Origin of the sequence: Jannaschia sp. 2305UL9-9, from assembly GCF_041403465.1 — a bacterium.
Taxonomy (GTDB): Bacteria; Pseudomonadota; Alphaproteobacteria; order Rhodobacterales; family Rhodobacteraceae; genus Jannaschia.
In genome coordinates this window covers 52996-168338 of sequence record NZ_JBGEHM010000001.1, presented here as the reverse complement: position 1 = coordinate 168338, position 115343 = coordinate 52996, and the positions used below count along the sequence as shown (strand labels likewise).

94 protein-coding genes, 3 tRNA genes and 1 pseudogene (2 of these 98 only partly in view) are annotated in these 115343 nt (G+C 64.5%); 61 read left to right on the top strand and 37 right to left on the bottom strand.

Features of this window, described 5'->3' with window-relative positions; translation table 11 throughout:
• Positions 1-2292 carry the 5' portion of an alanine--tRNA ligase gene (gene alaS, locus V6N07_RS00825; protein ID WP_371153316.1) on the bottom strand. It extends 354 nt beyond the left edge of the window, so 2292 of the gene's 2646 nt are visible here — the first part of the coding sequence; it begins with the start codon at positions 2290-2292; its stop codon lies beyond the left edge, outside the window.
• 164 nt (positions 2293-2456) lie between these two features.
• Positions 2457-3527 carry a recombinase RecA gene (gene recA / locus V6N07_RS00820; protein WP_371153315.1) on the bottom strand — a complete coding sequence of 357 codons (1071 nt, stop codon included), beginning with the start codon at positions 3525-3527 and terminating at the stop codon, positions 2457-2459.
• Positions 3528-3705: 178 nt separating this feature from the next.
• Between recA and V6N07_RS00815 the strand changes: the two genes are divergently transcribed.
• Entirely contained in the window at positions 3706-4293 is a 588-nt protein-coding gene (locus V6N07_RS00815) for a gamma-glutamyl kinase (protein ID WP_371153314.1), read from the top strand.
• A gap of 10 nt (positions 4294-4303) precedes the next feature.
• Here V6N07_RS00815 and V6N07_RS00810 read toward each other — a convergent pair whose 3' ends face one another.
• From V6N07_RS00810 to guaB, 3 genes are all read right to left on the bottom strand, one after another.
• Complete coding sequence (locus V6N07_RS00810) at positions 4304-6796, bottom strand: ATP-binding protein (protein WP_371155351.1); 2493 nt, start codon at positions 6794-6796, stop codon at positions 4304-4306.
• A 131-nt stretch (positions 6797-6927) separates the two neighbouring features.
• Positions 6928-8100 (bottom strand): RsmB/NOP family class I SAM-dependent RNA methyltransferase, encoded by a 1173-nt coding sequence (locus V6N07_RS00805; RefSeq protein WP_371153313.1) that lies wholly within the window; start codon positions 8098-8100, stop codon positions 6928-6930.
• 68 nt (positions 8101-8168) lie between these two features.
• Positions 8169-9614: an IMP dehydrogenase gene (gene guaB, locus V6N07_RS00800; protein WP_371153312.1), complete on the bottom strand. Its 1446-nt coding sequence runs from the start codon at positions 9612-9614 to the stop codon at positions 8169-8171.
• 142 nt (positions 9615-9756) lie between these two features.
• On the opposite strand from guaB, the gene V6N07_RS00795 reads away from it, so the two are divergent.
• On the top strand, positions 9757-10311 hold the full coding sequence (locus V6N07_RS00795) for a hypothetical protein (protein WP_371153311.1): 555 nt from the start codon (positions 9757-9759) through the stop codon (positions 10309-10311).
• Between the two features lie 4 nt (positions 10312-10315).
• On the opposite strand, the gene V6N07_RS00790 is transcribed toward V6N07_RS00795, so the two are convergent.
• A complete protein-coding gene (locus V6N07_RS00790; protein ID WP_371153310.1) occupies positions 10316-11155 on the bottom strand; it encodes a universal stress protein in 840 nt (279 codons plus the stop codon).
• Positions 11156-11302: 147 nt separating this feature from the next.
• Here V6N07_RS00790 and thrS point away from each other — a divergent pair, with 147 nt between their 5' ends.
• Positions 11303-13249 (top strand): threonine--tRNA ligase, encoded by a 1947-nt coding sequence (gene thrS, locus V6N07_RS00785; protein WP_371153309.1) that lies wholly within the window; start codon positions 11303-11305, stop codon positions 13247-13249.
• Between the two features lie 238 nt (positions 13250-13487).
• Here thrS and V6N07_RS00780 read toward each other — a convergent pair whose 3' ends face one another.
• From V6N07_RS00780 to V6N07_RS00770, 3 genes are all read right to left on the bottom strand, one after another.
• A complete protein-coding gene (locus tag V6N07_RS00780; protein WP_371153308.1) occupies positions 13488-14159 on the bottom strand; it encodes an SOS response-associated peptidase in 672 nt (223 codons plus the stop codon).
• 5 nt (positions 14160-14164) lie between these two features.
• The gene (locus V6N07_RS00775; RefSeq protein WP_371153307.1) at positions 14165-15265 is read right to left on the bottom strand and encodes a sensor histidine kinase; all 1101 of its coding nucleotides are present in this window, start codon (positions 15263-15265) and stop codon (positions 14165-14167) included.
• A gap of 129 nt (positions 15266-15394) precedes the next feature.
• Complete coding sequence (locus tag V6N07_RS00770) at positions 15395-16960, bottom strand: bifunctional UDP-sugar hydrolase/5'-nucleotidase (RefSeq protein WP_371155350.1); 1566 nt, start codon at positions 16958-16960, stop codon at positions 15395-15397.
• 116 nt (positions 16961-17076) lie between these two features.
• Between V6N07_RS00770 and V6N07_RS00765 the strand changes: the two genes are divergently transcribed.
• From V6N07_RS00765 to V6N07_RS00745, 5 genes are all read left to right on the top strand, one after another.
• On the top strand, positions 17077-17412 hold the full coding sequence (locus V6N07_RS00765; RefSeq protein WP_371153306.1) for a DUF952 domain-containing protein: 336 nt from the start codon (positions 17077-17079) through the stop codon (positions 17410-17412).
• Positions 17409-18461 (top strand): quinone-dependent dihydroorotate dehydrogenase, encoded by a 1053-nt coding sequence (locus V6N07_RS00760; protein ID WP_371153305.1) that lies wholly within the window; start codon positions 17409-17411, stop codon positions 18459-18461. The genes V6N07_RS00765 and V6N07_RS00760 overlap by 4 nt, the downstream gene beginning before the upstream one ends.
• Before the next feature lie 65 nt (positions 18462-18526).
• A complete protein-coding gene (pepN, locus tag V6N07_RS00755) occupies positions 18527-21070 on the top strand; it encodes an aminopeptidase N (RefSeq protein ID WP_371153303.1) in 2544 nt (847 codons plus the stop codon).
• A gap of 84 nt (positions 21071-21154) precedes the next feature.
• Positions 21155-21886: an SDR family oxidoreductase gene (locus V6N07_RS00750; RefSeq protein ID WP_371153301.1), complete on the top strand. Its 732-nt coding sequence runs from the start codon at positions 21155-21157 to the stop codon at positions 21884-21886.
• A gap of 134 nt (positions 21887-22020) precedes the next feature.
• Entirely contained in the window at positions 22021-22902 is an 882-nt protein-coding gene (locus V6N07_RS00745) for a 1-acyl-sn-glycerol-3-phosphate acyltransferase (RefSeq protein ID WP_371153299.1), read from the top strand.
• A 108-nt stretch (positions 22903-23010) separates the two neighbouring features.
• Here V6N07_RS00745 and V6N07_RS00740 read toward each other — a convergent pair.
• Both V6N07_RS00740 and V6N07_RS00735 read right to left on the bottom strand, forming a co-directional pair.
• Positions 23011-23097: transfer RNA gene (locus V6N07_RS00740), tRNA-Leu, on the bottom strand.
• Positions 23098-23212: 115 nt separating this feature from the next.
• On the bottom strand, positions 23213-24850 hold the full coding sequence (locus V6N07_RS00735; protein WP_371153298.1) for a peptidoglycan-binding domain-containing protein: 1638 nt from the start codon (positions 24848-24850) through the stop codon (positions 23213-23215).
• A 94-nt stretch (positions 24851-24944) separates the two neighbouring features.
• On the opposite strand from V6N07_RS00735, the gene lipB reads away from it, so the two are divergent.
• The 4 genes from lipB (at position 24945) to V6N07_RS00715 (ending at position 28739) form a co-directional block, all read left to right on the top strand.
• Entirely contained in the window at positions 24945-25607 is a 663-nt protein-coding gene (gene lipB, locus V6N07_RS00730; protein ID WP_371153296.1) for a lipoyl(octanoyl) transferase LipB, read from the top strand.
• A gap of 120 nt (positions 25608-25727) precedes the next feature.
• Positions 25728-26387 carry a hypothetical protein gene (locus V6N07_RS00725; RefSeq protein WP_371153295.1) on the top strand — a complete coding sequence of 220 codons (660 nt, stop codon included), beginning with the start codon at positions 25728-25730 and terminating at the stop codon, positions 26385-26387.
• Between the two features lie 153 nt (positions 26388-26540).
• A complete protein-coding gene (locus tag V6N07_RS00720) occupies positions 26541-28214 on the top strand; it encodes a cytochrome c oxidase subunit 1 (RefSeq protein ID WP_371153294.1) in 1674 nt (557 codons plus the stop codon).
• Positions 28215-28259: 45 nt separating this feature from the next.
• Positions 28260-28739, top strand: a complete 480-nt coding sequence (locus V6N07_RS00715) for a DUF2244 domain-containing protein (protein ID WP_371153293.1) — start codon at positions 28260-28262, stop codon at positions 28737-28739.
• A 12-nt stretch (positions 28740-28751) separates the two neighbouring features.
• On the opposite strand, the gene modC is transcribed toward V6N07_RS00715, so the two are convergent.
• The 5 genes from modC to V6N07_RS00690 are packed head-to-tail and all read right to left on the bottom strand — an operon-like array spanning position 28752 to position 32271.
• Entirely contained in the window at positions 28752-29804 is a 1053-nt protein-coding gene (gene modC / locus V6N07_RS00710) for a molybdenum ABC transporter ATP-binding protein (RefSeq protein WP_371153291.1), read from the bottom strand.
• The gene (gene modB / locus V6N07_RS00705; RefSeq protein ID WP_371153289.1) at positions 29804-30496 is read right to left on the bottom strand and encodes a molybdate ABC transporter permease subunit; all 693 of its coding nucleotides are present in this window, start codon (positions 30494-30496) and stop codon (positions 29804-29806) included. Before modB ends, modC begins: the two co-directional genes overlap by 1 nt.
• Complete coding sequence (modA, locus tag V6N07_RS00700) at positions 30493-31251, bottom strand: molybdate ABC transporter substrate-binding protein (RefSeq protein WP_371153287.1); 759 nt, start codon at positions 31249-31251, stop codon at positions 30493-30495. The genes modB and modA overlap by 4 nt, the downstream gene beginning before the upstream one ends.
• Entirely contained in the window at positions 31229-31852 is a 624-nt protein-coding gene (locus V6N07_RS00695; RefSeq protein WP_371153285.1) for an SDR family NAD(P)-dependent oxidoreductase, read from the bottom strand. Before V6N07_RS00695 ends, modA begins: the two co-directional genes overlap by 23 nt.
• Positions 31852-32271, bottom strand: a complete 420-nt coding sequence (locus tag V6N07_RS00690; protein WP_371153283.1) for a DUF1178 family protein — start codon at positions 32269-32271, stop codon at positions 31852-31854. The genes V6N07_RS00695 and V6N07_RS00690 overlap by 1 nt, the downstream gene beginning before the upstream one ends.
• Before the next feature lie 95 nt (positions 32272-32366).
• Between V6N07_RS00690 and V6N07_RS00685 the strand changes: the two genes are divergently transcribed.
• Together V6N07_RS00685 and V6N07_RS00680 are read left to right on the top strand one after the other, a co-directional pair.
• Positions 32367-32867, top strand: coding sequence for a glutathione peroxidase (locus V6N07_RS00685; protein ID WP_371153281.1), 501 nt, complete (start codon positions 32367-32369; stop codon positions 32865-32867).
• 11 nt (positions 32868-32878) lie between these two features.
• Positions 32879-34006, top strand: a complete 1128-nt coding sequence (locus V6N07_RS00680; RefSeq protein ID WP_371155349.1) for an acetoin utilization protein AcuC — start codon at positions 32879-32881, stop codon at positions 34004-34006.
• A 76-nt stretch (positions 34007-34082) separates the two neighbouring features.
• On the opposite strand, the gene V6N07_RS00675 is transcribed toward V6N07_RS00680, so the two are convergent.
• From V6N07_RS00675 to V6N07_RS00655, 5 genes are all read right to left on the bottom strand, one after another.
• Positions 34083-35039, bottom strand: coding sequence for a 2-hydroxyacid dehydrogenase (locus V6N07_RS00675; RefSeq protein WP_371153279.1), 957 nt, complete (start codon positions 35037-35039; stop codon positions 34083-34085).
• Positions 35032-35880 (bottom strand): fumarylacetoacetate hydrolase family protein, encoded by an 849-nt coding sequence (locus V6N07_RS00670; protein ID WP_371153277.1) that lies wholly within the window; start codon positions 35878-35880, stop codon positions 35032-35034. The genes V6N07_RS00675 and V6N07_RS00670 overlap by 8 nt, the downstream gene beginning before the upstream one ends.
• An 83-nt stretch (positions 35881-35963) precedes the next feature.
• Positions 35964-36221 carry a DUF6552 family protein gene (locus V6N07_RS00665; RefSeq protein WP_371153275.1) on the bottom strand — a complete coding sequence of 86 codons (258 nt, stop codon included), beginning with the start codon at positions 36219-36221 and terminating at the stop codon, positions 35964-35966.
• Positions 36208-37983: an IlvD/Edd family dehydratase gene (locus V6N07_RS00660; protein WP_371153273.1), complete on the bottom strand. Its 1776-nt coding sequence runs from the start codon at positions 37981-37983 to the stop codon at positions 36208-36210. The genes V6N07_RS00665 and V6N07_RS00660 overlap by 14 nt, the downstream gene beginning before the upstream one ends.
• A 179-nt stretch (positions 37984-38162) precedes the next feature.
• Positions 38163-38903, bottom strand: coding sequence for an SDR family oxidoreductase (locus tag V6N07_RS00655; protein ID WP_371153271.1), 741 nt, complete (start codon positions 38901-38903; stop codon positions 38163-38165).
• 65 nt (positions 38904-38968) lie between these two features.
• Here V6N07_RS00655 and V6N07_RS00650 point away from each other — a divergent pair, with 65 nt between their 5' ends.
• A complete protein-coding gene (locus V6N07_RS00650) occupies positions 38969-39829 on the top strand; it encodes an NAD(P)-dependent oxidoreductase (protein WP_371153269.1) in 861 nt (286 codons plus the stop codon).
• An 83-nt stretch (positions 39830-39912) separates the two neighbouring features.
• On the opposite strand, the gene V6N07_RS00645 is transcribed toward V6N07_RS00650, so the two are convergent.
• On the bottom strand, positions 39913-40575 hold the full coding sequence (locus V6N07_RS00645; RefSeq protein ID WP_371153267.1) for a GntR family transcriptional regulator: 663 nt from the start codon (positions 40573-40575) through the stop codon (positions 39913-39915).
• Between the two features lie 173 nt (positions 40576-40748).
• Here V6N07_RS00645 and V6N07_RS00640 point away from each other — a divergent pair, with 173 nt between their 5' ends.
• The 10 genes from V6N07_RS00640 to V6N07_RS00595 all read left to right on the top strand — a co-directional run bounded on the left by V6N07_RS00640 (position 40749) and on the right by V6N07_RS00595 (position 51744).
• Complete coding sequence (locus V6N07_RS00640) at positions 40749-41774, top strand: TRAP transporter substrate-binding protein (RefSeq protein ID WP_371153265.1); 1026 nt, start codon at positions 40749-40751, stop codon at positions 41772-41774.
• Positions 41775-42018: 244 nt separating this feature from the next.
• The gene (locus tag V6N07_RS00635) at positions 42019-42837 is read left to right on the top strand and encodes a TRAP transporter small permease subunit (RefSeq protein WP_371153264.1); all 819 of its coding nucleotides are present in this window, start codon (positions 42019-42021) and stop codon (positions 42835-42837) included.
• A 43-nt stretch (positions 42838-42880) separates the two neighbouring features.
• Positions 42881-44509, top strand: a complete 1629-nt coding sequence (locus V6N07_RS00630; RefSeq protein ID WP_371153263.1) for a TRAP transporter large permease subunit — start codon at positions 42881-42883, stop codon at positions 44507-44509.
• A 551-nt stretch (positions 44510-45060) separates the two neighbouring features.
• Positions 45061-46596 (top strand): UxaA family hydrolase, encoded by a 1536-nt coding sequence (locus V6N07_RS00625; RefSeq protein WP_371153261.1) that lies wholly within the window; start codon positions 45061-45063, stop codon positions 46594-46596.
• Entirely contained in the window at positions 46593-47582 is a 990-nt protein-coding gene (locus V6N07_RS00620; RefSeq protein WP_371153260.1) for a Gfo/Idh/MocA family protein, read from the top strand. Before V6N07_RS00625 ends, V6N07_RS00620 begins: the two co-directional genes overlap by 4 nt.
• Positions 47583-47642: 60 nt before the next feature.
• A complete protein-coding gene (locus V6N07_RS00615) occupies positions 47643-48470 on the top strand; it encodes a shikimate dehydrogenase (protein ID WP_371153258.1) in 828 nt (275 codons plus the stop codon).
• Positions 48470-49357 (top strand): phytanoyl-CoA dioxygenase family protein, encoded by an 888-nt coding sequence (locus V6N07_RS00610; protein WP_371153257.1) that lies wholly within the window; start codon positions 48470-48472, stop codon positions 49355-49357. The genes V6N07_RS00615 and V6N07_RS00610 overlap by 1 nt, the downstream gene beginning before the upstream one ends.
• Position 49358: 1 nt before the next feature.
• Positions 49359-50246: an NAD(P)-dependent oxidoreductase gene (locus tag V6N07_RS00605; RefSeq protein ID WP_371153256.1), complete on the top strand. Its 888-nt coding sequence runs from the start codon at positions 49359-49361 to the stop codon at positions 50244-50246.
• On the top strand, positions 50246-51157 hold the full coding sequence (locus tag V6N07_RS00600; protein WP_371153254.1) for a DMT family transporter: 912 nt from the start codon (positions 50246-50248) through the stop codon (positions 51155-51157). Before V6N07_RS00605 ends, V6N07_RS00600 begins: the two co-directional genes overlap by 1 nt.
• Positions 51157-51744, top strand: a complete 588-nt coding sequence (locus V6N07_RS00595; protein ID WP_371153252.1) for a LysE family translocator — start codon at positions 51157-51159, stop codon at positions 51742-51744. Before V6N07_RS00600 ends, V6N07_RS00595 begins: the two co-directional genes overlap by 1 nt.
• 112 nt (positions 51745-51856) lie before the next feature.
• On the opposite strand, the gene V6N07_RS00590 is transcribed toward V6N07_RS00595, so the two are convergent.
• Positions 51857-52210 (bottom strand): DUF3775 domain-containing protein, encoded by a 354-nt coding sequence (locus V6N07_RS00590; protein ID WP_371153251.1) that lies wholly within the window; start codon positions 52208-52210, stop codon positions 51857-51859.
• 222 nt (positions 52211-52432) lie between these two features.
• Here V6N07_RS00590 and V6N07_RS00585 point away from each other — a divergent pair, with 222 nt between their 5' ends.
• From V6N07_RS00585 to V6N07_RS00575, 3 genes are read left to right on the top strand one after another with little or no spacing between them, the layout of a single operon-like run.
• Complete coding sequence (locus V6N07_RS00585) at positions 52433-52912, top strand: MarR family winged helix-turn-helix transcriptional regulator (RefSeq protein ID WP_371153249.1); 480 nt, start codon at positions 52433-52435, stop codon at positions 52910-52912.
• A complete protein-coding gene (locus tag V6N07_RS00580) occupies positions 52909-53943 on the top strand; it encodes a YHYH protein (RefSeq protein WP_371153248.1) in 1035 nt (344 codons plus the stop codon). Before V6N07_RS00585 ends, V6N07_RS00580 begins: the two co-directional genes overlap by 4 nt.
• Positions 53944-53969: 26 nt before the next feature.
• Positions 53970-54506: a cytochrome b gene (locus V6N07_RS00575; protein ID WP_371153246.1), complete on the top strand. Its 537-nt coding sequence runs from the start codon at positions 53970-53972 to the stop codon at positions 54504-54506.
• Positions 54507-54642: 136 nt separating this feature from the next.
• Here the strand turns inward: V6N07_RS00575 and V6N07_RS00570 are convergent, their stop codons facing one another.
• Positions 54643-55212, bottom strand: coding sequence for a hypothetical protein (locus tag V6N07_RS00570; RefSeq protein ID WP_371153245.1), 570 nt, complete (start codon positions 55210-55212; stop codon positions 54643-54645).
• Positions 55209-56378, bottom strand: a complete 1170-nt coding sequence (locus V6N07_RS00565) for a DUF3500 domain-containing protein (RefSeq protein WP_371153244.1) — start codon at positions 56376-56378, stop codon at positions 55209-55211. The genes V6N07_RS00570 and V6N07_RS00565 overlap by 4 nt, the downstream gene beginning before the upstream one ends.
• A 276-nt stretch (positions 56379-56654) precedes the next feature.
• Between V6N07_RS00565 and V6N07_RS00560 the strand changes: the two genes are divergently transcribed.
• The 7 genes from V6N07_RS00560 (at position 56655) to V6N07_RS00530 (ending at position 67607) form a co-directional block, all read left to right on the top strand.
• Positions 56655-57845 (top strand): helix-turn-helix domain-containing protein, encoded by a 1191-nt coding sequence (locus V6N07_RS00560; protein WP_371153243.1) that lies wholly within the window; start codon positions 56655-56657, stop codon positions 57843-57845.
• Between the two features lie 166 nt (positions 57846-58011).
• Positions 58012-58371, top strand: coding sequence for a glycine zipper family protein (locus V6N07_RS00555; RefSeq protein WP_371153242.1), 360 nt, complete (start codon positions 58012-58014; stop codon positions 58369-58371).
• Positions 58372-58607: 236 nt separating this feature from the next.
• Positions 58608-59492: an SDR family oxidoreductase gene (locus tag V6N07_RS00550; protein ID WP_371153241.1), complete on the top strand. Its 885-nt coding sequence runs from the start codon at positions 58608-58610 to the stop codon at positions 59490-59492.
• Positions 59489-60151 (top strand): hypothetical protein, encoded by a 663-nt coding sequence (locus V6N07_RS00545; protein ID WP_371153240.1) that lies wholly within the window; start codon positions 59489-59491, stop codon positions 60149-60151. The genes V6N07_RS00550 and V6N07_RS00545 overlap by 4 nt, the downstream gene beginning before the upstream one ends.
• 30 nt (positions 60152-60181) lie before the next feature.
• Positions 60182-61216 (top strand): serine hydrolase domain-containing protein, encoded by a 1035-nt coding sequence (locus V6N07_RS00540; protein WP_371153239.1) that lies wholly within the window; start codon positions 60182-60184, stop codon positions 61214-61216.
• On the top strand, positions 61213-62202 hold the full coding sequence (locus tag V6N07_RS00535; protein ID WP_371153238.1) for an alpha/beta fold hydrolase: 990 nt from the start codon (positions 61213-61215) through the stop codon (positions 62200-62202). The genes V6N07_RS00540 and V6N07_RS00535 overlap by 4 nt, the downstream gene beginning before the upstream one ends.
• Positions 62203-62765: 563 nt before the next feature.
• Positions 62766-67607: a beta strand repeat-containing protein gene (locus tag V6N07_RS00530; protein ID WP_371153237.1), complete on the top strand. Its 4842-nt coding sequence runs from the start codon at positions 62766-62768 to the stop codon at positions 67605-67607.
• A 364-nt stretch (positions 67608-67971) separates the two neighbouring features.
• Here V6N07_RS00530 and V6N07_RS00525 read toward each other — a convergent pair whose 3' ends face one another.
• On the bottom strand, positions 67972-71028 hold the full coding sequence (locus tag V6N07_RS00525; RefSeq protein ID WP_371153236.1) for a DUF3427 domain-containing protein: 3057 nt from the start codon (positions 71026-71028) through the stop codon (positions 67972-67974).
• Between the two features lie 919 nt (positions 71029-71947).
• On the opposite strand from V6N07_RS00525, the gene V6N07_RS00520 reads away from it, so the two are divergent.
• Positions 71948-76912, top strand: a complete 4965-nt coding sequence (locus V6N07_RS00520) for a RecQ family ATP-dependent DNA helicase (protein WP_371153235.1) — start codon at positions 71948-71950, stop codon at positions 76910-76912.
• Between the two features lie 769 nt (positions 76913-77681).
• On the opposite strand, the pseudogene V6N07_RS00515 reads toward V6N07_RS00520, so the two are convergent.
• Positions 77682-78421: pseudogene (locus V6N07_RS00515) on the bottom strand (IS5 family transposase); the annotation flags it as partial.
• Between the two features lie 130 nt (positions 78422-78551).
• Positions 78552-78625: transfer RNA gene (locus V6N07_RS00510), tRNA-Cys, on the bottom strand.
• 134 nt (positions 78626-78759) lie between these two features.
• Between V6N07_RS00510 and V6N07_RS00505 the strand changes: the two genes are divergently transcribed.
• The 3 genes from V6N07_RS00505 to V6N07_RS00495 all read left to right on the top strand — a co-directional run bounded on the left by V6N07_RS00505 (position 78760) and on the right by V6N07_RS00495 (position 81723).
• Entirely contained in the window at positions 78760-79413 is a 654-nt protein-coding gene (locus V6N07_RS00505; protein ID WP_371153234.1) for a protein-L-isoaspartate O-methyltransferase, read from the top strand.
• A 61-nt stretch (positions 79414-79474) separates the two neighbouring features.
• On the top strand, positions 79475-80869 hold the full coding sequence (locus V6N07_RS00500; RefSeq protein WP_371153233.1) for a TolC family outer membrane protein: 1395 nt from the start codon (positions 79475-79477) through the stop codon (positions 80867-80869).
• A 116-nt stretch (positions 80870-80985) separates the two neighbouring features.
• Positions 80986-81723 carry a hypothetical protein gene (locus tag V6N07_RS00495; protein WP_371153232.1) on the top strand — a complete coding sequence of 246 codons (738 nt, stop codon included), beginning with the start codon at positions 80986-80988 and terminating at the stop codon, positions 81721-81723.
• Positions 81724-81843: 120 nt separating this feature from the next.
• Here V6N07_RS00495 and V6N07_RS00490 read toward each other — a convergent pair whose 3' ends face one another.
• The gene (locus V6N07_RS00490) at positions 81844-82167 is read right to left on the bottom strand and encodes a DUF6280 family protein (RefSeq protein WP_371153230.1); all 324 of its coding nucleotides are present in this window, start codon (positions 82165-82167) and stop codon (positions 81844-81846) included.
• A 333-nt stretch (positions 82168-82500) separates the two neighbouring features.
• Here V6N07_RS00490 and efp point away from each other — a divergent pair, with 333 nt between their 5' ends.
• The gene (gene efp / locus V6N07_RS00485) at positions 82501-83064 is read left to right on the top strand and encodes an elongation factor P (protein WP_371153229.1); all 564 of its coding nucleotides are present in this window, start codon (positions 82501-82503) and stop codon (positions 83062-83064) included.
• A gap of 43 nt (positions 83065-83107) precedes the next feature.
• On the opposite strand, the gene V6N07_RS00480 is transcribed toward efp, so the two are convergent.
• Entirely contained in the window at positions 83108-83719 is a 612-nt protein-coding gene (locus tag V6N07_RS00480) for a TetR/AcrR family transcriptional regulator (protein WP_371153228.1), read from the bottom strand.
• An 84-nt stretch (positions 83720-83803) separates the two neighbouring features.
• Between V6N07_RS00480 and V6N07_RS00475 the strand changes: the two genes are divergently transcribed.
• The 6 genes from V6N07_RS00475 (at position 83804) to V6N07_RS00450 (ending at position 89704) form a co-directional block, all read left to right on the top strand.
• The gene (locus tag V6N07_RS00475; protein ID WP_371153227.1) at positions 83804-84106 is read left to right on the top strand and encodes a hypothetical protein; all 303 of its coding nucleotides are present in this window, start codon (positions 83804-83806) and stop codon (positions 84104-84106) included.
• Positions 84107-84189: 83 nt separating this feature from the next.
• On the top strand, positions 84190-85476 hold the full coding sequence (locus V6N07_RS00470) for a homoserine dehydrogenase (protein WP_371153226.1): 1287 nt from the start codon (positions 84190-84192) through the stop codon (positions 85474-85476).
• A 19-nt stretch (positions 85477-85495) separates the two neighbouring features.
• Positions 85496-86527, top strand: a complete 1032-nt coding sequence (gene mgrA / locus V6N07_RS00465; protein WP_371153225.1) for an L-glyceraldehyde 3-phosphate reductase — start codon at positions 85496-85498, stop codon at positions 86525-86527.
• Between the two features lie 224 nt (positions 86528-86751).
• Positions 86752-87711 (top strand): class II fructose-bisphosphatase, encoded by a 960-nt coding sequence (gene glpX / locus V6N07_RS00460; RefSeq protein ID WP_371153224.1) that lies wholly within the window; start codon positions 86752-86754, stop codon positions 87709-87711.
• A gap of 94 nt (positions 87712-87805) precedes the next feature.
• On the top strand, positions 87806-89575 hold the full coding sequence (gene recJ / locus V6N07_RS00455) for a single-stranded-DNA-specific exonuclease RecJ (protein WP_371153223.1): 1770 nt from the start codon (positions 87806-87808) through the stop codon (positions 89573-89575).
• Between the two features lie 54 nt (positions 89576-89629).
• Positions 89630-89704: transfer RNA gene (locus V6N07_RS00450), tRNA-Glu, on the top strand.
• A gap of 214 nt (positions 89705-89918) precedes the next feature.
• On the opposite strand, the gene V6N07_RS00445 is transcribed toward V6N07_RS00450, so the two are convergent.
• Entirely contained in the window at positions 89919-90374 is a 456-nt protein-coding gene (locus tag V6N07_RS00445; RefSeq protein WP_371153222.1) for an Lrp/AsnC family transcriptional regulator, read from the bottom strand.
• Positions 90375-90509: 135 nt separating this feature from the next.
• Here V6N07_RS00445 and ilvC point away from each other — a divergent pair, with 135 nt between their 5' ends.
• Positions 90510-91532, top strand: a complete 1023-nt coding sequence (gene ilvC, locus V6N07_RS00440; RefSeq protein ID WP_371153220.1) for a ketol-acid reductoisomerase — start codon at positions 90510-90512, stop codon at positions 91530-91532.
• 94 nt (positions 91533-91626) lie between these two features.
• On the opposite strand, the gene V6N07_RS00435 is transcribed toward ilvC, so the two are convergent.
• Positions 91627-91794, bottom strand: a complete 168-nt coding sequence (locus V6N07_RS00435; protein WP_371153218.1) for a hypothetical protein — start codon at positions 91792-91794, stop codon at positions 91627-91629.
• Between the two features lie 360 nt (positions 91795-92154).
• Here V6N07_RS00435 and V6N07_RS00430 point away from each other — a divergent pair, with 360 nt between their 5' ends.
• Both V6N07_RS00430 and V6N07_RS00425 read left to right on the top strand, forming a co-directional pair.
• Entirely contained in the window at positions 92155-93069 is a 915-nt protein-coding gene (locus V6N07_RS00430) for a DMT family transporter (RefSeq protein WP_371153216.1), read from the top strand.
• 133 nt (positions 93070-93202) lie between these two features.
• Entirely contained in the window at positions 93203-94651 is a 1449-nt protein-coding gene (locus tag V6N07_RS00425) for a TrkH family potassium uptake protein (RefSeq protein ID WP_371153214.1), read from the top strand.
• Between the two features lie 141 nt (positions 94652-94792).
• Here V6N07_RS00425 and V6N07_RS00420 read toward each other — a convergent pair whose 3' ends face one another.
• Positions 94793-96610, bottom strand: a complete 1818-nt coding sequence (locus V6N07_RS00420; protein ID WP_371153212.1) for a serine protease — start codon at positions 96608-96610, stop codon at positions 94793-94795.
• Positions 96611-96773: 163 nt separating this feature from the next.
• Here V6N07_RS00420 and V6N07_RS00415 point away from each other — a divergent pair, with 163 nt between their 5' ends.
• From V6N07_RS00415 to glmM, 8 genes are all read left to right on the top strand, one after another.
• Positions 96774-97709 (top strand): glycine--tRNA ligase subunit alpha, encoded by a 936-nt coding sequence (locus V6N07_RS00415; protein ID WP_371153210.1) that lies wholly within the window; start codon positions 96774-96776, stop codon positions 97707-97709.
• 157 nt (positions 97710-97866) lie between these two features.
• Positions 97867-98394 (top strand): DUF6446 family protein, encoded by a 528-nt coding sequence (locus V6N07_RS00410; RefSeq protein ID WP_371153208.1) that lies wholly within the window; start codon positions 97867-97869, stop codon positions 98392-98394.
• Between the two features lies 1 nt (position 98395).
• Positions 98396-100450 carry a glycine--tRNA ligase subunit beta gene (gene glyS, locus V6N07_RS00405; protein WP_371153207.1) on the top strand — a complete coding sequence of 685 codons (2055 nt, stop codon included), beginning with the start codon at positions 98396-98398 and terminating at the stop codon, positions 100448-100450.
• A gap of 185 nt (positions 100451-100635) precedes the next feature.
• Complete coding sequence (locus V6N07_RS00400; RefSeq protein ID WP_371153205.1) at positions 100636-103167, top strand: putative PEP-binding protein; 2532 nt, start codon at positions 100636-100638, stop codon at positions 103165-103167.
• 204 nt (positions 103168-103371) lie between these two features.
• Positions 103372-104034 carry a cell wall hydrolase gene (locus V6N07_RS00395; RefSeq protein ID WP_371153203.1) on the top strand — a complete coding sequence of 221 codons (663 nt, stop codon included), beginning with the start codon at positions 103372-103374 and terminating at the stop codon, positions 104032-104034.
• Positions 104035-104156: 122 nt separating this feature from the next.
• Positions 104157-105083, top strand: a complete 927-nt coding sequence (locus tag V6N07_RS00390) for a dihydroneopterin aldolase (RefSeq protein ID WP_371153201.1) — start codon at positions 104157-104159, stop codon at positions 105081-105083.
• A complete protein-coding gene (folP, locus tag V6N07_RS00385; protein WP_371153199.1) occupies positions 105080-106066 on the top strand; it encodes a dihydropteroate synthase in 987 nt (328 codons plus the stop codon). The genes V6N07_RS00390 and folP overlap by 4 nt, the downstream gene beginning before the upstream one ends.
• Positions 106067-106077: 11 nt before the next feature.
• Entirely contained in the window at positions 106078-107418 is a 1341-nt protein-coding gene (glmM, locus tag V6N07_RS00380) for a phosphoglucosamine mutase (RefSeq protein ID WP_371153197.1), read from the top strand.
• Here the strand turns inward: glmM and chrA are convergent.
• From chrA to metZ, 4 genes are all read right to left on the bottom strand, one after another.
• On the bottom strand, positions 107410-108636 hold the full coding sequence (chrA, locus tag V6N07_RS00375; RefSeq protein WP_371153196.1) for a chromate efflux transporter: 1227 nt from the start codon (positions 108634-108636) through the stop codon (positions 107410-107412). The two genes, glmM and chrA, sit on opposite strands and share 9 nt — an antisense overlap.
• A gap of 287 nt (positions 108637-108923) precedes the next feature.
• Complete coding sequence (gene folE2, locus V6N07_RS00370) at positions 108924-109961, bottom strand: GTP cyclohydrolase FolE2 (RefSeq protein ID WP_371153195.1); 1038 nt, start codon at positions 109959-109961, stop codon at positions 108924-108926.
• Positions 109962-110020: 59 nt separating this feature from the next.
• Entirely contained in the window at positions 110021-110560 is a 540-nt protein-coding gene (locus V6N07_RS00365) for a GNAT family N-acetyltransferase (RefSeq protein WP_371153194.1), read from the bottom strand.
• On the bottom strand, positions 110557-111750 hold the full coding sequence (gene metZ, locus V6N07_RS00360) for an O-succinylhomoserine sulfhydrylase (protein WP_371153192.1): 1194 nt from the start codon (positions 111748-111750) through the stop codon (positions 110557-110559). The genes V6N07_RS00365 and metZ overlap by 4 nt, the downstream gene beginning before the upstream one ends.
• Positions 111751-112046: 296 nt before the next feature.
• On the opposite strand from metZ, the gene V6N07_RS00355 reads away from it, so the two are divergent.
• The 4 genes from V6N07_RS00355 to V6N07_RS00340 form a co-directional block, all read left to right on the top strand.
• The gene (locus V6N07_RS00355) at positions 112047-112910 is read left to right on the top strand and encodes an alpha/beta hydrolase (protein ID WP_371153190.1); all 864 of its coding nucleotides are present in this window, start codon (positions 112047-112049) and stop codon (positions 112908-112910) included.
• Positions 112911-112926: 16 nt separating this feature from the next.
• Positions 112927-113634 carry a glutathione S-transferase N-terminal domain-containing protein gene (locus V6N07_RS00350; RefSeq protein WP_371153188.1) on the top strand — a complete coding sequence of 236 codons (708 nt, stop codon included), beginning with the start codon at positions 112927-112929 and terminating at the stop codon, positions 113632-113634.
• Positions 113635-113822: 188 nt separating this feature from the next.
• Positions 113823-114701: a 5-bromo-4-chloroindolyl phosphate hydrolysis family protein gene (locus V6N07_RS00345; protein ID WP_371153187.1), complete on the top strand. Its 879-nt coding sequence runs from the start codon at positions 113823-113825 to the stop codon at positions 114699-114701.
• Positions 114702-114704: 3 nt separating this feature from the next.
• Positions 114705-115343: the 5' portion of a toxic anion resistance protein gene (locus V6N07_RS00340; RefSeq protein WP_371153186.1), read on the top strand. It continues 555 nt past the right edge of the window; 639 of the gene's 1194 nt are visible here — the first part of the coding sequence; it begins with the start codon at positions 114705-114707; its stop codon lies off the right edge, out of view.

Below are 115343 nucleotides of genomic sequence, written 5' to 3'. Positions count from 1 at the left end.
GGCATCCCGGCGCAGCTGTGCAACCTCGTTTTGCAGGGCCTTCCGCTCATCCATCAGGGCCTTGACCCGTGCGCCCACCTCGTCGGGTTGCGCCTTGAACAGGTTGGCAAGCTCCGCCATGCGGCTGTCCTGCGCGCGCAGGTGATCCATTGCCGCCTGACCGGTCAGCGCCTCGATCCGCCGCACGCCCGCACTGCTGGCCTGATCGCCCAAGGCCACGAATGCGCCGATTTCGCCGGTGCGGGCGACATGGGTGCCGCCACAAAGCTCGATCGAGTAGGTGCGCTTGTCGGTGCCCTTGCCGGACCCGTCCTGCGTGCCCATCGACACGACCCGCACCTCGTCGCCGTACTTTTCGCCGAACAGGGCCTGGGCGCCCAGATCACGAGCGGCATCCGGCTCCATGATGCGGGTCGCGACTTCGGTGTTCTGACGGATGTAGGCGTTCACGTCCGCCTCGACCTTTGCCAGCTGCTCGGGCGTGACGGCGTGGCCATGGCTGAAGTCGAACCGCAGACGGTCATCGGCATTCAGCGATCCGCGCTGTGCGACATGATCGCCGAGCGCTTCGCGCAACGCCTCATGCAGAAGGTGGGTCGCGGAATGGTTGGCGCGGATGGCCGACCGGCGCGCGTGATCGACGGTCAGAACGGCCGCCTGCCCCGGCGCGATGCGCCCTTCTTCGATCTTTGCGACATGCATGAACACACCGGCCGCCTTGCGGGTATCGGTCACACGGGCCCGTCCGGTCGACGTCGTGATGGTACCCGTGTCCCCGACCTGACCGCCGCTTTCGGCGTAGAACGGCGTCTGGTTCACCACGATGGTCACGCTGTCGCCAGCCGAGGCATCCTCGATCTCGGCGCCGTCGCGCACGAGTGCCGACACCTGCCCCTCGGCGGTTTCCGTGTCATAACCAAGAAATTCGGTCGCGCCGTCGCGGTCGGCAAGGTCAAGCCAGATTGCGGCGTCGGCCTGCTCGCCGGAGCCGGACCATGCAGCGCGGGCGCGGGCCTTCTGCTCGGCCATCGCGTCATCGAACCCTTCGGTATCGACCGACAGGCCCTTTTCGCGCAGGGCGTCCTGCGTCAGGTCCAGCGGAAACCCATAGGTGTCATACAGCTTGAACGCGGCCTCACCGCCCAGAACGCCGCCTGCGGGAATGGCCGAAACCTCGTCCTCCAGCAGGCGCAGACCACGGTCCAGCGTCGTGCGGAACCGCTCCTCCTCGCCGCGCAGGGTTTCCTCGATCAGGGACTTGGCGCGCACGAGTTCGGGGTAATGCTGTCCCATCTGCTGCACGAGGGCGGGCACGAGGCGGTGCATGACCGTATCCTTGGCCCCTGCCTGATGCGCATGCCGCATGGCCCGGCGCATGATCCGGCGCAGGACATATCCGCGCCCCTCGTTGGATGGCATGACACCGTCGGCGATCAGGAACCCCGTCGACCGCAGGTGATCGGCAATGACGCGGTGATGGACATTGTCCGGACCATCCGGGTCGGTCGACGTGACATGTGCGCTGGCCTCGATCAGGGCGCGCATGAGGTCGGTATCGTAGTTGTCGTGCTTGCCCTGCAACAGAGCACCGACACGTTCCAGCCCCATGCCGGTATCGATCGACTGCATGTCCAGAGGCTTCAGCGTGCCGTCGGCGAACTGCTCGTTCTGCATGAAGACGAGGTTCCAGATCTCGATGAACCGGTCGCCGTCCTCGTCCGGGCTGCCCGGAGGGCCGCCGGGGATATGATCGCCGTGATCATAGAAGATCTCGGTGCAAGGCCCACAAGGCCCTGTCGGACCCATCCGCCAGAAGTTGTCGTCGGTGGGGATGCGGATGATCCGGTCATCCGACAGACCTGCCACACGCTTCCAGATGGAGGCAGCCTCGTCATCGGTATGATAGACCGTCACCAGAAGGCGATCGGGATCGATCCCGAATTCCTTGGTGATCAGGCCCCAGGCAAGGGCGATCGCCTCGTCCTTGAAGTAGTCGCCAAAGCTGAAGTTGCCCAGCATCTCGAAGAAGGTGTGGTGCCGCGCGGTATAGCCGACATTGTCGAGGTCATTGTGCTTGCCACCGGCGCGCACGCATTTCTGACTGGTGGTCGCGCGCACGTAATCGCGTGTTTCGGCGCCCGTGAACAGGTTCTTGAACTGCACCATGCCCGAGTTCGTGAACATCAGGGTCGGGTCGTTGCGCGGCACGAGGGGCGAGCTGTCGACCTTGGCATGACCGTTGGCGGCGAAGTAATCGAGGAATGTCGAGCGGATATCGTTGAGACTGGCCATGCGGTTTCCCCCTTGCGATGCGCGCCGTTCCTAGACGCGCCCCCGTCGCCTGTCGAGTGGTCGAAACGCGAAAGGGGCCGCCTATCGGCAGCCCCCCGGCAATTAGATCGATAATGCAGCACCGGCCGTTGCCGAAACAGGCTGCCGTGCCGGCCGATCCCGACCTATTCGTCGAAGATCTCGTCCTTGTCCGCCTTGTCCATCTGGAAGTCCAGGCCGTGGGCGGCGCGGATCTTGTCCTCGATATCCAGTGCGATGTTCGGGTTGTCGCGCAGAAACTGCTTGGAGTTCTCGCGCCCCTGCCCGATCCGCTCGTCGCCATAGCTGAACCAGGCACCGGACTTGTCGACGACGCCGGCCTTCACGCCCAGATCGAGCAGCTCGCCCATCTTGGAGATGCCCTCGCCATACATGATGTCGAATTCAACCTGCTTGAACGGTGGCGCCACCTTGTTCTTGACGACCTTGACCCGTGTCGCGTTGCCGACGACCTCGTCCCGGTCCTTGATCGCACCGATGCGGCGGATGTCGAGGCGGACGGAGGCATAGAACTTGAGCGCGTTGCCCCCGGTCGTCGTTTCGGGCGACCCGAACATGACACCGATCTTCATCCGGATCTGGTTGATGAAGATCACCATGCACCCGGAACGGTTGATCGAACCGGTCAGCTTGCGCATGGCCTGGCTCATCAGGCGGGCATGGACACCGACCGAACTGTCGCCCATGTCGCCTTCCAGCTCCGATTTCGGCGTCAGGGCCGCGACCGAGTCCACGACGACCAGGCTGACGGCACCGGAGCGCACGAGGGTATCGACGATCTCCAGCGCCTGCTCGCCGGTATCGGGCTGCGAGATCAGCAGTTCGTCCAGATCGACCCCGAGCTTGCGGGCGTATTGCGGGTCGAGCGCGTGTTCGGCGTCGACGAAGGCGCAGACGCCGCCCTTCTTCTGCTCTTCCGCGATCGCGTGCAGCGTCAGGGTCGTCTTGCCCGAGGATTCCGGGCCATAGATCTCGATGATGCGGCCCTTGGGCAGCCCGCCGATGCCGAGCGCGATATCGAGACCGAGGGATCCGGTCGATGTCGCCTCGATATCCTTGAGGACATTGTCGCCCCCGAGTTTCATGATCGAGCCCTTGCCAAACTGACGCTCGATCTGCGCCAATGCGCTGTCGAGGGCCTTCTGTTTGTCGCCGTTACGTTTTTCAGCCATTTCGAGGAGGTTCGCCGTTGCCATCAGTTCCGCCCTTGTTACATGCTGCCGCCCAAGCGGCAATCGCGGTTTCTGTTCATGCCTTGTTCTTGCAATCATACATGGTACAAAAGCGGAACATTTGCAACCCCGCCGGGGATGTTCTCACGCTAGGCAGCCTTGGTTAATTTATAGTTACCTGAGCGGAGGCACCCGGAGCCACATGCTGATATTCTGGAAACACCGGTTCGCCATGTTGGCCGTGCCGAAGACCGGGACGACTGCGCTCGAGAATGCGCTCGCACCGATGGCCGACGCGGCAATCGTCAATCCGCCGGGCCTGAAACACTGTACGGTCGGCAAATACCGCAAGGAACTGGCCCCATTCTTCGAACGGAACGGGCGGCGGCCGCTGGAACTTGTCGCCGTGATGCGCGAGCCCGTCGACTGGCTGGGCAGCTGGTTCCGCTATCGCTCTCGCCCGGCGCTGGATGGGCAGGCGAATTCGACCAGTGGAATGACCTTCGATGCGTTCCTCGAAGCCTATCTGAGCGATCCGCAGCCCGATTTCGCCAAGGTGGGTGCGCAATCGAGGTTTCTGCAAGGCGGTGTCGATCATCTGTTCCGGTATGACCGGCCCAATGACCTTCTGTCTTTTCTTCAAAACCGCCTCGGACCCTTGCCAGCGTTCGGACGCCACAACGAGTCCCCCCCGGGGCAGCTGCACGTTTCCGCCGGGATGGAAGACCGCCTCCGGAAGGCATGCGCAAAGGATTTCAAGCTTTGGCAGGACCTGCTCGACAAGGGCTAGGCCCCATCGATCAATGCAGCACACGCTCCACCGTTCGCGTCAGATCGGACAGGGAGAACGGTTTGGGCAGGAATACCGCATTGGGGACCGGGATGCTCGTTTCCGACAAGGCATCCTGGGCATAGCCGGACATGAAGACCGTCCGCACATCGGGCCGTTCCTTCAGCGCAAGCCTGACCCAACTCGGGCCATCCATACCGGGCATCATCACATCCGTCACGAACAGATCCACCACGAGGTTCGCGTCTTCCAGCGCGTCCAACGCATCCTCGGCGTTGGCGGCCTCCAGTACGGTATAGCCACGCAATTTCAGGGCGCGTGAAGCAAAGGCCCGGACCGGTGCCTCATCCTCCACGAGCAGCACGACAGGGCTGCGCGCCGTGTCTTCGACCGCATCCTCGGCGGCGGCGATGATCCGCGCGGTCCGCGCATCGATATCGGTCTCGGGCAATGCGTTGTCGGTGGAATGTTCGACGATCTGCGCATCGACGACGTCGCCTTCGACACGGATCGGTGCCGCGTTCTGCGCCGCATTCGGGGGGCCCTTGGGGGTGGCATCGGACAGGGGGCGATGCCTGCCGTCCTCTCCATTCGGCAGGTCGGCACGAGCTTGAACGAAGGACGGGATGCCGTCATTGGCCGCCCTCGCAGGCGCCGCGTCGGGATTGGCCGGGAAATAGAGGCTGAAGGTGGCCCCCGCGCCCTTGACGCTGTCGGCAAAGATATAGCCGCCCGATTGCTTCACGATCCCGTAGGCCATGGACAGGCCGAGGCCCGTCCCCTCCCCCGGACGCTTGGTCGTGAAGAAGGGCTCGAAGATGCGCTGAAGCTTGTCGTCGGGAATGCCGACCCCTTCATCTTTGACGGTGACGACGACGAACTGCCCCGCGGGCACGGTCACCCTGTCCCGGGTCAGCGGAGCGGCAAGATAGCGGCACTGCGTCTCGATCCGGATCTCGCCGCCATCCGGCATCGCGTCGCGGGCGTTGACGACAAGGTTCATCAAGACCTGCTCCAGCTGTCGCCGATCCCCCCGGATCGGCATCAGGGCCGGATCATGGTCAAGCCGCAATCGGACCCGTTCCCCGACAAGACGGTTCAGCAGGTGCGTCAGATCCCCGAGCGTGTCGCGCAGGTCGACCTGTTGCATCTCCAGCGTCTGCTTTCGGGAAAACGCCAGCAGCTGTCCGACGAGGGCGGCGGCCCGATTGGCGTTCTGGGTGATCTGCGTCAGGTCGGCGTAATCTTCATCCCCCTCCCGGTGACGCAGGAGCAGCAGGTCGCAATGGCCCGAGATCGCCGTCAGAAGGTTGTTGAAATCATGCGCCACGCCGCCCGCCAACTGACCGATGGCCTGCATCTTCTGGCTCTGGACGAACTGCGCCTCCATAGTCTTCAACTCGGTCGCGTCGTTCAGCACCGCGATCAGCCCACCGGCGCCGTCGCCAAGTGGTCGCCCCAGTGTGATCTGCAGAAAGGTCTCCGTCGCGACGCCGGTCACACGCACGATCTCTGGCCGGTAGAGGCCCCGGCCGCTCGCCGCCTCGGCGACCCATTCCTTCACGGATCGCCCCAGACCTTCGACCATGGTGGCCAGCCGGCCGTCCTGCTTGCAGTCGGCAGCGGGCAACAGGTCCTTGGCGGACTGGTTGGCAAACACGACACAACCTTCCGCGTCGAGCCGCAGCAGGGCCACGGGCAGCGTATCCATCGCGACACGCCCGTCGGTGTCGTCATCTGCCGGCAGGACGAATACCTCCTGCCGACCATTGACCGCGTCCGACATGACAATGCGAACCGTCTGCCATCCGTCCTTGGTGTCGATCCGGTTGAGGTAGCCGTTCTTGAGGGGCAGTTCCTCGAACACGTCGCGCAGACGTTTCGCACGTCGACCGACCTGTGACCTCAGAACCTCGTTCATGAATAGGATCGTGCCACTCGGACCGAAGGTCAGGGTCGGCAGGCCGATCCCATCGGCGGATCGCTTGGGCCGGTCCAGAAGATCCTCCAACCGCCAAAGATATCCGCCCGGAATGCGGTTCACGGCGACGCGCACATGGCCGCGCTTGGTCACGACATCTTCGCGTGCCGAGGTCTCGGTCTCGGCCATCGTCCGCAGGCGATGAACGACGGCATCCGGATTGGCGAACAGGCTTTCGAAGGCCCGCGTCATGGGCTTGCGCTTTTGCGGACCGAACCGGTCCGTCGCCGCGCGGTTCTGCGCATAGATCGCGCCCGTGTCATCGGTGCAGAAACCCGGCGCGGAATCGTGGTCGAGAAATTCCATCACGACGGACAACCGATTGCGCGCCACCACCGCCATGACCTTGTGCGTAATCTCCAGCGAGATCGCGATCGTCATCAGGGCAGCGGCCGAGGCAAACAGGACGATCCGCGTCGATGCCACCTCCGCCGCGAACGCGCCGATCAGGGCGGCGAATGCAACGACCAGGAAGACCGCCGTGCCCATACGCAATTGTCGCGCCGTGAAGGTCGCATGCACCAAGTCGTTCGCCCCCGCGGAGGTCGGACCTGCCCCCGTCGCCTGAGATTCGTGGTCCAGTCTATCCGGCAGAATGGTTAAAGCACCCTTAACTTTTCTGGGGCTGACAGGGCATCCGGATGGCGCCCTGATCAGTTGCGGCGCAGAACCGACAAGTGGAAGCCGTCGGCACCGTCAAGCGGCGAACATTGCCACCGCTGAACCAGGCTGACGTCCCCCCGACGCGAGAGAACTGCATCGACGATGTCCGCATTTTCCCCGGCCAGGAGCGAACAGGTCATATAGGCCGTCCATCCGCCGGGTTTCGTCAGGTCGATCGCCCGGTCCAGGATCTGCGCCTGCAACGCCGTCAGTTCCTGCAGACGTGCGGGCGTCAGGCGCCATTTCGCCTCTGGTGCGCGGCGCCAGCTGCCCGACCCGCTGCAGGGGACATCCGCCACGACGCCGTCGAACCGCGTCTTGCGGTCGAGCGTCGTCAGCACCTTGATCCGTGCGCCTGCGCGTTCGGCACGGGTCGGCACATCCCGCATCCGCGCAGCGTCGATGTCGTGCACGGAAATATCGGCATCGACCCGCGCCGCAAGGGCCAGCGCCTTGCCACCACCGCCTGCGCAAAGGTCGAGGATCGCCTCGCCGGACGCGGCGGGCACGCGATCCACCAAGGCTTGCGACCCGGCATCCTGAAGCTCGAAAAGGCCATCCACGAAGCTGTCCAGAAGGGTCAGACCACGCGTCTTGCCGGTGACGATGACGGCCGTCTGCGAAAGCGGGTGCGGCGTCGCCTCCACGCCTTCACCCGCGAGGCGCGCAATCAGGGCGGCGCGCGTTACGCGGGCAGAGTTGGCGCGCAAGGTCACCGGCGCGCGGTCGCGCAACGCCTCGAAGATCGCGGTCGCCCCATCCCCGAGGCTGGCCTGCGCCAGTGGCCAGAGCCAGTCCGGACAATCCAATGCAACGGTATCCGGCGCCCTGCCCGGGGCGGGCATTTCGGACAGGGGTGCCGGGGCGTGCCCCTCGCCGGTGAACAGCTGACCAAGGTCCTCGCCCTGCCCCGACAGAAGACCCGCCATGACCGCCCTGCCCGTCATCTGCTCCATTGGGACATCGCCGAGACCACCGGCCCAGGCCGACGACCGCAGGCGTCGCAACGCATCAAAGACGTGGTCACGCACGGCCGCCCGGTCGCGGGAACCTGCGTAGCGGCTGCCCCGTGCCCAGGCCGTCAATTCCCGTTCGGCGGCCGAACCGGCAAGGACCTGATCGAGAACTTCGATCGCGGCCTGAACCCGTGCACCGGGCGTCATGCGCGCGCCCCGAGAGCCGTGAAACCCGACTCGCCGACAGACCGTGCGAAAAACGCCCCGACCATCGGTCAGCTTGCCCGGTAGTTCGGGGATTCCCGGGTGATCTGCACGTCGTGGACGTGGCTCTCGCTCAGGCCGGCGCCGGTGATCCTGACGAACCGGCACCCGCCCCGCATCGCATCGACGGTGGCACAGCCGGTATACCCCATCGCCGCCCGCAGACCGCCAACCAGCTGATGGATGACCTGCCCCGCGCTGCCCTTGTAGGCGACCTGGCCCTCGATCCCCTCGGGGACCAATTTGTCGCTGGCCGCGTCCTTCTGGAAGTAGCGATCCGCCGATCCCCGCGCCATGGCGGCCATCGACCCCATCCCGCGGTAGGATTTGAACGACCGTCCCTGGTACAGGATGACCTCACCGGGGCTTTCGTCGGTGCCCGCGATCATGCTCCCGACCATTGCGCAGGACGCGCCCGCGGCGATGGCCTTGGCGAAATCGCCCGAATACTTGATGCCGCCGTCCGCGATGACCGGCACGTCGCCTGCCGCGCTCGCCGCATCCATGATCGCCGTCAGCTGCGGCACGCCGACCCCGGCCACGATCCGCGTGGTACAGATCGATCCCGGCCCGATACCGACCTTGACCGCATCCGCCCCCGCACCGATCAGGGCGCGCGTCCCTTCGGCGGTGGCCACGTTGCCGGCAACCACCTGCACCGTGTTCGACAGCCGCTTGATACGATCCACGGCAATGCCGACACCTTCGGAATGGCCATGCGCGGTATCGACCACGATCAGGTCGCACCCCGCATCGATCAACGCCTCGGAGCGTTCGAACCCGGCATCGCCGACCGTCGTCGCAGCGGCCACGCGCAGACGCCCCAGATGATCCTTGCAGGCCTGCGGGTTCAGGACCGATTGCTCCAGATCCTTGATGGTCATCAGGCCGGTCAGCTTGCCTTCGCCGTTCACGACCAGCAGTTTCTCGATCCGGCGGGCCTGCATCAGGCTGCGCGCCTCGGCGGTGTCTACCGGTTCCTGCATGATGGCGAGGTTGTCTGACGTCATCATCGCGTGGACAGGCGTCGCATCATCCGTGGCAAAGCGCATGTCGCGGTTGGTCACGATGCCGACGACCCGACCGTCGCGCACCACGGGGAACCCCGTGACCCGGTAGCGGTCCTGCAAGGCCTTGGCATCGGCCAGCGTCTGGTCCGGGGTCAGGGTGACGGGGTTGTAGACCACGCCGCTTTCGAACCGTTTGACGCGGCGCACTTCCTTCTGCTGCTGGTCGATGTCCAGATTGCGGTGGATGACGCCCATTCCGCCGGCCTGCGCCATGGCTATGGCCATTCTCGCCTCGGTCACGGTATCCATCGCCGAGGACAGCAGCGGAATGTTCAGGGCGATCGATTTCGTCACTTTGGTGCGCGTGTCTGCCGTGCCCGGCAGGACCTGGCTCTCGGCTGGAACGAGCAAAACGTCATCGAAGGTCAGGGCCTCGCGAATCTCCATCGGGTCTCTCCGGAAGGTGGGTTCGGTTGGCGGTTTCCTATTTCACGGGTTGAACAGGATGGAAAGCCCCGTGGCGGCCCCGACCCTTGCCGTGATCAGCCCCCGGCCGGTAAGGTCGTGCGACCTGCAAGAAGGAAACACCATGCACAGACGAATGTTCACGTCGCTGGCCCTCATGGCCCTCGCCTCGGCCTGTGGCGGGCCGACCGGAACCGCCCTGACCCGTGACGAACGACGCGCCCTGCGGATCGCAGCATTTCCGGTCGCGACGGAGGGTGCGGATTTCCGCAACGGAGGCCCCGATTTCCGCAACCGCCTCGTGCCGGACCTGTCGGGCGCCATGCGGCGGGAATTCTCGGATGTCGTCGATCCATCGGGCTGGACCGCTCAGGCCGAGATCGCGGTGCTGGATGTTGTCGGCGGCACGGCGACGGCGACGGGCCGGGGCCAGAGCCGCCTGTCCGGGACGTTGCGCCTGATCGATCCCTCCGGGGGCCTGCGTGCGTCCATTCCGATCACGGTGACCGCAGGCGCCGCACGCGAAACCAGAAGCGGCCAGGCCATCGGCGCCCTGACCGGCGGGCGGCGCGGGTTCTACGATGACCTCGTCGATGCCTTCGCGCGCGAGGCGCGGCTGCTGACGCTGGGCGAGGATCTGCCCGGTGAACGTCTGGTCCGCCGGGCGCGCGATCTCTGAGCCGTCAGATCGCCGGCGCGATCAGCACGTCGCAGGTCGCCGACAGCGCCACGTCCTCGGCCGTCGACCCCAGGAGCAGACGTGCAAGCCCCGCACGGGCGTGGCGCCCCATGGCCAACAGGTCAGCCTCGCCCGTTTCGGCACGCCGGCGCAGGACGACAGCGGCCGGGCCGATGCCAACTTCGGCCCCGAGACTGGCGGACGCCTCGCCCCGGTGGGTGGCTGCGGCGCGCATCATCTCCGACCGCATGTCGTCGATCGCGTCGGTCGACAGGAAACCGCCCGTCTCGAAGGCATAGGGGGCGCCCGTCGCAACCTCCTGCCACGCGTTGACGAGGGTGATCTCGGCGGTCGGCGCAACGGCCCGCGCATGGGTCAGCGCGGCCTCGCCGGCAGGCGAAAAGTCCCAGCCGACGGAGACGGTGGCATATGCCTCCTCCGGCCGCCCGATGGCAATCAGCACCGGAACGGTCACCCCGCGCAGCAGACGCGACAACGTCGGGGCGCCCAGAAGTTCCGACAATCCCCTGTTGCGATGGCTGCCAAGCACCAGCAGATCGATTCCGCCTTCCGACGTCATCCGGGGCAGCAGACGTTCGATATGCCCCGCCTCGACCGAAACCGCCGGCCCGAGATCCGTCAGCAGCGCGCTGTCCGCGATCATCGCGGAGAGCAGTCGCTCCGCCTCCTCCGTCCGTGTCTGAAGCACGGCGGCCGGCACATCGTCGTCGATCACATGTACGATCCGCAGATCCGCATTCGATTCCCTGGCCAGATGCGCGGCCCGCAGGACCGCCCGGTCGGACCGTGGGCTAAGATCGGTTGCCACCAAAATCGTCTTCATCGCGTCGCCCTCCTGCAGTGACGGGGCGATAGTGACCACGGCTTCGACAGCTGCGCCTTGACGCGGATCAACCCGGTCGTCAAAAGCGCGCCACACATAACCCGCAACCGGGCGTTCCGTGGGCGCCAAAACGACGGAGGACACGGCATGTCCCAGATCACTCTCACCTTTCCCGATGGCAATTCGCGCGACGTTCCCGCAGGCACGACGCCCGCAGAGGTGGCCGAGAGCATCTCCAAATCGCTATCGAAAAAGGCCATTTCCGCGACCGTGAACGGCGCGCACCATGATCTGGCCTGGCCCATCGAGGCCGACGCGAAGATCGCGATCAACACGATGCAGGACGAAGAACCGGCGCTGGAGCTGATCCGTCATGACCTCGCCCACGTCATGGCCCGCGCCGTGCAGGAGATCTGGCCCGACGTGAAGGTCACCATTGGCCCCGTGCGCGATTATGGCTGGTTCTACGACTTCGACCGGGCCGAACCCTTCACCCCCGAAGACCTTGGCCAGATCGAAGCCAAGATGAAGCAGATCATCGCCGCCCGCGACACCGTCCGCACCGAGGTGTGGGACCGCGCCCGCGCGCGCAAGCACTACGAGGATGCGGGCGAGCCGTTCAAGGTCGAGCTTCTGGACCGTATTCCGGGTGACGAGCCGATCCGCATGTACTGGCACGGGGATTGGCAGGATCTGTGCCGTGGCCCGCACCTGCAGCACACCGGGCAGATCCCGGCGGATGGTTTCAAGCTGACCCGCGTGTCCTCGGCCTACTGGCTGGGCGACAGCACGCGGCCGCAGTTGCAGCGCATCTACGGCATCGCCTTCCGCAATCGCGACGACCTCAAGGCCCACCTCAAGTTTCTGGAGGAGGCAGAGGCCCGTGACCACCGCCGCCTGGGCCGCGAAATGGACCTCTATCACATGCAGGAAGAGGCGCCGGGTCAGGTTTTCTGGCACCCGAACGGCTGGACGATCTACACGACGCTGCAGGACTTCATGCGCCGCAAGCAGCGTGCCGACGGCTATGTCGAGGTGAACACCCCGCAGGTCGTCGACCGCAAGCTGTGGGAAGCATCGGGCCACTGGGACAAGTATCAGGACCACATGTTCATCGTCGAAGTGGACGAGGATCACGCCCGCGAAAAGGCGATCAACGCGCTGAAGCCGATGAACTGTCCCTGCCACGTGCAGGTCTACAACCAGGGCCTGAAATCCTATCGCGACCTGCCGCTGCGCATGGCCGAATTCGGCTCCTGCTCGCGCTACGAACCCTCGGGCGCGCTGCACGGGATCATGCGGGTGCGCGGGTTCACGCAGGACGACGCGCACATCTTCTGCACCGAGGAGCAGATCGAGGCGGAATGCGCCAAGTTCATCCGCTTCCTGTCCTCGGTCTACGAGGATCTGGGGTTCGAAAGCTTCGACATCGCCTTTGCCACCCGTCCCGAAAAGCGGGTTGGCAGCGACGAGAGCTGGGACCACGTGGAAAACGCGCTCGAGTCGGCGATCAAGACGGTCGGCGCCCCCTACCGGATCGAGGAAGGCGACGGCGCCTTCTACGGCCCGAAGCTCGACTTCTACCTGACCGATGCCATCGGGCGCGTCTGGCAATGCGGCACCTTCCAGGTCGACCCGAACCTTCCCGAACGCCTCGGCGCGTCCTACGTGGCCGAGGATGGCAACAAGCATCGTCCCTACATGCTGCACCGCGCCTGCCTCGGGTCGTTCGAACGGTTCATCGGCATCTTGATCGAGAACTCCGCCGGCAAGCTGCCGTTCTGGCTGGCCCCGCGTCAGGTCGTCGTGGCCTCCATCGTGTCCGAGGCGGATGACTATGTCGCCGAAGTCGTCGCCGCCCTGACCAAGGCCGGCGTGCGGGCCGAGGCGGATACGCGCAACGAAAAGATCAACTACAAGGTCCGCGAACACAGCCTCGGCAAGGTTCCCGTCATCCTCGCCATCGGCAAGCAGGAGGTGGAAAAGCGCACCGTCACCCTGCGCCGCCTTGGCGAAAAGGCAACTCAGGTCATTGATCTCGATACCGTGGTCACCGACCTCGGCGCCGAAGCGACGCCGCCCGACCTGCGCTGACGGCTGCGCCCGGGTGCCAGAAAAGAAACAATCGGCCCGACGAGGGCCGATTACCGCGAGATTGCCGTCACCCTGCCCCAATCGGGCCACATTTCAACGATAACGCTGATCCCAAGGCGACGATCCGGCGCGGGGTTGATCAATCTCCCCCCTTGCGATCCCCCGGTCGGGTCAGTTGCCCTCTCTCCCAAGACTGGTCGGCCCGTGCCCAATTGCGCGGGTCGCACCATGTTCAGGATCACTTATCCCCATCATCCACCAGCGGGTCGATCAGTTCGGGCCCTTCGGCACGGCTCGAATTGACGGCGCGCGCCACCCTGTACCGGACGATCCTGTCTGGCGGCGCAGCCCGCATCAGGGGGGCGGCCTTGCCCTCGCCCTCTCCCAGCCAGAGCGCCCAGTCCGACGGCGCAAGGGTCACAGGCTCGCGGTGATGGACCTCGGCCATGGTCGGACCGGCGGCGCAGCTGACGATGGCACAGGTCGCGAAACGGTCCGGCCCCCAATCCTGCCAGATGCCCGCAAACACCAGCGGCGCGCCGGACGGATCGTGGAAATACCACGGCAGGCGCGTTCCCTCGGCGGTCTTCGTCCATTCGTAGAACCCGGTCGCCGGGATCAGGCAACGGCGGCTGCGACAGGCGTCGCGGAACGCGGGTTTCCGTGCGATCGTCTCGGCCCGCGCATTGATCAGCAACGGGCCTGCCGTCGGCGTATCATACCATGTGGGCAGGAACCCCCAACGCATCGACACCAGCGCCCGCCCCCCGTTGCCCCCGCGCACGACGGGCACCTGCGTCGTCGGACAGATGTTCCATCGCGGTCCGATCGGCAGGTCGTTTGCCGGAGCGGCCGAAAAGACCTGTGCCATCGCATCATGCGGCAGCGTCAGGGCATATCGCCCGCACATGCGACCTAGTCCTTCGGGGCCGGCATCGACACCTGAACCTCGAACCCGGTTCCATCCTTGCGCGCCCCTTGGGTCAGGACCCCGCCCAGCTGCGTCGCCGATGCCTTCATCAACAGGCTGCCCAGCCCCGACGCGGTCACCTCGTCCGACGGGCCGATGCCGTCGTCCGAGCAGCGCAGGACATAGGTATCCTGCCCGATTGGACCCGCGGTCAGAAGGATCTTGCCGGGCCTGCCGTCGGGATATCCGTGCTTGTAGGCATTGCTGACCATTTCATTGACCAACAACCCAAGCGCGGCCATCGCCCGGCTTGGCATGCGCATCTGCGCGAAGGTCTGCTTCAAAGTCACGTCCGGGGGCGCGATGTCGCGCAGATGCCCGGCGATCCCCTCGAGATAGCCGGATACCTCGATATCCTGTTCGCCCACATCCTGATTGTACAGTTCCGCATGCAGGCGCGATGTCGCCTCGATCCGGGCCTGCACCTGTTGCAGGGCCTCGCGCGTTTCCTCGTTCTTGGCGCGCGACGCAGTCAGACGCGCCACGGCGGCAATACTGGCGAGCGAATTCTTGACCCGGTGGTCGGCTTCGCGCCGCAGGTGGTCGGCATTCTGGACCGCCTGATACAGCTCCAGCATCCGCATCGCCTGATCGGCCAGAAGGCGCAGTGTGCGTCGCTGCAGGTCGGTCAGAACGCGCGGCACCCGGTCGAGCACGCACAGCGACCCGAGGACGATTCCGTCTTCGGTGCGGATCTGCGCGCCGGCGTAGAACCGCAGCTGATGTTCCTCGGACAGAACGAGGGGATTGTCCCGTGTCCGCGGGTCCAGACGACAGTCCGGGATTTCGAGGATCTCTTCCTGAAGTATCGCATGCGCGCAGACCGCCGAATCGAGGCCCGTCTCCCACATGTCGAGGCCGCAGGTCGCTTCGAACCGCTGGGCATCTTCGTGCACGATGGACACGAGGGCGACCGGGCATCCCGTCATCTCCGTCGCGAACTCCACAAGGCCATTGAGCTTGCCTTCATGCAAACGCTGACCGAGGTCGAACTGACGAATCGTCGCCGACCGCTTTGCCTGATTGGCGGGCTGTTGCGCTAGCATGTCGTGCACGTCTCCAACGTCGATCGTGTTCTGCACAGGTCGGACGCTTTTGCAGACATTCCGCCAGAAAGGCAAATGCCGGGGAAACATCCCCGGCATCCGTCATCTTATCCCAGTGTGATCAGGGCCTTACTTGGCCATGATGCGCCCGTCGGTATAGGGCGTGTAGGTGCCGCCCAGACCGGCGATGTAGTCGGCCACGACGACCTCCAGGCCCGGACCGAAATCATAGGCATCTTCGGCCGTCGCGAACATCGCATAGCCGTCGCCACCGTTGCGGACGTAGTTGTTGGTCACCACGCCATAGGTCGCCTCGGTGTCGATCGGCTCGCCGCCGACCATGACGTCGCTGATCCGGCTGCCCGGTTCGGCGGCCGCGTCGAAGGCATAGGTCAGGCCGGCCACCTGCGGGAAGCGACCCGCACCATCGGCAATCTGACCCACACCGTTTTCCAGCGCCGCAAGGATATCGGCGCCCGACGCGCTGAAGGTGGCAAGCGTGTTCTGGAACGGCAGCACGGTCAGAACCTCGCCCATCGTGATCTCGCCGGCGTCGATGGTCGCGCGCAGGCCGCCACCGTTCTGGATCGCGATGCTGACGCCCTGATCGGCCACGCGGTCCAGCATGGCATCCGCCACGAGGTTGCCCATCGCGCATTCCTGCGCCCGGCAGACGTCGCGCGACCCTTCGATCAGGTCGGACGCCTCGCCGATGACCTGTGCCTTGAGCTCTTCGATGGGACCGGCCAGTTCCGCGACACGGGCGAGGATCTCTTCGTCCGGGGTGACGGATGCGTCCATCACCACGGTATCGCCTTCGGTCGAGATGACATTGCCGTCGTCATCGAAGGTGATGGCCAGATCACCGACATACTTGGAATAGGCATAGGCCTGAACGATCGGAACACCGTTTACGACCGTCGGATAGGCTTCGGCGCCCTCTTCGGTGTTCGACAGCAGGGTGTGGCTGTGACCGCCGATGATCAGGTCGAGACCGGTGACCGCCTCCGCCAGACGCTTGTCCGCCGGCAGGCCGAGGTGCGTGACGGCGATGATCTTGTTGACACCCATTTCCGTCAGCGCGTCGATATCGGCCTGGATGGCCTCGGCCTCGGGGGTGAAGATGACGTTCGGGCCGGGGCTGGAGGTTTCGGCGGTATCGGTCGCAAGGGCCGAAACGATACCGATCTTCTCGCCGCCGATTTCAAGGATCAGGTGATCCTCGATCTTGCCGGCCAGTTCGTTCGACTGGCTAACGTCGATATTGCCGGAGATCACGGGCACGTCGACCATGTCGGCAAACGCCGCGAGGGCCGACGGGCCATCGTCGAATTCATGGTTGCCGACCGCCATGACATCAAAGCCGATGGCGTTCATCATCTCGGCTTCGACCTCACCCTTGTAGGTGGTGTACATCAGCGATCCCTGGAACTGGTCGCCCGCATCCACGACCAGCAGGTTCGCGTCCGACAGCTCCGCCCGGCGGCCGTCGATATAGGTCTTGATCCGTGCGACACCGCCAAAACACTCGCCCGCGGCCTCGCCTTCGGCGTCACAGGTGCTGTCGTACTTGTTCACGGATTCGATACGGCTGTGCAGATCGTTGATATGCAGGATGTTCAGCGTGTAGTCCGCGTTGGCCATGCCGGTCGTCAGGGCAAGCGTCGCGCAAGCGGTAAGAAAACGGTTCATCAGGTCAAACCCCCTAGTTTGGATGACGGGATGGTGCGCAGCTAATTCGGAACTGTCAAAGGCATATGACGCACGTCCGTTGCTTGACGCGGCGGTACAGGCGCGGCAATGCGGTCGGCATGATCTACAAGATTTTCAGAACGCCCGAATGGGATGCACTGCGCCAGGATGGCAGCACGGCCGGCGCGCCGATCGACGTCGCCGACGGGTATGTCCACCTGTCGACGGCCGCGCAGGTGGCTGAAACCGCGGCCCGGCATTTCGCAGGGGTCGAGGGGCTCTGGCTGATCGGCGTGGAGGAAGCGACCTGCGGCGATGCCCTGCGCTGGGAAGCGTCGCGCGGCGGTGACCTGTTCCCCCATCTCTATGCGCCGATGACGATGGAGCATGTCGCCTGGGCACAGCCCCTGCCACTGGTCGACGACGTGCATCAGTTTCCCGCGGGTCTGTCGTGATCGAAAAGCTGGGGCTGGCCGCCCTGCGCCGCCTTGACCCGGAGCGGGCCCATGGGCTTGCGCTGACGGCGTTGAATGCCGGGCTGGGTCCGCGCGGCGGGCCGCTGACGTCGCCGCGCCTTGCCACGACGTTGGCGGGGCTGTCCCTGCCGAACCCGATCGGCCTTGCCGCGGGATTCGACAAGAATGCCACCGCCCTGACCCCGCTGTCCAACTCCGCGTTCGGTTTCCTCGAGGTCGGGGCCGCCACGCCCCGCGCCCAGCCCGGCAACCCCAAACCGCGCCTGTTCCGCCTGTCCGAGGATGCAGCCGCCATCAATCGGTTCGGTTTCAACAACGACGGCGTCGACGCGATCACCGCCCGGCTGGCCCAGCGCCCCCGCGATAGCGTGATCGGCCTGAACCTCGGGGCCAACAAGGACAGCAGTGACCGCGCCGAAGATTTCGCGACGGTGCTGGCACGGGCGGGTGCGCATATCGATTTCGCGACCGTCAACGTAAGCAGCCCGAATACGGAACGCCTGCGCGACCTTCAGGGGCCGGAGGCCCTGCGCGCGCTTCTGGCGCGGGTCGTGGCGGTGCGCGTCGATCAGGGGCTTGCCCTGCCGCTGTTCCTGAAGATCGCGCCTGACCTGTCGGATGCCGATCTGACCGATATTGCCGGTATTGCCGCCGAGACGGGGATCGACGGGATCATCGCGACGAACACGACGCTGGCCCGCGATGGCCTGCAAAGTCGCCATGCCGCCGAAACGGGTGGGCTGTCCGGTCAGCCGTTGTTCGAATCCTCGACCCGCGTTCTGGCGCGTCTGTCGCACCTGACCGAAGGGCGCATCCCGCTGATCGGGGTCGGCGGCGTGTCCACGCCCGATCAGGCCTATGCCAAGATACGGGCCGGCGCCTCGGCGGTGCAGCTTTATACCGCCCTCGTCTACGGCGGGCTCAGCCTTGCGGCGGATCTGGCGCGGGGGGTGGACCGCCTGCTGGCGCGGGACGGGTTCGACCGGGTGGCCGACGCCGTGGGGACGAAACGCGCCGACTGGCTTTGAACGCGAACTATTCGCTACGCCTTCCCCGCCCGGTGCCCTAGGTCTCCCTCACGAAGGAGATTCCCATGCGCGATGCGACCCCCGGCCAGTCCGACCAGACCATTTTCCTGTCCGACTATGCTCCCGTGCCCGTCACGGTCAGCCACGTCGACTTGCACTTCCGCCTCGACCCGCAGGCCACCGAGGTGTCGGCCCGCCTGACCTGCCGGCGCCAGCGGCCGGGCGACATGGTCCTGAACGGCGAACATCTGGAGATGGTCTCGCTTGCGATCGATGGCACGCCGTTGTCGGACGACGCCTATACCCTGACCGATACGACGCTGACCCTGCACGACGCGCCGGATGCGTTCCTGCTGGAAACGGTTGCCCGCATCGCCCCCGCCGCCAACAAGGCGCTTGAAGGGCTGTACATGTCGGGCGGCATGTATTGCACACAGTGCGAGGCCGAAGGTTTCCGCCGGATCACCTGGATGCTGGACCGTCCGGACGTGATGGCCACCTACGACGTGGAGATCGAGGCCGACCTGCCCGTCCTTCTGTCCAACGGGGATGAGGTCAGCCCCGGCAAATGGCACGATCCGTGGCCCAAGCCGACGTATCTGTTTGCTCTGGTCGCGGGAAACCTCGTGGCGACCTCCGACAGCTTCGTTACGATGGACGGGCGCGAGGTCGCCCTGAACATCTGGGTCCGCCCCGGGGACGAGGGTCGCACAGGATACGCCATGGATGCGTTGAAACGGTCCATGGCCTGGGACGAGAAGGTCTATGGCCGCGCCTATGACCTGTCGGTATTCAACATCGTCGCCGTGGACGATTTCAACATGGGCGCGATGGAGAACAAGGGGCTGAACATCTTCAACTCCAAGTATGTCCTCGCATCGCCGGAAACGGCCACCGACACGGACTTTGCCCTGATCGAAGGCATCGTGGCGCATGAATATTTCCACAACTGGACTGGCAACCGCATCACCTGCCGCGACTGGTTCCAGCTGTGCCTGAAAGAGGGGCTGACCGTGTTCCGCGATCAGCAGTTCAGCGCCGACATGCGCGGCGATGCGGTGCAGCGGATCGGGGATGTCCTGCAGCTGCGCGCACGGCAGTTCCGCGAAGACGCAGGGCCATTGGCCCATCCCGTGCGCCCCGAAAGCTTTGTCGAGATCAACAATTTCTACACGGCGACCGTCTACGAAAAAGGGGCGGAGGTCATCGGGATGCTGCGCACCCTCGTGGGGGCGGACGCCTATGCCAAGGGGTGCACCCTCTACTTCGACCGCCACGACGGACAGGCCTGCACGATCGAGGATTGGCTCGCCTGCTTCGAAGAAGTGTCGGGCCGCGACCTGTCGCAGTTCAAGCTGTGGTACAGTCAGGCGGGCACACCGCGCGTGACCCTGCGCGACAGTTTTGCCGACGGAACCTACCGGATCGACCTTGCGCAAACCCTGCCCGACACACCCGGACAGACCGACAAGGCACCGATGGTGATCCCGCTGTCCTTCGGCCTGCTCGACCAATCGGGCAAGGAAATCCGCCCGACCGAGGTTTTCGAACTTTCCACCGCGCAGGACAGCGTTTCGGTCGAATTGGCCGAAAAGCCCGTCCTGTCGATGCTGCGCGGGTTTTCCGCGCCCGTCATTCTGGACCGTGACCAGAGTGACGCCGACCGGCTGATCCTGCTCGCCTCCGATACGGATCCCTTCAACCGGTGGGAAGCGGGCCGTGGTCTGGCCAAGGATCGCCTGCTGCGCGCGATTACCGAAGGGGCCGCGTTCGATGACGCGTGGCTCGACGCGCTGAGCGCGGTGGTTCAGGACGAGGGGGCCGATCCGGCGTTCCGCGCGCTGGCGCTGTCGCTGCCGTCCGAAGACGATCTCGCCCAGACGCTGCACGCCGCAGGTGTGGTGCCCGACCCGGACGCCATCTACATCACCCGCCGCGCCGCCATGCTGGCCATCGCGGAGCATCTTGCCGATGTCCTGACGCCGCTGCGCGATGCACTTCGCACCCCCGGTGCCTACGACCCGAACGCCACGGACGCGGGCAAGCGCGCGTTGTCGGCGGCGCTGCTGCGGCACCTGACGCTGCTTGACGGGGGCACCGCCTCCCGGGCCGCCTATGACGCGGCGGACAACATGACCGACCGCATGGCCGCCTTCACCTGTCTGCTCGACGCGGGCGATACGACCGTTGCCGACCATTTCGAGGCCGACTGGAAGCATGATCGCCTCGTCATGGACAAATGGTTCATGGCACAGGTCGCCCATGCCGCCCCGGGCCGGGCCGCCGTCGTGGCCCATGCGTTGACGAATCATGCGGATTTCGACCCTTCGAACCCGAACCGGTTCCGCGCCGTCGTCGGCGGTCTGACGGCGGGCAATCCCGCCGGGTTCCATGCGCCCGACGGCAGCGGCTATGCCTTTCTGGCCGATTGGTTGCTGAAACTGGATGCCAGCAATCCGCAAACCGCCGCACGGATGTCGACGGCCTTCGACACATGGCGCCGCTATGACGCCGACCGGCAGGCCCTGATCCGCGCCCAGTTGGAGGCCATGGCCGAAGCGGACACGAGCCGTGATCTTGCCGAAATGGTCAACCGAATGCTCGGCTGACCCCTGCCCCTGACCGGCGCGCGCTTGAACAGGCGCGCGCCGGATGAGACTGTCCGCGCAACCCTCGCAACCGACGGACATGACATGACCCGCAAGACCCTGCTCATCACTGGCGCATCCTCCGGTATCGGGGCCGCGACCGCGGTCTTGGCGGCCCCGGATCACGATCTGGCCCTGCACTTCAACAGCAACGCCAAGGGCATGAACGAAACCGCCGAAGCCGCCCGGGCCGCAGGCGCGCGCGTCACCATCCACCAAACGGACCTGAGCGATCCGCATCAGGTCGCAGCCCTGTTCGACGATTTCGACCGGCAGCATCAGCGGCTGGACGGCCTCGTCAACAATGCAGGCATTGTCGATGCACCGATGGATGTCAGCGACTTCACCCCCGAACGGGTGATGCGCATGGTCGCCATCAACCTGACCTCGCCCATCCTTGTTGCCGGTCAGGCGGCGCGCCGGATGGCGGATGGGGCGGCGATCGTCAATATCTCGTCGGCCGCGGCCCGGTTCGGCAGCCCCGGACAATACGTCGACTACGCCGCCACCAAGGGCGGGCTGGAGGTCTTCTCCAAGGGGCTTGCGCAGGAACTTGCGCCCAAGGGCATCCGCGTGACCGCGATCCGCCCCGGCATCATCGCGACCCCGATCCACGGCAAGGGCGGTGATGCGGAGCGTGTCGACCGCCTTGCACCACAGATCCCCATGCGCCGCGCCGGACAGGCCGAAGAGGTCGCACGCGCGATTCTCTGGCTGCTGAGCGATCAGGCCAGCTACGTGACGGATACCGTCCTCGACGTGTCCGGCGGGCGGTAGATCGCCACCCGACCAGACACGCGATGGATACGCGTCGCACATTTCGGTAGAATTGGCGGAACCTCGCGTCTAAACGACGCGTTATTCAGCGGGGCGTCACACCCCTGTAACGTCTGACTGATGGGGAAGGCACCATGCGTGACCGTCTCGACCCAATGATCGCGGAACGGGCTCCCTGGCTCTTCGGTGCATCGATACCCGCCCGCTCCGCACGGTTCGTGCTTGACCGGATGTTGGCCTACGAACGTTCCGTCGAGATCGGGACCCATTACATCGATCAGGACGTGCCCGCCATCATGGCGGACCTTGCCCGACGGATCGCCCGTCGTGTCACCGCGACGGGCCTCGACAACGTCCCTACCGACGGCCCTGCCCTTGTCGTGGCCAATCACCCGACGGGGATCGCGGACGGCATCATCCTGCACGACCTGTTGCTCGCCCGGCGGTCCGACGCGTTCTACTATGCCAATTCGGACATTCTGCGCGTTCTGCCGCAGTTCAAGGACATGATCGTTCCCGTCGAATGGCGCGAGGAGAAGCGGTCGGTCACCAAGACCCGCGAAACCATGACACAAACGCGCAAGGCGCTGGATGACGGTCGCCTTGGGGTCATTTTCCCCAGTGGTCGCCTGGCCAAGCGGCGTGGGCTGCAACTGCATGAACGGCCATGGATGGCCAGCGCGGCTATGATCGCGCGCAAGTTCAAGCTGCCCGTGATTCCCGTGCATATACGGTCGCGGAATTCGGCCATGTTCTATGCCTTCGATGCGATTCACCCGACCTTGCGGGATATCACCCTGTTCCACGAGACGCTGAACAAGGACGTGCAGCCATATCATGTCACGGTTGGCCGCCCGATCGACGGCAGTGTCCTGCCCAAGGATGCCCACGAGGGGATCGAGGTGCTGCGCCGGGCCACCCTGTCGCTTGGCAACCGTCGACATGGCGAGATCAGCCTGACGCAGAATCGCCCCGGTCGCAGGTGGCTGCCGCGTCCGGTCGGCGCAGCGTCGTAACGACCGCAAGCCGTCCTGCGGTCAGGACGGCTGCACCAGCCCATCTCTTACAAAACCTAGCCTGCAAACGCAGAACGCCGCCCCGAGGGGCGGCGTATCTTTGTCGTCTGGTGCGGTCGAGAAGACTCGAACTTCCACGGGAGTTACCCCACAGCGACCTCAACGCTGCGCGTCTACCAATTCCGCCACGACCGCATTCATCCTGACGTGGCGCGGTCCTAACGAGGCCGAACGAGAAAGGAAAGGCCCATTTTGAAGGTGCGGACCAAAACTGTCGAATGCTCCGGTCCCACCTGCGCCGATCCGCTGCTCAGTCGCTCGTCGGCAGGGCGAATGTCGGCAAGGACGCCGCGGTCGGGACGACGTTTCGGGTGACGACACCGGCGGCGTCCGCCTCACCCATTGCCGCCCAGACAAGCAGGTCCGTGCGCCCGGCCTGATTGACGCCGAACACCGGCTCCGCCCCCCCGCGCAACGCATCGACGGCCGTGCCGTACCAATCGCGGGCAAGGTCGGGACGCTTGGCGGCACCGAAGCCCCCGTCAAGGTGGTGCCCCACCAATTCCGCGTGCGGGGCCGACCCGAGGGCGACCATCAACATCGCAGACCCGAGTGCCACATCCATGTTGTCGGTCGCATATCCGGCAGACAGGCACAGTGTCGCTGTCGTGCGCAGCTGGTCCGGCGACATCCCGGTGCCCAGCATGAAGCTTGCGACATCCTGCATGACCTCGGCCTCGGGCTTGGCCGATACGGCCGCAAGTTGCGCGGCCATGGCCGGTCCGAAGCTGGCGCATTGTGCCTGCACCATTTCGGTCGTCGTGCCCGGCATCGCGGCGACCATCTGCTCGCCGGAGTCGACGGCGAAGTTGCGGGCGAGGCAGAACTGTTCGGCCAGTGCGACGGCCGGGTCGTCCCCATCCGCCACCGTCGTGAAACCACCCCGCGATGCCGTGAGCAGGTTCACCTTACCGCAATGGCTGCTCAGGGTTGCCTCGGTGACCGGCGTGGCCCCGAAGGTCGGCAGGACGGGCGCGGAAGACACCATCGTCGTGGCAGGGGCCTCGGCCTGTGGCACGGTGGTCGGCGCCGTGGATGCGACCGTGACGCCCGCCTGTTCGGCCAAGCGGCAGGCATCGCCAAAGCAGCTGAAGCTCGCGGGGGTCGGCGAATGGGCCAGCATGTCGTTGCGCGCGTATCCCTGCGGGGTCGAGACGAATACCATCGTCTTGCACTGCGCTGCCGAGCACCAGAACGACGATCCGCTGAAGGACGTGTCGAGGATGTAGTCGTTCGTCCCGTCACCGTTCATGTCCGCCAGCTGCACGAAGCCTGCGCGCTGCAACAGCTGTTCGGCGCTGGGGTCGCTGCTGGCCGCGATTTCGTCCACGGCGCGGCTGACTTCGAGCGGCAGGCCGGGATAGCCCGTGGTGCGCAGGCCTGCGGTGCTGGTGTTGCCCGTCATCAGGTCGTGCTGCGCCTTCAGCGCGGCGCGCGCACCGAGCGGGGATGTCGAGATCAGACGCACCGTATCCGGGTTTCCGGAAATCGCCCGGTTGTGCGCCGAAAGGAGGATGTCCCTTTCGAACGACGTCAGACTGCCGTCGACCGGGATGGACAGGAAAGCCTCCATCGATGATACGGCGGCACGCGACCGACGCCCGAGCACCCCGTCGGCCCCCCCGGCGTCAAAGCCGAAGTAGTTCAGGGCGGTCTGAACCTCGCGGTTCTGCTGTCTTTGCGTATTGCTGATCCCGCTGCTGGTCGACCGGCGCACCGTCGTCGTTCGCGGTGCCGTCCGACGTGGCTGCTGGCGGGACTGATTGGCGATCGCACTGCCGATGATCCCTCCGACGAGACCGGCGGCAAAATCACCACTTCCGGCGATGGTGGAGGTCGGCAGGGCAATTGCCGTGGCGGCCAAAGCGGCGCTGAAATAGCTTCTCATGGAATAATCCCTCTCTCTACTGCAGTAAGCCTAGGCGCAGAATCACCACCGCCAAAGCACAAAAAATAAGCAAGCAAATCGAAGGCCGCCCTACATGCCTCACCTCATCGCCCCGGAATGGATCACCTCTGCCGCGCCCGTGCCCTATGACCATGCCCTGTCAGAAATGGAGGCGCGGGTGGCCGGGATCCTCGCCGGCGATGCGTCCGAGGCCCTGTGGCTGCTGGAACACCCCCCGCTCTATACGGCGGGCACCTCGGCCGATCCCGCCGACCTGCGGGAGCCGGGGCGCTTTCCCGTCCATGAGGCGCGTCGTGGCGGGCAATATACCTATCACGGGCCGGGACAGCGCGTCGTCTATTGCATGCTCGACGTCGGGGCGCGGGGCCGCGACGTGCGCGCCTTCGTGCAGACCCTCGAACGCTGGGTCATCGATGCGCTGGCCGAGTTCGGCGTGCGTGGCGAAATCCGCGAAGGCCGCGTCGGCGTCTGGGTTGCGCGCCCCGACAAGCCCCCCCTGCCCGATGGCACCCCGCGCGAAGACAAGATCGCCGCGATCGGGATTCGTCTGCGACGCTGGGTGTCGTTCCACGGCCTGTCGATCAATCTGGAACCCGACCTGTCGCATTTCGACGGCATCGTCCCCTGCGGCATTACCGGCCACGGGGTCACATCGCTGGTCGATCTGGGCCTGCCCGTCACGATGGACGATCTGGACGCGGCCCTGCAGAGGACCTCACCCTGGAGCGCGGCCTGACGGGCCACGGACCTCTCCGATGTTCCGTGACATTGGCCGTGGGCGAATAATGCCACGAAATCTTCGCGATTAGGCCCGATCCCTGCGGCACGTCATGACGGTATTTCAGGGAGAATTGTCATGTCCGCATTCAAAGACATTGGGTTCCTGACGGCCGAAGACGGGGCGGTCACAGTCGACTGGGTCGTTCTGACGGCGGCAATGGTCGGCCTTGGCCTGTCGGTCATGGGCGTCGTCTCGACCGGCGTCGAGTCCCAGTCCGAGGACATCTCCGACTACATGACCGACTCCAATCTCGTGAAGACCTACTTCGGCCTGCGCACCGTCAACGGGTCCTTCGAGGATGTCTTCGGCCTCGCGGCGACCAGCTGGGGCCACCGGGGCGCCAGCACGGAAGGCTGGACCTCTCTCAACGGGCAGCAGTTCGAGGTCGTCGAATCCGGTCATGGCGGCGTGATCGCCTACGACGGGGACTACTTTCTCGACATGGACGCCTCGCCGGGCAACAACAGCATCGTCCAGACGCTGGAAGACACGCGCCCGGGAGAGGAATATACCCTATCCTTCGCGGCCCTCGACCGGCAGGGCAGCAATTCCGTCGAGGTCTATTGGGGCGGCGAATTGGTCGATACCATCAATGCCGGCCGCGACTGGGGCACATATGAATACACGGTCCGTGGCGACGCCGGAGACGGGTCCAACACGATCGAGCTGCGCGAGACGGGAACGTCCAACAATGTCGGCACCTATGTCGATGCGATCAGCTTCGGGGCCGACTGACGGGATTTGACCCGTCCTGCGTCAATTTTCCCGACCCCTGCGCGGTCTTGTGCCGTTGCCCCGAAGCGGCACCACGGATAGAACCCTGCGAACAGACGTCGGGAACGATCACTTTTCCGGCACCAACGACTCACTATTTGCGGGAGCGACCAGATGGCAGACGCCGCCATTTCGGGACAGGATCACCACGAGAAGCCAGGCTTCTTCACGCGGTGGTTCATGTCCACGAACCATAAAGATATCGGTATCCTATACCTGTTCGTCTCCGGCCTTGCCGGGTTCATTTCGGTGGCCTTCACGGTCTACATGCGGCTGGAGCTTATGGATCCGGGCGTGCAGTACATGTGCCTCGAAGGCGCGCGCCTGACGGCCGCTGCGGCCGGGGAATGTACCCCGAACGGACACCTGTGGAACGTGCTGATCACCGGGCACGGTATCCTGATGATGTTCTTCGTCGTGATTCCCGCGCTGTTCGGCGGCTTCGGCAACTACTTCATGCCGCTGCACATCGGCGCGCCCGACATGGCGTTCCCGCGTCTCAACAACCTGTCCTTCTGGCTGTTCGTCGCGGGCACCTCGCTGGCGGTCCTGTCCGTCCTCGTGCCCGGCGGCAACGGTCAGTCCGGCTCCGGTATCGGCTGGGTGCTCTATCCGCCGCTGTCGACGTCCGAGGCAGGCATGTCCACCGATATCGCCATCTTTGCGGTGCACGTCTCGGGTGCCTCGTCGATCCTTGGCGCGATCAACATCATCACCACGTTCCTGAACATGCGCGCACCGGGCATGACGCTGCACAAGGTGCCGCTGTTCGCCTGGTCGATCTTCGTGACCGCGTGGCTGATCCTTCTGGCCCTGCCCGTCCTGGCCGGCGCGATCACGATGCTGCTGACGGACCGCAACTTCGGCACAACGTTCTTCGACCCGGCTGGTGGCGGCGACCCGGTCCTGTACCAGCACATCCTGTGGTTCTTCGGTCACCCCGAGGTCTACATCGTGGTCCTGCCCGCCTTCGGCATCGTGTCGCACATCGTGTCGACCTTCTCGAAGAAGCCGATCTTCGGCTACCTGCCCATGGTCTACGCCATGGTCGCGATCGGTGGTCTCGGCTTCGTCGTCTGGGCGCACCACATGTACACCGTGGGCATGTCGCTGACGCAGCAGGCCTACTTCATGGTGGCCACGATGATCATCGCGGTGCCCACCGGCGTTAAGATCTTCTCGTGGATCGCGACGATGTGGGGTGGGTCCATCACCTTCAAGACGCCGATGCTGTTCGCCGTGGGCTTCATCTTCCTGTTCACCGTGGGTGGCGTGACCGGCATCGTCCTGTCGCAGGCCGGTATCGACCGGGCCTATCACGACACCTACTACGTCGTGGCGCACTTCCACTACGTGATGTCGCTGGGCGCGGTGTTCGGGATCTTCGCCGGTATCTACTACTGGATCGGCAAGATGTCGGGTCGCCAGTATCCGGAATGGGCGGGCAAGCTGCACTTCTGGATGTTCTTCATCGGCGCCAACATCACCTTCTTCCCGCAGCACTTCCTCGGTCGTCAGGGCATGCCCCGTCGCTACATCGACTACCCGGATGCCTTCGCGCTGTGGAACGAAGTATCCAGCTGGGGGGCCTTCCTGTCCTTCGCGTCCTTCCTGTTCTTCATCGGGGTCGTCTTCTACACGATCTTCGCAGGCAAGCGCATCAAGGAAGAGGCCTACTGGGGCGAGCATGCCGACACCCTCGAGTGGACGTTGCCCAACCCGCCGCCGGAGCATACCTTCGAGCAGCTGCCGACCCGCGACATGTGGGACAAGCAGCCGGGTCACTAGATGCCGATCAAGGTCCTCACCGACCGCACACAGGAGGCCCCGGCAATGTCCGGGGCCTCTTCGTCTGTGGTTCTCTCGCTCGAACTCTGGCCGCATCAGTCGCTGACCCCCGGCGGGTTCGTGGTGATGATCGGCGGCACCTTCGCAATGCTGATGATCCCGCTCGTCGGGCTGATCGGCACCGCCGCCCTCTGGGGGGTGCTGCCCTTCATGATGGGGGCGCTGGCCTTGCTGTGGTATGGGCTCAAGCGCAGCTGGCGCGACCGCGACATCCTTGAGACGTTCGAGATGACGGACGATGCGGCCACTCTGACCCGTCGCGACCCGGATGGCACGACGCGCGACTGGACGACCAACCCCTATTGGATGCGGGTGGAACGGCACGAGAAGGTCGGCATGATCGAGGACTACCTGACGTTGGAAGGTGGCCCGCGACAGGTCGAGATCGGCGCGTTCCTGACGCCCGAAGAACGGCGTGAACTGGAGCGTCAGCTGCTGCGCGCACTTGGCACCGTAAAGGCCTGAACCACGGCGCGATCAGCCCCCGACGTCGATGCGCCCCACGCCGCTCGTCTTGATGATCGCCCAAACCGGGCGATCCGGCGTGAGGTCGAGGCGGGCAACGGATCGTTGGGTGATCCGCGCCAGCAAACTGCCGTCCCCCGCAGCAAGGCGCACCATTGCGCCGGGTCCCTGCCCGCGATGCACGGCCACGACCCGCGCGGGCAGGATGTTCAGCGCCGACAGGCCCTGCGGGGCTTCGGTCGCAACGATGACATCCTCGGCCCGCACGCGGATACGCACCCGTGTCCCTTCGGCCCCCTCCACGCCGGCAACGTGCAGGCGCCCGACCTGCGTATCGACCGCCGCAAGACCATCGCCATGGCCGATCACCACGCCCTCCAACAAGGCACCGGCCTGGGACGGCCCCAGCCTCGTCGCAATCTCGGGATCGGACAGGATGTCACCGACCGGGCCGACATGGGTCACCTGCCCCGCCTTCATCAACACGAGGGTCGTCGCAAGGCGCGCGACCTCTTCGATCGCGTGGCTGATATAGAGGATAGGGATGCCGCCATCCCGCACCCGTTCGAGGTAAGGCAAGATCTGACCGCGCAGCCGTTGGTCCAGCGCCGCCAATGGCTCGTCCAGAATCAACAGGCGCGGCGCGCGCAGCAGGGCCCGCCCGATCGCCACGCGGGCCGCCTCCCCGCCCGAAAGACCCGAAGGACGGCGCGACAGGAGCGGCGCAATGTCCAGCATCTCGGCGACCGCATCGGGCGAAACCCCTGCGGCGGCCCCATACAGCAGGTTGGCGCGAACGGTCAGGTGGGGGAACAGGCGCGCATCCTGAAAGACATATCCGATGTCCCGCCGATAGGCGGGCAGGTCCACGCCCGGCCCGAACACCTGTTCACCATCCACCGTGATGTGCCCCGCATCGGGACGCGCAAGGCCCGCGATGCACCGCGCCAGCGTGGTCTTTCCTGCCCCCGACGGGCCGAACACCGCCGTCACGCCGGACCCGACGGTCAGGCTGGCGCTAAGGGTGAAGTCCCCCGTGCCGCGTCGGATTGCCAGATCCAGCATCAGCGCCCGGCGATCCGTGCGGCGACGCGCGGCGCCAGCCAGTTGGACACGAGCACGGCCAGGATTGCGACCGCCACCGCAACGCCGACCAGTCCGCGCAGCGGCGCCTCGGCGCCCGGCACCTGAAGAAAGGCATAGATTGCCGACGGCAGGGTGCGCGTCTCGCCGGGGATGCTTGCGACGAAGGTGATCGTCGCGCCGAACTCGCCAAAGGCCTTGGCAAAACCGATCGTGACCCCGGCAAGGATACCCGGCGCAATCATCGGCAAAGTCACCGTTCGCCAGATCCGCAGCGGCGAGGCCCCGAGGGTCGCGGCCGCCTCCTCCAGCTTGGGGTCGACGGCCTCGATCGCAAGGCGGATCGCCCGGACCACAAGGGGGAACGCCATGATCGCCGCCGCGATCACCGCCCCCGTCCAGCGGAACGCCACGCCGAGGCCCAGCGGCTCCAGCACGGCGCCAAGGGGACCACCACGGGAAAACAGCAAGAGCAGCGCATATCCGGTCACGACAGGCGGCAGGACAAGCGGAAGATGCACCACCGCATCCAGAAGGCCCCGCCCGCGAAACCGACCCCGCGCCAACAGATGCGCAACCCACAGCGCCAGAGGCAGGCTGACAAGCGTCGCCACGACCGAAACCCGCAGCGACAGCGACAGCGCCTCCCAAGCTTCGGGTGGCAGGTCGATCATGCGCCGAAGCCGTGGTGCGCGAAAACCTCGCCCGAGGCCTGGACATGGGCGAGGAACGCGGGCGCATCAGGGCCCGCCCCGCGCAGAACGGCACCGGGGTAGACGATCGGTTGATGCGCCGTGGCCGGTATGGCCGCGACCTCGGACACGCCGCTCCCGATGCCGTCCGACTTGTAGACAAGGCCCAGCGGAACGTCCCCGCGCGCCACGTAGGCCAGCGCGGCGCGCACGTTTTCGGCCAGGATGGCCTGCGGTCGCAACGCGGACCACAGGCCCAGCGTCTCCAGCGCCTGCTGACCATAGCGCCCGGCGGGCACCGAAAGCGGGTCGCCCATGGCGAACCGTCCGGCGGGCCCCAGACGCGCGCGGATCCCGTCGCCGGTCAGTGGCATCGGTTCTGCCCCGGAAGGTCCGGCAAACACCAATCTGTTCCCGGCGACGGACACGGGGGCGGATGCGACCACACCCTGTGCCTGCAACCAGTCCATCCAGTCGCGCGCGGCCAGCAGCACGACATCGACCGGCGCCCCCAGGGCGGCCTGCCGCGCCAGCGTGCCGCTACCTGCATAGGAAAGTGCCACCGGCGGGCCGGTCCATGTCGACGCGACCTCGTCCAGCGCCGCCTTGAGGCTGGCCGCGGCGAAAACGGTCAACCCGGTATCGGCCCGCAACTGCCCGACCGACAGGACCGAAGCGCCAAGACCGCCCGCCAGCATCGCCCGGCGGGTCAGGTCAAATCGGATGCGGCTGGCCATCATAGGTCTCGAACCGCCCGGTTGTGGCAAGCGTCAGACCTTCAAAACGGTCCCACAGACCCTTTGCCGAGGCGGCCGGCGTGATTGCCGCGCTGTCGCCGCCCATGTCCGTCTGGACCCATCCGGGGTGATAGATCCCCACGGCGATTTCCGCGTCCTGCAGGTTGGCCGCAAGGTTGAGACCCAGATTGACCGCGGCCGCCTTGGATGCGCGATAGGCAAAGGCATTGCCGTTCGCCTTTTGCGACGAACCCATCTGGGATGAGATGATGGCAATGCGCCCGCCCTTGGACAGGTTGCGCATCTGCGCCTGCACGGTCAGCAGAACGCCGGTCACATTGGCGGCGAAGGTCGTGGTCAGGTCATCGGCGGTGATCGTCTCAAGGGTCTTGTCGCGGTCAACGAAAACGCCCGCATTGCAGACCAGCAGATCAAGGGGCCCGGTATTCTCAGCCACCCGCGCCTGCGCGGCGGGATCGGTCACGTCGAGGGGCATGTCCCCATCGCGCGTGGTGCCGATGACCGTATGGCCACGGGCCTCGCCCTCGGACACCATGGCCGCGCCAATCCCGCGCGACGCCCCCGTAATCAGTACTCGCATCAGTTGGCCTTCGATTTGTTCGAGAATGGCAGGGGGGCGACCGGGATCCCGTCTTCGATCAAGGCCTTGGCCTCGGCCAGGTTCGCCTCGCCCCAGATCGGGCGGTCCGGCATGTCACCTTCGGCGATGGCGCGGGCTTCCTTGGCAAAGCGCGGTCCGACGTATGTCGCCTCGGCCTCGACCTTGGCGCGCAGGGCGGCGATCTTGCTCTCGACCTCGGTTGGCGGTGCGGACAGGGGGCGCGGAGCCTGCGTTTCGCTTTGCACCTTGGGCGCCATCAGCGCCTTTTCGACATCCGTACCCCCGCAGACCGCGCAGGCCACCATGCCACGCGCGGACAGCGTGTCATAGGCATCGGCCGAGGCGAACCAGCTTTCGAAGCCGTGCCCTTCCTTGCAGCGCAGCGCATAGCGGATCATCGGTATCCCACTGATTGTTACCCCCCTAACCTAAGCCCTTTCCAGCCGCGTGCAACACGCCTTGATCGTGCCGATTGTGCCGCTACCTTTCGGTCATGCTGAGACTTGTCGCCCTGTTGCTGACCGCCCTGCCCGCCCACGCGTGGGAGTTCGACGCATTGGAAGGCGGGACGATCGATCTGGCGGCCCCGGACGGTCAAGCCGTGCTTGTCGTCAACACCGCATCGCTTTGCGGGTTCACCCATCAGTATGCCGGGCTTCAGACCCTGCATGAACGCTATGCGGATCGCGGTCTGACCGTCTTGGCCGTGCCATCCGACGATTTCGCGCAGGAGCTGGACAGCGAGGATGCCGTCGCGGACTTCTGCGAAGTGAACTATGGCCTGACCTTTCCGATGACGACCATCACGCGCGTCCGGGGCGCCGACGCGCATCCGTTCTATGCCTGGCTGGCCGATCAGGGCGCGCGTCCCCGCTGGAACTTCAACAAGGCGCTGATCGATCCGCAGGGACAGCTGGTCACCTTCGAGGGGTCGGGCACCGGGCCCTTGTCGCGCAGGATGATCGGCGCCATCGAAAGCGTCCTGCCCCGGTGAGTGTCGGTCCGATGCTGATGGGGTCCGAGGTCTATCGCGGCTCCTCCTACGGTGAATGGCATCCTCTGCGCGTGCCGCGTGTGTCGACCGTCCTCGACCTGTCCCGCGCGCTTGGCTGGCTGCCGCCCGAGCGGTTTCGCGTGTCACCCCGTGCCAAGGCGGCCGCCCTGACGGCGTGGCATACGCCAGCCTACGTGGCCGCCCTCGAGGCCGCCGAACAGACCGGCAGCGTGGATCAGGCGACACGCGACAGGCATGGATTGGGAACCGTGTCCAACCCCATCTTCCCGGAGGTTTTCCGTCGGCCCGCCACGGGCGCCGGCGCCTCCCTTCTGGCGGGTGAACTGCTGGTGGATGGAGGGGTCATCCACAATCCCGGGGGCGGCACCCATCACGGGATGCCGGATCGGGCATCGGGCTTCTGCTACCTGAACGACGCGGTGCTGGGCATCCTGTCGCTGCGCCGCAACGGCGCCACCCGGATTGCCTATGTCGATATCGACGCGCATCACATGGACGGGGTCGAGCAGGCCTTTGCCGACGATCCCGACACCTTGCTGATCTCCACCCACGAGGAAAAGCGCTGGCCCTTCACCGGCGCACTTGGGGACGCGGGCAAGGGACAGGTGTTCAACCTGCCCCTGCCCCGCGCCTGCAACGACAGCGAATTCGCCCTGGCCCGTGACCGCGTGATCCTGCCTGCGGTCGCCGCATTCAAGCCGGACGCCATCGTCCTGCAATGCGGGGCCGACGCGGTGGAGGAAGACCCCCTGTCGCGAATGGCCCTGTCGAACAATGCGCATTGGGACACGCTGCGCGCGCTGCTGCCGATGGCCGCGCGTTTCCTCTTGCTGGGCGGTGGCGGCTACAATCCCTGGACGGTCGGGCGGTTGTGGACGGGGAACTGGGCGATCGTCAGCGGTCAGGACATTCCCGACCGCCTGCCGCCACAGGCAGAAGCCATCTTGCGCACCATCCGGTTCGACCGCAATTCGCGTGGCCGCAATCCGCCAGACAGCCTGTTCACTACCCTACGGGACAGCCCGCGCCCGGGCCCGATACGGTCCGAGGTAGCCCACAGGGTCGACGCCCTGACGACACGCATCGCGCAGATGCCGGGCCGGCTGCGAACCATGTGACGCGCGGTTGACGAAGCGCGGGAACCGGCAAGGCGACCGACGCCGACCAATCGCAGGACCGGCGCCGGTCCTTGACCTAGAGGTGCCGACACTCCGGCACTGCTGTCTTGACGGAGCCGTCCTTCAGCCACTGCTGCAGGTTCGCCACCACGAGGTCGCCCATCGCCTGCCGCGTCTCATGCGTGCCCGAGGCGACGTGCGGCGTCAGAACGACGTTGTCCATCGACTTCAGCGCATCGGGGATCTTCGGCTCCTCCTCGAAGACATCGAGGCCGGCCCCAGCGATCTTGCCCTGCTGCAACGCTTCGACCAGAGCCTGTTCGTCACAGACGGACCCGCGCGCGACATTGATGAAGATGCCGTCGGGCCCAAGCGCCTTCAGTACCTCGGCGTTCACCATATGGCGCGTCGACGCGCCGCCCGGTGTGATCGCGACCAGAACCTCGCAGGCGGCCGCACAATCGGCCGCGGTCGCGTGATAGGTGTAGGGCACGTCCTTTTCGGAGCGCGCGTGATAATGGATGTCCGCGCCGAACGCCTTGCACCGCTCGGCAATCGTCTGTCCGATGCGGCCGAGGCCGAGGATCCCGACACGCCGGTTCTGCACGGATCGCGTCAACGGATAGTTGCCGTCCGTCTCCCATTTGCCGGACCGCGCGTGACGGTCGGATGGTATCAACTCCCGCGAGACGGCCAACCACAGCAGGACGAACGTGTCCGCCACCTCGTCGTTCAGGACATCGGGCGTATGGGCCACCTTGATCCCGCGCGCGGCACAGGCATCCGCGTCGATGGCGTCATAGCCGACACCATAGGACGACACGACCTTGAGGTTCGGGGTCGCGGCGTCGACGTCCTCGGGCACGCCATAATGACCGTTGGTCAGGATCGCCGGATAGTCCGCCCCATGAGCCGCCAGAAAGGCGGCCCGGTCCGGTTGATCGAAGAGGATGTCGATATCGAACTGATCGGCCAGGGCGGCGCGCATCCGCTCCGTGATGCCCCCGATCTGGAGAAGCTTGACCTTAGTCATCGGCACGCACTTCCTGACGTTGTGACCCGAGGCCTTCGATCACGACCTCCATCACGTCGCCTTCCTTGAGATAGACAGGCTCCGGCTTGATCCCCATGCCGACGCCCGGAGGCGTGCCGGTCGAGATCACGTCGCCCGGATGCAGGGTCATCATCTGGCTGAGGTGGCTGATGCACTGGGCCACCGTGAAGATCATCGTGTTCGTGTTGCCCGTCTGCATCCGCTTGCCGTTCACGTCGAGGTGCATGGCAAGGTTCTGGGGGTCGGGGATTTCGTCGCGCGTCACCAGCCATGGCCCGGTCGGGCCGAAGGTGTCGCAGGATTTGCCCTTGGTCCACTGGCCGGTCAGCTGCGTCTGGAAATGACGTTCCGACACGTCGTTGCAGACGCAATAGCCGGCGACGTAGTCCAGCGCCTCCTCCTCCGAGACGTATTTGCAAGGCTTGCCGATCACGACGCCCAGCTCGACTTCCCAATCGGTATGGGTGGAACCGCGGGGCATCACGACGTCGTCATTCGGGCCGACGACGGCGCTGGTTGCCTTGTGGAACAGGATAGGATGTTCGGGGATCGCGGCACCGGTTTCCGCCGCATGGTCCGAATAGTTCAGCCCGATGCAAAGGAACTTGCCGATGCTGCCGACGCAGGGGCCCATGCGAACGGGCATGTCGACCTTGGGCAGGCTCATCGGGTCGAGCTTGCGCAGAATGTCGAGGGACGTGTCGGACAGCGTCTCGCCCGCGATGTCCGCGACCTGACCGCTCAGGTCGCGCAAATCGCCGTTGTGATCGATCATGCCGGGCTTTTCGGTCCCCGGCTCACCAAAGCGTACGAGTTTCATGTGTCTGTCTCCGTTCTATTGCGATCGGCGGGGGAAGCCCGCCCTACGGTTTCGGTTCCCTGGCATGGCGGCACCGGCCGCCATCAGGTGTTCAGATATCCAATCAGCAGCGAGATGAACGCGCCGACATGGACGACCATGATGGCCTTGTCCTTCCACATCATTCCGACGGCGAACCACAGGATGATGCCGACGAAAAATGCCCACACGTTCCAGGGCGTGATACCTGCACCGGTCAGGCCGTAGCCCACCAGCTGAATTGCCGTCGCGATCCATTTGACCGTATCGACGCCCATGCCCTTGCGGGCAGGCATGTCGGGTGTCGGGTCAGTGATTGTCACGTGGCAGGCCCTTCTGGGCGACGGCCTGATAGGCATCCGCCCCGCGCAGGATCATCCCCTCGGACAGGGGGCCGACGCGTTCGCGGAAGATCTCCTGCCACGGCGTCTGGCTGTCCGGGGTGAACGGGTGCTTTGGCAGGGCGCGGCGGCGTTCGGCAAGCTCCTCGTCCGGGACCAGCATGTCTGCGGTTCCCTTGCCCAGATCGATGCGCAGACGGTCGCCCGTCTGCACCAGCGCCAGCCCCCCGCCCGCCGCGGCCTCGGGCGAGGCATTGAGGATCGACGGACTGCCGGAGGTGCCGGACTGTCGGCCATCGCCGATACAGGGCAAGGCATGAATGTCGCGTTTGAGCAAGTAGGACGGCGGCCGCATGTTCACCACCTCGGCCGCGCCGGGGTATCCGATCGGTCCGGCACCACGCATGATCAGGATGCAGTTCTCATCTATATCAAGGCTTTCGTCGTCGATCTTCGCGTGAAAATCCTCGGGCCCGTCGAAGACGATCGCCCGTCCCTCGAAGGCTTCGGGATCATCGGGATTGGACAAGTAGCGTTCACGGAACTCCGGGCTGATCACGCTGGTCTTCATGATCGCGGAGTCGAACAGGTTGCCCTTGAGATTCAGGAAACCGGCGGCCTTCACCATCGGCTGATCGATCGGCTTGATGACGTCCGGCAGCTGCGTGGCCAGCCCGCCGCAATTCTCGATCATGGTCTTGCCGTTGACGGTCAAGGCGTCCGGATGCGGCAGCATTCCGGCGGCGATCAGCTGTCCCGTCACCGCGGGAACACCCCCTGCGTGGTAATAGTCCTCGCCTAGGTAGGTTCCCGCCGGCTGCAGGTTCGTCAGCAGCGGAATGTCATGGCCGAGGTTCTGCCAGTCATCGTTGTCCAGCGCGACGCCCATATGCCGCGCAATGCCGTTCAGATGGATCGGGGCATTGGTAGAGCCGCCGATGGCAGAGTTCACGACGATCGCATTCTCGAAGGCTTCGCGCGTCATGATGTCCGAGGGTTTCAGATCCTCGTGGACCATGTCCACGATCCGCTGACCGGTCTGGTAGCTGATGTGTCCGCGCTGGCGGTAGGGGGCCGGGATCGCCGCGCTGCCGGGCAGTTGCATGCCAAGGGCCTCGGCCAGCGAGTTCATCGTCGTCGCCGTTCCCATCGTGTTGCAATAGCCGACCGACGGGGTGGACGATGCGACGATGTCCATGAATTCGGCGTCGTCGATCTCACCTGCCGCGTGCAACTCGCGCGCCTTCCAGACGATGGTGCCGGATCCGGTGCGTTCGCCCTTGAACCAGCCGTTCAGCATCGGGCCGACCGACAGGGCGATGGCCGGGATGTTGACGGTTGCCGCAGCCATCAGAAGGGCCGGCGTGGTCTTGTCGCAGCCGATCATCAGGACGACCCCGTCCAAGGGATATCCATAGAGCGTTTCGCTCAGCGACAGGTAGGCGAGGTTGCGATCCAGCGAGGCCGTCGGACGTTTCCCCGTTTCCTGAATGGGGTGAACGGGCACCTGCATCGGCACGCCACCGGCGGCGATGATGCCGTCGCGGACCCGCTTTTCCAGTTCAAGGTGATGGCGGTTGCAGGGGCTGAGGTCGCTGCCGGTCTGCGCGATGGCGATGATCGGCTTGTCGCCCTGCAACTCCTCTCGCGTGATTCCGTAGTTGAGATACCGCTCCAGATAGAGGGCGGTCATCTCGCGGTTGTCGGGGTTGTTGAACCATTTGCGGGAGCGGAGTTCGGTCATCATTCGGTCCTGTCGAGTAACTGTCCGGCGCCAATGGTGGCCGGAACCTGATGGCATTGGTTCACGCGGCGCATGGTGCCGCCGTCGTCTCGGGGCCATTCCGCACGCGGATGATGGTCCCGGTCGGTGCAGGGCCGCATGGAATCATTGTCCTGCCCTGCCCCGTCGATCGCATCGGGTCATTGGCCCGACCATCCGCCGTCGATGATATGCGCGTGCCCCGTGGTAAATGCGCTCTCGTCAGAGCCGAGGTAGGTCACGAGAGCCGCGATCTCGGCCGTCGTGGCGACGCGGCCCATGGGCTGACGGGCCACGAACTGCTTCATCGCCTCTTCCTCGCTTCCCAACTGCTCGCCGAGTTTCCTGACCCGGTCGTGCCAGGACGGCGATTCGACCGTGCCGGGGCAGACCGCGTTGCAGCGGATGCCTTTCTGAATGTAGTCGATCGCCACGGATTTCGTCAGGCCGATGACGGCAGCCTTGGTCGTGCCATAGATGAAACGGTTGGGCGCACCGATAACCGACGAGGCGGCGGATGACATGTTGATGATCGACCCCGTCCCGCGTTCCAGCATGCCCGGCAGGGCGGCGCGAATGGTGCGGAACATGGATTTGACGTTCAGGTCGAAACCGATGTCCCAGTCATCATCCGTCGCATCCAGCGCGGATCCGTGGTGGACGTATCCGGCGCAGTTGAACAGGATGTCGGGCTGCGCGCGTTCCACCCCGTCGCGCACGGAGGCGTCGGATCGCGCGTCGAGGGCATAGGTTTCGCAGTCGAGTCCCGACAGAAGGTCGCTGTTCACATCCGTCGCAAAGACCTCGGCCCCTTCCGCGATGAACATTTCGGCCGTCGTGCGCCCGATCCCCTGACCTGCTGCGGTGATGAGGGCGCGTTTGCCCTTGAGGCGGTCTGTCATCGAAAACTCCCGGTTGTGCTGATGGCTATTGGGTTTCTAGTGTCGGCGCAAATAAGGAGGGGCGAATGACCACACTCACATTGCTTGGCACGGGACTTATGGGGGCCCCCATGGCACGCAACCTTGTCGCGGCGGGACATGACGTTACCGTCTGGAACCGCTCCATCGAAAAGGCGCGGGCGATCGATGGCGCCCGCGTCGCGGAAACGCCGTCGGATGCCGTTGCGGGCGCGCAGGTCGTGATCTCGATGCTGTCGGACGGTCCGACCTCCGGCGCCATTCAGGACAGCGCCATGGATGCCTTTGCCAAGGACGCGATCTGGGTAGAGATGGGATCGATCAAGCCCGCCGAGGCGCGCGCCCATGCAGAGCGGCTTCTGCCGCGTGGTCTGGGCTATGTCGACGCGCCGGTGTCGGGTGGCACGAAGGGCGCCGAGGGCGCGACGCTGGCGATCATGGCGGGCGGCGACGCGACCCATTTCGCGGCTGTCGAGGGCGTGTTGTCCGCGCTGGGCCGCCCCGTGCATGTCGGGCCGGTCGGCGCGGGCCAGCTGTCGAAACTGGCCAATCAGGCCATCGTTGCCTGCACCATCGGAGCGGTCGCCGAGGCCATGCTGCTTCTGGAAAAGGGTGGCGCAGACCCGGCTGCCGTGCGCTCGGCGCTCAAGGGGGGGTTTGCCGACAGTGTCATCCTGCAACAGCACGGCGAACGGATGACCGAGCGCAATTTCGTGCCCGGCGGCCTGACCAAGTTCCAGATCAAGGATCTCGACAACGTTCTCGACGAAGCCGGTGGCCTCGGGCTGGAACTGCCTGCCGTGACGGCGATCAACGACCGGTTCAAGGTTGTCCGCGATCAGATGGATGGCGGCGACATGGACCATTCGGCCCTGTTTCTCGAACTGCTGTCGCGCAACGGCCTCTAGGCCGCGCCCATATGCACCGCCGGTCCCGCGCATGCGTGGGGTCGGCGACAGCTGCGCCGGACTGTTCTGCAACATAGGGGCCATCATGTTCCCAGATGCCGCGCCTGATGCGCACGAATGGAGGCCCGCAAGCCAGCCTCGTCCCCCGAGACTGCGGCCACGACGATGGCGTCGTGCTCGGCCACGATGCGTTCGAAGTAGCTGGGGACGCAGTTCGCCTCCAACCCGACCATCTGCTGACGAAACTGCATGTAGGTATTCTCGAACGTCTCGATCAGGGGCGGCAGGTTGCATTGGGAGATCAGGGTGCGGTGGAACGCCAGTTCCGCATCGGACCAGATGCCGACGAAGGGCATGGTATCACCGGGGCTGCGCGCCAGCTGCCGTTCGATATGAAGCAGGGAATGATGGGCGGCGGTCAGCCGGGCTTCCCATTCCAACCCGCCCGACTTCATTGATCTGACGGCGCCCTCCTGCTCGAGGATGACGCGAAAGGCGCCGATCTGGGCACGGCGCTCGGGCGAGACTGCGGGCGCGCGAAAGCCGCGCTGAATCTCGAAATCCACGAGGCCGACCTTGGACAATTGCAGCAGGACATCGCGCACGGTGTTCGCAGAAACACCGTATTCGTCATGCAGCAGGGACGGCATGAGCTTGACGCCGGGCGTGAATGCACCGGTCAGCAGACGCCGCTGCAAGTCGGCATAAATGCCGGGCGTATCGATTCTTTCGCGGCCTTCCGGCATTGTCGGGCCTCCCCCCGGAATTTTGATATTCTGCAAAATACCGATCTGTCCACAGATTTTCATTTTTTGTTTGCGCGAACGGGAAACCTCGGTAGGGTCCGCTTGCACGCCCCTCAAGGGAGGTTCGCAATCGCGGATCGAGGGGTCGCAACGATATAACGGGAGGACACAACATGAAGACGCTTACGATTGCGGCAATCGCTGCTGCGACCACGACGCTTACCGGCGCGGCGGCGATGGCCGACGGTCACGCCACCACCACGCTGCGCATCCAGACGCACTACGCCCCCGAGACCGAGTCGGGCCGCCTCGCGCAGGAGTTCTTCGACAAGGTCGAGCTGATGTCGAACGGCGAGATCGACATCGAGCCCTTCTTCTCCTCCTCTGTCGTCAAGTCGGTCGAGACCTTCGACGCCGCTGCAACCGGCATCCTCGACTGCGACATGACGGGCGGCGGCTATCAGACGGGCAAGAACCCGGCGTTCCAGTTCGTCGGCGACATCATGGGCGGCTATGACACCCCCTACCAGCAGCTGTCGTGGCTGTATTACGGTGACGGCCTTGCCGCCGCGCAGGAGCTTTACAACTCCTACGACATGCAGCTGATCGGCTGGTGGGTCTACGGTCAGGAGAGCTTTGCCTCGACCAAGCCGATCGCGGGCCTGTCCGATCTGGAGAACTGGAAGTTCCGGTCCCCTCCCGGCATGGAAACCAAGATCTTCGAAAAGCTGGGCGCCACGCCCATCGTGATGGACTTCACCGAGATCTTCACCGCGCTTGAAACCGGCATCATCGACGGTGCGGACGCTTCGGGCCTTGCCAACAACGTGGGTCTTGGCCTGTACGACATCGCCAAGTTCGCCAACTTCCCCGGCTTCCACTCGATGCCGTCGGACCACCTGGCCTGCAACAAGATGGTCTGGGATGGCATGCCCGAGCATCACCGCGCGATCATGTCGACCGCGATGGAATCGCTGGCGCTGCGCACGGCCCTGACGTTCGAGAAGAAGAACGCCGAAGCCGCATCGCAGCTGCGCGCCGATGGCGTGACCCTGTCGGCATGGGGCCCCGAGGACATGGCCGGCTTCCGCGCCGCGGCACAGGCCACCTGGCCCGAGTTCGCGACCACGCCCGAAGCCGAAGCTCTGGTCGAAAGCCACATGACCTACCTCGAACAGCTGGGCCTCGTCAGCGAGTGATCTGACCCGCCGGTCAAGACGGATGGCGGTCCCCCCGGGGGCCGCCGACACTTCGGATCCGCGTCTTGGGGAGGGCAGGATCATGACGACCGCCTTCATGCATATCCAGTCGTTCTGCCTCGAATGCGCGCCCGCGCCATTCCGAATTCTGCAAACCTGACACCGCGCTCCGCCCCCGCCCCACGCGGGCCACGGGCGACGTTCGCGCCACTACTCATACCTCTTTGAAAACAGGAGAGCCGCCATGGCAGACGCCACCAACGACCAGGTGCAAGTGGTCCCCGGACCGTTGCAGATCGTCATGCCGATGCTGTTCACCGCCTGCTTCGGCTGGGCGATGTGGCGCATGCCCGCCTTCCTGATGGTCTTTTCCGAGCCCGGCGCCACGGTCGACGCATTGGCCCGACGCTATGGCACTGCCGGCCCTCTCGACTGGGCGGCCCTGATCGGGGTCCTCATCTTTGCCGTCCTCGGCGTCATGACCGTGCGGCGCGCACCGATGGAATGGGAAGACTGGGGCATCTTCGACCGGATCTCGGTCTTTGTCGGACGTGTGACGATGCTGCTGATCGCCGCGCTCGTCTGCGTGATGGTCTACGAGGTCATCCTGCGCTACGTCTTTGAAAAGCCGACACTCTGGGCAAACGAGATGTCGCTCTGGATGGCCGGGTTCATCTTCATTCTGTCCGGCCTCTATGCGATGCAGCAGCGCAGCCACATCCGCATATTCCTGCTGTACGACATGTTCCCCAAGACGATGCAGCGCCTGTGCGACATCATTTCGACCGCGCTGATCGTGGCCTTTGCATTCTTCCTGTTCTGGGGCGGCTATGGCGAGGCCAAGGCCAAGTTCCTGCGCTGGGAGACGTTCGGCACGGCTTTCGATCCGCCGATCCCCGCGACGCTCAAGCCGATGGTCCTGATCATCGTGATCCTTGTCGCGGTGCAGGCGATCGCGAACTTGGTCAAGGACTGGAACAAGGAACCGGTGGTCCATTCGGCCGCCGATGACATCGACCCCGATGAGATCGAGCGCCTGCGCAAGCAGGTCGCGGGCGACTGAATAGCGCAATGACGCATAGAAACTTGACGAGGGAACGGGGCTAATGGACGTCGGAACTATCTCAATCGTGCTGTTGATCGGCCTGATGCTGCTCTTGGCGATCGGCATGCCGCTGGGCATGGCCTCGGCCATCCTGGCCGTGCTGGTCCTTGTGATGAAATTCGAACCGGGCCTGCTGACCGCCCCGTGGGAATTCGGCGAAGGCATGCTGACCGGGCGCTTCGGCTCCGGCCCGCTGAACATCCTGGCGCAGAAGATCTACGGCCTCCTGACGGACTATGTCCTGATCTCGATCCCGTTGTTCATTTTCATGGCTGCCCTGCTGGAGCGGTCGGGCATCGCCAAGGACATGTATTCCTCGCTGAACATCTGGCTCAGCCGGACGCGCGGCGGCATTGCCATCGTCACCTCGATCATGGCCGTGATCATGGCGGCAATGTCGGGGATCATCGGCGGCGAAGTCGTGCTGCTGGGCCTGATCGCCCTGCCGCAGATGCTGCGCCTCGGATATGATCAGAACATGGCCATCGGCGTGATCTGCGCCTCCGGATCGCTGGGCACCATGATCCCGCCGTCCATCGTGCTGATCATCTTCGGCCTGATCACCGAGACGTCGATCAAGGCGCTGTTCACCGCGGCCTTCGTGCCCGGCTTCATGCTGGCGTCCTTCATCATCATCTACATCATCATCCGCACGCAGCTGAACCCGGCGCTGGCCCCCCTGCCCGCCGATGATCCGAACGACCCCAAGGGGCGTGACAAGACCATGCTGTTCGGCGCCTTCCTGGCCATCCTGACGGCCGGCTTTTCAGCCGCGCTGTTCCTGCGGGCCGTGTTCTTCACCCTGACGGGCCAGAACGCCGTGATCGAGAACGTCGATCCGATCGCGCTCGGTCAGCCGGAGCACGTGTGGAAGACCGGCATCGTCCTGGCCATCGCCCTCGGGTTGATCTTCTTCGTCTTCGGCAAGGAGCGGGCCCGCGTCAGCTGGCAGATGGGCAAGGGCCTCGTCGCACCGATCGTCGTGATCGGGGTGGTCATGGGCTCCATCTATGGCGGCATCTCGGGCATCACCGAAGCGGCCGGCATGGGTGTCGTCGCGGTCTTCCTGATCTCGGTCTTCCGGGGTGAGGCCAACGTGGAGCTTGTCTGGGACAGCCTGATGCGGACCCTGAAATCGACGGGCACGATCATCTGGGTGACCATCGGTGCCGCGACCCTTGCGGGGGCCTACACCATCGCGGGCGGCCCGACCTTCGTGGCCAACATGATCGTCTCGGCGGATCTGCCGACGATGGGCATCCTGCTGGTGATGATGCTGATCCTGCTGTTCATGGGCGCCTTCATGGATTGGGTCGGGATCGTCCTGCTGATCATCCCGGTGTTCCTGCCGATCGTGCAGCGTCTGCCCATCGAGGAGATCGGGATTCTGGGCCATGTCGAGCCCAAGAACCTTGCGGTGTGGTTCGGGGTGCTGTTCTGCATGAACATGCAGGTGTCGTTCCTGTCTCCGCCATTCGGTCCCGCGGCCTTCTACCTGAAATCGGTCTGCCCGCCCGAAATCTCGCTGACCGACATCTTCCGGGGCTTCCTGCCGTTCATCTGCATTCAGCTCTGCGCACTGTCGGTCCTGCTGATCTATCCACCGATCATCGAGATCCTTCTGGACTGATACCAAGGGTCGTGGCGGGGCGCCGATGCCCCGCCGCACCCATCCCCACCGCGGCCCCTCTGCCCACGGAACCTGCCATGTCGCCGACCTGCGAAAAGAACGAGATCTTCGAGAGGGACGGCTGCCATTTACCCGATTTCGCCGTCAGGCCCGGATCTGCGCCGGATTGGCAGGACATGCATGCATCATGGCGCGCGGCGCGTGCGGGTCTGACGGGGCGTCCGCACATGCCGATCCCTCGCTGGACCTCGACCAGCCCGCTTTGCACCGGATGATGCAGGGAATGCCGCATGAACCGTGCTCCGACCGCTGATCCGATGCCCCCCGCACGCCGGGGGCGCGGTTCACCGGATCGCCTGACGGGCGACCCGTGGCAGTGGGCCAAGCTTCAAACCGGGCCCGGGCGACACCCGAGGCCCATGTCGACAACGAAGGAAACTGTACTTGAGATACGACATCGACCTTGGCCTCTGCGCGCCCCTCGCGTCTTTTGCGGAGAGCCCGGAGAGCCGGCGGCCCCTCGTGGCTGACGTCAGACTGGCGGTTCGGAGATGAGCGCATCGTCCGCCGACACCGCAGAGACACCCGTCAAGCATGTCCGCCTCGACGCGACCGACACGGTCGTGACGGCAACCCGTGCCCTCGAGGTGGGTCAGGACGTGGAGGGGGTGACCACCACCGCTCTCATCCCCTCGGGGCACAAGATCGCGACCGCCCACATCCCCGAGGGCGGCGAGATCCGCAAATATGGTCAGATCATCGGATATGCCTATGCCGCGATTGCGCCGGGGGACCACGTGCATACCCACAACTGCGCCTTTGCCGCGACGGACCATGCCTATGAATTCGGCACGGACCTGCGCCCCGTCGCACCCGCGACCGGCGACACCTTCATGGGCTATCTGCGCGACAACGGCCGGGTGGGAACGCGCAACTACATCGCCGTCGTCACATCGGTGAATTGCTCGGCCACCGCCGCGCGGCGCATCGCGGAGTCATTCGGACCCGAGGAACTGGCCGCCTATCCCAATGTCGACGGGGTCGTGGCCTTCGTGCATGGAACCGGTTGTGGCATGGCCGGTGACGGCGACGGGTTCGAGGCATTGCAGCGCGTCATGTGGGGCTATGCCAAGCATCCGAACCATGCCGCCGTCCTGATGGTCGGCCTTGGCTGCGAGATGAACCAGATCGACTGGCTGCTGGATGCCTATGGCCTGAAGCAGGGACCGACATTCCAGACGATGAACATCCAGAATGTCGCGGGCCTGCGTCGCACGATAGAAATGGGCGTCGAGAAGGTGCGCGCCATGCTGCCTGTCGCGAACGAAGCGGTGCGCACGCCCTGTCCCGTCTCGGAACTGATGGTCGCACTGCAATGCGGGGGGTCTGACGCGTGGTCGGGGATCACGGCGAACCCGGCGCTTGGCTACGCGTGCGACCTGCTCGTGGCGCGGGGTGGCACCGGCGTTCTGGCCGAAACGCCCGAGATCTACGGCGCAGAACATCTGCTGACCCGCCGCGCCGCCGACCGCGCGACCGGCGACCGTCTTGTCGGCCTGATCGAATGGTGGAAGGATTACACCGACCGCAACCGCGGATCGATGGACAACAACCCCTCGCCCGGCAACAAGGCCGGAGGCCTGACCACGATCCTTGAAAAGTCGCTCGGCGCGGCGGCGAAGGGCGGCACCACCCCCCTTGTTGGCGTCTACAAGTATGCCGAGGAAGTCCGCGCCAAGGGGTTCACCTTCATGGACAGCCCCGGCTACGACCCCGCCTCGGTCACGGGGCAGATCGCGGGCGGCTGCAACCTCGTGTGTTTCACCACGGGACGCGGCTCTGCCTTCGGGTCCAAACCGGCGCCCACGATCAAGGTCGCGACCAACAGCGCGCTTTTCGCGAAGATGACCGAGGACATGGATGTCAACGCGGGCACGATCCTGTCGGGCGAAACCTCGGTCGAGGAAAAGGGTCGCGAAATCTACGAGCTGTTCCTGCGTGTTGCCTCCGGCGAGATGTCCAAGTCCGAGGCGCAGGGCCTTGGCGACTACGAATTCGTTCCCTGGCAGATCGGAGCCGTGATGTGACCCGTATTCTTCTGGCCGGAACGGGCCTGATCGGCGCGCGGCACCTTGCCCACATAGAGGCGCACCCCGACCTGACCCTTGCCGGGATCATCGATCCGGACCCGGATCGCCGCGCGCATCCCGCCGCGCCCGGTTTTGCAGGCATCGAGGATGTCGATGTCGAGGCGGACGGCATCCTGCTGGCCACCCCCACGGGCAGCCATGCGCCCCTGACCCTCGCCGCGTTGCAGCGTGGCTGGCATGTGCTTGTCGAAAAGCCCGTGGCCGATACGCTGGAAAACGCGGACCGCATGATCGCGGCGTCGCGCGCGGCGGATCGGCACGTTCTGGTCGGGCATCACCGCAGGCATCATCCCCGCGTCGCCAAGCTGCACGAGGTGCTGGCCAGCGGACGTCTGGGCATGCCGGTCGCCGCATCCCTGCTGTGGTTGATGAAGAAGCCCGATGACTACTTCGACGTCGAATGGCGGGCAGGGATCGACGGTGCCCCGATCAAGCAGAACCTGATCCACGATGTCGATACCCTGCGCTGGCTGTTCGGCGAGGTCACAGACGTGGTCGGCCTTGCCTCGAACGCGGTGCGCGGGGCTGCGCGGCCCGAAAGCGGCGGCGCGGTCCTGCGGTTCGACAGCGGCGTGACCGCGACCTTGACCTATGCAGACACGACACCCACCCCGTGGGGTTTCGAGGCGGGCACGGGCGAAAGCCCCCATATTCCCCACACCGCGCAGGACAGCCTGCGCATCGCCTGCACCCAAGGGGCAATCGAGTTTCCATCGCTGCGCGTCTGGTCCGGGGCGGCGCATTGGAACGAGGAGCCTGTCGCCTCGGAGACCGAGGTCGACGACGGCATCCCCCTGTTGCGCCAGCTGGAGCATTTCGCCGACGTGATCGCCGGGCGCGCCACACCGGTCGTCGATGCCGCATCGGCACGCGAAACGCTTGCCGTGATCCTGAGGATCGAGGAGGCGGCTCAATGGCGCTGACGCCTTGGCATTGGGCGGCTGGCCGCAACCTGCCGTCGATCGCATCGCGGGGGGCGTGGGATGCCTGATATCCGGTGCGGCCTGATCGGCGAGAATATCGGCAATTCGCGCCTGGCCGCCGCCCTGCGGGTCATGGCGGCGGATCAGGGCGCGACTGTGGATTTCACACCGATCGACACGAAGGGCGACGCGGGTTTCGATTTCGACGCCTGTGTCGACAACCTGCGCCTGTCCGGGTGGACAGGCGTGACCGTCACGCATCCTTGGAAAACCCATGCGGCCGCTTGGGCGGCGGGTGCCATGGTTCCGGGGACGGAGCGTCTGGGCGCCTCGAATACGCTGATCTTTGCGCCCATTGCCGGACACAACACCGATTATTCCGGGTTTCTGGCCGCGTGGGCGCATGTGATGGATCGCGCGCCCGGTGTGGTGGCGGTGGCGGGCGCCGGCGGTGTCGCGCGGGCCGTGGTTCCGGCCCTGCGTGCGCTTGGCGCGCAGCGTGTCATCATATGGGATCGCGATCCTGCGCTTGCCCGCGCGCTTGCCGCCGAAACGGGGGCCGAGGCCATCGCGATGGGCGACGCCCCCGCTGCGATCCGGGGGGCGGACGGGTTGGTCAACTGCACCCCGATGGGCATGGCGCCCTATGGTGGCAGCGCATTCGACGCGGCCTTGATCGGCGAACAGGCATGGGCGTTCGACGCGGTCTACACCCCCGTCATGACGCCGTTCCTGACGGCGGCGGATCGGTGCGGCCTGAAGATCATGACCGGCTTCGACCTGTTCCGGTTCATGGCGATGGAGTCCTTTGCGGCCTACACGGGGACGGTTCCTGACGCCGCTGCGACGCTGCCGAAGCTTGACGCATTGCGACCGGAGGACAGCTGATGGAAGTTCTGAATGACGCGCAGAAGTCGCAATACGATGCCGAAGGGTATCTTATCCTCGAAGACCGGCTGTCTTCCGATCAGCTGTCTGCCCTGCATGCCGAAATCGAGTGCTATACCGCAAAGGCGCGGGGTCTGACCGAAGGCACCGAGGAGCTTGATCTCGAGGACAGCCATACGCCGGATGCCCCGCGTGTGCGGCGCATCAAGCTGCCTCACAGCCATTCACGGGTGTTTCGCGACCTGATGCTGTCGGACACCATTCTGGCACCGGCGCGCGACCTTCTGGGGCCCGACATCCGGCTGCATACGACCAAGTTGAACATGAAGGAGGCGGGTCACGGCGCGGCCGTCGAATGGCATCAGGATTTCGCCTTCTACCCCCATACCAACGATGCCGTTCTGGCGATCGGCGTGATCCTTGACGATATGGGCCCGCAGAATGGGCCGCTGATGGTATTTCCCGGCTCTCACAGGGGGCCGATCCATGATCATCATGCGGGCGGCTATTTCGTCGGCGCGATGGACCTGGCCCGTGACGGGTACGACATGGCCGATGCCGTTCCCCTGATGGGCCCCGCAGGCTCGATCAGCCTGCACCACGGACGCATCGTTCATGGGTCTGCGCTCAACACGTCGACCAGATCGCGGCGGATCCTGTTCTACGAGATGATGGCGGCCGACGCGTGGCCCATCATGGGATCGATGACAAAATTCCCCGATCTCGCCGATTACGACGCGCGGATGCTGTGCGGTCAGTCGCGCCAGCCGCGGCTGGCGGATGTGCCGGTCCGGATCCCCCTGCCCGCGCCCCCCATCGGCAAGACAATCTACGAAATCCAGAAGGGCCTGACCGCCCGTTCGTTCGAGACTGTGAAAGGAAAGTGACATGACCAAACCTGCAATCGGATTCATCGGCCTGGGCCTTATGGGCAGCGCCATGGTGCAGAACCTGATCGACAAGGGATACACCCTTACGGTTCTCGGCAATCGCGACCGCGCCGGCGTGGAGGCCGCGTTGGAGCGGGGCGCGACCGAGGCCGCAACGGCCCGCGCGGTTGCCGAAGCCTCTGACGTCGTGATGCTGTGCATGGGCACGTCGGACCATGTGGAAGGCCGGATGCGCGGCGATGACGGGGTGATCGCGGGGCTTAAGCCCGGCGCGGTGGTGATCGATTACGGCACGTCCTTGCCGGAGTCGACGAAGGCGCTGGGCGCCGAGGTTGCAGCGGCCGGCGGCGCCTATCTGGACGCGCCACTCGGACGCACGCCCAGCCACGGGCGCGACGGGCAGCTCAACATCATGTGCGCGGGCGACGCCGATGCCTTTGCAAAGGTGAAACCCGTCCTCGAAGATCAGGGCGAGAACGTCTTTCACCTCGGTGCGCTCGGGAATGGGCACACTATCAAGCTGATCAACAACTTCTTCGCTATGACCACGGCCAATGCCATGTCCGAGGCGTTTGCGATGGCCGACCGGGCAGGTGTCGAACGACAGGCCCTCTACGAGGTGATGGCGGCCGGTCCGCTGCGATCCGGGATGATGGATTTCGTCAAGGCATATGCGGTCGACGGCAATGACCAGATGCTCGCCTTCTCGGTGCGAAACGCGGCCAAGGATGTCGGATACTACCGCCAGATGGCCAGCGATCTGGGCGCGGAAACCGTGATGTCCAACTGCGCGAATGCCGGCCTTCAGATGGCGCTGGAGGATGGGCGCGGCGACGATCTGGTGCCCACGATGGTCGATTTCTACGCCCAGAGGTTCAAAGGCTAGTGGCCGCCCCGACACCGGGTGGACAGGCGGTCAGCCATCTGGCGCGCCCGCGAGAGGACAATGCCCGCAAGGGCATTGCCTTGATGCTGCTGGCCTACATGCTGTTCTCTTTCACCGATACGACGGTGAAATGGCTGTCCGTTGCGGGCATTCCTGCGATGCAGATGGCGTTCATGCGGTTCTCGACCCATCTGGTCCTGTCGACCGGTCCGATGTTGGGCAAGGATCATTCGGGCTTCACCGCGCCGCGAAACCTCGCGCTTGCCATGCTGGCGCGGGGTGGCCTGCTGCTGGTTTCGACGGTGTCGAACTTTATCGCGCTGGCCTACCTCGATCTGACGATGACCGCCTCGATCATGTTTTCGGCCCCGATCATCGTCTGCGCCCTGTCCGTTCCCCTCCTGGGCGAAAAGGTCGGACCGTGGCGGTGGGGCGCGATCCTGCTGGGGTTCGTCGGCGTGCTGATCGTGGTGCGGCCCTGGTCGGCCGAGTTCCATCCGGCCGCCCTTCTGTCGCTGTTGGCGGCCCTCTCGTTTGCGTTGTTCTCGATCATGACACGGCGCCTTGCCGGGACGGCGGCGCCCCGGACGATGCAGCTCTATGCAGGATTGGTGGGGTCGCTGGCCCTTGCCCCGGTCGCCTGGTGGATCTGGCAAAACCCGACGAACGCCGTCGATTGGGTCCTGCTGTTCGCGATTGGCCTGTTCGCCTGGAGCGGTCACCACTTCTTCTCGATCGCGCATGGGTTCGCACCTGCCAGCGTGCTGATGCCCTTTACCTACACCTTCCTGATCTACCTGGCCGCCTGGGGGTATCTCGTGTTCGGGACGGTTCCCGACCTGCAGACCGTGATCGGCGCCATCGTCATCGCGGCCGCCGGCCTGATCATCTGGTGGCGGGAGCGGGCGTGATGCTGACCTTCGCGGCGGCGGTCTTCTTCCTGATCATCACGCCGGGGCCCGGCGTCCTGTCGACGGCGGGCGTCGGGGCCGCCTTCGGCGGGCGGGCGGGCGTCCGCTATGTCGCGGGCCTGTTCATCGGGACCAATATCGTGGCGCTGGCCGTGATTTCGGGCGTGGCGGCGGTCGTCTTGGCCGATCCGCGGATACGGACGGTCCTGTTCGTCCTGTCGACCGGATACCTGCTGTATCTGGCCTTTCGCATCGCAACCGCGGGGTCGCGTATCGCCTTCATCGAGGCGCGGCGGAAACCCGGCATCCGTGATGGGCTGGCCCTTCAGGCGGTGAACCCCAAGGCCTATGCCGTGAACACGGTGATGTTTTCCGGTTTTGCGATCGGACTGGGGCCGGTGGCCGACCCGATGGTCAAACTGCTGATCATGAATGCCATCTGGCTGCCGCTGCATTTCGCATGGTTGGGGGCGGGTGTTTGGCTGCGGCGGCTGGACCTTGCCCCGTCGACCCAACGCGCGATCAACATCGCCATGGCCGCGTCGATGGTGATTGTGGTGACGCTTGCCCTGTGGTCGCTGCGCTGACCCTGTGACGGGGCGGACGCCGCGCGACCGATCATGCCTTCGAGCCGCAAACGCGGCCTGATGGCCATTCCGCAGCTGCCCCACACGGTCGCGCGCCGAGGCCCCTTCGCGATCAGTATTCGCCGTCCAACATCAGGTGATCGTGGCCGATTTCCTCCAACCCCGCCGCGATATGCTCGGATACGAGGGGGTGCGCGACGAGATAGTCATAGGTCGGCCCGACGTGGCGCTCCGCCGCCAATGCCTTGGCCTCGGTCCAGTCCCCTTCGCTGAAGTCACCCCGGCCAATCCACGAAAGCGCGACAAGCTCGTGCTGCTGCTCCCGGTTCAACCCTTCGATTTCGGCGCGCAGTTCCGCGCGGCGCATGTCACGCCCCTCCCCGTCGCGCCGGACCTCGACCTCCAGCGCGCGTAGCTGTTCCAGAAGAATGTGCATGGCGGATGGGGGTATGGTCAGTTCCTGCATGTCGCGGGCCTCCGGTCGGGGCAACGAAGGACGGGTTCGCCTGCGTTGCCGTGAACAGTCTTTCGGCCCTTTCGGACGCACGGGGCGCGGGGCCATGCGCGGACTGTGCAGGATATCGGGCCGATCCGCTTTGACATCCATCAAGGTTGAACACCGCAGGGCGAAGGGCCCACCAACGACGGCGATTGCCTTTCGTTAATAATTCGTATACGAACTGTCAGCATGACAACTGCTACGTTCGATTTCCATCTTCTGCTTCACTCTGCCAGCCTCGTGGAGGATGAGCTACGCAAGCGGTTGGCCCGTATGAACATCCGTCCAAGGCAGGCACGCATGATAGATGCCCTGGCCCATATGGAACCTGCGTCGCAGGTGGCCCTCGCCCGCGCTTTCGGCATCACGCCTTCCAGCATGAGCACGATGACCGCGCGTCTGATTAATGGCGGGTACATCACGCGCGAGGTCGATCCGAACGAGACGCGCAGCAATATCCTGCGCCTGACGGACCGGGGCCGCGATCTGTTGGCGGACATCCATGCCGCTTGGGGCGACATCGACGCGATGATCGTCGCCCGCTTGGGCGCCGGACGGGCCGCATCCCTGTCTGCCGTGACCCGCGACTTGCGCGATTCCCTGGGTGGCCGGGCCCCGGGCCGCAATGCCCGCACGACACCATCCAACCGACTGGAGGCCAGGACATGATCCATATCCCATCGACGCAAACGGGATCGGCTCCCCTGTCGCAAATGGCCTGTGCGGCGCTCGGCACGCTGATCCTTGCGGCGGGTCCCACCGCCGCTACCGCACAGACGCAGGATCGGTTGGCCGAGATCGCGGCGTTCTTTTCCGCTGCAGATGTCATTTCCGGCCCCGAAGTCGTGGATTGCACACTGTCGGGCGGGGCGGAGACCGAGTGCTTTTCCATCACCGTCAGCGGCAGCCCGCAGGACTACACCCCCGGCCCATGGTGCCCGACGAACATTTCGCAAGGCCCCGAAGCAGGCGGCATCTGGCTGGAAGATGGCGAAGTCCATGACGTCGATGGTGATTTCATCGCCAATCTTGCGGAGTTCTACGGCGATTCCAAATGGCAATTGTTCGATCCCGATACGGGTGATGTGCGCTATACCGGCACCCTCGAGGCCTGCGAGGCGGCGGCCCGTCCCGACGTGGCCGAGGAATACCAGAACTACTGCGTTCAATGCCTTCCCGAATACGTGTCGGACGATCGGACGCTTACCTACGTGATCCCGCTGGAGCCTGTCGCCGCCGACGCGCCCGGGCAGACGAACCGGAGCGGATCCGGCGTTGCCTACAACGGCGTTCGTCTGGACGGCCCTGCCCCGGTGGATGCCATCCTCGGGGCCTATACGATTGCCGCATTCGACGATTGCGGCGGTCATATCAACCCGCATGTCGGCTACCACTATCATGCCGTCACCGATTGCCTTGAACATAGCCCCGCCGAACCGGTCAGCGACGGCCATGGCGCCCAGATCGGTATCGCGATGGATGGCCATGCGATCATGCCGCACACGATGGCCGACGGATCACACCCCGAAGGACTGGACGCCTGCAACGGCCATGCCGAAGACGGCGGCCTGTACCATTATCATGCAGGTGCCGCCGGTTCGAACGCCATTCTCGGCTGCCTGAGCGCACAGGCGGGATGCGTCTTGGACAGTCCCGACGCCACCTGCGATGCCTCGGCAATGCGCGGCCCACGGCCCTGACCCTTCAACACCATCGGAACGCAAGCATGGTCACGATCCTCGATACGCCTGCCCGATACGGGCTGATCAGTCGCGCCCTGCACTGGGGCATGGCGGTTCTGTTCGCCGCGCAATTCGCATCCGCCGCCGCACATTGGGCGTTGCCCCGTGAAAACGCGTTGCGCGAAACTCTCTGGAGCTATCACACCACCTTGGGCACGACGCTTTTCCTGCTGGTTTTGATCCGGGGGCTCTGGGGTCTCGTCAATCTGGCAAGGCGTCCGCGCGACGTCGGGCCCGCCGGGCGCGCCGCGGCCGCAGGGCACCTTGCGATCTATGCACTGATGGTGATCGTCCCCGGCAGCCGGATCCTGGCGGCAGCAGGCGGAACACGTGGCTTCAGCTATCTTGGGGCAGAGGTCTTTCCAGCGCGCGAGGTCGAGATCGCGTGGATGCAGATCGCCGCCGAATGGCATGGAGAAATGGGCTGGATCCTCGCACTTCTGGTTCTTGGGCATGCGGCAATGGCCGTCATCTGGCACCAAATCATCCGGCGGGACGATGTTCTTCGACGCATGGCCTGACCGGCGAGGGCCGATGACAGCGAAATAGACCAACCGTTTGCCGGTTGCGGGCCGGCGGTCCTGCCCCGTGGCCCGGAACCCGATTGACCCGTGACTCGGTTCGGCCCCCGGACCACGAAGCGACCTTCGGCCCCTGCTAGTCGTCCTGGTTCAAATGCGCGTCGAATACGACCCCATCGGACGCCGCCGGAAACCCGAATACCGATAAAAGCCGCAAATTGCCGTTCCGCCCGCGCCATTGGACCATGGCGCGATGGTTGCGCACCTCGTGCATGATCGCATCATACCGAAGTGTCAGGGGGTCGGGCCCTGCCCCGCCAGCCTGAAATTCCCACTCGGTGATCACTACGGAAAAGTCCCCGAGATGATCTTCGTACGCCGGGCGAAGGCGCGCATCCCGCATCGTTTGCGGCAGAGTCCCCCCCTCACCTGACAAGGACAGATGGTCCGCCAGATAACGCTTCAGGTCATAGGCCATGTCGGCGGGCAGCTTGTCGTTGACGGGCGCCCCCTCCAGCGCCGCGAGGTCCGGGGCGGCGATCACCAGATCCTCGACAGGGAACGTGATCGTCAAATGCAGCGCATCGCCCTGCCGCTGCATCAGAAGGGTGCTGCCCGGCAGGGCATGTGCGAGGGCGGCACCTGCCCCGCAGACGATCATCGCAAGTGCCACCAGTATCGCGCGCGATGACCGCCGCAGGATCATTCCGTCTGACCGCCGTAATCGTCCGCGAGGTCACGCCATACGGAATGCGGATGGTTGCCGACCTTGCCGGTGGACTTGTTCGATTGCAGCGAGAATTCGATCCACAGGGATGGGCCATGCACCCGCACGTAATCGTCTTCGGCGCTCATCTGCGGGGTGCCGGAATAGCCGAGATACGTGTCCGCAAGTTCGGCGGTGTATCTGGCCATGTAGGCTTCGGCCTCGCGCGGCGAGATGTCGCCCACATAGGTCTCGATCGCAGCAAGCAGCAGGTCCGTCTGATCCTGATCGAGTTCGGAAACCGGCAGACCTTCGAAAGTGTCGGGGACGGCGTCATCGGCCTGAGGACCGGCGAGGATGTCGCGATAGGTCCCCTCCAGTTCGGCCGCGGCACGCTGCTCGTCGGACAGCGCGCTGAGCAGCGTGGCGAAGGCGTCCCGCTCCTGCGTGAGGGGGGCGTTCACCCGGCCATTCATCTCGAAATAGGGGAACGGTTCGACCCCGCGAAACGACGGCGTGGCCCCGGCCAGCGCCCCGTCCACGTAGGTGTTGGCAAAGGCCATGTGGTGGCCGCCGTAGTACAATTCCCAAGTGCCTGTCGCGGCCGGTGTGCCGAGGAACGCGAACTTGGTGTTGTAGGACGAATAGCCTGCCTTGTAGTCCGTGCTGACGGTGTTGATGTAGTCGTCCGCATTCAGCGTCTGCACCATTTCGTCGAAGCCTTCGTCGACCTCGCCGCTCGTGGCTTCCAGCATGATCGCCTTCACGAGGCCGCGCTGCTTCGTGTTCAGCTCGCCCAGCAGAACGCCGGGACGTTTCGGAAAGGCCCCTGCGGGAAGGTTGCTCCAATACTCGGCAACGGTGCGGGAATAGTCCACCTGCAGGTTTTCCATGATGTCATCGGAAACATCCGCCTTCAAAAGGTCGATCAGGCACAGCATCCGGTCGAAGCCCGGCGTTTCGCCACAGTCCCCCGCGCTGCCCGGGATTGGAACGCTTCCCATCTGTGTGCTGGTGTCCCCCATTCGGGCCTGCAACGCTTCGCTGATGGCCTGATCCTCTTCGGACATGGGTGGCGGGCCGTCATGTGCGTCCTGCGCGAAGGCGGTGGTTGTCAGAACAACGGCCAGCGCCGTGCCCCCGATCAGCGTGACGTTCGTGGACATTGCTCGCCTTTCATGTGGTGTCTCGCAACGGATCATACCGCTTGCGTGACCCAGCGGAAACCCGTTTGGGTTGATCCAGTGGCAGGCGGTTTCCCGGCATTGTCCCTCGATGCGCAAGGGCACCGACCGAATGGCGCCATGGCCCCGCAGCAGCCTGTCAGGCCACCCCCACGAACCGTTCACGACATCGCATTGCGCACCCCATCAACCCGGCCCGTTTTCGTTTCTTTGAAATCGAACCCGGACGTTGTATGGCGGCGGCGGAGCCTGTTGCCGATGCAAATTCACCAGAACCTCTATTGGGAACATCTTGGCCTTGCCGGCGCGCTTGCCGTGTCGATCTTCGTCCTTCTGGGCCTGATCCTCAGACTGCAAGACACGCCCCCGCCCCGCATGCATATCTGGGCGATGATCGCGTTCTTTGCCGTCAATATCTGTGACGGCCTCAATGCGTTCGCTTATTCGGATACGTTCAACGGCCCACCGGCGCTGCATCGCTGGAACGATGTCATCATTCCGGGCTTCATGGTCGCGCTCTATTTCTACGTGCGGGCACTCACCAGCGCGGCGCCGAGGCTGGTTCGGTCGGATCTGATCCATGTCCTGCCTTTTCTCGCCGGGTTTCTGTGCCTTGCGCCGACGCTCGTTCTGCCCGGCGATGTGCGGCTTAGCCTTGCCGGGGGTGTCATAACCGATGGGCATCGCGCCGCCATTGACATCGGGGAAACAGTGTTCTGGATCGTCTGGGTCCTGACCCTCGTCGTCTACGGCGCGATCAGCGTCCGTCGCCTGATCCTTCACAAACGCAACATCCGCGACGTCTTCTCGGATCTCGAGGGCAAGACCCTGCATTGGCTCGATGGCCTTGTCGCGGCCATCCTGATCATCGCCCTGATCGTCATTGCCGACGAGGTTGGACAATTGCTCGGGCGGCGGCCGTTGCGCGATGGCGTCTGGTCGATGGTCTTCGACGTCGTCATGCCAATGTCATTCGGCATCTTCGCATTGCGGGCGAATCCGCCCCTGCCCGGATGGACCGAAGCCGTTCTGGCGGATGAACCGGACGCGCGCCAACCTTCCGTGCAGGACGATCCGCCGTCACGCTATGCCCGGTCCGGCCTGACGAAGGCGGACATCGACCGCTACGCCGCGCGGCTCGAAGCGCGGATGGCGGACGGACGGCTGTGGCGTGATCACGGGCTGAACCTGCGAGGGCTGGCGTCCGAAATCTCAATCCCGCCGATCCACCTGTCGGAGGTGCTGAACACGAGGGTCGGCATGTCGTTCTACGACTACGTGAACCAGTGCCGCATCCGTGACGCCTGCGATCTGCTGATCAACAGCAACGACACCATCATCGAGATCAGCGAGACTGTCGGCTTCAACGCGAAATCCACCTTCAACACGAGTTTCAGGAAAGTCACCGATCAGACCCCGTCCCAATGGCGCGCGATGCATAAGCCCTAGCGGGATCTGCGCCGTCCAAGGTTCGGTCCAGCTTGTTCGAACGTGCGGACCAGCCTGTCCGGTCGCGGCGGATATCGGGCACCCGCTAACCCTTTTCACACGACCGCTGCACCGCCGAGATCATTCGGCGGGTTCAGCGGCCAGCAGTTTGAAAAGGACAACCCCCATGAAATACCTGATCCTGATCCCGGCAATTCTATCCGTTGCGGCCTGTGCCGACAGCGGCGCCAATTATCGCCCCGTTCTCGACGGTCAGCCCACGGCCGCTTTCCAATCCGATCTATCGGCCTGTCAGACCCTGGCCCGCAACCAGGGCCAGTTCGACCGTGAAACCCTTGGCGCGACCGTGATGGGGGCCGGCGCCGGCGCCGTTCTGGGCGATATCGACGATGAAGGCGACGCGTTGGGCGGTGCAATCGTCGGCGCCCTTGCCGGGGGCGTCGCCGGTGCGGCCAATGCGAGCGAGCGGCGCGAAGCGATCGTCGTCGAATGCCTGCGTGGTCGCGGTCACCCGGTCGTCGGCTGATACGGCAACGCCATGGCTGACATTCTTCGCCTTCGCGCGGGGCGCTTCACCGCGCTCCACCAACTCCTCACAGGGGCAGCCCGGCCCGCGCCGACCAAGCCCCGGACCGGATCGGACCAGACGGGAATGGACGTCGAACCTCCGACGCACACCCCTGATCGTCCGACACCTGCACATATGGGCGCCCATCCGGTCGACCCTTTTGCAACGATAGCCGCAACACCGGAGGAAGATCGATGAAACGCATCTTCATAGCAGGGGCGACAGGATACCTGGGACAATTCCTGTGCCACGAATACCGGGCCCGCGATTGGCATGTGACGGCCCTTGTCCGAAGAAAGAGCCGTCACCTCGACCTGGCCGCAGACCGGATCGTCGAGGCCGAAGCGACATGGCCGGAATCCCTGACGGGCGTGATGGAGAACATGGACGTGGTGGTTTCCGCACTGGGCATCACGCGACAGACCGATGGGGTCGGATATTGGGACGTCGACTATCAGGCCAATGTGAACCTGCTGGACGAGGCCTTGCGCAGCAAGGTTGCGCATTTCGCGTTCGTCCATGTCCTCAATGCGGACCGGATGGAAATGGTGCCCCTCGTCGCGGCAAAGGCGGCATTCGTGCGCAAGCTCCGGACCGCGCCTATCGCATCGACGGTCATCGCGCCCACGGGGTACTTCTCGGACATGGCCGACTTTCTGAACATGGCGAAGGCTGGCCGCGTCTGGCTGTTCGGAAACGGACAGCACAGGATCAATCCGATCCACGGCGCCGATCTTGCCACGGCAATCTTCGAGGCGGTCGCAAGGGGCGCCGACAGCGCGGACGTTGGCGGGCCCGAGACGTTCACCCAAGCGGACCTTGCGAGACTGTGCTTTGCCGTCTTGGACAAGCCATCCCGTATCATCTACTTGCCCGACACCCTGCGCCGCCTTGCGCTGCGGTCCCTGCCATGGATCGCCCCTCGCCGGATCGCGGGGCCTGCCCAGTTCTTTTTGACGGCAGGCGGGATGAACATGACCGCCCCGCCGTCAGGCACGCGCAGACTGGCCGATCATTTCAGGTCACTGGCAGAACAGGCGCATCGATCCCCGCAAAGACCTGCCGGAGGCGAACCGTGAGACTCCAGAAGCTCGGGGGTATGGCAGGCCTCGCCTGCGCGGCAACCTATCTGTTCGGCTTTGTCGTCCTCGTCACATTGCTTGCCCCCTTGGGCTTTGGAACGGCGGGCGTCGATCCGCGGGGTGTCGTCGCATTCATCGAAACCGACGCAGCGCTGCTGATCCTTTGGAACAGCGTCATCTACATCGTGAACGCGCTGGCCCTGACCGTCCTCGTCCTTGCGATCCATGCGCGATTGCGCGCCCGCACGCCGGACTGGGCGGATGTCACACGCGCGCTTGGCCTGATCTGGGCCACCCTCGTGATCGCGGCCGGGATGATAGCCAACGTCGCCGTGGAACGGGCGGCGTCTCTTGCACCGACGCAGTTCGATCGCGCCGTGATGCTTTGGGAAACCATGCATGCGGTGGAACTGGGCCTTGGCGGGGGCAATGAAATCGCCGGGGGCGTCTGGATCGGCTGCGTAAGCCTTGCCGGATGGATCGGGCGCAGCCTTGGCAGGATTGTCATCGGCATGGGACTGCTGACCGGCACGAGTGGGATGCTGACCCTCGTCCCGGTGCTTGGCGATGTGACCGGCGCAGTGTTCGGGCTGGGTGCGATTGGGTGGTTTGTCGCGATTGGCCTTACACTTATCCGGCCACGGAACGTTGCCTGAGGGGGTTTGGCAAAGGACGGGATCGAAACCATGACGCTTGATCGACACTTGCAGGCCTTGATCGACAGGGAATGCGCCAAAACCGATAGCCACGGCATTCTCCTCCGCGTGCAATCCGGCGATGGCCGTGTGAATTTCAAAGGCAGTGCCGGCGATGCGACGCCAGACATCCGCTGGCCGATCGCGAGCATTACCAAGATGTTCACCGCTACGCTGATCGTGCAACTGGCCGCAGAGGGCGAGGTCCGGCTGGATCAGGCGGTCCATGGCATCCTGCCGGACGTGGATCTCTCGGGGCTGCATGTGATGAAGGGCGTGGATTTCGGTCCAACCCTGACGGTCCGCCACCTGTTGCACCAGACCTCGGGCCTTGCGGACTACTACGAAGGCGACCTTGCCGGTGATCTGAAGATGGGACGGGACCGCAGCTATGGGCTGCAGGATGTGCTGCGGATGACGCGCGCCCTGCCCCCTCAGGCCGTGCCGGGCAATGGACGCTCCCATTATTCCGATACGAATTATCAGCTTCTTGGCGCGGTGATCGAGCGTGTGACCGGTCAGAGCTTCGATGACGCCCTGCAATCGCGCATCTGTGGACCGTTGGGCCTGTCCCGCACCGAGGTGCTGAGCGGAACGGATTATGGCCTTCCCGTCTACCACGGGGATCGATTGCTGCAGATCCCGATGATCCTTGCCAGCATGTCGGCGGACGGGGGCATCGTCTCCACGCTTGACGAGATGATGATATTTCTGCGCGCCTTCATGAGGAATGAGCTTTTCCCCCGCCAGGCCGCCAACCAGATGCGGCAGTGGAACAGGCTGTTCTTCCCGATCCGGTATGGCCACGGCCTGATGCGGATCAAGCTTCCTCTCTGGACGACGCTGATGCGCGGAACACCCGAATTGATCGGGCATTCCGGCGCCAGCGGTTCCTTCGCCTACTACGCGCCGGAACCAGACATCCATCTGGTCGGAACGTTCAATCAGACCGACGCGCCAAGGCGACCTATCGGCTTCATGTACAAAATCCTCCGCCTCGTCGCAGACTACGGGGGCCGGGCATGAAAACCGCCCTGAGATGGATTGCAGGCTTGATGGTCGGCTCGGCCCTTCTTGCGCTCGTGATGTTTCTGGCCACGCAAGGTGACTACCGCGTGGCGCCTCTGGTGACGGATGATGCGACCTTGTCGTCGGAAACCCTGGCGGGCACCCGACTGCACATGCGGATGGTCCGCGGGCCGGAACACGCGCCAACGATCATCGTGCTCCACGGCGGTCCGGGCGGGGATTTCCGATCGCTGCAGGCGCTGGATGCGTTGGCCGACCGGTACCACGTGGTATTCTATGACCAGCGTGGCGCGGGACTGTCCGAGCGTGTCGCAGCAAACAGGCTGACCCTCTCGGGATACCTCGAGGAACTGGAGGCCGTAATAGAGTTCGGTTCACCCGAACAGCCCTCGATCCTCATCGGCCATTCCTGGGGGGCGATGCTGGCCACGGCATACCTTGGCCGGAACCCTGACGCAGTTCGCGGTGCCGTATTGATCGAACCCGGTTATCTCGATGCCGATGGGCGAGATGCATGGGAGGTCGAGGCGAAACGCTATATGTCCGGGCCGCGCTATATCCGGCAGGCCATCGCCACGGGGTTTCGCGCACAGCATGTATCCGGCCCGGATGCCGCGGCGCCCGAGGATTATCTGGTCGGTCAGATGGTGAAGGCGTTCACCAATCATCCCGACAATCCCTATCACTGTGGAAGCGGGTACACAGCGCCCGACTGGCGGTTCGGAGCACTTGCCAGTCGTACGTGGCGCAACGCGCTCCCCACCGAGGTCGATCAGCTCGGGACGAACGCCGCAAAATTCGAAGGCCCCGTCCTTCTGCTTGCCGGTGGGTGCGATGCATGGCTCGGGCCGCTTCAGACACAGCACCTCTCCCGCTTCGAAAACGCCGATCTGGTGACCATTCCGGGGGCCGGACATGACCCTGTCTGGGACGCGCCCGAGGCGACACTTGCCGTCATCCGGGCCTTTCTTGAAGCAGACTGACCGATTTTGGCCGCGCGATACCCTGAAATGCGCTGTCCGCCATTTCGGGCGAGCGTCTTTTTACGACGTGCACAGACCGACGATAGGGCCAAAACCTCGCGCCTGTCGTTGCGTCGGCCAGCGCGGTGCCGGGTCACCCTGATACCGGGGCTGCACGCTCTGGCTATCGGCACACTGCTGGAACGGACGACGCGCGCCATCTTGCCGGTGCAGCCGGGACGAACCTGCCGGATCCTTCTGCCCCCCCCCGCACCGACACCGAACCCGTGACCTGCGGACAGGTAAGGTATTCCACCACAGACGCTATGGCGGCCTCGTGATACCGAGTGATGTGTAAGGCAGTCGCTTTCAATCGGGGAGGTTCTCTTGATCGCCTTGTAGACTTGCTTTGGGGGCAATTTTCGCCCCCGGCGAAAGCAAGGCAAGGCCCGGACGGTGTCTTTGTCGCACCTGTCTTTGTTGAATTTTCTCGATCGATCACCCGAGACCCGCCCGTCGCGGCGGGCCCGGCATCAACAATTCCAAGTCCGTCATTTCTGGCCACGCTTTTAAAGGAGAATATTATGTCTACCCCTGTAGTTTGGAGCCCGTCCTTCGATGTGAACCTCGGAGCGGGCACGACCGGCATACAAGGCAATCCGAAGATCATCGGCCTGTCCAACGGCAACATCCTCGTCGCCTACGAATCCAGCTCTGGCGGGACCATCGGCAGCGGCGCGAACGCTGACATCATCGGCAAGATCTACGATCGCCAAGGTTTCCTCGTCCGCAACGAGTTCCAGATCAATTTCGACTACAACATCGACAACGAACGCGACTTCACGATCGCCGCCACGAACGATGGCGGGTTCATGATGGCCTACATGGACGACGACACGAACGGCACGGCCACCCGGGTCGTTCTGGAGCGTTTCGACGACAGCGGCGATCATCTCCAGTCGCGGACCATCGCCTCCGAAGGTTCGAACGCAAACCTCGGAGAGCCCAAGCTGGTCGTCGATCAGACCGACAATTCCGGGTTCGTGACTTGGCAGGAGCGTACGGCCGGGTCCGACGAAAACATCAGGGGCGTCCACTTTACCACCCCGAACGCCACGACAATCTCGACCGGATCGATCTTCGACGCCGCCCAGAACTCATCCGACTACGACCGCGACCACGAAACCGCGCTGCTGACGAACGGCGAGTTGGTCGTGGTCTACGAGGAACAGGACGGCGGCACGCAGTCGATGGAAGTCCGGATCTTCAATTCCTCCGGAGCGGTCGCGCACTCGAACCTGTCGGCCCTTCCCTCCGGTGTGACGGGCAATCCGCAGGTCGCAGGCCTGCGGAACGGCAACTTCGTCGTCATCTGGGAGGATAGCGGAGACATTTTCGGTCAGATCTTCAACGCATCGGCGTCCACCGTCGGCGCCCGGTTCGATATCGAGACGGGATCGGACAACGTCAACGAAATGCGCGTCGTGGCCCTGCCCGGCCCGGCATCTGGCGATTTCGTCGTCGTCTGGGACGACGACACCGACGACCGGACCGAGATACGGCAATTCAATTCAAACGGCACCTTCGACGGCAATCAGGTCAGCAATGTGCTCAACGGCGCAGGGACGCAGACCGATATCGGCGTCACGGTCGACGGCCGCATCCTGCTGACGCATGTGTCGGAAGCCGACTCGGAGATCAACGCGGCGATCTACGACTCGCGCAACGCGCTCGACATTGACGCCTCCGACTATTCCAGCACACCGCGCAACTTCCTGACCGGCACCGATGTCACCGGCAAACAGCAGGCGTCCGATTTCGACGGCAACAGCCTTGCCAACGCCTTCTACGGGCAGAACGGCAACGACACGATCGACGGCTTCGGCGGCAACGACACGTTGATCGGCGGCGGCGGCCAGGACAGCATCAGTGGCGGCAACAACGACGACTCCATCAGGGGCGGAACCGGCAACGACACGATCAGTGGTGGTTTCGGAAACGACACGCTGGTCGGCGACACCGGCAGCGACACGGCCGATTACTCCTACTCGGTCGTTCCCGGAGGCCTTGTGCTGTTGTCGCAGTGGAACATCGACCTCGGCGCCGGTTTCAACCCGGGAAGCGCGACGTTCAGCAACGTGATCGGAGTGGGCGAGACCGACCAACTTTTCACGTTCGAGAACCTGATCGGCTCGGGCTGGCGGGACGTGGTGAACATCCAAGGCCAGGACAATGCCACCAACCGGATCGAGACGGGCAATGGCAACGACGAGGTCATCACCAATATCCTGACCATCAACAATGACTACCTCGATGGCGGCGACGGGATCGACACGCTCGTCGTCAGAGACGATTTCGCGGCCACCGTGGTCTACGATCTCGAAGATGGCGAAGCGAGGCTCAACGGCACGAAGACCGCAGACATCCTGAACTTCGAGAACATCGAAATCATGGGATCGGAGCAGGTCTTCGGGACGTCCGGTGCGAACAACATCCTCGTCAACGACAACTTCTCTTCCGACAACGTGATCGAGGGTCGTGGCGGCAACGACACCATCCAAGGTGGCAACGGAAACGACCGCATCGATGGCGACGGCGGGAACGACCTGATCCTCGACGACATGGACGGTGGCGCGTCGACCATCAATGGCGGCTCAAACACGGACACTCTCGACCTGTCGGGCGCCGATGCGGGCGTGACTGCCGACGCTTCGACCGTGACCTCGCGGGAGGCCGGGAACACGACGACCCTTGAGTTGAGCAGCATCGAGAACTTCATCGGCACCGACTTCGCCGACGAGGTCACCGAAGAAACCACGGGCGGCGGCTTCAATGGAATCGAACTGGGCGGCGGCAACGACACCCTGAACGCCACGGCCAACGGAACGCTCGACGATTTCGACGGCGGTGGCGGCATCGATACCTACGTGGAAGTGTCGGACTTCAGTCGCAACCTCGACCTTGAGAACGAGGAAGGCGGGGGCGCGGGCAACCCTACTCTCATCAGGCTCGCCAACTTCGAGAACGTCGTGGGCGGTGGCGGTGACGACACCATCACCGGCACCGACGGAGGCGGTAACGTCCTCGACGGGGGCGACGGCAACGATGAAATAGACGGCCTTGGCGGCGACGACACCATCGTCGCGAGCACCGGCAAGGACATATACAACGGCGGTGACGGCACCGACGTCGTGACCTATGCGTCCTTCTCGCAGGGCGTCATGATCAATCTGGAGAACGATACCGACCCGCAGGAGAGCCCCGGCGTCGCGGCCAACCATACGCTGACCGGCATCGAGAACGTGATCGGCTCCACCGGCAACGACACGCTGTCCGGCACGGGGTCCTCGAACGTCCTGAACGGCCTGCAAGGGAACGATCTGTTCGTGGCGACCGGCGGTGCCGACACCTATGACGGCGGCCTTGGCAACGACACCGTCGACTACTCCGCATTCTCGGGTGCCATCACCGTCGATCTCGGGATCCAGGCGCAAGGCGGCGGAGGCGCGGCAAGCAACGACACGCTGATCGAGATCGAGAACGTGATCGGCACCCGCGGCGATGACACAATCACTGGCAACGCGATGGACAATGAGCTTGACGGCGACCGTGGCAACGACAGCCTCGACGGTGGCGAGGGCAACGACACGCTCGTCGCCAGCAGCGGCGCGAACATCTATGTCGGTGGCGGCGGAATCGATGTCGTCGATTATTCGGCCTTCACCGGCGGCGTCACGGTCGACCTCAGCACCGTCGCCCAAAGCGGCAGCGGCGCTGCCAGCAACGATGAATTGAGCGGCATCGAGAACGTCATCGGTTCCGCCGGAGCCGACCGGCTGGAGGGCGATGGCGGCGATAACCTCCTCGACGGGTTCAATGGCAATGACACGCTCATCGCGACCGGAGGGGCCGACACCTATGTGGGCGGCAACGGGATCGACATCGTCGACTATTCGGTGTTCTCGGGGGCGATCACCGTCGATCTGAACCTCACGGCCCAGGGCGGCGGAGGTGCCGCCAGCAACGATACGCTTGTCGAGATCGAAGGCGTGGTCGGAACCTCCGGCGACGACACCATCACCGGCGATGCCCTCGGCAACGTTATCGATGGCGGCGGTGGAAACGACAACCTCGACGGTCGCGGTGGCGACGACACGATTATCGCAAGCACGGGCGCCGACACATATGACGGCGATGCCGGCGTCGACATCGTGGATTACTCGGCCTTCTCCGGGGCGATCACCGTCGATCTGAACATCGCGGCACAAGGCGGTGGCGGCGCAGCCAGCAACGACGTGCTCATTGATATCGAAGGCGTCGTGGGCACGTCCGGCAACGATATGCTTACCGGTGACGGAAATGCGAACAGCTTCGATGGCGACGGAGGCGACGACACCATCGACGCCGGCGGTGGCGACGACATCATCATCGCCAGCGGCGGTATCGAGGTCTATGACGGCGGCTCGGGTTCCGATACGGTCGACTATTCCGGGTTCACGGGGGCGATCACGCTAGACCTCGGTGTCACCGCGCAAAGCGGCTCCGGGGCCGCCGGCAACGACTCGCTGACCGACATCGAGAACGCGATCGGCACGCAGGGTGGCGACGTCCTGACCGGCACGTCGGATGACAACCGGCTTGACGGATCCGGCGGGGACGACACCATCGTCGCGACCGGGGGGGCTGAGACCTATATCGGAGGCAGGGGTCTGGACATCGTCGACTACTCGGCGTTCTCCGGGGCCATCACGGTCGACCTCAACATCGCCGCGCAGGCAGGTAGCGGTGCGGCAAGCAATGACACGCTCGAGAGCATCGAGGGTATCGTGGGCACCTCAGGCGACGACTCGCTCATCGGCGATGGCGAGGCGAACGTCCTAGACGGATCAAGCGGCGACGACACCATCGATGCCGGTCGTGGTAACGACACCATCGTCGCAAGTGGAGGGACAGAGACCTATGATGGCGGCGCAGGGTCCGATCTTGTTGATTATTCGGCCTTTTCCGGTGCCATCTTCCTCGATCTGGCCGTCCAGGCGCAGAGCGGAGGGGGCGCGGCGGGTAACGACACGCTCATCGACATCGAGAACGCGATCGGCACCAACGGGAACGACACGCTTTCCGGCAATGCCGAGCAGAACTTCCTCGACGGCGATGACGGCGACGACCTGCTTACCGGGCTGGGCGGTTCGGATACGTTCCACTTCGACTCCGGCGATGGCGCTGACACGGTCACCGATTTCGCCAACAACGTTGACATGATCGAGTTCGACAACTTCTCCGGCTTCACCGACGAGGCGGCTTTCATCGCAGCCTTCGCAAGCCAGGTCGGCGCCAACGTCGTGTTCGATTTCGGCGGTGACGGAATGCTCACCGTGCTCAACACGACGATCGGTCAGGTGGACGACGACATCGTCCTTGTGTAGCACCAACCACCGGCGGAAGGCGCTTTCGCCTTCCGCCGGCGCAGGAACGTCACGCTTCGACAGAGGCGCGGCGGTTCTAATACCAGAAGACCATCCGGCCCGACATCTCCTGCGCAGCTTTGCCTTAAGTTGCCGCTTCGGGTGCCCGTCTTGCGCCTCCACGTCCCCCACAGCCCGATCGGCGCCGGGCCCTTCCGCACCCGGAGAAAAATGGCCCGAAAACGCCGGCGTTATCGGTTTCCTTGGGACCACCGCGCTGCGTTGGGTGCCCTGCTACAGCTAAACTTGAGGTTGGCTCCACCGGGAGTGACCCGCAGCGCCGAGCGCCAGGCTGCGCGCTCGCGCGACTCCTTCGTCGGCTGGCTCAGCCCATTCCAAACAGTCTGCGCAAGCCTGTGGGTAATGGCTCCGAAAGGTCGAGTTGCACGGTGATTGGGGCCTCGCCTTCCCAACCGTCAAATCGGACTGATCCTGCATATCGGAAAGGCGCCGCGCGGCCATCGCGGAGCTTCGATTTGCGGACGAAGAGGTGCATGGACCAACCCGGTTCCTCCCCACAGATGATCCGCCCGCGGACGCTGTTCCTCCGTGTGCTCGTTTGGGTCTGCCATACGAAGCGGGTAGGACTGATGAATTTGTCGGCATAGTGGTCGCCGACGGACATGCTTGTCTTGTCCATCGTCACAAGCAGCACCATGGCTTTGGCATTCGGAATGACGACAATGCCGGAATTCCAAGAGCCTGTGTTGAACACTGCGCCAAAGAGTGGCGGGATGCGGTCGCGAGGATATTCCTCCCAGATCCGGGGGGCGGTAGCAGGAGGAGAGAGGGGCCTGCCCGGGGCCTCGGCGGCCTCGGAAGGAAGGCTTGTTTCCTGCTCATCGTATGTCAGGCTGCGGGTTTGCAAGTAACGAAGCAACCGCCAGTCGACGAGTTCCAAAGCAAGATTGGCAAGGGCGGCGTCGCCGTGGTCATCTAGTGTGGTCTCGAATACGCCCGGGCTGGACTGGAACCACTTGGTCTCGCTCAAAAGCTTCAATGGATATTTCGTGAGCATGGCCCGAACAGCCTGAAGGTCGTCCGGGTCGACGCTGATATCCGCCTGAATTTCTGGATTTCGCTTGGCGAGGCGAGCAACGCGCTCAGCAAGAGCTTTGAGAGAGACGCGCCCCGGGAAGGCTCCGGATTCGATCATGCCGCGCAGCGCCAGCATTTTGTAACTGCGCGTCATGGGAGTTGCTTCGATCTCGTCGAGCAGAGCCTTGTGGGAAGTCCACGCCGCATGGTCGGTACCCGCAAGATCGCCCATGTCGTTTACGAAGCCAAGCCATCCAGCGTGCCCGGTACGGCCCGGATTGAAGCCCGCATGTTGGACCTCCGACGCTGTTGGACGGACGCCATGCCGATCCCGGAAATCGCGGTAGAAAGCCGTCAGTTCCTCGCCGTCCCGGGGCTGGCGGATCAACGATTTCAGGATGTCTAGGGCTTCGAGATCATAGGTGACTTCGCAACCTGCAGGGAATCTCATCTCATGGCGCTCGAATTTTTCGAGTGCCATACGAAGTGCACCTTCACCTGCGCCGATTTGGAATAGGGTACGCGCCTTGGTCAGGAAGATCCGATGGTTGCCAATGTAGTCGATCACGGCAAGGTGAGTCTTTTCGGCGGAGCGGCGAAGGCCGCGGCCAAGTTGCTGGAGCCAGATCACGGGGCTCTCCGTCGGGCGCAACATCAGCACGGTGTCGATCGACGGCACGTCCACGCCTTCGTTGAACATGTCGACGGCGTAGACAATGTCGAGGTCGCCATCTTCGAGGGCTTTGAGAGCGCTGGCGCGCGGGGATGACGTTTTGCCGGAATGGACAGCAACAGCGCGCAATCCCCGCCCCTGCGAGAACTCGGCCATAAAATCAGCGTGGCGGCGGGAGACGCAGAAGCCGATAGCCTTCTTGCCACCGCGCCGGGCCAATTGATCAAGGGCGTTTTCTGCGCGCGCCTGCGTAGCGACGGCCAAGGTCAACGCGGCCTCGTCGAACTTGCCGCTGCGCCAGGGTATTTGCGCATACTCCACAGGGTCTGGCACACCGAAGTATTTGAACGGGGCAAGAAGCTCGCGGTCGATGCCGGACCACAGGTCACATTCGTAGACGAGGTTTTCCTCGCAGAGTCCCAGAAGGTCGCCGCCATCGCTGCGGTCTGGTGTCGCGGTCAAGCCCAGCAGGAACTTCGGGGTGAAATGGTCGATGATCCTGCGGTAGGTCGCTGCGGCGGCATGGTGGAATTCATCGACGACAACGTAATCGAAGGCGTCTGGCGCGAAGCGTCGCAGGTGCTGGTTGCGGGAAAGCATCTGAATCGAGGCAAAAAGGACATCCGCGTCGAAATCCTTCGCGCCCCCGCCGAACCGACCGAGGCGTGCCTTGGGTCTTACAGCGCGGAAAGCCTCCATGGCCTGGGTTAAGATCTCTTCGCGATGGGCGACGAAGAGAATGCGTGTGGCCGGCTGGCTATCGAATGCGGCTAGAAAAGTCTTGCCAAGTCCGGTGGCAAGCACGACCAAGCCGGCGCGATACCCCTTGGCGCGCGTGGTAGCCAAAGCGTTCAGGGCTTCCCTCTGGATGCCGTGGGGCTTCGGCGCATCTTCCGGCGTCTCTTCCGGAACGCCGGAGCGCATCGGCATGGGGGTGACCCGGCGGGTCTCATAGCTGTCGATCCATTCCCCTGAGAGTTCTGTCACCTCCGGCCGCACGAGCAGGTCCTCGAAAGCTTTGCGGGCAGCGATCAGGGGGACCGCGTCCGACCGATCGAAGTGGCGGAGGTTCCATTCTACACCTTCGGTCAAGGCCGAACGGGAAAGGTTCGATGAGCCGACAATCATGGCCCCGGCTCCATCGGCAAAAGAGAACATCCAAGCCTTAGGATGAAACGGGATGCGGGCAGCTCGAAAAACGTAAAGCTGTCGGTCGCGGTCCAGATCCTCCATCAGGCGCAGTGCAGTCGGCTCGGTCACGTCGAGGTAGTCGCCCGTGAGCAACCGGAGCCGCCCACCACGTTCCAACAGGTCACGCAAATGAGGCAGGACCAAACGCGCCCCCGAGGCCATCAGAAAGGACACGGCCAAGTCGACAGACTGCGCCTGGTCGATCAGGGGGCGCAGGTGAGCGTGCAGTGCATCCGTGCCGCCGGAAATTAACGGTCGATCATGTGGCGCGCCAGGGATAGGACTGAAGGCAGTAGAGGGGACATCCAACCGGATATGGAAGTGTTCGGCGGTTTCGATAAGCTTGACGGGTGCCGTGCCACTGCCCTCCTCCAAGAGAGCCTGGGCTGGCGTGATGCGCGCAACAAGTGCGGCTTGTTCGGGCTCCGAGAGGTCGCGCCAACGGCTTACATGGCGCCGTGGCGCGAGGATGATGCTCATTCCATCTCGGATCAGGATGGTTTTAGCATCGCACTCAACAATCTTTTCGATAGATGGCGCGCAGCATAGGCAGGATTGTTTCGGCTCAGGCCGAGTTATTTCGGAGGGCACTCGTCAGGCTTTTCTCGTTGAGGCATTGAGCCGTAGGTCGATTTTTCTATCCGGACTGCGGACTTCACTCCGCCAGATTTCAACCTGCCGGAGCGACGGGCATTCATCCAGGAGCGCCGCAAAGGATTCCTCGGTCATGTCGGTAAATTGTCGCGCTGCCTCTTGCCGCTCGCCGATTTCAATCTTGAACGAGACATACAGAGCCTCCGCAGGGACCAGATGGTCTGCAAGCCTTCGTATGACTTCCGACAAGTCGCTGCGCGCGACGTAAGGATGCGAGCGCTGCCGGTATACGTTTTCGGAACCGCGGCAAGAAATCTATTGCGAAGGGACCGCATAACGACATTTTGAGTGTCTTTCACATACTTCTTGGCGTTCGTGTCGTAAAATTTACTCATATGAACTTTAAAAAGTTTATCTGCCGCGATCTTTTCATCGCAATTCCAGAGGATTGCCGGGCTCGCGCAGGTTATTGACCATCGACTTGGAATGTTTGTGAGGCTTTCATAAATCTGACCATGATTGCGATCTTTCATTCTGAGTAAGTGCCTTTGCGAACACAGGTGTTGTGGTCAGCGCCATCAGATACTGTGTCATGCTTGACCACGCCAGGCTAAGGGTTTCAGATAAGCTATTGATATAAGAGCTCAACCGGTGCCCCCTGCTACAGGCCGTCAAACAACCTGATCCGTTACTCGCGCAATGCCTGTCTGTCGATCTTGAGGTCGATCCAAAAACAGCGCGCGTATTTGACCTGGCAGCAGTGCGCTGTGATGGTCGGCCTGCATTGAAATGCCACAAAGGTGATATGGCGGTCGCGCTGGATCGGTTGGAGGCAGACATTGGCGATGTCCGGCATCTCATTGGACACAACATCCTGCGGCATGACCTGCCGCATTTGTCGGCTATGCGGCCAAGGCTGACGCAGCTTGCCGAAGCGCCGATCGACACCCTCTGGCTCAATCCATTGGCCTTCCCGCGCAACCCGTATCACCACCTCGTAAAGCACTACCATGACGGGCGGCTTCTGTCGGGCCATGTCAACGATCCGGAGGCAGACGCGCGGCTTGTGTTCGACGTGCTGGAGAATCAACTTGGTGCCTTCCGCGCACTGAACGCAAAGGCGCCGGATACCGTCGCCGCCTACCATTACCTGACGACGCGTGGCGAACAGGATCAGGGTTTCGGCGCCGTGTTCGGGCATGTCCGTGGCGCTGGCGTGCCCTCTGCTGATCAAGCCCGACAAGCGCTGTCGAGGTCGCTGGAAGGTGAGGCCTGCCGCACAGCGGTGCGGCACATGCTGGATCAGTTAGGCGCGCCGCGGACGGGCTGGCCGTTGGCTTATGCGTTGGCGTGGATCTCGGTCGCCGGGGGCGATTCCGTCATGCCCCCGTGGGTCAGAATGCAGTTTCCGGACGCCGCACGTATGGTGAAACGCCTGCGTGACACGGCCTGCGATGCTGCGGACTGCCCCTGGTGCCGCGATAAGAGCGATCCCGTAAAGGCGCTCTCACGCTGGTTCGGCTTCGACGGTTTCCGGCCGACGCCCACCGATGCCGATGGCCGCCCGCTGCAGGAACGCATCGTCGACGAGGGCATGCGTGGCAAGAGCCTGCTGGGCATCCTGCCCACCGGGACGGGCAAATCTGTCTGTTACCAGATTCCGGCACTGGCGAAGTTCGATCGGACCGGTGCGCTTACGGTCGTGATCTCGCCGCTCGTCGCGCTGATGGCCGACCAGGTCGCGGGAATGGAACGAACAGGCATTTCCTCCGCGGTTACCGTTAACGGAATGCTCTCATTGCCCGAGCGTCAGGACGCACTCGACAAGGTCCGCATGGGCGAGGCCGCGATGCTCCTGATCTCGCCCGAGCAGTTGCGCAGTGTTTCCGTGCGATCCGTTCTCAAGCAGCGCGAAATCGGCCTGTGGGTTCTGGACGAGGCGCATTGCGTATCGAAATGGGGGCACGATTTCCGGCCCGACTATCGCTACATATCACGTTTCATTCGTGAAACGGCGGGCGATGAAGATCCGGCCCCGGTGATCTGCCTTACCGCCACAGCAAAGCCGGAAGTGGTGCGAGATATTCGCGACCATTTCCATCAGAGGCTTGGAACTGAGCTGTTGCTGCTGGACGGCGGCGCATCGCGCACGAACCTGAGTTTCGAGGTGCGATCGACCGGCAAGCGGACGAAGCTGGCCGACATTCTGGACGTCATCGAACAACGTCTTCCGGCCGAGGGAGCCTCTGGCGCCGTAGTATATTGCGCGACGCGCAAGGCGACAGAGGAAGTCGCGGAGTTCCTGCAGCAACAGGGCCTGTCGGCGGAGCGATACCATGCCGGCCTGACACCCGATGAGAAGAAGACCATCCAGGAACGGTTCCGGGTGGGCGAGCTGCGGGTGATCGCAGCCACCAACGCCTTCGGCATGGGCATCGACAAACCCGATATCCGGCTGGTGGTACACGGCGACATTCCCGGCTCGCTCGAAAATTACCTACAAGAGGCCGGGCGCGCTGGACGGGACCGTGCTCATGCCAATTGCGTGCTGCTCTACGCATCGGACGATGTGGAGCGGCAGTTTCAACTCACCGCGCGGTCGCGGCTCGACCGACGCGAGATCGGGGCCATTCTGAAGGCTGTGCGGCGCATGGATGCCCGGACGCGCAGCACGGGCACCGTTGTCGCCACCCCTGGCGAGATCGTCCGACAGGAACACGACCGCGAATTCCAACGTGAAAGCGCCACGGATGACACGCGGGTCAAGACCGCAATTTCATGGCTGGAGGAGGCCAAGCTCCTGTCTCGCGAGGAAAACCGCGTGCAGGTCTTTCCGTCGTCGCTGCGGGTACGCAACATCGACGAGGCGGGGTCGCGAATGGAGAAGGCGCAGATCACCGGGATGCGCCGGACGCAGTTGATGGACATTGTCCGCCATCTGATGAATGCGCCCCCTGACGAAGGCATTTCCACTGATGAGTTGACCGGCGCAAGCGGACTGACAAGCGGTCAGCTGACCAAAGCTTTGGCTGACCTTGAATCCCTCGGTATCGCGCGGAATGACACGGCGGTAACTGTCTTTGTGCACTCCGGAGTTACGGACGATTCGCGCAAACGGCTAAGACAGGCAACACAGCTAGAAACAGACCTGATCGCAGTCATGAGGGAAGAAGCGCCTGACGCGGAAGATGCGGTCAGCACGCCTTTCAACCTGCAACTGGCCAGCCAGAAGTTACGTGATCAGGGTCATAGCCACGTCCGCCCCGACGTCGTTGAGAAGCTACTACGCGGCATGGCGCGCGACGGCCGCGACCTTGACGGTGGCAAGGGCAATGTGCGCCTGCGAAAGGCCTCTCGCGACACGCTGTTCGTAGCTCTGCAACGGTCTTGGTCGGTCTTGGACCAGTCGGCCGTGCTGCGCCGGCAAGCCGGTGCAGCGCTGGTGGAGCACCTGTTGGGGCGGCTTGAAAAAGGCCAGCGGGGCAAGGATCAGCAGGTGGAAACCACCTTGGGAGACATGCTGGCAACCTTGACGGGCGATGCTTTGCTCCGAGGTCAGGTCAAAGAAATGACCCGGCTGATGGACCGCGCGCTTCTCTGGCTGCACGAGCAGGAAGTGGTCGCACTTGGTAAGGGCCTCACCGTGTTTCGGCCCGCGATGACGGTTCAGCTTGCGCCCGGCAAGACGCAGTTCCTGGTCAAGGATTTCGCGCCATTGCAGGAGCACTATGACGAACAGACAGTACAGACCCATGTAATGGCAGCCTACGCGGAAACGGGGTTGTCCTCGATGCCGGATGCCATCCGCTTGACGGAAGATTATTTCGCCCTCGACCAAGAAGGGTTCATGGGCCGCTGGATGAAAGGCAAGACGACCGAAGTGAAGCGGCAAACGACGGGGAAGTCGTGGCAGAATGTCGTCGAGGCCCTCGGCAATCCCGTCCAGCAAAAAATCGTCGCCGACGATCGGGACGCAACCAACGTGCTCGTCCTTGCTGGCCCGGGTTCTGGCAAGACACGGGTGTTGGTCCACCGCATTGCCTACCTGATCCGCGTCCGGCGCGAAGACCCGCGCAGCATTCTTGTCCTGAGCTACAACCGCCACGCTGCGGTGGAGATCCGGGCGCGTCTTCGGCATCTGGTGGGGGACGAAGCATTCGGTGTGACGGTGTCGACCTGTCATGCGATGGCCATGCGGCTCGTGGGCGCCAGCTTTGCCGGGTCGCAGGCGCAGAGTCGGGACTTTGACGGTATCGTCGTGGAGGCGGTGCGCCAGTTGAACGGCGAAGGACTAAGCAAGGCCGAAGCAGAGGCGCAGCGCGAGACGCTGATCCAAGGGTATCGTTGGATCCTCGTGGACGAATACCAAGACATCGGCCCAGAGGAATACGCCCTGATCGCCGCCGTTGCTGGACGGACGATCGATGACGAGGACATGAAGCTAAGTCTTTTTGCGGTGGGTGATGACGATCAGAACATCTATGCCTTCGCCGGGGCGTCGATCAAATTCATCCGACAGTTCGAGCAGGATTACCGGGCGAAACCCGAATTTCTCATCGAAAATTATCGCTCCACGCATCATATCATCGAGGCCTCAAACACAGTGATCGCCGGCGCCGGTGATAGGATGAAGCTAGGTCATGACATTACCATCGACCGAAAGCGCCGGAAGAACACACCGGGCGGTGTAATGGAAACCTGTGACCCTGTGGGGCATGGTCGGGTGCAGCTTCTTCAATGCCCGCCCGGGGATCGGATGCAGGCCATCGCCGCGGTGAGTGAGTTGCAGCGTCTGGCGGCTTTGCAACCTGGCTGGAACTGGTCCCGCACGGCCATCATCGCGCGAAACTGGAAACAACTTGCCCCGGTGCGCGCCTTTGCCGAGGCGCAGGAGATCCCGGTTGAGATGGCCAATGAGAGCCTGCCGAGCCTCTGGCGCTTGCGCGAGATGCGGCAATTCATCGACCGCATAAGCCGCGACCGGGCTCGCGTTCTGGGCGTGACGGACCTTTTGGATGTCGTGAACCGCATGAAGCGCAATCGGTGGACCAACTTGATCGCAGAAGGCATCGCCGCGCTGGCCCAGGAGATCAACACCGGGCAGGTTTCAGTTCCCGATCTCGTGGAGTGGTTCGGTGAATGGGCGCGTGACGCACGAGGTGAGCAGCGGGGGCTGTTGCTGATGACGGCGCACCGAGCCAAAGGGCTCGAATTCGACGACGTGGTGATTCTGAACGGTGGTTGGGAAAGGCCATCTCGAAAAGAGGATCTCGATGCGCCGCGCCGGCTGTTTTACGTCGCAATGACGCGCGCCAGGCGCAGCCTTGCGGTAATGACTCAGGGTCCACATGCATTCGTTCCGGCAAACGGCGACAACATTTTGCGCAGGCACGCCACGCTGCCCGATGCGCGGGATCTGCCGCCGGATCGAACATATCTGATGCCCGATATGAGCCAGGTGTTCATTGATTGGGCGGGTCGTTTGCGTAGTGGAGATCGCTGTCTCACAGCGATCGCAGAGTCACACGTAGGCGATAGCCTCGCTTTGGTGAAAGATGGGGCGCGTTGGTCGGTCCGGGACTTGCATGGGCACACGTTGATCATGATGAAAGGCGGATGGGATGTCCCTAATGGACAGCGTGTCGTTTCCGCAGAGGTCGGCGCAATTGTCAGTCGCCACGCTCATGAAAGCAGCGAAGAACACCGATCCAAGCTTCGGCGCGATACTTGGGAAGTCGTTCTGCCGGAGATCGTGTTGGAAGCCTGCTGAGTTTGCATCTTCAGCGAGGTGATCGGTTTTTGCGGATATGGTCAGGAATCATGCGCCATAAAACGGCAACTGCGCCGTCTCGGCATCGTCCGTCCCGGCTGAGACGTGCGCCTGCGCAGCTGCATCGACGTCACTACGACTTTAGTCAATTTGCACGCTATGCGCTCTCGTTTTCTAAGGCGAACATGAACGCGCTGTAGGATGCGCTGCCGCCCGGGCTTCGGCAAGGTGGCTAGCCAGTCAAGCAAAGATAGCCGAACAAAACTTTCCGACGGGTGTCGCTCTTATAGCTCTGCACGGCATTGTTGCAGAAGTCGGCCTTCGAGCATTCGGCACCTTTTCCCAGGTGGCTTTATCCGTCGCAAACGATCTGAGCCGTATCGAGGTCTGAGAAGCGGTTCATGTGAGCTACTCCGCGAAATTCGGACACTGGCATAAGCTATGATTTGCAGTCGGCTGATCTTCGACGGAAAGCGTATCATAGATGTCGAAACGGAAGCAGCACGCGCCAGATTCCAGTCCAAGGTTGCGCTAGAAGCGCTGTAAGGCGAGGATTGGAAGGACCGTCGCGACAGTGGCGCGGCGTAAGCCCGAACAACGCCGCCGAGCTGGCAAGCCGGTTCGGGGTGTAACTGACGATAATGCAACAATGGAAGCAAGCCCTGCTTGAAGGCGCCTTCGGTGTGTTCGAACGCGGGAGCCGTATACACCAAATCCTGTTGAAGAGATGGGTAGTAGCTCAGTACCCACTGAACAATTTTTAATCTGGCCTACCGAAGCGTTGCGAGGCGCGCGAAATCTCGTTTCGCGCTTTGGCGGCGGAGCCATCCTCTTTCCACCTTCGCCCGTTCCACCGGACTGGTATGATTGCCTCGACATCTAGTGCGATGATGGCAGAGTTGCATCTGCGCGTGTCGTAGGCGCCGTCGGCGGTTACCGTGCCTATCTCTTCGGCTACGGGGATCTGATCAAGCCGGTCCGACAGGACCGGGCTGTCGCCAACTCGACTAGGGGTGAACTTCACTGCCCGGATATCAGAAGTGCTGGTGTCCATGGCCGTATGCAGCGTGCGACATTGACGTCTGCGGCTGATGCCGTACTTGCGAACCGACCACTTGCCGTCGCCGAGAAATTTGATTCCTGCACTATCCACCAGCAGGTTCAGCGGGTCGTCAACACTGCGGTAGGGAATTGGACCGCCAACGTCTTCTGGCGTCGACACAACGTGCTGTAGTCTGGCACGGTCCAGTCGAGACCTGCCATCTTCGACAGGCTGCCAATCATCCCAGAAGTCTGGCGAAGGGGTAGGCCAAATAGACCCTTCACACTCAGGCAGAAGCGGATCGCTGCACCGGAAGCTACCGCGGGACAACCGCGCTTGCCGGACTTTTTTGCAAACCAAGCCATGTCTCAGTCGAACCAAACCAAAAGCGAACCACGCTTCCGAACTGATACGTTGTAACTGGACCAATTCGTGGTTCGATAGCGGGAAGTGCCAGGCTTCGGCAGGATGCCGATCAAACCTACCGAAGTCGCGATGTGAGTCCTGGTACGACCTAATGCAACAACACCTATTTTCTCAACGAAAACAGAGAGCCGATACGGCTTAGATTGCAGGGAACTATCAGAAAAGGGGTGATGGAGGCGAGTACCGGAATCGAACCGGTGTACACGGATTTGCAATCCGCTGCGTAACCACTCCGCCAACTCGCCGCGCTGGTGGTGTGTCCCTTTAACCCCCTCCTGCACGGCCCGCAAGCGCCTGTTGCCGGAATGACATTGCGCGGGAGCGTCGGTCGTGCAATCTGAACTGGACTGACAACTAGACCGATGGGTTCAGATCGAGAATGGCCAACTCCCAACCCCTGCGCACCATGATGGTGGACACTCAGGTTCGCCCGTCCGACGTCACCAAGTTCCCGATCATCGCCGCGATGCTGGACGTGCCGCGCGAAAACTACGTTCCGGCGTCCGCGGTGCCCGTGGCATACATGGACGCACCGGTGCCATTGGGCGGCGGGCGCGAAATGCCGGAGGCCCGGACGCTTGCCAAGATGCTGGACGCGCTGGACGTCGAACAGGACGATACCGTTCTGATCGTCGGCGGTGGTCTGGGCTACAGCGCGGCCGTTCTGGCGCGGATGGCCGGATCCGTCGTCATGATCGAAGACGACGCCACGCTTGCGTCGGAGGCCGAGGCGACGCTGACCGCCCATGACGTCGACAATGCCGCCGTCGTTCAGGCCGACCTGACCGGTGGCGCACCGAAATCGGGGCCCTACGACGTGATCCTGATCGAAGGCGGCGTGGAATCGGTTCCGCAAACTTTGACCGATCAGCTGTCCGAGGATGGGCGGATCGCTGCGATCTTCCAGACCGGCGCCTTGGGAGAGGCGCGCGTCGGCTACATGGCCAAGGGCAAGGTTGCCTGGCGCTTTGCCTTCAACGCGACCGCCCCTGTTCTGCCCGGTTTCGCAGCGGCCCGGACGTTCGTCCTCTGACTTCTACCAAGGACGCCGACAACAAGCCGGCACTGGCCGGGCGATAGATGGGATGACTGTGATGACACGAGTTCGGAAAAGCGGAACGACGTTGCGGCGCACCGTCGGAGCTTTTGCCCTTGGCCTGACCATGCTGAGCAGTGGCGCGGCCATTGCCGAAAGCCTGACCGACACGTTCATCAAGGCCTATCGCAACTCTCCCCTGCTGGATCAGCAGCGGTTCCTTCTGCGTACCCTGGACGAAGATGTCGCGGTTGCCGTATCCGCCCTGCGTCCCACGGTGAATGGACAGGCCGCCTTTTCGAAGACGCGCACGACAACCGCGTCGACGACGACCGGCGCATCGCTTGCCCTGATCCTCGACTATACGCTTGCCGATGGGGGTCAGCGCCTGATGCGGATCGGCGCGGCGAAGGAAGCGGTGCTGGCGGGGCGTTACAACCTTATCCAGCAGGAACAGCAGATCCTGCTGAACGCGGCGTCCGCCTATCTCGACCTTCTGCAGGCCGTTCGCAACGTGGACCTGCGGGAATCCAACCTGCGTTTGTTGCAGCAGCAGTTGCGTGCGGCACGCGACCGGTTCGAGGTCGGGGAAGTTACGCGCACGGATGTCACCTTGGCCGAGGCCCGGCTGGCGTCGGCGCAGTCCCTGCTCGCGAATGCACGGGGTCAGGTCGACATTCAACGCGAAGTCTATCGTCTCGTGACCGGGTCCCTACCCACGGGCAGCCTTCAGGCGCCGCCCCCCTCCCCCGAGTTGCCGCCGAGTGTCGAGCGTGCGCAGGCAATTGCGTTGCAGGTGCATCCCCTGCTGACGGCGCTGCAGCATGAGGTCGTGGCCGCCACCCTGCTGGCGGATGCCGCCGAGGCGGATCGTCTGCCGTCGATCTCTCTTGGGGGCAGCGTGTCGCAGAACCGTGGCGTCAGCGGCGTCACCGGATCCCTCGACCTTACGGGCACGGTGCCGATCTACAATGGCGGGCGGCTGTCGGCCCTGAACCGTCGCGCCATCGCGAATGCGCAGGCAACCCGTTCCGAGTTGGCGCAACAGGCCCGCACGATCACCAATGATGTCGGCAACGCCTGGGCCTTGCTGCAGATCGCGCGCGCACAGATCACCGCATCGCAGCAGCAGGTCCGGTCATCACGCCTGGCCTTCGAGGGGTTCCGGGAAGAAGCCTTGCTCGGCGCCCGGACGACGCTCGATGTCCTCGACGCCGAGCAGGAGTTGCTGGACGCCCGCACCTCTGCCCTGCAGGCGGAGATCGATGCGCAGTTGGCCGTATATCAGGTTCTCGCTTCGATGGGCCTGATGACGGCCGACCACCTTGGCCTGTCGGTCGAGCGGTTCGATCCGACGGCCTATTACAACGCCGTCTCGTCCGCGCCCGCGATTTCCCCGTCCGAACAGGGTGGGCGGCTGGACGGCGTCTTGCGGCGTTTCGGACGCAACTGACGGCGCGGTTAAGGTAATATTGCGACGGTTGATTGCCGATCGATGGCAAATATGCGTTAAACTGTTTCCCAACAATTTTGCGGCCAGGAATGTCGCACACTGGTGGAGAGCAGCGCATGGCACAGGCCAACGATATAGAAGACGTCTTGTCCTCGATCCGCAGGTTGGTTGCCAATGAGGCAAAGCCCGCTGCCGAAGCTGCTGCGCTGTCCGAGGCGCCCGCCAAACCGGCCCCTGCCCTCGTGCTGGCCCCGACGCAGCGTGTGACGGACCCGGAAGATCCCTTTCAGATGATCCGCACCCTGGCGCAGGCGGAGCGGGATGCACGCGATGCGGAGCATGTGGTCGACGTTGTCGAAGCCGAGGTCGCATCGATCAGTCGTGATATCGTTGCCGAAGAAGCAACGCAGGTGTCGGACTGGACGGCCGATGAGGCGGGACCCGACCCCGTGACGGATCTGCTGAATGACTACGTCGAGGACGACGATTATCAGGCCGAGCCTGCCGAAGCCGACCCTGCCGAAACCGCCGCTTACATGGACATGGCGGAACAGGCCGCGCCTCTGGACGCTGATACCGAAGTCGAGGCAGCGGTCGACACGCTTGCCGCCGAAAACGTCACGCCCCTTTCCACACATCCGACGTTCGCGGATGAAGACGATGATGATGACACCGACGTCGATCTTGCAGACATCTCGGACGCGGTGACGACCGATGATGCTTTGCGCGATCTGATTGCGGAAATCGTGCGCCAGGAGCTTTCGGGCGCGCTGGGCGAACGGATCACCCGCAACGTGCGCAAACTCGTGCGCCGGGAAATCCGTCAGATGCTGTCGTCGGGCGAGTTCGACTGACCCCTCCAGGCCGCATCGGCGCCTGGATCGACCTATTGTTGGCAAAAGAAAAACCGCGTGGGGTCGACCCCCATCGCGGTTTTCTTGCTACCCGTGCCGTCTGACCGGCGGGCAGAAAAGTCAGGCCGCCTCAGCAGCCATTTCCGCAGCTTGGCGACGTTCGCTTTCTTCGCGCGACAAGGCGACAGAGGTGCGGACACCCCGGCTTACGAACTCCATCAGACCGGATACAACACGTTCGTTCGGGTCGATGCCTGCACAGGACAGAACTTCACGACCATCGCGGGACCGTGCCCAGCGTGCGATCTGTTCCGGCCCGTTGCCGTATTTCTTGTCGTCGGAGATGGCGTCGTCGAGCGCGGCCAGAACGACGGCGGCAAACAACTTGCGCGCGCGCTGACCCTGTTCAAAGTTGAACGCTGTTGCATCGACAAAATCGGTCATCCCGTACTCCTATGATTATTGCTCTTGCACTTCCCCGGTGTGCCCGCCTACCAGACCTTTTGCGATTCACACCATGCAATCTCGGAATACCTCACTTGCGCCTGATGCATACCGAGCCATCCGAACAGCTACATCTGGTTAACAAACCCGCCGTTTCCCCACCAGATATGGAACGTGTCACGTCTCCTTCAACCTTTCGCCAACTTTTTGACACTTTTGGACTGGGCAATCGCGTTGCAAGCCATTTCGCACCGTGCCTAACTGCGTCCTCTTGCACTGTGCGCTTGGCCGGAATACCGACGGCGCGGCGCAACGCAAGCAAGGGGGCGGATCATGCCCAAGATCAACGGCAACGAAATTCGGCCAGGAAACGTCCTGGAACATGACGGTCACCTGTGGTCGGCGGTCAAGGTCGATCACGTCAAACCCGGCAAGGGCGGTGCCTTTGCTCAGGTCGAACTCAAGAACCTGCGCAACGGGTCCAAGCTGAACGAACGTTTCCGGTCCGCCGACAAGGTGGAGCGCGTGCGCCTTGAGCAGAAAGACCAGCAGTTCCTGTACGAGACGGACGGGCGCCTCGTGTTCATGGACACCGAAAGCTACGAGCAGGTCGAACTCGACGCCGATATCCTGGGCGAGCGTCGCCCCTTCCTGCAGGACGGCATGATGGTCGTCGTCGAATATCACGAGGCAGAGGCATTGAACGCCACGTTGCCGCAGAAGGTGACCTGCCGGATCGCCGAGACTGAAGCCGTCGTCAAAGGTCAGACAGCATCCAAAAGCTTCAAGCCCGCGGTTCTGGACAACGGCGTGCGCGTGATGGTGCCCCCGTTCGTGGGCCCGGACGAGGACATCATCGTCAACACCGAGACGATGGAATACGCCGAGCGCGCCTGAGACGGTTGCGCCCGCAGATCCCTGATCCTTCGCTGAACGTCCTTCAGGCGGTTTTCAGCGAAGGGCCCTGCGCCCGGACCATGCCGAGCGCCATGTCGGCATAATTCGCCTCGACCGCCGCCCGGTCGAGGCGCCCGCCGTCCCGATACCACGTCGTCACGCCGGTCAGCATCGCGATCAATGCCATCGCCGTCAGCTTGACATCCGGCACATGCATCTGCCCACTCTGGTGGCCCAGCTTCAGGATTGCCTCGGGCACCGCTTCGTATCGGCGGCGCAACTGTTCGATCCGGGCGAAATTTTCCGGGTCGAGCGATCGGAGTTCCATGTAGGCGATGAAGACCGCGTCCGGCCGGTCGAGGTGATAGCGGACGTGAAAGCGCGCAAAAGCCTCCAGCTGCGCCAAGGCGTTCGGCCCTGTGTCGACCGCGGACCAGCCATCCAGCACACCGTTCAGATGCGCCTGCATCATCTCGAACAGCAACGTCTGCTTGTCCGGTGTATAGTGATACAGTGCCCCTGCCCCGATCCCGACCTCGGCCGCGATCATGCGCATGGAAACGGCGGCATAACCGTGCCGCGCGAACAGCCGCTGCGCGGCCTCCCGCACGCGGGGGCCGGTCACGGTCGCATCTGATCCGCTCGGACGTGCCATGGCGATCAATTAAACCGAACGGATGTTCAATTCCAAGGCCTCTGCACCCTTGTCGCCTGCCCCGCCTGATCGTAGCTTTGCGCCATGTTGCGCGTCGCTCTCCTTACCTGCCTGACCCTTGCGGCCTGTTCCGGCGATGTCCCCACGGTCGACGCGACGATCTCGGACGCTGCGCGCGCACAACCCTATCCGACCCTCGGGCCGATCGATGCCCTTTTGACCGACGCCGCGCGCCCCTCGCGCGCAAAAGCGGCGGGGTCAAACCTGCGCGTGCGGGGCACGGCTCTTGCGGGCCGGGGCATCTCGGCGCCCGGCGGAGAGTCCCTTGATGCACGGGGCGCGCGCCTGCGGGCCCGTGCCGCCGAATTGCGGGCCGTCGATATCTAGCCTGCCGCGTCGGGTGCGTTGCGCCTAGGCGACGGGCGCGATAGGCCGACGCAACATCTTTTCCAACCGACGGAGCCGCCCCCATGACCTCACCCCTACGCCTTGGCATCGCGGGACTGGGCACCGTCGGAACCGGCGTCGTGCGCATCGTGCAGGACACCGCCGACCTTCTGTCGGCCCGCACCGGCCGCCGCATCGAGATCACCGCGATTTCCGCCCGCAGCCGCGGCAAGGATCGGGGCGTGGACCTGTCCGCCTATGCTTGGGAAGACGATCCCGTCGCCTTGGCGCGCCGCGATGACGTGGACCTGTTCGTCGAACTGATGGGCGGATCCGACGGCCCGGCAAAGGCCGCGACCGAAGCCGCCCTTTCGGCGGGCAAACCCGTGGTGACCGCCAACAAGGCGATGCTGGCGCTGCACGGGCAGGCCCTTGCCGAACTGGCCGAGGCCAACGGTGCGCCCCTGCGATACGAAGCTGCCGTCGCGGGCGGCATCCCCGTGGTCAAGGCGCTGACCGAAGGGTTGGCCGGCAATGTCATCACCCGCGTATCCGGCGTGATGAACGGCACCTGCAATTACATCCTGACACGGATGGAGCATTCGGGCCTGCCCTACGAGGAGATCTTCGCCGAGGCCGAGGGCCTCGGGTTCCTCGAGGCGGACCCCACCCTCGACGTGGGCGGAATCGACGCAGGTCACAAGCTGGCCATCCTGTCGGCCATCGCCTTCGGCACGCAGGTCGATTTCGACGGCGTTCAGTTGCAGGGAATCGAGCGTGTCAGCATCGACGACATCCACCGAGCCCGCGACATGGGCTATCGCATCAAGCTGCTGGGTGAGGCACGGCGGACCGATGCCGGTATCGAACAGAGCATGCGCCCGACCCTCGTGCCCGCCGACAGCCCCCTGGGCCAGCTTGAAGGCGGAACCAACATGGTCGTGATCGAAGGCGACGCCGTCGGTCAGATCGTGCTGCGGGGCGCGGGCGCGGGCGAAGGCCCCACGGCCAGCGCCGTGATGTCCGACGTGATCGATATCGCCCGTGGCTTCACCTTGCCGACCTTCGGTCAACCGGCAAGCAGCCTGGCCCCCGCCAAACGCGCGAACGCGGTCACGGCCTGCGCACATTACGTGCGCCTGATGTTGCGTGATGAGCCCGGCGCCCTGGCCCGCGTCGCAACGGTGCTGGGCCAGGCCGGTATCTCCATCGACCGGATGCGCCAATACGATCATCCGGGCGCCGATGCGCCGGTGTTGATCGTCACCCATCCCTGCGCCCCGGTAGACCTGTCCGATGCCCTGTCCGGTGTCGTCGCAACGGGTGTCGTGCGTGGTGACCCGGTCGCGCTCCAGATCCAGACCCCATGAACCCAGAGGAACAATCGCGATGACCTATGTGCCCGCCGCCGACCGCTATGACACGATGCCCTACCGCCGGTGCGGGCGGACGGGCCTGAAGCTGCCCGCGATCAGCCTTGGGCTGTGGCACAACTTCGGCGATGACACCCCGCACCAGACCAAGCGCGACATCTGTCGCACGGCCTTCGATCACGGGATCACGCATTTCGACCTTGCCAACAACTACGGCCCCGAGCCGGGCAGCGCGGAACTGGCCTTCGGTCAGATCCTGCGCGAGGATTTTGCAGGCTACCGTGATGAGCTGATCATTTCGTCCAAGGCCGGCTATCGCATGTGGCCCGGCCCCTACGGCGAGATGGGCAGCCGCAAGTACCTGATCGCGTCCTGCGATCAGTCGCTGAAACGTATGGGGCTCGATTACGTCGATATCTTCTACAGCCACCGTTTCGACCCCGAAACGCCGCTGGAGGAGACGATGGGCGCGCTGGATCATATCGTCCGGTCCGGCCGCGCACTCCATGCCGGGATCAGCAGCTACAACTCCGAACGCACGAGGGAAGCGGCGGCGATCCTTCGCGACCTCGGCACGCCCTGCGTCATTCATCAGCCAAGCTACAACATGCTGAACCGCTGGGTCGAACGCGACGGATTGCTGGATACGCTGGACGATGAAGGCATCGGATCGATCGTCTTCACCCCGCTCGCCCAAGGTCTGCTGACCGGCAAGTATCTGAACGGGATCCCCGAAGGCAGCCGGGCGACACAGGGCAAGTCCCTCGATTCCGATCAGATCACGCCGGACATGATTGCCGCCTTGAATGCCCTGAACGAACTGGCCGAAGCCCGCGGACAGACGCTGGCGCAGATGGCTCTGGCGTGGGTGCTGCGCGCAGGGCGGGTGACCACCGCCCTGATCGGCGCATCGCGGGCCGAACAGGTCACCGATTGCGTCGGTGCGGTCGGCAATCTGGAGTTTTCGGACGCCGAACTGTCCAGGATAGACGAGCTTTCGGGCGAGAAGGGCCTGAACCTCTGGGCGGCTTCGTCAGAGAAGGTTTGACCGCAGAAAAACCGATCATGACCTGCGGGCGTCGGCTTCCGTCGGCGCCCGTTGCTGTTCGGGCATACGCCCGCGCGATGGGCGCATGCCCGACCAAACAGCAGCAATGACACGGTTTTCGGGGTGGTGGCCCCACGATAGCGCCAACAGGTTTGTATCCCAGTCCCTGCCTCGCTAACACGAAAGCGAAGAAAACCGCGCCACGCGCGAAAGGACCGAGTTTCATGCCAAAGACCGATTTCAATGACCGTATGCTGTCTCTGGGCCTTGCCCGCGTGTCAGAAGCTGCGGCACTTGCCTCGGCACGCCTGATTGGTCGTGGCGACGAAAAGGCCGCCGACCAGGCAGCGGTCAACGCCATGCGCGATCAGCTGAACAAACTGGACATCCAGGGCACCGTCGTCATCGGCGAGGGAGAGCGGGACGAAGCCCCGATGCTCTATATCGGCGAAGAGGTCGGATCGGGCGTGGGCCCGGAGGTCGACATCGCGCTCGACCCGCTCGAAGGCACCACGCTGACCGCAAAGGACATGCCGAATGCCCTGACGGTCATCGCGATGGGCCCCCGCGGATCCATGCTGCACGCGCCGGACGTCTACATGGACAAGCTGGCCATCGGCCCCGGGTACCGCGCGGGCGTCGTCACGATGGACATGTCCCCCGCCGAACGGGTCAATGCGCTGGCCGCGGCCAAGGGATGCTCGACCGAGGACATCACGATCTGCGTGTTGGAGCGTCCGCGCCACGAGGACATGATCGCCGAATTGCGCACGACCGGTGCGGCGATCCGCCTGATCACCGACGGCGATGTCGCGGGCATCATCCACTGCGCCGAGGCCGCCACCACCGGCATCGACATGTACATGGGCTCCGGCGGCGCGCCCGAGGGCGTGTTGGCCGCGGCCGCGCTGAAATGCATGGGCGGGCAGATGTTCGGTCGCCTGCTGTTCCGCAACGATGACGAACGTGGCCGCGCGTCCAAGGCGGGGATCACCAACTTCGACCGCGTCTATACCCGCGACGACCTCGTGACGGACGATGTGATCTTTGCCGCCACCGGTGTCACCGACGGCTCCATCCTCGCCGGGATCAAGCGCGAGGTCGGATACCTGACGACCGAGACGATTCTCATGCGGTCCAAGACCGGATCCGTCCGGCGCATGACATACCGCAACCCGGTCTGATCTTCGGGCCACGTCGGGGCGGGCGGCGCGGCCCATGTGTCGCCCCCCCTGCCCCAGCGCTTGCGTCCGGCCGGTCCGCGCGGCAAGGGAAGGCATGTCCTACCTTGGTGTTTCCCATTCCGCGACCGGCCGCCGCTGGGTCGGCCTGACCCTCGAACAGGATCGGCTGGCCGAAGCGATCGCGCAGACCGGCCAGCCGCTCGCGCTGTCCCGTCACCTCGCGCGGCGCGGTGTCCTTCCCGAAGAGACCGCAAGCTTTCTCGAGCCTCGCCTGCGTGACCTGCTGCCGGACCCCCTCGACCTTCTGGATATGCAGACTGCCGCCACGCGCCTGCTGCACGCCGCGCGGACCGGAGAGCGTATTGCCATCTTCGCCGACTACGACGTAGACGGCGGCACCTCCGCCGCCCTGCTCGTCTGGTGGCTGCGCGCGCAAGGGCGCGAGGCGACCATCTATGTCCCCGACCGGATCGAGGAAGGTTACGGCCCGAACGTCCCCGCCATCGCGAAACTGGCCAAGGACCATGACCTGATCGTCTGCGTCGATTGCGGCACGCTCAGTCACGAGGCGCTTGGCGCGGCGGGACAGACGGATGTGATCGTTCTCGACCACCACCTCGGTGGTGAAACGCTGCCACCCGCCCTCGCGGTCGTGAACCCGAACCGACAGGACGAATCCGGCGCCTTGGCCCACCTTTGCGCGGCTGCCGTCGTTTTCCTGACGCTTGTGCAGGCCAACCGGCAAATGCGCGACACCGGCACCGCCGGTCCCGATCTGATGGCGATGCTCGATCTCGTGGCCTTGGCGACGGTGGCCGATGTTGCCCCGCTGATCGGGGTCAATCGCGCGCTTGTGCAGCAGGGGTTGAAGGTTCTGGCGCGGCGGGACCGTCCGGGCCTGCGCGCCTTGGCGGACGTGGCGCGGATGGACGGACCGCCGACATCCTATCACCTTGGCTATCTTCTGGGGCCACGCATCAACGCGGGGGGCCGCATCGGCGCGGCCGACCTCGGCGCGCGGCTTCTGTCGACCACCTCGCACGCCGAGGCCGAAGCGCTCGCGGCGCGGCTGGACCACTTGAACCACGAACGCCGGGCGATCGAAACGCGCGTCACCGAAGAGGCGCGCGCACAGGCCGAGGCACGTCTTGCCGAAGGCGCCACGCTTGCCTGGGCGGCAGGCGACGGGTGGCACCCCGGCGTTGTCGGCATCGTGGCATCACGCTTGAAGGAGGCATTCAACCGCCCCGCCGTCGTCGTCGGATTGCGCCCCGATGGCATCGGACAGGGCTCCGGCCGGTCGGTCAGCGGCGTCGACCTGGGCGCCTGCATCCAGCGGCTTGCCGACGAAGGCATGATCCTGAAAGGCGGCGGGCACCGCATGGCCGCCGGTCTGACCGTCAGCAGCGATCAGCTGGAGGCGGCGATGTCCCGGCTGGACACGCTGTTGGTCAGGCAGGGGGCCGATACCTCCGGTCCCCGCGACCTCGCGATCGACGCGACCCTCATGCCCGGCGCTGCCACCTTGGCCCTCGTCGATGCATTGGAGGCGGCGGGCCCCTTCGGCCAGGGCGCGTCCGCGCCGCGATTCGCCTTCCCTGACCTACGCGTGGCCTTTGCCAAACCCGTGGGTGACGGGCACCTGAAACTGACACTGACGGATGGCGGGCCGACGCGACTCGACGCGATTGCGTTCCGTGCCGGCAGCACGGGAATCACCGATGCCGTGGACCGCGCCGCCGGTGCACCGATCCATGTCGCAGGGCGGTTGGAAAAGAACCGCTGGCAGGGCCGAGAAACCGTTCAGCTGAAGCTGGAGGACGTCGCGATCGCCGCTGAATCAGATGATTGCAAAATGGTGTAAAAATCCTCTTGCGGTGCCTGCGCCCCTCGCCTAAAGACACCCCACGCCAAGTTTGGCCCGTTCGTCTATCGGTTAGGACGCCAGGTTTTCAACCTGGAAAGAGGGGTTCGATTCCCCTACGGGCTGCCACTTTGCCACCTCCGCCAAGGCGGAACTGATGGCAAAATACCGGGCGTTTCGATCATTCAAAGCGGTGCCGGACATATCAGGCGAAGCAGTATTTCGACGCTGTTGCCTGCAGGACCGGCGACCGATCCAAGCACGCGCCGCCTGCCCCTATACATGGTGGCAAACAGTACGGGCAGGCGTTCGACGACGGCCATACCCGACCATGCAGCAATCGTCAGAGAGGCAGGCTCTGATCTGTCTTGACCGTTGCGACGTGCATCAGGGCCTCGATCTCGGCGATATTGGGCAGGGTGAGGATTCGGCTGCGGTATATGGACTGCCAATGGGTCATGTCCCGCGCAATGACGGTCAGGCGCAAATCGACCCGACCGAGGAACGTCTGCATTTCGGTGACTTCGGGGATCTCCCTCGCGGCGGCCATGAACAGGTCGAAGGCGTTGGCGACGGTCTTGTCCAGCTGGATGCGCAACGACACCTCGACCGCATAGCCAAGGGCGGGCCAGTTCACGATGCCATGGACGCCGCGCAGGATACCACGTTCGCGCAGACGCTCGATCCTGCGGGCGACTGTCGGGGTCGGCACATCGAGAGATGCCCCAATATCGGCGGGCGATAGGTCGGGCTCCGCCAGCCAAAGACGCAGAATACGTCGGTCGATGTCCTCAAGCATGATTTTACCCTCAATCAAGCATCAAACGAATGAATACTATCATCACACCGTGAATTCGAGAGCTTTCCCTTCTCGCCTTCGGGCTGTTCCTCGCCTATCCATCCCTCATCGATTTACCCTCGGAGGAGATACCCGATGCGCGTTTACTATGATCGCGACTGCGACGTTAACCTGATCAAGGACATGAAGGTCGCGATCCTCGGCTACGGCAGCCAAGGCCACGCCCACGCCCTGAACCTGCGCGATTCGGGCGCCAAGAATCTCGTCGTCGCCCTGCGCGAAGGCTCCCCCTCCGCCGCCAAAGCCGAGGGCGAAGGCCTCAAGGTCATGGGCATCGCCGAGGCCGCCGCATGGGCCGATCTGATCATGTTCACGATGCCCGATGAATTGCAGGCCGAAACCTACAAGAAATACGTCCATGACAACATCCGTGAAGGCGCCGCGATTGCCTTCGCACACGGCCTGAACGTCCACTTCGGCCTGATCGAACCCAAGCCGGGAATCGACGTCGTGATGATGGCGCCCAAGGGCCCCGGTCACACTGTGCGCGGCGAATACACCAAGGGCGGCGGCGTGCCCTGCCTCGTGGCCGTGGACCGCAACGAATCCGGTCGCGCGCTGGAGATCGGCCTGTCCTACTGCTCCGCCATCGGTGGCGGCCGCTCGGGCATCATCGAGACGAACTTCCGCGAGGAATGCGAGACCGACCTCTTCGGCGAACAGGCGGTTTTGTGCGGTGGTCTGGTCGAGCTGATCCGCTGCGGCTTCGAGACGCTGGTCGAGGCGGGTTATGCCCCCGAGATGGCCTATTTCGAGTGCCTGCACGAGGTGAAGCTGATCGTCGACCTGATCTACGAAGGCGGCATCGCCAACATGGACTACTCGATCTCCAACACCGCGGAATACGGCCAGTATGTCACCGGCCCGCGCATCCTGAACTACGATGAGACGAAGGCCCGCATGAAGGCCGTCCTCGCCGACATTCAGGACGGCAAGTTCGTGCGTGACTTCATGCTGGAGAACGCGGTCGGTCAGCCGACGATCAAGGCGGAGCGTCGCAAGAACGACGAGCACCAGATCGAAGCCACCGGCGAGAAGCTGCGCGGCATGATGCCCTGGATCTCGGCCGGCAAGATGGTCGACAAGACCAAGAACTGAGCAAGGGCCTGCGGGCCATCGCCTGAAATACGAAAGGGCGCGGACATCTGTCCGCGCCCTTTTGGCATTTTGGCGTCACCTTGCGGGGATCTGATCACACGTCGAGGGGGCGCCCATGCGGGTCACCATCGGCCGCCAGCGTCGATTTCGGCGCGTCCGGATCGGCTTTGCGGGCCAGAACCTTTTGCTGGCTGACAAGCGCGAATAGGATGAAGGCGAGCATCGTGCCGAAGGCCAGCACGGGCAAAAGTAGATCAACCATGAGAAACTCCGTTCCGTTTGGGCTGTAACTGCGGGGTCAACGTGCGGCGCGGCGGCTCGGTTCCTTGGGCACGATGGGCGCAAACGTCGCATCAAGGCGAAGACTGCCAGTGATCGCGGGTCCGACGCCCCGGACCGGTCTGCGACCCACTTCGATCGGATCGCGCGGGAAATGACAGGGTCCCATCACCTTTGCCAAAGACGACCCTGTCGCCACCTGCGCCCCTATCGGACGCGCGCCCGCATGAAGATCATTCTCTAACACCCTGCGCGGAATAGATTTTCGCTACTGTCATCCCTATCATCAGCAAAGACCGGTTTTACCCTGTCGCCACGGGCACAGGCGCGCTAGGCGGTGGCCATGGTGACAACGACTGATACGCCGGTTTCCCAACCGACCTTTGCAAACTGGGCTTCGATCATCGTGCTCGGCCTGATCTGGGGCGGCACCTTCATGGTCGTGGCCATCGCCTTGCGCGGCTACGGGCCGGTAACCGTTGCGACGGCCCGCACGACCCTTGGGGCGCTTGCACTCCTGTCGCTGCTGCTTGTGCTGCGCCGCCCTGTACCGGTCCTGACGCGATCGCTGGTCGTCTTCATCGTGGCGCTTGGCATATTGATGACCGCCCTGCCGTTCATGCTGCTCAGCTGGGGTCAACAATACGTCCCCTCGGCCTTTGCGGGGCTGTCCATGGCCGTTCTGCCACTGTTCCTGTTGCCCCTCGCGCATTGGTTCGTACCGGGCGACCGTCTGACCCTGCGCAAGGCATCCGGTTTCGGGCTAGGCCTGCTCGGCGCGCTCGTCCTGCTTGGGCCGGGTATCTTCGACGCGGGGCGCGGCGACCTCGCGGCCTTGGGGCGCGTGGCCTGTATCGCGGCGACGATCTCCTATGCCTGCGGGTCGATCCTGACACGGCGCTGCCCGCCGATCGATGCGATGTGGCTTTCGGCCCTGACGCTCGTGGTGGGGGCGATGATCCTGTTGCCGGCCATGTTGGTGACCGAAGGGATGCCGGGCACCGCGGATCCGCTGGTGATGGGGGCCATCGTCTTTCTTGGCATCGTGCCCACCGCCTTTGCGGCACTCCTGCGGGTGCAGGTCATTCGCAGCGCGGGCCCGTCCTTCATGACGCTGGTGAACTACCAGGTGCCGGTCTGGTCCATGGTCTTCGGCGCTCTGGTCCTGGCCGAGGATCTGCCCGGACGCTTCTATATCGCCCTCGCGTTGATCGCGGCTGGCCTTCTGCTCAGCCAGATGCGCCGTCGCGCGAACTAGGTCCGCCCGAGACGGCGAAGATCGCAGGCGATCCGACCTTGCGGCAGGACCAGGCATGAAGATTACCGGTCCGAGGGGTGCCCTCGCGTACTCTGCCATTGACACCCGCTCATGCGCGCCGGACACCGACACAATGCTGGACGCGCGCCCCGTCGGATACGTCATCGGCCTTTTGCTGATCGCCCTTGGTGCCTCGATGGCGGTGCCCATGGCGCTCGACATCTGGGACGGCAATGGCCATTGGTCCGTGTTCTTCGAATCCGGGATGCTGACCCTGCTGGCGGGCATGTCGCTGTCGCTGTCGTGTTCGAACGCGGTGCGCACGCGCCTGTCGCTGCAACAGACCTTCCTTCTGACGACCGGCGTCTGGCTGGCCCTTCCGGTCTTTGCCGCCCTGCCCTTCGTCCTGGGCGAAACGGGCAGCACCTACACCGATGCCTTCTTCGAAGCGATGTCCGGCCTGACCACGACGGGATCGACGGTGCTGACCGGTCTCGATGACCTGCCCCGTGGCCTGTTGTTGTGGCGGGGTTTGCTGCAATGGTTCGGCGGGATCGGGGTCATCGTCGTGGCGATGGTGTTCCTGCCGGAACTGCGGGTCGGCGGGATGCAGATCTTCCGCACGGAAGGGTTCGATACGATGGGCAAGGTCCTGCCCCGCGCTGCTCAGATCTCCTCCCGGATCTCGACGATCTACATCGGGATCACGATCACCTGCACGATCGCCTACAACGCAGCCGGGATGGACCCGTTCGACGCGATCGTCCACGCCATGACGACCGTCTCGACCGGTGGTTTCGCAAACTACGACGCAAGCTTCGGCGCGTTTCAGGGGGCACATGAATACATCGCGACGGTTTTCATGCTGGCCGCCGCCCTGCCCTTCGTCCTCTATGTCCAGATGCTGGGCGGCAGCTGGGCGCCGCTGCTGCGCGACAGCCAGGTCCGCGCCTTTCTGACCGTCACGGCGATCCTCGTTGCGACCACCATGATACTGCTGGTCGCCGTCGACGACTATCCCGTCGAACGCGCCCTGCGCGAGGCGCTTTTCAACATTGCCTCGATCCTGACCGGCACCGGATATGCCAGCGTCGACTACATGCAGTGGGGCGCGCTCATCATCACGTTGTTCTTCTTTTGCGGCCTCGTCGGCGGCTGCGCCGGCTCGACCTCCTGCTCCATCAAGATCTTCCGCTACCAGATCCTGTTCGCGGCCATGAAGGCGCAGATCCGGCGCATTCATTCGCCCCACGGCATCTTCAACGCACGCTACGCGGGGCGCACGGTCTCGGAAGACGTGATGTCGTCCGTCATGGCGTTCTTCGTGCTGTTCGTCGTCACGCTTGGCGTCTTTGCCGTGCTTCTGGCCATGACGGGCCTTGATTTCCTGACCGCCGTGTCGGGTGCCGCGACCGCGGTGGCCAATATCGGGCCGGGTCTGGGGCCGATCATCGGCCCTGCGGGCAACTTCGCGCCCCTGAACGATACGGCGAAATGGCTGCTGTCTGCCGCGATGCTGATCGGACGACTGGAACTGGTCGTCGTCTACGTCCTGTTTACCGCGCGGTTCTGGCGGGCCTGATCAGGCAGACCGTGGTTCCGTGACCAGACAGCAAACCGTAGAGGGGGCGCTGCCTCCGCCCTGCGGGCCCCCGAGGTATTCCGGTCCAGAAGTAGGGGCCATGTTTGCACGGGGCCGGTCGGTCGCCGCGGCGCGGTCCTGCTATTCCCAGCAGCTGACGAGGACGGTCATTCCGGTGGCGCGCGTCGTCAGATCCTCTGGCGCGATCACAGCGCCGTTCCCGGCGGGACCGACCGTGACGCCCGCATCCCGCAGCACGCGACGCAGCGCCGTGGCCTTGGCCGCAAAGGCGACATCATCAGGCAACGCGCGGTCCCCCGATACAGGGGCGGGCAGCAGCATGCCGGTCACCCGACCGGATCCGTCCAGCACGGGGCCACCGACATCGCCGTCCCGCGCGGAAAGCGAAAGGCGAAGGACCGCGTCCGATCCATCAAGCCCGCGCACGTCCTCCAATGTTCCGAAGCTCAGCGTTGCGGCACCCAGAACACCGCCGAAGGGGAAACCGCCGACGGAGACCGGGGACCGCAGGCGTCCCTCGCTATCGGCCAGCCGCGCAACCTCGACGGGGGCCAAGGTGCCGGCGGGGCTCAGAACCGCGATGCCGTCCGCCTCGTAGGCGACGGTGGCGTCGTGCAGCCGGTCCAGCGTCACACGTCCGCATCCGGCGACATTTGCGGCCGCCGTGACAACGCGCCCCGCGCCATCGACGAAGAACCCGGAGGCCGAGCGCAGCGGCTGACGCACCTGCAATCCGGACACCATGTCGAAGCTCTGCTCGCTGGCCTCGAAGCCTTCGTCCGGGCTCAGCGGGGGGCCAACACGGCGCATCGTGTCGTCCATCGCGGCAATCGCGCGCGCGGCCGAGGCGTCCTGCGCGGCGGGCCAGGACAGCAGATAGCCGAAGATGTGCCCATCCTCGAGACGGGCCGAAACCTCCGTCGTCTGCGTGCCTGCGACGCCGCGAATGCGGAAGCTGTCGCGTTGCTTGGCGCGCTCCCCCTCCGGCGGGACCACGTCCAGCGTCTGCAATATCTCGTAGAGGCCGCCCAGCGACACGCGGTCGCCCGGCTGGCTGATCAGGGACAGGCGCACACCGCTGTCGTCCTTGGGCAGGTAGTGGACGAAGGGGGCCTCGACGCGGTCGAATTCCACAAGGCCCATCGGCGCGGTCATCGCGATACCCGCCTGCTGCTGGACCAGTTCACCAAGGCCCAAGGCGGCTTGCGCGTCGCGGTATTCCTGCATCAGTTGCGCGCGCTGGCGCGTCGTCAGGATGCCCGTCGCATCGACGCCCGCCGCCGTCTGCCAGCGCGTCATCGAGGCGCGTGTTCCGCGGCCATAGCTGCCGTCGATGGCGGCGGTGTAGAATCCGAACCACTGCAGGGCGCGTTGCAGGTCCATCTTCTCTTCGCGCGACAATTGCGCTTCGGAGCGCTGCGCCTCTCGCGGCGTTTCTTCGGGAACGATGACGGGCGCCGCCACGACCTCTTCCTCCGTGGCCGGTTCTTCCGTGGCCAATTCTTCCGTGGCCGGGGCCTCCTCGGCGGCAACAGGGGCTTCGGCGATCGGGGCCACAGGGGCCACGGGCGGTGTCACGACGCCGACAGGCCAGAACCGTTCGCGGAAGGTATTGCCATCGCTGACATAGCTGTCGCGCGGGATCAGGCCTTCATTGCGCAGGCGCCGCAGCGTGACACGGGCGTCCTCCTCCGGGTAGGGGCCGAGCGCGATGGCATACCAGCCGCCACCGATGCGGAACCCGTTGATGTCGGGCAGGATGCCACCGTAGGCGCGGGCGCGGGCCTCGGCCTCGCGCAGGTTGGGGTGCGCTTCGATCTGAACGAAGACGCCGGGCGCCTGACCTGTCTGAGCCAAGGCGCGCAGCGGCGCACCGACCAGCAGCACCAGGCAAAGGGTCAGGCCACACAGCAGGCGGAAAACCGTCGATACGCGCATCCCCAAAACTCCCGTTCTCAAACAATTCGGACGATTCCCTCACTTTCCTCATCCCGTGCCCGAGGAAAAGGGGCGCGCCGTCGCAGACCCGGCCCACGCCCCACGTTGACCGCGCAACTGTTGCCCCTTAGACGCGGTGCCGACCGCAGATCGGAGCCACCCCATGTCCGCAGCAGACACGCCCACATCCTTTCAGGAAATCATCCTGAGGCTTCAGACCTACTGGGCCTCGCAGGGATGCGCGATGTTGCAGCCCTATGACATGGAGGTCGGCGCAGGCACCTTCCACCCGGCGACCACGCTGCGCAGTCTCGGCAATCGCCCATGGGCCGCGGCCTATGTTCAGCCGTCGCGCCGCCCGACCGATGGCCGCTATGGCGAGAACCCGAACCGGTTGCAGCATTACTACCAGTATCAGGTCCTCATCAAACCGTCCCCGCCCAACCTGCAGGAGCTTTATCTCGGCTCGCTGCGCGCGATCGGGATCGACTTCGACCTGCACGACATCCGCTTCGTCGAGGACGATTGGGAAAGCCCCACGCTAGGCGCATGGGGCCTTGGCTGGGAGGTGTGGTGCGATGGCATGGAAGTGTCGCAGTTCACCTATTTCCAGCAGGTCGGCGGCCACGACTGCCACCCCGTATCAGGCGAACTGACCTACGGGTTGGAGCGTCTGGCCATGTATGTCCTCGGGGTCGATCACGTCATGGACATGCCGTTCAACGCGCCCGACGCGCCGATCCCCCTGACCTACGGCGACATTTTCCGCCAGACGGAGGAGGAATACGCACGCTGGAACTTCGACACCGCCGACACGGCCGTGTTGCTGCGCCAGTTCGAGGAGGCGGAGGCCCATTGCGCCGAGATCCTGTCGAAACCGGCGGACGACCCGAAGACCGGCAAGCGCATCGTCATGGCGCATCCGGCCTATGACCAGTGCATCAAGGCCAGCCATATCTTCAACCTGCTGGACGCGCGGGGCGTGATCTCGGTCACTGAACGGCAAAGCTATATCGGCCGCGTTCGAACGCTGGCCAAGATGTGCGCCGATGCCTTCGTCGCGACCGAGGCGGGTGGTTGGACGCCTGAAGCAGCCTGACGGCAGGGGCCTGCAAGACACCTGAAACCGCAGGATCGCCGGTACCGCTCTGCGTCGTCACCCCTGCCCTGCGACGCTGCGCGCCGATAGCTTGCCTTGCCCCGCGCGGGGGCGCGGTGTAGGCCCCGCGCACCGCTTTCCCCGTCCGGAGGCCCCAATGGGTAAGGTCGTCATCATCGCCATTCTGGTTGCCGCCCTGCTGGGTGGCATCGGTATCTGGTATACCAACAATCGTGCGTTTTATGCCGCCATCGATGGGCCCGTCACCTTGACCCTGACGCAGGGTGACGACCTCAGCACGCTGCCTGCCCGGGACGTCGACGCCATTGCCTCCACGTCCTCTCCGCTCGGGTTCCGGGCGTGCTTTCAGCATGACCTGACCACCCCCGAGGACCTTGCCGACGCCTACGCCAGCCCCGAACCGACGGTTGCGCCGGGGTGGTTCGACTGTTTCGACGCATCGGCCCTCGCCGCGCTTCTGACCTCCGGCGAGGCGCGCGCCTTTACCGCCTACAAGAACGTGCAGTTCGGCGTCGACCGGGTTGTCGCCCTGACCCCCGACGGGCGCGGCTGGGCGTGGCATCAGCTGAACGAATGCGGCAAGAAATCCTACGACGGCACCCCCGTGGGCGAGGCTTGCCCCGACCGCGCCACCTACACTCCCCTGACCGAAGGCAGCCTGTGACATGCCCGACCTGCTGATTGAACTCTTCTCCGAGGAAATCCCCGCCCGGATGCAGGCGCGCGCCGCCGCCGACCTGCAAAAGCTGATGACCGATGGTCTGGTTGAGGCCGGGCTGACCTATTCCGGCGCCGTGGCCCATGCGACGCCCCGCCGCCTCGCCCTGTCCGTGCAAGGTCTGACGGCCGAAAGCCCGACAACCACCGAGGCGCGGCGCGGTCCCCGCGTCGATGCGCCCGAAAAGGCGCTGGCCGGGTTCCTGAAATCCACCGGTTTGACGCGCGAACAACTGGTCGAACAGGACGACAAGAAGGGTCGCGTCTTCATTGCCAACATCACGAAACCCGGACGCCCCGCCGCCGAGATCGTGGCCGAAGTGCTGGACCGCACGATCCGCAACTTCCCCTGGCCCAAATCGATGCGGTGGGGCGCGGGCACCCTTCGCTGGGTCCGGCCACTGCGGTCCATCCTGTGCATCCTGACCGATGAGGCGGGCGCCGAGATCGTGCCCCTGACCGTCGACGGCATGACGGCGGGCGACACGACCGAAGGGCACCGTTTCATGGCGCCGGACACGATCCGCGTCACCTCCTTCGACGACTACGAGGCCAAGCTGAAACGCGCCCGCGTCGTCCTGTCGGCCGAGGAACGTGCCGACGCCATCTGGCAGGACGCCACCAATCAGGCCTTCGCGGCCGGGTTGGAAGTGGTCGAGGACAAGGGCCTGCTGGCCGAGGTCGCGGGCCTCGTGGAATGGCCGGTCGTGCTGATGGGGCGGATCGGGGACGATTTCCTGGGTCTGCCGCCCGAGGTGCTGCAAACCTCGATGAAGGAGCATCAGAAGTTCTTTTCGGTCCGTGACAAGACCGGCAAGATCGTGCGCTTCGTGACAGTCGCCAACCGGGAGACGGCGGACGACGGCGCGACCATTCTTGCAGGCAACGACCGCGTGCTGTCCGCCCGCCTGTCGGATGCCAAGTTTTTCTGGGAAAACGACCTGCGCGTGGCGAAGGCGGGCATGGACCCGTGGCTCGACGCCCTGTCGAATGTCACCTTCCACGCCAAGCTGGGATCGCAAAAGGACCGGATCGAGCGCATTGCCGCCCTCGCCCGTGAAATCGCACCATCGGTCGGGGCCGACCCCGACCTGGCCGAACGCGCCGCGCGTCTGGCCAAGGCGGATCTCTCGTCCGAGATGGTCTACGAGTTCCCCGAATTGCAGGGCCTGATGGGCCGCTACTACGCGGAGGCTGCGGGGGAAGACCCCGCCGTCGCACTGGCCGCGCAGGAGCATTACTCCCCCCTCGGCCCCTCCGACGACGTCCCCACCGCGCCCGTGTCGGTTGCCGTGGCACTGGCCGACAAGCTGGATACGCTGGCCGGGTTCTGGGCGATTGATGAGAAGCCGACCGGGTCGAAGGACCCCTATGCGCTGCGGCGGGCGACCTTGGGCGTGGTGCGCCTGATCCTGTCCAACGGTCTTGCCCTCGCGGTGTCCGACCTGATTGCGAAAGCCCGCCCCGATGCGGATGGCGCCGACCTCCTCTCGTTCCTCCACGACCGCCTCAAGGTCTACCTCCGCGACGATGGCATCCGCCACGACGTGATCGACGCCTGCCTGACCGGGGACCGCACCGACGACCTGTCGGACCTCGTGGCCCGGGCCCGCGCGCTGAACGCGGTGATCACCACCGAGGATGGCGAAAACCTGATCCAAGGCTACCGCCGCGCCAACAACATCCTGACGCAGGCCGAGGAACAGGACGGCGTCGAATACTCCTACGGTGCCGATCCCAAGTTGGCCGAGACGGAGGAGGAGACCGCCCTCTTCACCGCCCTCGAACAGGCCCGCCCCCAGATCGACGCGGCCCTTGCGGCCGAGGATTACCCGACCGCCGTGGCCGCACTGGCCGCCCTGCGCGCGCCCATTGACGCGTTCTTCGAGGCGGTCCAGGTCAATTCCGACAACCAGATCACGCGCCGCAATCGGCTGAACATGCTGTCTGAAATCGTGCGCACGGGTGCCAAGATCGCGGATCTGACCCGGATCGGCGCCTGATACGACAGGGTTTCGCACGTCCCCGCACCGGCCTTGTCCCCGGTGCAGGGGCGCAACATCACGTCACCGGCATTGCGTGACGTAACATAACGCTTCGTCAAGCCTGCCGGACTATGTAACGCTTCCATGACACGTTGCCGCAATGCAGCAGCATGCTATGCTGCGGTTGCATAAGGAAGCCGCCGATGCTCGATACGCCCCGGTTCACGGAAATCACGCCGACCGCAGACATTCGTGCCTCGCGGCATGGTAGCCGTGCAAAATGCCTGCAACGCCTCGTGCGGATGGACCTACCGGTGCCGCAGACCGTCGCCCTGCCCTTCGATACCGTTCGCGACATCGCGGAAGGGCGGATGCCCGACCTTTCCATGCTGATTTCGCTGTTCGATGTTCAGCCGCTCCTGCTGTCGGTGCGGTCTTCGTCGGCGACGTCCGACTGGGGCGGTCCCGGGGCCGTTCTGAACATCGGCATGAATGACGAGGCACATGCCTGGCTGTCGAATACGCTGGGCCACGACGTGGCGGACAAGCTGTATCTGCGGTTCATCCGAAGCTATGCGATCGAGGTCATGCGTCTGGACGAGGAACCGTTCATCGATGCGAAAACCCCGGAAGACGCCCGCGCCACCTTCGAAGAGGAGATGGACGAGCCCTTTCCCCAGAACATCGCAGATCAGCTCGATGCGGTCCTGCGTTCCATGTCCCGGGCGTGGGAGGGCACGTCCGCGCGCCTGCTGCGGCAGGCACAGGGCGCGCCCATCGATGCGGGGCTTGGCCTCGTGGTGCAGAAGATGGCGCAGGGAATGGGGCCGGGGCAATCCGGTTCGGGCGTGGTGCAATTCGTCAGCCCCGCCACCGGCGAGCCGCAGGTGACCGGGCGCTATCTGGGTCAGGCCATGGGCCGCGATGCGCTGCGCAATCGCGACAAGGCCCTGTATCTGACCCATGATGATCGCGGCCCGTCCCTGCAGGATCAGCTGCCTGAGATCTATGCCGAGCTTCTGCGTGTGGGCGATGCCTGTCGTCACCGCCTGCGCGAGGAAATGCAGGTCGAGTTCACGATCGACCAGGGCCGCCTGCACGTGCTGGATGCGGTCCGCTGCCCCAGACAGGCGCGCGCCTCGGTCGCGATTGCCGCGGCATTGGCGCGCGACGGCATCATTCCGCGGTCCGAGGCGTTGTTGCGCATCGCACCGAATGTCCTGAGCCGGCTGCTGCATCGCCAGATCGATGCCGACGCTCCGCGCAGCGTTCTGACACGGGGCGTCGCGGCCAGCCCCGGCGCGGCCTCCGGCCGGATCGTCTTCGATTCGGCCGCGGCGCAAGCCGCCCTGTCGCGGGACGAGCCCTGTATCCTGATCCGCCGGGAAACCAGCCCCGACGACGTGCGCGGGATGCACGCCGCCGACGGTGTGCTGACCGAACGCGGCGGCGCCACCAGCCATGCCGCCGTGATTGCGCGTGGCCTCGGGTTGCCCTGTGTGACCGGGGCGACGGGGTTGAGCGTCTCGCACCGCCACAAGACCGTGCGCCTTCCAAGTGGACGGCTGTTGTCCGAGGGTGATGTCATCACGATCGACGGCTCCTCCGGCGAGGTTCTGGATGGCGCCGTTCCCACGCAGGAACCCATGCTGGACGGCGCATTCCGCGATGTGATGACCTGGTCGGACGATGTGCGGGACATTGGCGTGCGGGCCAATGCGGACACGATTGCGGATGCCACGCTGGCACGAACCTTCGGTGTCGATGGCATCGGCCTGTGCCGGACCGAACATATGTTCTTCGACCCGGTTCGCCTGACGGTGATGCGCGAGATGATCTTTGCCGAAGGCCCCGAGGACCGCGCCGCCGCCCTCGAACGCCTGCTGCCGATGCAGCGGGATGACTTTACCGAACTGTTCGACATCATGTCTGGCCTGCCGGTGTGCATCCGCCTGCTGGACCCGCCGCTGCATGAATTCCTGCCCTCCGAAGGTGAGGGAGAGCGCGCCCTGGCCGCTGCCCTCGACAAACCGCTGTCCGAGGTCAAGGCGCGGGTGAAGGCCCTGCAGGAATACAACCCGATGCTGGGAATGCGGGGCGTTCGCCTTGGTATCGCGATGCCCGAGATCTACGAGATGCAGGCGCGCGCGATCTTCGAGGCGACCGTCGCGGCCCTGCGCGCCGGTGCGGACGTGCGGCCGGAGATCATGATCCCCCTCGTCACGGCCCGGCGCGAGGTGGAGTTGGTCAAGCGGCGGATCGATGCCATCGCTTCGGCCGTGCAGGCCGAGACGGGCACCGAATTCACCTATCGTCTGGGCGTCATGGTCGAGACGCCCCGCGCTGCCCTGCGTGCCGGAGAGATCAGTGAAACCGCCGCTTTCCTCAGTTTCGGCACCAACGACCTGACGCAGATGACCTATGGCCTGTCCCGCGATGACGCCGGCAGGTTCATGTCGACCTATGTCAACGAGGGGGTTTACCCCGAGGACCCCTTCCAGACACTGGATGTGGATGGCGTCGGAGAGCTTCTGCTGCTGGGCGCCGCGCGCGGGCGACAGGCCCGACCTGACGTGACATTGGCCTTGTGCGGGGAACACGGGGGCAATCCGGAATCGGTCTCTTTCTGCCGTCTGGCAGGATTCGATTACGTCAGCTGTTCCCCTTTCCGCGTTCCTGTTGCAAAGCTGGCTGCGGCACAAAGTACCATCCTGTCCAATCAGGCGGCAAAATAGCGCCGGTTTCGCGGCAAAACGCGCGAGACTCTGCCGAAAAACCACACCCGCGCCATCGGTCGCGGCCCTGTCGGGTTGCGTCCGGGTGTCTGACACGGGATCTCCCCGCAGCGATCGCGTGGGTCAACCGATGACCCCCGGTAAGGGTTCCGAAACATCCGTACCGTAGATCGCATTTGTCGGAACGACCGGATGAATTGCCTGATGTTGAAAACGTTGTGTGTTGCGGCTTTTGCCGCCGTGTTTCTTGCGCTTGCCTCTGCCGTGCCGGGTCTTGCCCAGACAGCCGGCGGCGTCGCCCTTACCAACCTGCAGACCGCAAACCTGTCCGGCACGGGGGGTGCGTCGCGACTTTTGACCACGGCGGCGGCCAGATCCCTGTGGTCCCGCGCGGCCAACACCCGGACCCGAACGGAGCCTGAGGCCATCAACGCGGCCATGCTGGACCGCATGTCACCCGTCAGCGGGGATTCGGAGTGGCGGTGCCTTGCCGAAGCGATCTATTTCGAGGCGCGTGGCGAACCGGTCGAGGGACAGGTCGCGGTTGCCGAAGTCATCCTGAACCGGGTGGACAGCGAACGCTATCCCGGCAGCATCTGCCGCGTCGTCAATCAGGGCACCGGGCGCCGCAACGCCTGTCAGTTCAGCTATACCTGCGACGGTATCCCCGACTCCGTCTCGGAACGCGGCGCATGGTCCCGCGCAGGCAAGATCGCCCGTTTGCTCATCGACGGGGCCCCACGTGACCTGACCGCGGATGCGACGCACTATCACGCCGATTACGTCGATCCATACTGGGCCAAGGTCTATCCCCGCACGGCACAGGTCGGGCGTCACATCTTCTATCGTCAGACTCCGGGCGCCTGACGCGGTCGAACTGCCGGAAACGGGACATATCGCGGCGTTGGGGGGCTTTCGCCCAGCCCCGGTCCATGGTTTTCGGGGGGCATGGGGGTCGTGTTTCGGCCCAGCCCTCCGAAAGGGACGCGATGACGACGACCGCCGACGACCGCGACGCATTGCGCGTGGCCTTTGCCGACCCACTGGACCGCGCAAGACATGATCCAAGCCCGGCGCCGCGTGACCGCATCGCCCTGCGCGACCATATCCGCGCGGTCGAGATCGGCGCATTCCAACAGGAACGCGGCACCACTCAGCGCATCCGCTTCGACATCGTTGCCGAAGTGTCGCTCGACCCCGAAGCCGTCGCCGGCGACGATGTGGACGGAATTCTCAGCTACGATACCCTGATCGACGCGATCACCGTCGAATTGGAAGCCGAGCGCCTGAACCTGTTGGAAACACTGGCCGAGCGGATCGCTGCCCGTGTCCTTCTGCAAACGCAGGCCGCGCGCGTGTTCGTGCGCATCGGCAAACTGGACCGCGGGCCCCATGTTCTCGGGGTGGAGATCGTGCGGTCCCGTGCCGGGGAAACCGGTGCGCATGCTGCGACTGATCCGGCCCCGAGGCCGCGCGTCGTGCTGCTCGGGGCGGGGGCGCAGGATCATCCTGCGCTGACCGGCATGATCGACCGCCTCGTCGCGCAGGATGCCCCGGCCATCCTTGCCACGGTCCCGGACTTCACGCCCCCCGATGCGGCCCACCCCGCAGCGCAACGCCGGATCGACCTGCTGGCGCTGGAACAGGCTGCATGGCGTCTTGCCGCACGCGATGCACGATGCGTCGTCATCGACAGCCGGACGGAACTCGACTGGGCGCTCCGGCAGGGGAACCTGTCGGTCTGGGCGCCCGCCCGTATGGTACTGGACGCGACGAACGGGCCCGCCGGGGCAGACCCGTTGCACCTGACACGCTGGTTGGCGACGGAGTTCAACGCCATCGACGTCGTGCTGATCGGGTCCGACTGGCCCGAGGATGCGCCGGAACGCACCCTTGCATCGCCCGGTGCCCTGTGACGGTCCTGTATCGCCCCCTGCCCGACGCCGGCGCCCCGATCGACGCGCCCCGCATTGCCGGTGGATGGCTGCGCTTCAGTGCTGTCGAGATGCTGGAACGCGGTCGCGCGCCCGTCACCTTGCCCGTATCGGAGGTTCCCGCCGGACAGCTGGCGACGCTCAGCGACCGGCGCCCTGCAATCGCGGGCATAGCCATGGATCGACCGTCGATCATGGGCATCCTGAACGTGACCCCCGACAGCTTTTCGGACGGCGGTCGATACCTCGACCGGGAACAGGCATTGACCCGCGCACGCGCGCTGGCTCAGGCGGATATCCTCGATATCGGCGGCGAAAGCACGCGCCCCGGCGCGCAGGAGGTGCCCGAGGACGAGGAGGCCGCGCGCGTGGTGCCGGTAATCGCCGCCCTGTCGGGGCGGTGCATGTCCATCGATACCCGCAAGGCCAGCGTGGCGCGCGCCGCCACCGGCGCGGGGGCCGCGTTGATCAACGATGTCAGCGCGATGACCTTCGACCCGGGTATGGCCGATACGGTCGCCACGTCTGGCGCGGCGGTGTGCCTGATGCACGCACAAGGTGCGCCCGAAACGATGCAGGACGATCCGACCTATGGCGACGTGTTGTTCGACGTCTACGATGCCTTGTCGACGCGGATCGAGGTTGCCGTCGCGGCGGGCATCCCGCGCGACAGCATCATGATCGACCCCGGCATCGGGTTCGGCAAGACGCAGGCCCATAACCTGTCGCTGTTGCGACGCATCGGGGTCTTTCATGGCCTCGGCGTGCCGATCCTGCTGGGCGTGTCCCGCAAACGTTTCATCGGTGACATCGGCGGCGCGCAACAGGCGGACGCCCGCCTGCCCGGCACTCTGGCGGTAACCCTTGCCGCCGTGGCACAAGGCATCCAGATGCACCGCGTCCATGACGTGGCCGAGATTGCGCAGGGTCTGGCCCTATGGCGGGCCGTGCAAACAGCTGACTGAAGGGGACCTCCATGGGGTTGTTCGGAACCGACGGCGTGCGTGGGCGCGCCAACGAAGGGAAAATGACCGCCGAGATGGCGCTGAAGCTGGGTGCAGCGGTTGGGCGGTATTTCCGGCGCGACGGCTCGAACGCCGTGCACCGTGTGGTGATCGGCAAGGATACGCGCCTGTCCGGTTACATGTTGGAAAACGCGCTGACGGCGGGGCTGACCTCCACCGGGATGAACGTGCTGCTGCTGTCGCCCGTGCCGACCCCCGCCGTGGGCATGCTGACGCCTTCGATGCGCGCCGATCTGGGCATCATGATCTCGGCCAGTCACAATCCGGCCGAGGACAACGGCATCAAGCTGTTCGGCCCCGATGGGTTCAAGCTGTCCGATGCGGTCGAGGCCGAGATCGAGGCGATGATGGAGACCGAGATCCCCCTCGCCCCCGCCGCCGGGATCGGACGGGCCAAGCACGTGTATGACGGGCGGTTCCGGTACAATGAACGGGTCAAGTCGACCTTTCCCCATGGAATGCGTCTGGACGGCCTGAAGGTGGTGGTCGATTGCGCCAATGGCGCCGCCTATCGCACCGCGCCCGAGGTCCTGTGGGAGTTGGGCGCCACGGTCATCCCGATCGGCACGGCCCCCGACGGCAACAACATCAACCGCAATTGCGGGTCCACCCACACGGACACCGCCGCGCAGGCCGTCGTGGCGCATGGCGCCGACCTCGGTATCTCGCTGGATGGCGATGCGGACCGGGTGATGATCCTCGATGCGGATGGGCGCGTGGCCGATGGGGATCAGCTGATGGCCTTGTTCGCCGCCCGCTGGGCCGACGAGGGGCGCTTGCGCGGCAACACGCTGGTGGCGACGGTGATGTCCAACCTCGGGTTGGAGCGGTTCCTGCTGGGCCGGGGTCTGCACCTGCACCGCACGTCTGTCGGGGACCGCTATGTCGTCGAGGCGATGCGCAAGGGCGGCTACAACCTCGGGGGGGAGCAATCGGGACATATCGTCATGACCGATTATGCGACCACGGGCGACGGCCTGATCGCGGGCCTGCAATTCGCGGCGGAAATGGTCCGCACGGGTCGGCCCGCCGCCGACCTGATGAGCAGTTTCGACCCCGTGCCCCAACGGTTGGAGAATGTCCGCTACGGCGCCGGCGCCACCCCCCTGATCGCGCCCGAGGTCATCGCGGCGATCGCCGAGGGCGAGGCCGCACTGGCGGGCAAGGGCCGCCTGTTGATCCGCGCCAGCGGGACGGAACCCCTGATCCGCGTCATGGCGGAATGCGAGGATGACGCCCTGTTGCAGCAGGTGGTGGACGATGTCGCGGCCGCCGTGCGCGCGTCAACCTGAGACAAGATGCGCCGCCCCACCAAGGGCGGCGCAGATCGCCAGCGTTTCCAACAGGCCGCGCCTGATTATCAGAAGCCAGCCGATCGCGAAGACCGCCAGTCCTGTGGCCACGGGATCGAGGCTGTAAAGGTCTGGGCGCGGCGGGCCGAAGCCACCTTGGTCCACCCGCGTGAACAGCACATGGATCGCGAACCACAGGGACAGGTTCGCGATCACCCCCGCGACAGCCGCCGAAACCATATCCAGCGCATTGCGCAGACGCGGCATCGTGGTCAGACGCTCAAGATGCGGGGCCCCGGCGAAGATCCACAGGAAACAGGGCACGAACGTCGCCCACAGCGTCACCCCCGCCGTCAGGACGGCAAGCGGCCAGCCGCCCTGCGCCCCGGCCAGCCAACCGGTGAAAACGGTCACGAGGATCAGGGGGCCGGGCGTGGTTTCGGCAAGGCCCAGCCCGTCGATCATCTGATCGGCGGTCAGCCAGCCCTGAACCTCCACCGCATTCTGTGCCAGTGCGGCCAGCACCGCATAGGCCCCCCCGAAACTGACGGTCGCCAGCCAACTGAAGAACAGACCCGCCTGCGCGGGAACACTGTCTGGCGCCAGGGCAAAAAGGACCAGCAGGGGCGCCCACCAGATGACCATCCAGCAACAGACCGTGGTCAGCGTGCCGGAGGATGTGGTCGTGACCTTGGATGGGATATCCGCCTGTTCCGCCGGACGACCGAGACCGATCAGAAGCGCGCCCACAAGAACGACCCAGAACGGCAGGTCGAACAAAAACAACCCCAGAAATGCGCCGCCCGCGACAAGGATCGCCAGTGGCCCGCGCAGGGCCTTTGCCCGCAACTTCCAAAGCGCCCCCGCCACGATCGCAAGGGCCGCTGCCTTCACGCCCAGAAACGCCGCTTCGACCCCGGGCAGACGCCCCCAGACGAGATAGGCCGCAGCAAGGGCAACCATCACGATTGCGCCGGGCACAACGAACAACAGACCCGCCAGAATGCCGCCCGCCGTGCCGCGCATCCGCCATCCCGCGTATGTTGCAAGCTGCATCGCCTCGGGCCCGGGCAGCAGGGTGCAAAAACCCAACCCCCGCAGGAACGCATCCTCATCCAGCCATTTTCGCCGCGCGACCAACTCCTGATGCATCAGGCCGATCTGTGCGGCCGGACCGCCGAAGGACAAAAGACCGATCCGCCCGAAAGCACGGCACATGTCTGACCAAGCCGGTGTCATCCTGCGAACCGCGCGTCCGCGACATCCGCCATTTGCCGTGGGTGGCGCCACCGGGTGCGATTGCCGCAGGTCCGATCGGCTGATGCGTGCAGGGACCGGGAAATTGGAAATTGGTCGATCAAGGGCACCCTCCGTGAAACAGATCGAGGATGCGACGGTTTGATCAACGGCATGTGACACCGAAATCGCCCCGCGCACGATCCGATAACGTCAGTGACGGACGCAGTGGCAAGCCGCCCCCCGTGAAGAACAGGGGGCGGCACGGATCACCCGGGGTGGACGAGCGTTCCAAACAGGCGCGGTTCCAGTGTCTCGGCCGCAAACAGCGCACCACTGGTCAGGACAGACACCGCGTCATGGCTGTGCAGGCTTTCCTGATGCGAGGCGACGACGCGGTAATCCCGCACCCCGTCCAACAGGCCCAACGCTTCTGCGAACAGGCGGGCCGCGTCTTCGACGAAAATGGGGTTCGCGGCGTTCAGTTCCGCAAAGGCCTGTTCGTCCTCGCGCTTGACCATAACCTGCGTTTCGGTCGGCACGGCCTTGCGACAGGTGTCGATGATATCCTCGATCGTGGCATCGCCCGTCACCTCGACGGACAGGCGCGCCACGGAACGCTGGGAATGCGGTGTCGCAAGCTGCCCGCGCGTGCGTCGGGCATGTTCCGAAAGTTCGAGCGAGCACGGGCAAGTCGAGGAATAGACGTAGTCGAGATGCAGGATGCGGCGGCGTGCGGCCCCAGTCTGCACGACCTCCATCGCGCAATCGTAGTATTGCCAGCCCGACAGCCCCGACCGGAGGCTGTCCACGCGCAGCGGCAGCGAAAACCGCAGCAACAGGCGCGCGTCGAAGCTTCCGAGATCGACGAGGTAGTCGTCCAGCGCGGCCTCGGCCACGGCAAAGCCGACCTCGGCCTCCGCATGGCGGTAGAAGCTGCGCATGATGCGCGACATGTTGATGCCCTTCCTGCCGGCTTCGAGGCTGACGGTGCCGGTGACGGACACCTCGGCCAGATGCGTCCCGGCGCGGGTCGCGACCTGCATCGGCAGGCGGAAGTTCGAAATCCCGACGTGCTGAATAGCCACGTTCGCGCCCCGGATCAGCGAAGCCGGGCCGTTCTGCAGATCCGGCAGGGTCGCCCGATACGCCTCATCCGCGACATGCGCAGGGTAGGCATTCGCGAGGGTCGGATAGAGATCGACCTTCCCCTGCTCGGTCGCGGCATAACGGCGGAGCACGGCGAGCGCGGCTTGTGCCTCCGCCTCGGTCGGCTCGCGATCAATATCCGGTGTATGGACGTTCATGTGTAGTCCCCCCCTCGGTTCACGCTTCTTGGTCCAGATGGGTCAGCGACCCCGTCGCCTCAACCCCGTTCTATGTATCTTACGGTGGAACCATCGTGCTGGATCAGTCGTTGGCTCAGTCTGTTATTGCTTTTGCCCGTCTCTGCGGGCTTGCCCGGTGCACGGGTCATCACCGTCCTGCCCGAGGCAGACACAGCGACGCCCAGCGCGGAACGCGGCACCTCGGTCCAGCCGCGACGCAGCAGATAGGGGCGCAAGGCTTGCGAGGCCCGCACCGTCAGTTGTGGCAAGCCCGCGACCAGTGCATGGTTGTCGAGCATCGCCAGCAGCGCCTCGGCAACCCCGGTCCCCCGCATCTTCGGACAGACAAAAAGCCTGTCCAAACGTGCCTCGTCATCCAGCAGCAGGACGCCGACAGGCCGCGCATCATCCTTGGCGATCCACGCCGCGCGCTGATCCGACATGCGGTCGGCGCGATAGGACGCGGACGCGCCGGCCCCCTGAACGCAGCGTCCTGCCTGCCCCAGTTCCTGCAAGGCTGCTTCTGCGTCGGCAATGCTCGCGCGGCGAACTTCGCGCCCCCTGAACGGACGGGTCACGCCGCGTCCAGGGCCGCCATGATATCGGCCATCAGGTCCGCGCCGTCCTCCAACCCGATGGACAGGCGGATCAGGCCGGGGGTGATGCCCAGCGTATCCTTCTGATCCTGCGGCAGGCGTTGATGCGTCGTGGTCGCAGGATGGGTGGCGATCGATTTCGCATCGCCGAGGTTGTTGGAAATCAGGACGATCTCCAATGCATTCAGGAAGCGGAACGCAGCCTCCTTCCCGCCGGCGAGATCCAGCGCCAGAACCGTGCCGCCCTTTTCCATCTGTGCGCGTGCGATGTTGGCCTGTGGATGGCTGTCCAGATGGGGATGGATCACGCGGGTCAGTTTCGGATGACCGACCAGCGCCTCTGCCAGCTTCCACGCGGTGTCGGCCTGCGCGCGCACGCGCAGGTCCATTGTCTCCAGGCCCTTGAGCATCACCCAGGCGTTGAACGGCGACATCGCCGACCCCGTATGCTTGAGGTAGGGCTCCGCGATCTTGCGCACGAACTCCTGCGTGCCGCAGATCACGCCACCAAGACAGCGCCCCTGCCCGTCGATATGCTTGGTCGTGGAATATATGACCACGTCCACGCCCAGATCGATCGCACGGCTGAATGCGGGTGTCGCAAAGACGTTGTCGCAGATCACGGTCGCACCGACGGCATGGGCCATCTCGGACACGGCGGCGATGTCGGTCACTTCCAATGCGGGGTTCGAAACGCTCTCGAAGAATACCGCTTTCGTATCGGGACGGATGGCGGCCCGCCATGCATCCAGATCGGTCCCGTCAACCAGCGTCACATCGACACCGTAGCGCGGCAGAACCTCGTCGAGGATATACAGGCAGGATCCGAACAGGGCGCGTCCGGCCACGACGTGATCGCCGGATTTCAGCATCGACACCAGCGCGCCATTGACGGCGGCCATGCCGGACGCGGTGGCAAAGGCATCTTCGGTTCCTTCGAGGGCGGCGATGCGATCCTCGAACATGGCGACCGTCGGATTGCCGTAGCGGGCGTAGATGAATTCTTCCCGCGTGCTTTCGATGAACCGGGCCTCTGCCTCCTCGGCGGTGGGATAGACGAAGCCCTGCGTCAGGAACATCGCCTCCGACACTTCGCCGTATTGTGACCTGCGCGTGCCGGCATGAACGGCCAACGTGCGGGGGGACCGGGGTTTCTGCGATATGTCTTTCATTGCGGGCCTCCTTTAGGGCCGAACCAAAACGCACCTGTCGGAAAGCAGAGGGCATCGGCATTGCCGACCCCGAGCCTCTTTAGCGGTTTATTTTCGGACGGCCTCACGCCGTCCCGAGGGCCGCAATCCGGTACAAATCCCCTCGCCCGCTGCCGTAGCCCCGTGACCACGGGGCGTCAAGCCGGGCGCTGCGCGCGGGTCGGGTGTGGAAAGACACAAATGCTTGATCTGACTGTCACGCATGTGTTGCGCCCGTCCCCGACGTCCCCCCCATGCCAGCGATGGGGGACACGAGAGTGCCACGCCTCAGGATCGATGCACATCACGACGGGCCGCGCGATGCGGCGGGTCATGCACCGTGGACTGCCTTGCACCGCCATATCGACCCTCTGCCGACCGGCGCGCCGTTGGCCATCGTGACGCACGGCATGAACCATGCCCCGGGTTGGGCGGCGCATGATCCCCATGACGGCATCCTGTCCTACTGCGCGAACCCGAACCGTCACTGGAAATCGCGCAGCCTTGTGCGCTGTCTGCATATGGGGGACGGCCAGGTCCTGTCGGGTCATGCGATCACCTTTGGCTGGGACGGGCGCGGAACGGTGTGGACGGCGATGCGTCGCGCCAGCTATGCAGGGGCCGCGCTGGCACGGCTAGCCTGTGCGATCCGGCGACGCCGGCCCGATCTGCGGATCACCGTGGTGGCGCATTCGATGGGCGCCCGCGTGGTGATTGAGGCGATGCTGCGCGCGCCACTGCCTGTCTGCGACCGCGCGCTCCTGCTGACCCCCGCCGACAGCCGGGCCCGGGCCGGGCGGGCGTTGCGCGCGCCGGGTGGGGCGGCCTGCACCGTGGTCGCCACGCAGACACCGGAAAACTGGCTGTGCAATCTGGGCATGGTCGCGGCGATGGCTGGGGCCGCCGATCTGTCCCGCGGGCCGGATCATCTGCGCTGGATGGACTTCTACCCCGACCGTTCGGGCCTGCCGGTCTGGCCGCACCGCACCTGCCACTGGTCCTGTTTCCTGCGGCGCGGTGTCTGGCCGCTGTATCGGGCATGGGTTTCGGGGGCCGCGGGGGCGTCTCTGTTCGCGCCGGTTGCCGCCCCGCGCTTGCATTCCGCTGCCGACACGCCGACGGTGACCGCCAGTACGGCCTGACCCGCAGGAGACCTGGATGCAGACCCCGATCGACCTTTACTATTGGCCCACGCCCAACGGCTGGAAGATCAGCATCGCGCTGCATGAATTCGATCTGCCCTACAGGTTGCACGAGGTGAACATCGGCAAGGGCGATCAGTTCGAGCCGGCGTTTCTGAAGATCGCGCCGAACAACCGCATGCCCGCGATCGTCGATCCCGACGGGCCGGATGGTGCGCCGATCTCGATCTTCGAAAGCGGCGCGATCCTGCAATATCTCGCCCGCAAGACCGGCAAGTTCGGTGGCCCGACAGAGCGGGACCGCATCGCCGTCGATCAATGGTTGATGTGGCAGATGGGCGGATTGGGACCGATGGCCGGACAGGCGCATCATTTCCTGAAATACGCGCCCAAACAGACCCCGCCACAGGATCTGCCCTACGCGAAAGAACGGTACAGCAACGAGGCGAATCGCCTTTATGGCGTGCTGGACCGCCAGTTGGCGGACAAACGCTACGTCGCCGGCGACTTCTATTCGATCGCGGACATGGCGATCTGGCCCTGGGCCTCGCTGTGGGAAGGACAGCAGACGACGATCGACGACAAGCCGCATATGGCACGCTGGCTGGACGATGTCGCCGCCCGCCCCGCCGTGCGCGCCGGGCGCGAGCTGCTTGCCGAACGCCGCAGCGATCCGACTGAAAAAAAGGGCAGCTACCTGCGTCCGTCCGGCAGAACCGACTGACGCAGGCGCAACTGTCTGGTATGCGGGCCAGGAACCATCATATGGTAGAGGCGGCCCGCTGCGGGGCTGCTTCGTCGGAGGCTGAAACGTGAAATCTACCGGAATGCAAAAGACGGCCTTCGCCGCCCTTGCGGTGCTTATCGCCCTGACGGGGCTCGGCGTGCTGTCGGGCGGGGGCCTGTAGCGCAATGGCACGACGTTTCGGCGGACAGTTCAGCCCCGGTGGCTCCAAGACTGCGGGCGCGGTGAAAACGCCGCCCCCCGCCCTGAATGCGCCCCTTCCCGGTCGTGCGCGAACGCAGATCCTGATGGCGTTGTCCGTCCTGCCGGTCATCACCGCCTTCTTTCAGGGTGGGGCCACGGGTCTTGCGCTGAACATCGCGGCGGGCGCCGTCCTGTTCGGCGGGGCTGTCGTGACGCGCGAGGGTCTGAAGGCCGAGGCCGCATGGACCGCACGCAAGATTGCCCGCCGCCCGGCCGTGCCGCGCAAGGCGTTTGGGGCGATCCTGACCGGGGTTGGTGTTCTGCTGGCCGCCGGGATCGGTCCCGCGGGCGGCGTCTATGGCCTTGTCGCCGCGGCGCTGCATGTCGCCGCCTTCGGGTTCGACCCGATGAAGGACAAGGGCATGGAGGGCGTCGATACCTTTCAGACCGAACGCGTGGCCCGCACCATCGAAGAGGCCGAGAAACACCTGTCTGCCATGCAGGACGCCGTTCTGCGCGCCCGCGACCGCGAGGCCGAGAGCCGCGTCGCCCGCGTCATCGCCCGGGCGCGCGAAATGTTTCGCGCGGTCGAGGACGACCCCCGCGACCTGACGGCGGCGCGCAAATATCTGGGCGTCTACCTGATGGGCGCACGCGACGCGACGGCCAAGTTCGCGGACCTGTATGTCCAGACGCAGGACCCTACCGTGAAGGCCGACTATTTCGCCCTGCTCGATGATCTGGAGCAGGGAATGGATACCAAACGCGCCACGCTGCTGGTCAGCGACCGCACAGATCTGGATGTTGAAATCGAAGTTTTGCGGGACCGTCTGAAACGTGACGGCCTGCCCACCGGGGAGTAAGACATGGATACCAAGACGCGCAGTGAGGCCGCCGCCGCCGCCGCAGAAGTAGGCGCCGTTGCCGCCGTCACCCTGCCCGAGCCGGGAACCGAGGTGGTGGCGCTGGAACAGGCCCCCGCCCCGGTCGCCGAAACGATCCGGACCCGCATGGCCGAGTTGGACATGACCGACACGCAGTCGATCATCGAATTCGGATCCGGCGCGCAAGCAGAACTGCAACAGATCAGTCAGGCGATGCTGGCCGACGTCAAGAACAAGGATGTCGGCCCCGCCGGGGATTCCCTGCGCTCGATCGTGTCCACCATTCGCGGTTTCTCGGTCAGCGAACTGGACGTGCGCCGCAAGCGGTCGTTCTGGGAAAAGCTGCTGGGGCGTGCCGCGCCGTTCAGCAATTTCGTGGCCAAGTTCGAGAACGTGCAGGGCCAGATCGACAAGGTCACCGAAGACCTGCTCAAGCATGAGCATGTCCTGCTCAAGGACATCAAGTCGCTCGACAAGCTCTATGAGAAGACCCTCGATTTCTACGAGGAGCTGGGCCTTTACATCTCTGCGGGCGAAGCCAAGCTGGCGGAACTGGACGCAACCACGATCCCGGCGAAGGAAGCCGCCGTCGCCGCCCTGCCCGAAGACGACAAGATGATC

Coding starts and splice junctions, on each gene's coding strand:
- V6N07_RS00570 (WP_371153245.1), bottom strand. CDS start 55,212: ATGATCCTGCGGCGGTCATCGCGCGCGATACTGGTGGCACTTGCGATG.
- V6N07_RS00525 (WP_371153236.1), bottom strand. CDS start 71,028: ATGAGCATCATCCTCGCGCCACGGCGCCATGTAAGCCGTTGGCGCGAC.
- V6N07_RS00615 (WP_371153258.1), top strand. CDS start 47,643: ATGCCTGATATCCGGTGCGGCCTGATCGGCGAGAATATCGGCAATTCG.
- V6N07_RS00725 (WP_371153295.1), top strand. CDS start 25,728: ATGTCCGCATTCAAAGACATTGGGTTCCTGACGGCCGAAGACGGGGCG.
- V6N07_RS00520 (WP_371153235.1), top strand. CDS start 71,948: ATGGCGGTCGCGCTGGATCGGTTGGAGGCAGACATTGGCGATGTCCGG.
- V6N07_RS00690 (WP_371153283.1), bottom strand. CDS start 32,271: ATGATCCGCTATGCGCTGCGCTGCAAGGAAGGGCACGGCTTCGAAAGC.
- V6N07_RS00655 (WP_371153271.1), bottom strand. CDS start 38,903: ATGACAGACCGCCTCAAGGGCAAACGCGCCCTCATCACCGCAGCAGGT.
- chrA (WP_371153196.1), bottom strand. CDS start 108,636: ATGTGCCGTGCTTTCGGGCGGATCGGTCTTTTGTCCTTCGGCGGTCCG.
- V6N07_RS00765 (WP_371153306.1), top strand. CDS start 17,077: ATGATCTACAAGATTTTCAGAACGCCCGAATGGGATGCACTGCGCCAG.
- V6N07_RS00415 (WP_371153210.1), top strand. CDS start 96,774: ATGTCCGCAGCAGACACGCCCACATCCTTTCAGGAAATCATCCTGAGG.
- V6N07_RS00745 (WP_371153299.1), top strand. CDS start 22,021: ATGCGTGACCGTCTCGACCCAATGATCGCGGAACGGGCTCCCTGGCTC.
- V6N07_RS00695 (WP_371153285.1), bottom strand. CDS start 31,852: ATGCGAGTACTGATTACGGGGGCGTCGCGCGGGATTGGCGCGGCCATG.
- V6N07_RS00565 (WP_371153244.1), bottom strand. CDS start 56,378: ATGTCCACGAACGTCACGCTGATCGGGGGCACGGCGCTGGCCGTTGTT.
- V6N07_RS00610 (WP_371153257.1), top strand. CDS start 48,470: ATGGAAGTTCTGAATGACGCGCAGAAGTCGCAATACGATGCCGAAGGG.
- V6N07_RS00680 (WP_371155349.1), top strand. CDS start 32,879: ATGCTGATGGGGTCCGAGGTCTATCGCGGCTCCTCCTACGGTGAATGG.
- metZ (WP_371153192.1), bottom strand. CDS start 111,750: ATGAAAGACATATCGCAGAAACCCCGGTCCCCCCGCACGTTGGCCGTT.
- V6N07_RS00480 (WP_371153228.1), bottom strand. CDS start 83,719: ATGGCACGTCCGAGCGGATCAGATGCGACCGTGACCGGCCCCCGCGTG.
- V6N07_RS00535 (WP_371153238.1), top strand. CDS start 61,213: ATGAAAACCGCCCTGAGATGGATTGCAGGCTTGATGGTCGGCTCGGCC.
- V6N07_RS00345 (WP_371153187.1), top strand. CDS start 113,823: ATGGCACGACGTTTCGGCGGACAGTTCAGCCCCGGTGGCTCCAAGACT.
- V6N07_RS00605 (WP_371153256.1), top strand. CDS start 49,359: ATGACCAAACCTGCAATCGGATTCATCGGCCTGGGCCTTATGGGCAGC.
- recA (WP_371153315.1), bottom strand. CDS start 3,527: ATGGCAACGGCGAACCTCCTCGAAATGGCTGAAAAACGTAACGGCGAC.
- V6N07_RS00540 (WP_371153239.1), top strand. CDS start 60,182: ATGACGCTTGATCGACACTTGCAGGCCTTGATCGACAGGGAATGCGCC.
- V6N07_RS00595 (WP_371153252.1), top strand. CDS start 51,157: ATGCTGACCTTCGCGGCGGCGGTCTTCTTCCTGATCATCACGCCGGGG.
- thrS (WP_371153309.1), top strand. CDS start 11,303: ATGTCCCAGATCACTCTCACCTTTCCCGATGGCAATTCGCGCGACGTT.
- V6N07_RS00780 (WP_371153308.1), bottom strand. CDS start 14,159: ATGTGCGGGCGATATGCCCTGACGCTGCCGCATGATGCGATGGCACAG.
- V6N07_RS00475 (WP_371153227.1), top strand. CDS start 83,804: ATGTTGCGCGTCGCTCTCCTTACCTGCCTGACCCTTGCGGCCTGTTCC.
- V6N07_RS00650 (WP_371153269.1), top strand. CDS start 38,969: ATGACCACACTCACATTGCTTGGCACGGGACTTATGGGGGCCCCCATG.
- V6N07_RS00400 (WP_371153205.1), top strand. CDS start 100,636: ATGCTCGATACGCCCCGGTTCACGGAAATCACGCCGACCGCAGACATT.
- V6N07_RS00685 (WP_371153281.1), top strand. CDS start 32,367: ATGCTGAGACTTGTCGCCCTGTTGCTGACCGCCCTGCCCGCCCACGCG.
- V6N07_RS00530 (WP_371153237.1), top strand. CDS start 62,766: ATGTCTACCCCTGTAGTTTGGAGCCCGTCCTTCGATGTGAACCTCGGA.
- modB (WP_371153289.1), bottom strand. CDS start 30,496: ATGATCGACCTGCCACCCGAAGCTTGGGAGGCGCTGTCGCTGTCGCTG.
- V6N07_RS00490 (WP_371153230.1), bottom strand. CDS start 82,167: ATGACCGATTTTGTCGATGCAACAGCGTTCAACTTTGAACAGGGTCAG.
- guaB (WP_371153312.1), bottom strand. CDS start 9,614: ATGGAGATTCGCGAGGCCCTGACCTTCGATGACGTTTTGCTCGTTCCA.
- efp (WP_371153229.1), top strand. CDS start 82,501: ATGCCCAAGATCAACGGCAACGAAATTCGGCCAGGAAACGTCCTGGAA.
- V6N07_RS00560 (WP_371153243.1), top strand. CDS start 56,655: ATGCAAATTCACCAGAACCTCTATTGGGAACATCTTGGCCTTGCCGGC.
- V6N07_RS00445 (WP_371153222.1), bottom strand. CDS start 90,374: ATGCTTGAGGACATCGACCGACGTATTCTGCGTCTTTGGCTGGCGGAG.
- mgrA (WP_371153225.1), top strand. CDS start 85,496: ATGACCTATGTGCCCGCCGCCGACCGCTATGACACGATGCCCTACCGC.
- V6N07_RS00625 (WP_371153261.1), top strand. CDS start 45,061: ATGAGCGCATCGTCCGCCGACACCGCAGAGACACCCGTCAAGCATGTC.
- V6N07_RS00750 (WP_371153301.1), top strand. CDS start 21,155: ATGACCCGCAAGACCCTGCTCATCACTGGCGCATCCTCCGGTATCGGG.
- V6N07_RS00495 (WP_371153232.1), top strand. CDS start 80,986: ATGGCACAGGCCAACGATATAGAAGACGTCTTGTCCTCGATCCGCAGG.
- V6N07_RS00435 (WP_371153218.1), bottom strand. CDS start 91,794: ATGGTTGATCTACTTTTGCCCGTGCTGGCCTTCGGCACGATGCTCGCC.
- V6N07_RS00410 (WP_371153208.1), top strand. CDS start 97,867: ATGGGTAAGGTCGTCATCATCGCCATTCTGGTTGCCGCCCTGCTGGGT.
- V6N07_RS00670 (WP_371153277.1), bottom strand. CDS start 35,880: ATGAAACTCGTACGCTTTGGTGAGCCGGGGACCGAAAAGCCCGGCATG.
- V6N07_RS00425 (WP_371153214.1), top strand. CDS start 93,203: ATGCTGGACGCGCGCCCCGTCGGATACGTCATCGGCCTTTTGCTGATC.
- glpX (WP_371153224.1), top strand. CDS start 86,752: ATGCCAAAGACCGATTTCAATGACCGTATGCTGTCTCTGGGCCTTGCC.
- V6N07_RS00470 (WP_371153226.1), top strand. CDS start 84,190: ATGACCTCACCCCTACGCCTTGGCATCGCGGGACTGGGCACCGTCGGA.
- V6N07_RS00585 (WP_371153249.1), top strand. CDS start 52,433: ATGACAACTGCTACGTTCGATTTCCATCTTCTGCTTCACTCTGCCAGC.
- V6N07_RS00635 (WP_371153264.1), top strand. CDS start 42,019: ATGGCAGACGCCACCAACGACCAGGTGCAAGTGGTCCCCGGACCGTTG.
- lipB (WP_371153296.1), top strand. CDS start 24,945: ATGCCTCACCTCATCGCCCCGGAATGGATCACCTCTGCCGCGCCCGTG.
- V6N07_RS00790 (WP_371153310.1), bottom strand. CDS start 11,155: ATGAAGACGATTTTGGTGGCAACCGATCTTAGCCCACGGTCCGACCGG.
- V6N07_RS00660 (WP_371153273.1), bottom strand. CDS start 37,983: ATGACCGAACTCCGCTCCCGCAAATGGTTCAACAACCCCGACAACCGC.
- V6N07_RS00805 (WP_371153313.1), bottom strand. CDS start 8,100: ATGACGCCCGGTGCACGGGTTCAGGCCGCGATCGAAGTTCTCGATCAG.
- V6N07_RS00430 (WP_371153216.1), top strand. CDS start 92,155: ATGGTGACAACGACTGATACGCCGGTTTCCCAACCGACCTTTGCAAAC.
- V6N07_RS00590 (WP_371153251.1), bottom strand. CDS start 52,210: ATGCAGGAACTGACCATACCCCCATCCGCCATGCACATTCTTCTGGAA.
- ilvC (WP_371153220.1), top strand. CDS start 90,510: ATGCGCGTTTACTATGATCGCGACTGCGACGTTAACCTGATCAAGGAC.
- V6N07_RS00735 (WP_371153298.1), bottom strand. CDS start 24,850: ATGAGAAGCTATTTCAGCGCCGCTTTGGCCGCCACGGCAATTGCCCTG.
- V6N07_RS00580 (WP_371153248.1), top strand. CDS start 52,909: ATGATCCATATCCCATCGACGCAAACGGGATCGGCTCCCCTGTCGCAA.
- V6N07_RS00720 (WP_371153294.1), top strand. CDS start 26,541: ATGGCAGACGCCGCCATTTCGGGACAGGATCACCACGAGAAGCCAGGC.
- V6N07_RS00630 (WP_371153263.1), top strand. CDS start 42,881: ATGGACGTCGGAACTATCTCAATCGTGCTGTTGATCGGCCTGATGCTG.
- V6N07_RS00675 (WP_371153279.1), bottom strand. CDS start 35,039: ATGACTAAGGTCAAGCTTCTCCAGATCGGGGGCATCACGGAGCGGATG.
- V6N07_RS00715 (WP_371153293.1), top strand. CDS start 28,260: ATGTCCGGGGCCTCTTCGTCTGTGGTTCTCTCGCTCGAACTCTGGCCG.
- recJ (WP_371153223.1), top strand. CDS start 87,806: ATGTCCTACCTTGGTGTTTCCCATTCCGCGACCGGCCGCCGCTGGGTC.
- V6N07_RS00420 (WP_371153212.1), bottom strand. CDS start 96,610: ATGCGCGTATCGACGGTTTTCCGCCTGCTGTGTGGCCTGACCCTTTGC.
- V6N07_RS00815 (WP_371153314.1), top strand. CDS start 3,706: ATGCTGATATTCTGGAAACACCGGTTCGCCATGTTGGCCGTGCCGAAG.
- V6N07_RS00555 (WP_371153242.1), top strand. CDS start 58,012: ATGAAATACCTGATCCTGATCCCGGCAATTCTATCCGTTGCGGCCTGT.
- pepN (WP_371153303.1), top strand. CDS start 18,527: ATGCGCGATGCGACCCCCGGCCAGTCCGACCAGACCATTTTCCTGTCC.
- glmM (WP_371153197.1), top strand. CDS start 106,078: ATGGGGTTGTTCGGAACCGACGGCGTGCGTGGGCGCGCCAACGAAGGG.
- modC (WP_371153291.1), bottom strand. CDS start 29,804: ATGCTGGATCTGGCAATCCGACGCGGCACGGGGGACTTCACCCTTAGC.
- glyS (WP_371153207.1), top strand. CDS start 98,396: ATGCCCGACCTGCTGATTGAACTCTTCTCCGAGGAAATCCCCGCCCGG.
- folE2 (WP_371153195.1), bottom strand. CDS start 109,961: ATGAACGTCCATACACCGGATATTGATCGCGAGCCGACCGAGGCGGAG.
- V6N07_RS00575 (WP_371153246.1), top strand. CDS start 53,970: ATGGTCACGATCCTCGATACGCCTGCCCGATACGGGCTGATCAGTCGC.
- V6N07_RS00775 (WP_371153307.1), bottom strand. CDS start 15,265: ATGCTAGCGCAACAGCCCGCCAATCAGGCAAAGCGGTCGGCGACGATT.
- V6N07_RS00795 (WP_371153311.1), top strand. CDS start 9,757: ATGCACAGACGAATGTTCACGTCGCTGGCCCTCATGGCCCTCGCCTCG.
- V6N07_RS00395 (WP_371153203.1), top strand. CDS start 103,372: ATGTTGAAAACGTTGTGTGTTGCGGCTTTTGCCGCCGTGTTTCTTGCG.
- V6N07_RS00645 (WP_371153267.1), bottom strand. CDS start 40,575: ATGCCGGAAGGCCGCGAAAGAATCGATACGCCCGGCATTTATGCCGAC.
- modA (WP_371153287.1), bottom strand. CDS start 31,251: ATGGCCAGCCGCATCCGATTTGACCTGACCCGCCGGGCGATGCTGGCG.
- V6N07_RS00505 (WP_371153234.1), top strand. CDS start 78,760: ATGGCCAACTCCCAACCCCTGCGCACCATGATGGTGGACACTCAGGTT.
- V6N07_RS00550 (WP_371153241.1), top strand. CDS start 58,608: ATGAAACGCATCTTCATAGCAGGGGCGACAGGATACCTGGGACAATTC.
- V6N07_RS00640 (WP_371153265.1), top strand. CDS start 40,749: ATGAAGACGCTTACGATTGCGGCAATCGCTGCTGCGACCACGACGCTT.
- V6N07_RS00500 (WP_371153233.1), top strand. CDS start 79,475: ATGACACGAGTTCGGAAAAGCGGAACGACGTTGCGGCGCACCGTCGGA.
- V6N07_RS00350 (WP_371153188.1), top strand. CDS start 112,927: ATGCAGACCCCGATCGACCTTTACTATTGGCCCACGCCCAACGGCTGG.
- V6N07_RS00390 (WP_371153201.1), top strand. CDS start 104,157: ATGACGACGACCGCCGACGACCGCGACGCATTGCGCGTGGCCTTTGCC.